The 115,343-nt window shown below is 55.5% G+C and carries 88 protein-coding genes and 1 pseudogene (2 of these 89 cut by a window edge); 53 read left to right on the forward strand and 36 right to left on the reverse strand.

Annotated elements, in window-relative coordinates; translation table 11 throughout:
• The 13 genes and pseudogenes from Q1K76_RS00430 to recA all read left to right on the forward strand — a co-directional run.
• Window positions 1-2,090, forward strand: partial view of a SurA N-terminal domain-containing protein gene (locus tag Q1K76_RS00430; RefSeq protein WP_300130228.1) — the 3' portion only. The gene continues 7 nt to the left of window position 1, outside the view; the window shows 2,090 of its 2,097 coding nt (coding positions 8-2,097); its start codon lies beyond the left edge, outside the window; the stop codon is at window positions 2,088-2,090.
• Between the two features lie 105 nt (window positions 2,091-2,195).
• A complete protein-coding gene (gene rlmN, locus Q1K76_RS00435; protein WP_087408167.1) occupies window positions 2,196-3,221 on the forward strand; it encodes a 23S rRNA (adenine(2503)-C(2))-methyltransferase RlmN in 1,026 nt (341 codons plus the stop codon).
• A gap of 113 nt (window positions 3,222-3,334) precedes the next feature.
• Window positions 3,335-4,435 (forward strand): 4-hydroxythreonine-4-phosphate dehydrogenase PdxA, encoded by a 1,101-nt coding sequence (pdxA, locus tag Q1K76_RS00440; RefSeq protein ID WP_087408166.1) that lies wholly within the window; start codon window positions 3,335-3,337, stop codon window positions 4,433-4,435.
• A 25-nt stretch (window positions 4,436-4,460) separates the two neighbouring features.
• Window positions 4,461-5,657 (forward strand): saccharopine dehydrogenase family protein, encoded by a 1,197-nt coding sequence (locus Q1K76_RS00445; RefSeq protein ID WP_087408165.1) that lies wholly within the window; start codon window positions 4,461-4,463, stop codon window positions 5,655-5,657.
• A gap of 393 nt (window positions 5,658-6,050) precedes the next feature.
• The gene (locus Q1K76_RS00450; RefSeq protein ID WP_300130231.1) at window positions 6,051-6,665 is read left to right on the forward strand and encodes a TetR/AcrR family transcriptional regulator; all 615 of its coding nucleotides are present in this window, start codon (window positions 6,051-6,053) and stop codon (window positions 6,663-6,665) included.
• Between the two features lie 4 nt (window positions 6,666-6,669).
• Window positions 6,670-7,956 (forward strand): TolC family protein, encoded by a 1,287-nt coding sequence (locus Q1K76_RS00455; protein WP_300130234.1) that lies wholly within the window; start codon window positions 6,670-6,672, stop codon window positions 7,954-7,956.
• Window positions 7,957-7,968: 12 nt separating this feature from the next.
• A complete protein-coding gene (locus Q1K76_RS00460) occupies window positions 7,969-8,862 on the forward strand; it encodes an HlyD family efflux transporter periplasmic adaptor subunit (protein ID WP_258326527.1) in 894 nt (297 codons plus the stop codon).
• Between the two features lie 37 nt (window positions 8,863-8,899).
• Window positions 8,900-9,814 (forward strand): ABC transporter ATP-binding protein, encoded by a 915-nt coding sequence (locus Q1K76_RS00465; protein WP_258326526.1) that lies wholly within the window; start codon window positions 8,900-8,902, stop codon window positions 9,812-9,814.
• Window positions 9,814-10,551 (forward strand): annotated as a pseudogene (locus Q1K76_RS00470) (ABC transporter ATP-binding protein); the annotation flags it as partial. The gene Q1K76_RS00465 and the pseudogene Q1K76_RS00470, both read left to right, overlap by 1 nt.
• Before the next feature lies 1 nt (window position 10,552).
• A complete protein-coding gene (locus Q1K76_RS00475) occupies window positions 10,553-11,653 on the forward strand; it encodes an ABC transporter permease (RefSeq protein ID WP_300130239.1) in 1,101 nt (366 codons plus the stop codon).
• On the forward strand, window positions 11,653-12,759 hold the full coding sequence (locus tag Q1K76_RS00480) for an ABC transporter permease (protein WP_298663405.1): 1,107 nt from the start codon (window positions 11,653-11,655) through the stop codon (window positions 12,757-12,759). The genes Q1K76_RS00475 and Q1K76_RS00480 overlap by 1 nt, the downstream gene beginning before the upstream one ends.
• Before the next feature lie 200 nt (window positions 12,760-12,959).
• A complete protein-coding gene (bcp, locus tag Q1K76_RS00485) occupies window positions 12,960-13,412 on the forward strand; it encodes a thioredoxin-dependent thiol peroxidase (RefSeq protein ID WP_087408156.1) in 453 nt (150 codons plus the stop codon).
• Window positions 13,413-13,430: 18 nt separating this feature from the next.
• Complete coding sequence (recA, locus tag Q1K76_RS00490; RefSeq protein ID WP_087408155.1) at window positions 13,431-14,477, forward strand: recombinase RecA; 1,047 nt, start codon at window positions 13,431-13,433, stop codon at window positions 14,475-14,477.
• Between the two features lie 90 nt (window positions 14,478-14,567).
• On the opposite strand, the gene Q1K76_RS00495 is transcribed toward recA, so the two are convergent.
• The 8 genes from Q1K76_RS00495 to rsmA form a co-directional block, all read right to left on the reverse strand.
• Window positions 14,568-15,449 (reverse strand): YwqG family protein, encoded by an 882-nt coding sequence (locus tag Q1K76_RS00495; RefSeq protein ID WP_300130242.1) that lies wholly within the window; start codon window positions 15,447-15,449, stop codon window positions 14,568-14,570.
• A 95-nt stretch (window positions 15,450-15,544) separates the two neighbouring features.
• Window positions 15,545-15,928, reverse strand: a complete 384-nt coding sequence (secG, locus tag Q1K76_RS00500; RefSeq protein ID WP_258326517.1) for a preprotein translocase subunit SecG — start codon at window positions 15,926-15,928, stop codon at window positions 15,545-15,547.
• Window positions 15,929-15,934: 6 nt separating this feature from the next.
• Complete coding sequence (locus Q1K76_RS00505) at window positions 15,935-16,684, reverse strand: hypothetical protein (RefSeq protein WP_300130245.1); 750 nt, start codon at window positions 16,682-16,684, stop codon at window positions 15,935-15,937.
• A gap of 4 nt (window positions 16,685-16,688) precedes the next feature.
• Entirely contained in the window at window positions 16,689-17,189 is a 501-nt protein-coding gene (locus Q1K76_RS00510; protein WP_087408287.1) for an LptE family protein, read from the reverse strand.
• A 13-nt stretch (window positions 17,190-17,202) separates the two neighbouring features.
• Window positions 17,203-18,468, reverse strand: coding sequence for a sigma-54 dependent transcriptional regulator (locus tag Q1K76_RS00515; RefSeq protein WP_087408151.1), 1,266 nt, complete (start codon window positions 18,466-18,468; stop codon window positions 17,203-17,205).
• A 306-nt stretch (window positions 18,469-18,774) separates the two neighbouring features.
• A complete protein-coding gene (locus Q1K76_RS00520; RefSeq protein WP_143240907.1) occupies window positions 18,775-19,605 on the reverse strand; it encodes a lysophospholipid acyltransferase family protein in 831 nt (276 codons plus the stop codon).
• Window positions 19,606-19,713: 108 nt separating this feature from the next.
• Window positions 19,714-21,063: a magnesium transporter gene (mgtE, locus tag Q1K76_RS00525; protein WP_087408149.1), complete on the reverse strand. Its 1,350-nt coding sequence runs from the start codon at window positions 21,061-21,063 to the stop codon at window positions 19,714-19,716.
• A 65-nt stretch (window positions 21,064-21,128) separates the two neighbouring features.
• Window positions 21,129-21,914: a 16S rRNA (adenine(1518)-N(6)/adenine(1519)-N(6))-dimethyltransferase RsmA gene (gene rsmA / locus Q1K76_RS00530; protein WP_087408148.1), complete on the reverse strand. Its 786-nt coding sequence runs from the start codon at window positions 21,912-21,914 to the stop codon at window positions 21,129-21,131.
• Between the two features lie 137 nt (window positions 21,915-22,051).
• On the opposite strand from rsmA, the gene Q1K76_RS00535 reads away from it, so the two are divergent.
• The 3 genes from Q1K76_RS00535 to Q1K76_RS00545 all read left to right on the forward strand — a co-directional run bounded on the left by Q1K76_RS00535 (window position 22,052) and on the right by Q1K76_RS00545 (window position 25,188).
• Window positions 22,052-23,092 (forward strand): lysylphosphatidylglycerol synthase transmembrane domain-containing protein, encoded by a 1,041-nt coding sequence (locus tag Q1K76_RS00535; protein WP_087408147.1) that lies wholly within the window; start codon window positions 22,052-22,054, stop codon window positions 23,090-23,092.
• Window positions 23,093-23,120: 28 nt separating this feature from the next.
• Window positions 23,121-24,590 carry an aminoacyl-histidine dipeptidase gene (locus tag Q1K76_RS00540; protein ID WP_300130249.1) on the forward strand — a complete coding sequence of 490 codons (1,470 nt, stop codon included), beginning with the start codon at window positions 23,121-23,123 and terminating at the stop codon, window positions 24,588-24,590.
• Window positions 24,591-24,759: 169 nt separating this feature from the next.
• Complete coding sequence (locus tag Q1K76_RS00545) at window positions 24,760-25,188, forward strand: hypothetical protein (RefSeq protein ID WP_087408145.1); 429 nt, start codon at window positions 24,760-24,762, stop codon at window positions 25,186-25,188.
• 90 nt (window positions 25,189-25,278) lie between these two features.
• Here Q1K76_RS00545 and Q1K76_RS00550 read toward each other — a convergent pair whose 3' ends face one another.
• The 3 genes from Q1K76_RS00550 to Q1K76_RS00560 are packed head-to-tail and all read right to left on the reverse strand — an operon-like array spanning window position 25,279 to window position 26,968.
• Window positions 25,279-25,545 (reverse strand): DUF4834 family protein, encoded by a 267-nt coding sequence (locus Q1K76_RS00550; RefSeq protein ID WP_087408144.1) that lies wholly within the window; start codon window positions 25,543-25,545, stop codon window positions 25,279-25,281.
• A 58-nt stretch (window positions 25,546-25,603) separates the two neighbouring features.
• Window positions 25,604-26,302, reverse strand: a complete 699-nt coding sequence (gene pssA / locus Q1K76_RS00555; protein ID WP_300130253.1) for a CDP-diacylglycerol--serine O-phosphatidyltransferase — start codon at window positions 26,300-26,302, stop codon at window positions 25,604-25,606.
• Between the two features lie 6 nt (window positions 26,303-26,308).
• On the reverse strand, window positions 26,309-26,968 hold the full coding sequence (locus Q1K76_RS00560) for a phosphatidylserine decarboxylase family protein (RefSeq protein WP_087408286.1): 660 nt from the start codon (window positions 26,966-26,968) through the stop codon (window positions 26,309-26,311).
• Between the two features lie 245 nt (window positions 26,969-27,213).
• Here Q1K76_RS00560 and Q1K76_RS00565 point away from each other — a divergent pair, with 245 nt between their 5' ends.
• The 8 genes from Q1K76_RS00565 (at window position 27,214) to Q1K76_RS00600 (ending at window position 34,927) form a co-directional block, all read left to right on the forward strand.
• Window positions 27,214-28,164, forward strand: coding sequence for a hypothetical protein (locus Q1K76_RS00565; protein WP_300130255.1), 951 nt, complete (start codon window positions 27,214-27,216; stop codon window positions 28,162-28,164).
• Complete coding sequence (locus Q1K76_RS00570) at window positions 28,161-28,604, forward strand: hypothetical protein (protein WP_087408141.1); 444 nt, start codon at window positions 28,161-28,163, stop codon at window positions 28,602-28,604. Before Q1K76_RS00565 ends, Q1K76_RS00570 begins: the two co-directional genes overlap by 4 nt.
• 43 nt (window positions 28,605-28,647) lie before the next feature.
• The gene (locus Q1K76_RS00575; protein WP_087408140.1) at window positions 28,648-28,851 is read left to right on the forward strand and encodes a hypothetical protein; all 204 of its coding nucleotides are present in this window, start codon (window positions 28,648-28,650) and stop codon (window positions 28,849-28,851) included.
• A gap of 6 nt (window positions 28,852-28,857) precedes the next feature.
• On the forward strand, window positions 28,858-30,096 hold the full coding sequence (locus Q1K76_RS00580) for a ThiF family adenylyltransferase (protein WP_300130259.1): 1,239 nt from the start codon (window positions 28,858-28,860) through the stop codon (window positions 30,094-30,096).
• Window positions 30,097-30,102: 6 nt separating this feature from the next.
• Window positions 30,103-30,480 (forward strand): hypothetical protein, encoded by a 378-nt coding sequence (locus tag Q1K76_RS00585; protein ID WP_087408138.1) that lies wholly within the window; start codon window positions 30,103-30,105, stop codon window positions 30,478-30,480.
• A gap of 130 nt (window positions 30,481-30,610) precedes the next feature.
• Window positions 30,611-31,555: an RluA family pseudouridine synthase gene (locus Q1K76_RS00590; RefSeq protein WP_258326497.1), complete on the forward strand. Its 945-nt coding sequence runs from the start codon at window positions 30,611-30,613 to the stop codon at window positions 31,553-31,555.
• A gap of 137 nt (window positions 31,556-31,692) precedes the next feature.
• Entirely contained in the window at window positions 31,693-34,152 is a 2,460-nt protein-coding gene (gene pheT, locus Q1K76_RS00595; protein WP_300130261.1) for a phenylalanine--tRNA ligase subunit beta, read from the forward strand.
• A gap of 43 nt (window positions 34,153-34,195) precedes the next feature.
• The gene (locus Q1K76_RS00600) at window positions 34,196-34,927 is read left to right on the forward strand and encodes a YebC/PmpR family DNA-binding transcriptional regulator (RefSeq protein WP_087408135.1); all 732 of its coding nucleotides are present in this window, start codon (window positions 34,196-34,198) and stop codon (window positions 34,925-34,927) included.
• A 109-nt stretch (window positions 34,928-35,036) separates the two neighbouring features.
• Here the strand turns inward: Q1K76_RS00600 and Q1K76_RS00605 are convergent, their stop codons facing one another.
• Window positions 35,037-35,513, reverse strand: coding sequence for a DUF695 domain-containing protein (locus Q1K76_RS00605; protein WP_087408134.1), 477 nt, complete (start codon window positions 35,511-35,513; stop codon window positions 35,037-35,039).
• Between the two features lie 238 nt (window positions 35,514-35,751).
• On the opposite strand from Q1K76_RS00605, the gene Q1K76_RS00610 reads away from it, so the two are divergent.
• Together Q1K76_RS00610 and rmuC are read left to right on the forward strand one after the other, a co-directional pair.
• On the forward strand, window positions 35,752-36,567 hold the full coding sequence (locus Q1K76_RS00610; RefSeq protein ID WP_300130265.1) for an SGNH/GDSL hydrolase family protein: 816 nt from the start codon (window positions 35,752-35,754) through the stop codon (window positions 36,565-36,567).
• A 35-nt stretch (window positions 36,568-36,602) separates the two neighbouring features.
• Window positions 36,603-37,967, forward strand: a complete 1,365-nt coding sequence (gene rmuC, locus Q1K76_RS00615) for a DNA recombination protein RmuC (protein WP_298663412.1) — start codon at window positions 36,603-36,605, stop codon at window positions 37,965-37,967.
• A gap of 91 nt (window positions 37,968-38,058) precedes the next feature.
• Here rmuC and Q1K76_RS00620 read toward each other — a convergent pair whose 3' ends face one another.
• Window positions 38,059-38,976 (reverse strand): bile acid:sodium symporter family protein, encoded by a 918-nt coding sequence (locus Q1K76_RS00620; RefSeq protein WP_087408131.1) that lies wholly within the window; start codon window positions 38,974-38,976, stop codon window positions 38,059-38,061.
• Between the two features lie 185 nt (window positions 38,977-39,161).
• Between Q1K76_RS00620 and Q1K76_RS00625 the strand changes: the two genes are divergently transcribed.
• Window positions 39,162-40,043, forward strand: a complete 882-nt coding sequence (locus Q1K76_RS00625; protein ID WP_300130267.1) for a hypothetical protein — start codon at window positions 39,162-39,164, stop codon at window positions 40,041-40,043.
• A gap of 106 nt (window positions 40,044-40,149) precedes the next feature.
• On the opposite strand, the gene Q1K76_RS00630 is transcribed toward Q1K76_RS00625, so the two are convergent.
• Window positions 40,150-41,211 (reverse strand): endonuclease, encoded by a 1,062-nt coding sequence (locus tag Q1K76_RS00630; protein ID WP_087408129.1) that lies wholly within the window; start codon window positions 41,209-41,211, stop codon window positions 40,150-40,152.
• Window positions 41,212-41,775: 564 nt separating this feature from the next.
• Here Q1K76_RS00630 and Q1K76_RS00635 point away from each other — a divergent pair.
• The 5 genes from Q1K76_RS00635 to gltA all read left to right on the forward strand — a co-directional run bounded on the left by Q1K76_RS00635 (window position 41,776) and on the right by gltA (window position 49,533).
• Window positions 41,776-44,790, forward strand: coding sequence for a TonB-dependent receptor (locus Q1K76_RS00635; protein ID WP_300130269.1), 3,015 nt, complete (start codon window positions 41,776-41,778; stop codon window positions 44,788-44,790).
• A 24-nt stretch (window positions 44,791-44,814) separates the two neighbouring features.
• Complete coding sequence (locus tag Q1K76_RS00640; RefSeq protein WP_300130271.1) at window positions 44,815-45,837, forward strand: DUF5689 domain-containing protein; 1,023 nt, start codon at window positions 44,815-44,817, stop codon at window positions 45,835-45,837.
• 51 nt (window positions 45,838-45,888) lie between these two features.
• Window positions 45,889-47,046 (forward strand): DUF6359 domain-containing protein, encoded by a 1,158-nt coding sequence (locus Q1K76_RS00645; protein ID WP_300130273.1) that lies wholly within the window; start codon window positions 45,889-45,891, stop codon window positions 47,044-47,046.
• A 193-nt stretch (window positions 47,047-47,239) separates the two neighbouring features.
• Window positions 47,240-48,031 (forward strand): sulfide/dihydroorotate dehydrogenase-like FAD/NAD-binding protein, encoded by a 792-nt coding sequence (locus Q1K76_RS00650; protein ID WP_258326483.1) that lies wholly within the window; start codon window positions 47,240-47,242, stop codon window positions 48,029-48,031.
• Between the two features lie 23 nt (window positions 48,032-48,054).
• The gene (gltA, locus tag Q1K76_RS00655; RefSeq protein WP_300130277.1) at window positions 48,055-49,533 is read left to right on the forward strand and encodes an NADPH-dependent glutamate synthase; all 1,479 of its coding nucleotides are present in this window, start codon (window positions 48,055-48,057) and stop codon (window positions 49,531-49,533) included.
• Between the two features lie 83 nt (window positions 49,534-49,616).
• On the opposite strand, the gene Q1K76_RS00660 is transcribed toward gltA, so the two are convergent.
• Window positions 49,617-50,588 (reverse strand): ROK family protein, encoded by a 972-nt coding sequence (locus Q1K76_RS00660; protein WP_087408123.1) that lies wholly within the window; start codon window positions 50,586-50,588, stop codon window positions 49,617-49,619.
• Window positions 50,589-50,898: 310 nt separating this feature from the next.
• Between Q1K76_RS00660 and Q1K76_RS00665 the strand changes: the two genes are divergently transcribed.
• Window positions 50,899-51,756, forward strand: a complete 858-nt coding sequence (locus Q1K76_RS00665; RefSeq protein WP_087408122.1) for an enoyl-ACP reductase — start codon at window positions 50,899-50,901, stop codon at window positions 51,754-51,756.
• A gap of 86 nt (window positions 51,757-51,842) precedes the next feature.
• On the opposite strand, the gene Q1K76_RS00670 is transcribed toward Q1K76_RS00665, so the two are convergent.
• Window positions 51,843-53,108 carry a DUF4143 domain-containing protein gene (locus Q1K76_RS00670; protein ID WP_087408121.1) on the reverse strand — a complete coding sequence of 422 codons (1,266 nt, stop codon included), beginning with the start codon at window positions 53,106-53,108 and terminating at the stop codon, window positions 51,843-51,845.
• 222 nt (window positions 53,109-53,330) lie between these two features.
• Entirely contained in the window at window positions 53,331-53,933 is a 603-nt protein-coding gene (locus tag Q1K76_RS00675) for a porin family protein (protein ID WP_300130282.1), read from the reverse strand.
• Window positions 53,934-54,244: 311 nt separating this feature from the next.
• Here Q1K76_RS00675 and Q1K76_RS00680 point away from each other — a divergent pair, with 311 nt between their 5' ends.
• The gene (locus Q1K76_RS00680) at window positions 54,245-56,164 is read left to right on the forward strand and encodes a hypothetical protein (protein WP_206422475.1); all 1,920 of its coding nucleotides are present in this window, start codon (window positions 54,245-54,247) and stop codon (window positions 56,162-56,164) included.
• Between the two features lie 93 nt (window positions 56,165-56,257).
• On the opposite strand, the gene Q1K76_RS00685 is transcribed toward Q1K76_RS00680, so the two are convergent.
• The 7 genes from Q1K76_RS00685 to Q1K76_RS00715 form a co-directional block, all read right to left on the reverse strand.
• Window positions 56,258-56,770: a ferritin-like domain-containing protein gene (locus Q1K76_RS00685; protein WP_087408119.1), complete on the reverse strand. Its 513-nt coding sequence runs from the start codon at window positions 56,768-56,770 to the stop codon at window positions 56,258-56,260.
• A 168-nt stretch (window positions 56,771-56,938) separates the two neighbouring features.
• The gene (locus tag Q1K76_RS00690) at window positions 56,939-57,436 is read right to left on the reverse strand and encodes a zinc ribbon domain-containing protein (protein WP_206422474.1); all 498 of its coding nucleotides are present in this window, start codon (window positions 57,434-57,436) and stop codon (window positions 56,939-56,941) included.
• A 5-nt stretch (window positions 57,437-57,441) separates the two neighbouring features.
• On the reverse strand, window positions 57,442-57,699 hold the full coding sequence (locus Q1K76_RS00695; protein WP_300130286.1) for a hypothetical protein: 258 nt from the start codon (window positions 57,697-57,699) through the stop codon (window positions 57,442-57,444).
• A gap of 19 nt (window positions 57,700-57,718) precedes the next feature.
• Window positions 57,719-58,600, reverse strand: a complete 882-nt coding sequence (locus Q1K76_RS00700) for a M48 family metallopeptidase (RefSeq protein ID WP_258326475.1) — start codon at window positions 58,598-58,600, stop codon at window positions 57,719-57,721.
• Window positions 58,601-58,633: 33 nt separating this feature from the next.
• Window positions 58,634-59,794: a RyR domain-containing protein gene (locus tag Q1K76_RS00705; RefSeq protein WP_300130288.1), complete on the reverse strand. Its 1,161-nt coding sequence runs from the start codon at window positions 59,792-59,794 to the stop codon at window positions 58,634-58,636.
• Window positions 59,772-60,344 carry a sigma-70 family RNA polymerase sigma factor gene (locus Q1K76_RS00710; RefSeq protein WP_258326472.1) on the reverse strand — a complete coding sequence of 191 codons (573 nt, stop codon included), beginning with the start codon at window positions 60,342-60,344 and terminating at the stop codon, window positions 59,772-59,774. Before Q1K76_RS00710 ends, Q1K76_RS00705 begins: the two co-directional genes overlap by 23 nt.
• 535 nt (window positions 60,345-60,879) lie before the next feature.
• A complete protein-coding gene (locus tag Q1K76_RS00715) occupies window positions 60,880-63,084 on the reverse strand; it encodes a sodium-translocating pyrophosphatase (RefSeq protein ID WP_300130291.1) in 2,205 nt (734 codons plus the stop codon).
• A gap of 228 nt (window positions 63,085-63,312) precedes the next feature.
• Between Q1K76_RS00715 and Q1K76_RS00720 the strand changes: the two genes are divergently transcribed.
• On the forward strand, window positions 63,313-64,056 hold the full coding sequence (locus Q1K76_RS00720; protein ID WP_158096841.1) for a WG repeat-containing protein: 744 nt from the start codon (window positions 63,313-63,315) through the stop codon (window positions 64,054-64,056).
• Window positions 64,057-64,271: 215 nt separating this feature from the next.
• On the opposite strand, the gene Q1K76_RS00725 is transcribed toward Q1K76_RS00720, so the two are convergent.
• Window positions 64,272-65,837: a fibronectin type III domain-containing protein gene (locus tag Q1K76_RS00725; RefSeq protein WP_300130294.1), complete on the reverse strand. Its 1,566-nt coding sequence runs from the start codon at window positions 65,835-65,837 to the stop codon at window positions 64,272-64,274.
• A 195-nt stretch (window positions 65,838-66,032) separates the two neighbouring features.
• On the opposite strand from Q1K76_RS00725, the gene Q1K76_RS00730 reads away from it, so the two are divergent.
• From Q1K76_RS00730 to Q1K76_RS00740, 3 genes are read left to right on the forward strand one after another with little or no spacing between them, the layout of a single operon-like run.
• The gene (locus Q1K76_RS00730; RefSeq protein ID WP_300130296.1) at window positions 66,033-66,533 is read left to right on the forward strand and encodes a hypothetical protein; all 501 of its coding nucleotides are present in this window, start codon (window positions 66,033-66,035) and stop codon (window positions 66,531-66,533) included.
• A 14-nt stretch (window positions 66,534-66,547) separates the two neighbouring features.
• A complete protein-coding gene (locus Q1K76_RS00735) occupies window positions 66,548-67,045 on the forward strand; it encodes a hypothetical protein (protein WP_300130298.1) in 498 nt (165 codons plus the stop codon).
• An 18-nt stretch (window positions 67,046-67,063) separates the two neighbouring features.
• Window positions 67,064-69,352, forward strand: coding sequence for a hypothetical protein (locus tag Q1K76_RS00740; RefSeq protein WP_300130301.1), 2,289 nt, complete (start codon window positions 67,064-67,066; stop codon window positions 69,350-69,352).
• 83 nt (window positions 69,353-69,435) lie between these two features.
• Here the strand turns inward: Q1K76_RS00740 and miaA are convergent, their stop codons facing one another.
• From miaA to Q1K76_RS00755, 3 genes are read right to left on the reverse strand one after another with little or no spacing between them, the layout of a single operon-like run.
• Window positions 69,436-70,353: a tRNA (adenosine(37)-N6)-dimethylallyltransferase MiaA gene (miaA, locus tag Q1K76_RS00745; protein WP_300130305.1), complete on the reverse strand. Its 918-nt coding sequence runs from the start codon at window positions 70,351-70,353 to the stop codon at window positions 69,436-69,438.
• Window positions 70,346-71,641, reverse strand: coding sequence for a hypothetical protein (locus Q1K76_RS00750; protein ID WP_300130306.1), 1,296 nt, complete (start codon window positions 71,639-71,641; stop codon window positions 70,346-70,348). The genes miaA and Q1K76_RS00750 overlap by 8 nt, the downstream gene beginning before the upstream one ends.
• Window positions 71,642-71,659: 18 nt before the next feature.
• Entirely contained in the window at window positions 71,660-73,840 is a 2,181-nt protein-coding gene (locus Q1K76_RS00755; RefSeq protein ID WP_300130308.1) for a S9 family peptidase, read from the reverse strand.
• 368 nt (window positions 73,841-74,208) lie between these two features.
• On the opposite strand from Q1K76_RS00755, the gene ruvA reads away from it, so the two are divergent.
• Both ruvA and sprA read left to right on the forward strand, forming a co-directional pair.
• Window positions 74,209-74,790 (forward strand): Holliday junction branch migration protein RuvA, encoded by a 582-nt coding sequence (gene ruvA / locus Q1K76_RS00760; protein WP_258326460.1) that lies wholly within the window; start codon window positions 74,209-74,211, stop codon window positions 74,788-74,790.
• A 60-nt stretch (window positions 74,791-74,850) separates the two neighbouring features.
• Window positions 74,851-82,290 (forward strand): cell surface protein SprA, encoded by a 7,440-nt coding sequence (sprA, locus tag Q1K76_RS00765; protein WP_300130311.1) that lies wholly within the window; start codon window positions 74,851-74,853, stop codon window positions 82,288-82,290.
• 49 nt (window positions 82,291-82,339) lie between these two features.
• On the opposite strand, the gene Q1K76_RS00770 is transcribed toward sprA, so the two are convergent.
• Complete coding sequence (locus tag Q1K76_RS00770) at window positions 82,340-84,919, reverse strand: hypothetical protein (RefSeq protein ID WP_300130313.1); 2,580 nt, start codon at window positions 84,917-84,919, stop codon at window positions 82,340-82,342.
• Window positions 84,920-85,272: 353 nt separating this feature from the next.
• Here Q1K76_RS00770 and Q1K76_RS00775 point away from each other — a divergent pair, with 353 nt between their 5' ends.
• The gene (locus Q1K76_RS00775) at window positions 85,273-86,172 is read left to right on the forward strand and encodes an exopolyphosphatase (protein ID WP_087408102.1); all 900 of its coding nucleotides are present in this window, start codon (window positions 85,273-85,275) and stop codon (window positions 86,170-86,172) included.
• Window positions 86,173-86,178: 6 nt separating this feature from the next.
• Here Q1K76_RS00775 and Q1K76_RS00780 read toward each other — a convergent pair whose 3' ends face one another.
• The 3 genes from Q1K76_RS00780 to Q1K76_RS00790 all read right to left on the reverse strand — a co-directional run bounded on the left by Q1K76_RS00780 (window position 86,179) and on the right by Q1K76_RS00790 (window position 90,077).
• Complete coding sequence (locus Q1K76_RS00780; protein ID WP_087408101.1) at window positions 86,179-86,829, reverse strand: AAA family ATPase; 651 nt, start codon at window positions 86,827-86,829, stop codon at window positions 86,179-86,181.
• A 136-nt stretch (window positions 86,830-86,965) separates the two neighbouring features.
• Entirely contained in the window at window positions 86,966-89,146 is a 2,181-nt protein-coding gene (locus Q1K76_RS00785; protein WP_300130316.1) for a hypothetical protein, read from the reverse strand.
• Complete coding sequence (locus Q1K76_RS00790; protein WP_300130318.1) at window positions 89,115-90,077, reverse strand: hypothetical protein; 963 nt, start codon at window positions 90,075-90,077, stop codon at window positions 89,115-89,117. Before Q1K76_RS00790 ends, Q1K76_RS00785 begins: the two co-directional genes overlap by 32 nt.
• A gap of 265 nt (window positions 90,078-90,342) precedes the next feature.
• On the opposite strand from Q1K76_RS00790, the gene Q1K76_RS00795 reads away from it, so the two are divergent.
• The 10 genes from Q1K76_RS00795 (at window position 90,343) to Q1K76_RS00840 (ending at window position 107,889) form a co-directional block, all read left to right on the forward strand.
• On the forward strand, window positions 90,343-90,720 hold the full coding sequence (locus Q1K76_RS00795) for a hypothetical protein (RefSeq protein WP_087408098.1): 378 nt from the start codon (window positions 90,343-90,345) through the stop codon (window positions 90,718-90,720).
• 603 nt (window positions 90,721-91,323) lie between these two features.
• Window positions 91,324-94,986, forward strand: coding sequence for a choice-of-anchor J domain-containing protein (locus tag Q1K76_RS00800; protein WP_300130321.1), 3,663 nt, complete (start codon window positions 91,324-91,326; stop codon window positions 94,984-94,986).
• Window positions 94,987-95,003: 17 nt separating this feature from the next.
• Window positions 95,004-97,586, forward strand: coding sequence for a choice-of-anchor J domain-containing protein (locus Q1K76_RS00805; RefSeq protein ID WP_300130324.1), 2,583 nt, complete (start codon window positions 95,004-95,006; stop codon window positions 97,584-97,586).
• A gap of 125 nt (window positions 97,587-97,711) precedes the next feature.
• Window positions 97,712-100,300, forward strand: a complete 2,589-nt coding sequence (locus Q1K76_RS00810; protein WP_087408095.1) for a choice-of-anchor J domain-containing protein — start codon at window positions 97,712-97,714, stop codon at window positions 100,298-100,300.
• Between the two features lie 273 nt (window positions 100,301-100,573).
• The gene (locus Q1K76_RS00815; RefSeq protein ID WP_087408094.1) at window positions 100,574-101,347 is read left to right on the forward strand and encodes a peptidylprolyl isomerase; all 774 of its coding nucleotides are present in this window, start codon (window positions 100,574-100,576) and stop codon (window positions 101,345-101,347) included.
• A 4-nt stretch (window positions 101,348-101,351) separates the two neighbouring features.
• Complete coding sequence (locus tag Q1K76_RS00820) at window positions 101,352-102,620, forward strand: pitrilysin family protein (RefSeq protein WP_258326450.1); 1,269 nt, start codon at window positions 101,352-101,354, stop codon at window positions 102,618-102,620.
• Between the two features lie 5 nt (window positions 102,621-102,625).
• Window positions 102,626-103,450: a CRISPR-associated endoribonuclease Cas6 gene (gene cas6 / locus Q1K76_RS00825; RefSeq protein WP_258326449.1), complete on the forward strand. Its 825-nt coding sequence runs from the start codon at window positions 102,626-102,628 to the stop codon at window positions 103,448-103,450.
• Between the two features lie 127 nt (window positions 103,451-103,577).
• Window positions 103,578-105,353 (forward strand): DUF349 domain-containing protein, encoded by a 1,776-nt coding sequence (locus tag Q1K76_RS00830; protein WP_300130326.1) that lies wholly within the window; start codon window positions 103,578-103,580, stop codon window positions 105,351-105,353.
• A 153-nt stretch (window positions 105,354-105,506) separates the two neighbouring features.
• The gene (locus tag Q1K76_RS00835) at window positions 105,507-106,865 is read left to right on the forward strand and encodes an undecaprenyl-phosphate glucose phosphotransferase (protein WP_300130329.1); all 1,359 of its coding nucleotides are present in this window, start codon (window positions 105,507-105,509) and stop codon (window positions 106,863-106,865) included.
• 85 nt (window positions 106,866-106,950) lie between these two features.
• A complete protein-coding gene (locus Q1K76_RS00840) occupies window positions 106,951-107,889 on the forward strand; it encodes an EamA family transporter (RefSeq protein ID WP_300130331.1) in 939 nt (312 codons plus the stop codon).
• Window positions 107,890-107,904: 15 nt separating this feature from the next.
• On the opposite strand, the gene fmt is transcribed toward Q1K76_RS00840, so the two are convergent.
• The 4 genes from fmt to Q1K76_RS00860 all read right to left on the reverse strand — a co-directional run bounded on the left by fmt (window position 107,905) and on the right by Q1K76_RS00860 (window position 112,697).
• Window positions 107,905-108,873 carry a methionyl-tRNA formyltransferase gene (gene fmt, locus Q1K76_RS00845; protein WP_300130333.1) on the reverse strand — a complete coding sequence of 323 codons (969 nt, stop codon included), beginning with the start codon at window positions 108,871-108,873 and terminating at the stop codon, window positions 107,905-107,907.
• Window positions 108,874-108,879: 6 nt separating this feature from the next.
• Window positions 108,880-110,643: a chloride channel protein gene (locus Q1K76_RS00850; RefSeq protein WP_258326671.1), complete on the reverse strand. Its 1,764-nt coding sequence runs from the start codon at window positions 110,641-110,643 to the stop codon at window positions 108,880-108,882.
• Window positions 110,644-110,724: 81 nt separating this feature from the next.
• On the reverse strand, window positions 110,725-112,137 hold the full coding sequence (locus Q1K76_RS00855) for a sugar transferase (RefSeq protein ID WP_258326443.1): 1,413 nt from the start codon (window positions 112,135-112,137) through the stop codon (window positions 110,725-110,727).
• Window positions 112,134-112,697 (reverse strand): L-threonylcarbamoyladenylate synthase, encoded by a 564-nt coding sequence (locus tag Q1K76_RS00860; protein WP_162611672.1) that lies wholly within the window; start codon window positions 112,695-112,697, stop codon window positions 112,134-112,136. The genes Q1K76_RS00855 and Q1K76_RS00860 overlap by 4 nt, the downstream gene beginning before the upstream one ends.
• 282 nt (window positions 112,698-112,979) lie before the next feature.
• Here Q1K76_RS00860 and Q1K76_RS00865 point away from each other — a divergent pair, with 282 nt between their 5' ends.
• Both Q1K76_RS00865 and Q1K76_RS00870 read left to right on the forward strand, forming a co-directional pair.
• On the forward strand, window positions 112,980-113,795 hold the full coding sequence (locus Q1K76_RS00865; RefSeq protein ID WP_298663441.1) for a patatin-like phospholipase family protein: 816 nt from the start codon (window positions 112,980-112,982) through the stop codon (window positions 113,793-113,795).
• Window positions 113,796-113,814: 19 nt separating this feature from the next.
• A protein-coding gene (locus Q1K76_RS00870) for an alpha-amylase family glycosyl hydrolase (protein WP_300130335.1) crosses the window boundary here: on the forward strand, window positions 113,815-115,343 show its 5' portion. 217 nt of this gene lie beyond the right edge of the window; only the first 1,529 of its 1,746 coding nucleotides appear in the window; the start codon lies at window positions 113,815-113,817; its stop codon lies beyond the right edge, outside the window.

The raw sequence follows: 115,343 nt of genomic DNA on the forward strand, positions 1-115,343 counted from the left end.
CGTTAAACAAAATCAGAAGTAAAGCAGGTTTGCTCGTGGTAATCATCGGAGTCGCCTTGCTCGCTTTTATCGTAGGGGACTTCCTCAATTCGGGGCATACCTTCTACGCCATGAATCAAAGCAAAGTCGCCGTCGTGAACGGGACCAATATCGGAGTCGAAGAATTTCAGGAGCGCGTAAAGGTTCGTACCGACGAGCTGCAACAGATGTATGCTCAACGCGGAATGTCTTTGCCCGAAGGATATGTATCGCGTATCAACCAGGAGGTTTATGACCAAATGGTAAACGAAATATTGCTCAACGAAGAGCTCGACGAACTGGGTATCGTAGTGAGCAAAGAAGAGTTGGCCGACCTGCTGACCGGCGACAACATCTCGCCGATGGTACGTCAGTATTTCACCAATCCCCAAACCGGAGTGTTCGACCGTCAAGGTCTGCTCAACTTCATGCAGGTGATTCTCGACCCCGAGGCTCACGGCTACACCACGCCCGAGCAACTGGCCCAAATCGAGCCCCAGCGTCAAATGTGGCTCCGTCTCGAGAAACAGGTGAAAGAGGATCGCGCCATCCAGAAGTTTGCCAACCTGCTGAACCGCGCCATCATGCCCAACAAGCTCGATCTCGAGAACTCGTATGCCGAGGGTAAGACTTCGGCCAACATCGCCTATGCGCTGGAACCCTATACCGCAATTGCCGACTCGACTATCGCCATCAGCGACAGCGAACTCAAGGCCGAGTACAACAAGGTGAAAGAGCTCTACAAGATGCCCGAGCGCCGTGGTATCAAATACATCACGGTAAATATCGTGCCCAGCCAGGACGACTATGCCAAGGCTAAGGAGAAGGTAGAGATGAACAAGAACGTATTCGCCACGACCAACGACGTGGCTGCTTTCGTGGCCAATAACTCCGACGAGGCTTACGACGATTGTTTCGTAGCCGTTTCGTCCATGCCCGAGAAGATGAAACAGTTTGCCCAGACGGCTGCCGTAGGCGAATCGTCGCCGCTCGAGTTTGAGAACGACACCTATACGATGTATCGTCTCATGGATACCAAGGTAGCCCCCGACTCGATCAAGGTGCGTCTGCTTTCGTTCCAACCCCGTTCGACCCAAATCGATAGCGTGCTCAACGTACTGAACAACGGTGGCAGCTTTGCCGAGCTTTCGCCCAAGTTCAACGGCAACGACGAAATCTGGCTGACCGAGGAGATGGCTGTCAGCGTAGGTCGTCCCTTCATCAACAAAGTATTCGGCGAGGCCGGTAACGGCTATTTCAAGGCCGAAAGCCTGGGTGGTGAGCACATTGTTCAAATCTTGTCGCGCACCGCTCCCGTGAAGAAAGCCAAAGTGGCCGCTTACGTACTGGCCGTGAACCCCAGCACCGAGACGCACACGGCTCTCTACAACCAACTGTCGTCGTACAGCGCTACCAACAATACGGCCGAGAAGTTCGACGCCGCTGCCAAAGAGGCCGGCTACACGGTCAACAGCTATGAGTGCAGTGCCGAGGATTACTCGCTGCCCGGTCTCAACGATGCCCGTCAGGCTATCCGCTGGGCCTTCAATGCCGACAAAGGTGCCGTGTCCGAAATCTTTACGCTCGACAATGCGTTTGTCGTAGCCGCTCTCGACCACGTAACCAAAGAGGGTTATGCTCCGCTCGATCAGGTGAAAGACATGCTTTCCATCCAGATTCGCAACGACAAGAAGGCCGAGAAGATGATTGCCGACCTCAAGGCCAAGAACATCACCACGCTGGCCGGTTATGCCGAGGCTATGAAATCCCAGGTCGATAGCGCCAAGTTCGTGTCGTTCTCGTCGCCCTCGATTGCCGGTGTAGGTTACGAACCGGTATTGAGCGCTCTGGCTCCCACGGCCGAGAACGGTAAGCTCGTAGGTCCCGTGAAAGGTGTAAGAGGCGTGTATGTGTTCACCGTTACCGACAAGACGGTTTCGGAACAACCCTTCGATGCCCAGGCCGAGACCCGCAAGTTGCAGCAGAACTACACCTACCTGATCAACAGCCGGTTGATGGAGGTGCTCCGCGACAAAGCCGACATCGAAAACACGATGATCCGTTTCTTCTAATCGAGACGAATCGTTCGATATAAGACCACACACAGAGTGCGTATATCGTAGCAGAGGGCTCGATACACGCACTCTGTATTTGTATCACACAACCCATCGAGGCGTATGGAAAAAGAACATTTGTTGGGAAAAACCTGGGAGGAGTTGCAGGCCGTGGTGGCCGAGGCGGGGATGCCTCGTTTTGCCGCCAGGCAGATGGCCTCGTGGCTCTACGAAAAGCGAGTGTGCGACCTGTCGGAGATGACCAACCTCTCGCTGCGCCACCGCGAGCAGCTGTCGCAGCGCTACGACGTGGGGCGCTCCGAGCCCATGCAGTCGCAACGGTCGGTCGACGGCACGGTCAAATACCTGTTCCGTGTGGGCGACAACGACTTTGTCGAGACCGTCTACATACCCGACCGCGACCGGGCCACCCTGTGCGTGTCGTCGCAAGTTGGGTGCAAGATGAACTGCAGCTTCTGCATGACCGGCAAGCAGGGGTTCAAGCGCAGCCTTACGGCCACCGAGATTATCAACCAGATACTCTCGGTCGAGCATAGCGACAAGCTCACCAATCTGGTGTTTATGGGCATGGGCGAACCCTTCGACAACCTCGACGAGGTGATGAAGGCCCTCACGATTCTTACCTCCGAGTGGGGTTTTGCCTGGAGTCCCAAGCGCATCACCGTCTCGACCATCGGTCACCTGACCGGCATACGTCGTTTCCTCGACGAGAGCCACTGCCACCTGGCCGTGAGTCTGCACTCGCCTTATCCCGATGAGCGTCTTCAGATTATGCCCGTAGAGAAGGCCTTCCACATGAACGACATTCTGGCCCTGCTGCGTCGGTACGATTTCTCGCACCAGCGGCGTCTCTCGTTCGAGTATATCCTCTTCAACGGATTCAACGACGACCTGGTGCATGCCGATGCGCTGGCCCGTCTGCTCAAGGGGCTCGACTGCCGGGTGAACCTCATCCGCTTCCACGCCATCCCGGGGGTGAACCTCAAGAGCTCCGATGCCCGGTCGATGGAGGCCTTCCGCGACCGCCTCAACCAGCACGGTGTGACAGCCACCATACGGGCTTCGCGCGGAGAGGACATATTTGCCGCCTGCGGCATGCTCTCGACAGCCGAGAAAGAGCGCAAATAGGGGCCGAGGTGTAAAAGTAGTCCCCGGCAGCGATGTATATCGGGGATTTTTCTTATCTTAGTGGGCCGAAATTTTTTTCTGCGGTCCAGTAAGAAAGTCAAAAAAAAGCATATATGGAACATAAGATAAAAGTGGGTATTACCCAGGGAGATATTAACGGGGTAGGGTATGAGGTGATTCTCAAGACCCTCTCCGACCCGCACATCCTCGAGATATGTACACCGGTGGTTTACGGTTCGGCCAAGGTGGCCGCCTATCACCGCAAGGCCCTCGACATACCGGCCGTCAACTTCAACATCGTGGCCGATGCCTCGATGGCCGATGACAACAAGATAAACCTCATTACCTGCGTCGACGACGAGGTGAAGGTAGAGATAGGCAAGGCTACGGCCGTAGGCGGCGAGGCTGCCTATGCTGCCCTCGAACGGGCTGCCGCCGATGTGGAGGCCGGCACGATAGATGTGCTGGTGACGGCACCTATCAACAAGCACGCCATCCACTCCGACAAGTTCGACTTCCCCGGTCATACCGAGTATCTGGAGAAGCGGCTGGGTCGTGGCAGAAAGTCGCTCATGATTCTGCTCAACGAGGTGATGCGGGTGGCTCTGGTCACTACGCATCTGCCTATTTCGCAGGTGCCCGGGGCCATTACCAAAGAGGCCATCCTCGAGAAACTGCGCATATTCGAACAGTCGCTCAAGCAGGATTTCTGCGTGGTGAAGCCCCGTATTGCCGTGCTTTCGCTCAACCCCCACGCCGGCGACGACGGTCTGCTGGGCAGCGAGGAGAACGACATCATCAAGCCGGCCATTCAGGAGGCTATCGGCAAGGGCATGCTCTGCTTCGGTCCCTATCCGGCCGATGGATTCTTCGGGACGGGCCACTTCAAGCAGTTCGACGGTGTACTGGCCATGTACCACGACCAGGGTCTGGCCCCCTTCAAGGCGTTGGCCATGGAGGACGGTGTGAACTTTACGGCGGGGCTGCCCGTCGTGCGCACTTCGCCCGACCACGGCACGGCCTACGATATTGCCGGGCAGAACAAGGCCGACGAGCAGTCGTTCCGCCACGCCCTCTATCTGGCGCTCGATGTCTATCACAACCGCCAGTTCCACAAGGAGATTTCGGCCGCTCCGCTGCGCAAGCAATACTTCGACAAGAGCGGCGACAAAGAGGTGCTCGACCTGACGGCCGACACCGACAAGGATGAATAATTCAAAAAGAAAAACAACAGATATAATGGGAAAAGTTCTTATTATCGGCGCCGGTGGCGTTGGAACGGTGGTAGCGCACAAGGTGGCGCAGAACCCCGATGTATTTACCGAGATTGTGTTGGCCAGCCGCACGCAGTCTAAATGCGATGCGATTGCCCAGGCCATAGGCGACAAACGCATTGTGACCGACCGGGTAGATGCCGACAAGGTAGACGAGCTGGTGGCTCTGTTCAAGAAGCACAAGCCCGATATTGTCATCAACGTGGCTCTGCCTTATCAGGACCTCACCATCATGGATGCCTGTCTGCACTGTGGGGTCAACTACCTCGACACGGCCAACTACGAGCCGCTCGACGAAGCTAAGTATGAATACAAGTGGCAATGGGCCTACCGCGAGCGTTTCGAGCAGGCCGGCCTCACTGCCATCCTGGGTTGCGGTTTCGACCCGGGTGTGAGCGGCGTCTATACGGCTTATGCCGCCAAGCACTACTTCAAGGAGATGCACTATCTCGACATCGTCGACTGCAACGCCGGTAACCACGGCAAGGCTTTCGCCACCAACTTCAACCCCGAAATCAACATCCGCGAGGTGACTCAAAAGGGTAAGTATTACGAGAACGGCCAGTGGATTGAGACCGAGCCGCACGAAATTCACCGTCCGCTCACCTATCCCAACATCGGTCCCAAGGAGTCGTACCTCATCTATCACGAAGAGCTGGAGTCGCTGGTGAAAAACTATCCCACCCTCAAGCGGGCCCGCTTCTGGATGACCTTCGGGCAGGAGTACCTCACGCACCTGCGGGTTATCCAGGACATCGGCATGGCCAGCATCGAGCCCATCATGTACAACGGTATGGAGATTGTGCCCATCCAGTTCCTCAAGGCCGTGTTGCCCAACCCGGGCGACCTGGGCAAGAACTACACGGGCGAGACCTCGATCGGTTGCCGCATCCGCGGTATCGACAAGGAGGGCAAGGAGTTGACCTACTACGTCTACAACAACTGCAGCCACCACGCCGCCTATCTCGAGACCGGTGCTCAGGGCGTAAGCTACACCACGGGTGTGCCGGCCATGATCGGTGCCATGATGTTCCTCACCGGCAAGTGGAACATGCCGGGCGTTCACAACGTCGAGGAGTTCGACCCCGATCCCTTTATGGAGCAGCTCAACAAGCAGGGATTGCCCTGGCACGAGGTGTTCAACGGCGACATCGAGCTGTAAGAGATACAGTCAAGCTATTTGACATCGAGGCCGCTCCGGTATCCGGGGCGGCCTCGACTGCTTTTGTGCGGTTGTCGAACAGAGATATTTGCCGAATATATCCGGTTGGTTTTGTCCTATTTGCTCGGAATGTTCCGTTTGGACTATTGGGGCGTGTAGACTATGGGGCATTTTGCCGCCTGTTATTCCTGTATTGGTAAAGAATTGTGTTTTAATGATTCAAAACTATACGTTCGGTTATTTTTCATTTCTATCCGGTTCAGGGGTGTTCAGTAAATATTCTTAAAAAAATAAAAAAGAAAGAGGTCGTAGGATATTTATATGGGAATATGTGTATATTTGAACTAACAATTTTGTTAGACGATTTTGTTAAACCTTTTTGTTTGTACAGAAATGAAAACAAAAGATACTGAGGGTGAGATACTGCGGGCCGCCGAGCAGGAGTTCATGCTCAAGGGATTCGACGGAGCCAAGACTGCGTCGATAGCCCGGGCGGCCGGGGTGACGCATGCCATGCTCCACTACTATTTCAGGACCAAGGAGCAGCTTTTCGACCGTATTCTCACCGACAAGCTGAGCCTGATGGGGCGGTCGGTACTTGCCTCTTTTGGCACGCCCGACCTCCCGGTGCTGGAGCGGTTGAAGAGGGGGATAGCCAGCCATTTCGATTTTCTCATGGAGAATCCCGATTTGCCCCGGTTCATCGTGAACGAGGTCTTCTCGCGTCCCGAGCGATATGAGGTGATGCGCGAGAATATCTCGCGCATAGCCGACGGGCTCATGCAGCAACTGCAGCGGGAGATGGACGTGTTGGTCGGGCGGGGCGAGGTCGTGGCCATCGATGTGCGCCATCTGTTGCTCGACATTGTTTGTCTCAACGTCTTCCCCTTTGTCGCCTATCCTTTGATCGAACCCGTATTCGGCCCTGTCGCCGCCGACCGAAGCCAGTTTTTCGAGATGCGCAAGGCCGAGAATATAGAAGTAATTATGCGTCGAATAAAAAAATAGAGCCATGAAGAAACGTGTCGTTGTTTTATGCCTGGGGCTGTGGTGCGGCCTCGTGGGGGCTCAGGCCCAACTTACGCTCGACGATTGCCGGCAGATGGCTCGGGAGCACTATCCCGAGATACGGCAATACGATTTGATACGTCAGACCGAGTCGTACAACCTCTCCAATGCCGCCCGGGCGTGGATTCCGCAGGTGGCTATCTCGGCTCAGGCTACCTGGCAGACCGATGTGCCCACCTTCCCCGAGGTGCTCACCGGCATGCTGGCCCGGCAGGGGCTGGAGATGCCCGGTTTGCAGAAAGACCAGTACAAGGTGGGGCTGGAGCTGAACCAGACTATCTGGGACGGCGGCAAGTCGGCCGCCGACCGCAGTATGGCGCGGGCCGAAGCGGCCGAACAGCGCTCGACGGCCGATGTCGAAATGTATACGCTCGAGGGTCGCATCGACGAACTCTATTTCGGTATCCTGCTGCTCGACGAGCGCATTGCCCAGACCCGCCTCACGCAGGATTTGCTGCGCAGCAACCTGGCCAAGGTCGAGGCGTTGCAGCGCAACGGCGTGGCCATGCAGAGCGATGCCGATGTGCTCGAGGCCGAGCTGCTCACGGTGGGGCAGCAGTTGGGGCAGTTCGAGGCGTCGCGCGAGAGCTATCGCAGCATGCTGGGGCTCTTTATCGGCGAGGCATTGGGCGACCGCACGTTGTTGCGGCCTGCCGTCGTGGAGCCGCCGATGGGGGGTAACGAGCGGCCCGAACTCTCGCTGTTTGCCGCCCGGATAGACCGGCTTGCGGCTCAGGAGCGGCTGGTGAAGTCGGCTTCGATGCCCCGATTGGGACTCTTTGCCCAAGGCTATTACGGCTACCCCGGGCTCGACTTCATGCAGGGCATGATGAACGACAATTGGAGCTGGAACGCCCTGCTGGGGGTGAAGCTCTCGTGGAACTTCGGGGCCTACTATACCCAGAAGAACAACCTCGACAAGTTGCGCAACTCACGTCTGCAGGTCGAGGTGCAACGCGACATATTCCTCTTTAATACCCAGTTGCAGAGTACGCAGGAGAATGGCAACGTGGCCCGTCTGCGCCGGGCTCTGGCCGACGACGACCGCATCGTGGCCCTGCGGCGGTCGGTGCGCGAGGCGGCCGAGTCGAAGCTGCGCAACGGGGTAATCGATACTCACGATCTGTTGCTGAAGATTACCGACGAGGCCAACGCCTCGATGGCCCGCAGCATGCGCGAAATCGAACTGCTGAAGACGCTTTACGAATTGAAACATACGATAAACCGATAAATCCTGAACAAGATGAAACAGATTGCAGTTTACAGCGCGTTGGCGCTGCTCCTTGTCTCGTGTGGCAACCGCAACGATTTCGATGCGACGGGAACTTTCGAGGCTACCGAGGTGGTGGTCTCGGCCGAAGCGACGGGTCGTATTCTCTATTTCGACGTCGAGGAGGGCGACACCCTCACGGCCGGTCGTCAGGTGGGGGCGATAGATACCGTGCAGTTGTATTTGCAGAAGCTGCAACTCGAGCAGCAGCGGGCCTCGATTCACAGCAACCGGCCCGACATCGCCAAGCAGGCTGCGGCCCTGCGCAGCCAGATAGCCCAGCAGGAGCGGGAGCGCAGCCGGGTCGAAAACCTGTTGAAAGACGGGGCGGCTACGACGAAGCAGCTCGACGACATCACCGCTTCGATACGGGTGTTGAACGGACAGCTGGAGGCTCTGCTCTCCAGTCTCAGGAACAATACCTCGTCGCTCGATGCCAATGCCTCGGCCATCGATCTGCAGATAGCTCAGGTCGAGGACCGTCTGGCCAAGTGCCGCATCGCTTCGCCCATCGACGGGTCGGTGCTGGTGAAGTATGGCGAGGCGGGCGAACTGGCCGCCGCCGGGCGTCCGCTCATGAAGGTGGCCGACATGAGCCACCTCTATCTGCGGGCCTACTTCACTTCGGACCAACTGGCCCGTCTGAAGGTGGGGCAGGAGGTGACGGTGGTGGCCGACTTCGGCGACGACCAGCAGCGCGAATATCCCGGGCGCATCACCTGGATAGCCTCGGAGAGCGAGTTTACCCCCAAGACCATTCAGACGCGCGACACCCGGGCCAATCTGGTCTATGCCGTGAAGATTGCGGTCGAGAACGACGGCTGGTTGAAAATCGGGCTTTATGGCGAGGTGCGTCTCCCCGAATAATCCATTATCTTAATCTCATATCCTTAATCTCACAGCGATGACTACACCCAATGCCATAGAGATAGCGGGGCTCACCAAGCGGTATGGTACCCTGACGGCCGTCGACCACATCACCTTCGAGGTGTGGCGGGGCGAGCTGTTCGGTCTCATCGGGCCCGACGGTGCCGGCAAGACTACGCTCTTCCGCCTGCTCACCACGCTGCTCGACCCCGACGAGGGCCGTGCGACGGTCGACGGGCTCGACATCGTGACCCAATATCGCGAGATACGCAAGCGGGTGGGGTATATGCCGGGGCGCTTTTCGCTCTATCCCGACCTGTCGGTGGCCGAGAATCTCGAGTTTTTCGCCGCCCTGTTCGGCGTGAAAGTGGAAGCGAATTACGACCTGATAGCCCCCATCTACCGGCAAATCGAGCCCTTCCGCAAACGACGGGCCGGGAAGCTGTCGGGAGGTATGAAACAGAAGCTGGCCCTCTGCTGTGCCCTCATACACCGCCCCTCGGTACTCTTTCTCGACGAGCCTACCACGGGGGTCGACGCCGTGTCGCGCGGGGAGTTCTGGGACATGCTTTTCGACCTGAAGCGGCAGGGTATCTCGATACTGGTCTCTACCCCCTACATGGACGAGGCGTGCCGTTGCGACCGCATTGCCCTGTGCGACAACGGGCATCTGTTGGGTATCGACACCCCGGCCGGTATCGTGGCACAGTTTGACGAGCCGCTCTATGCCCTCTCGGGCAGCGACATGTACGGGCTGCTGCTCGAGGCGCGCCGGGCCGACGGGGTGAAGGAGTGCTATCCCTTCGGGGCGAGCCATCATCTGGTGGTGGCCGAGGGGTTCGATGCCGAGGCCTTCGAGCGGCAGTTGCGGCAGCGAGGGTTCAAGGCGGTGACGGTAGAGCCGGTGCAGGCCGGGATTGAAGATGTATTTATGAAACTGATGCAACGATGAACGACGTAATCATATCGGTACAGGATTTGTGCAAGTGCTTCGGCGACTTTACGGCCGTCGACCACATCACCTTCGAGGTGCGGAGGGGCGAGATTTTCGGTTTCCTGGGAGCCAATGGCGCCGGCAAGACGACCGCCATGCGCATGTTGTGCGGGTTGAGTTACCCTACCTCGGGCAGCGGCCGGGTGGCAGGCTTCGACGTGATGACGCAGGGTGAGCAGATCAAGCGGCACATCGGCTATATGAGCCAGCGTTTTTCGCTCTACGACGACCTCACGGTGCGCGAGAACATACGCCTCTATGCCGGCATCTACGGCTTGGGACGTTACGAGACGTTGCGCCGCACGGTATCGGTGCTCAACCGGCTGCACTTCAGGAGCGAGGCCGATACGCTGGTGGGTTCGCTGCCGCTGGGGTGGAAGCAGAAGCTGGCCTTCTCGGTGGCTACGCTGCACCGGCCCGAGGTGGTTTTTCTCGACGAGCCCACGGGTGGGGTCGACCCGGTGACCCGGCGTCAGTTCTGGGAGATGATTTACGAGGCGGCGGCAGGCGGTACGACGGTATTTGTCACCACGCACTATATGGATGAGGCCGAGTATTGCTCGCGGGTGTCGATTATGGTCGACGGCAAGATAGAAGCCCTGGGTGCACCGGCCGAGTTGAAGAGAGAGTTTGGGGCCGAGTCGATGGACGAAGTGTTCAGGATTCTGGCCCGAGGAGCAAAACGGAGTGAGTAGTATGAGCGGATTTTTACATTTTGTCAAGAAAGAGACCCTGCATATTCTGCGCGACCGGCGCACGATGCTCATCGTGCTGCTCATGCCGGTGGTGCAGGTGCTTCTCTTCGGGTTTGCCATCTCGACCGAGGTGAACAACATCCCCTTCTTTGCCGTGGCACCCCACCGTACCGAGGCGGTGCGGCAGCAGATCGAGCGCATGAATGCCAACCCCTACTTTTCGTTCAAGGGGTATATCGACCAGAAGCGCATCGACCGGGTGTTGCGCAGCGGGCAGGCGGCTGCCGTGGTGGTCTTTGCCGATGACTATGACCGTCTGGTCGAAGGGGCTGCAGTCGGAGCCATCGACGAGGCGGCGGTGCAGTTTGTCGTCGATGCCTCGAATCCCAACAATGCCGGTACCGACCTCATTTACCTGCAACAGGCTTTCCTGGGCGACGGTTCGGTGGCGGCCGGTTCGGCCCCGGCGGTGCGTATCCTCTACAACCCGCAGATGAAGAGTTCGTACAATTTCGTGCCCGGTATCATGGGGCTTATCTTTATCCTCATTTGTGCCATGATGACTTCGGTCTCGATTGTGCGCGAGAAGGAGAGCGGCACGATGGAGGTGCTTCTGGTGTCGCCGGTGCGGCCTATCTGGATTATCTCGGCCAAGATGATTCCCTACTTTTTGCTGTCGTGTCTGGCGCTGGCGACCATTCTGCTGCTGGCACACTACGTGCTGGGGGTACCCATGTCGGGCTCGATGGTGGGGCTGGTGGGGCTTTCGCTGCTCTATCTGGTGCTCTCGCTGGCGTTGGGACTCTTTATCTCGACCGTCTCGCACACGCAGGTGGTGGCAATACTCATCTCGGGTATGCTGCTCATGCTGCCGGTCATCATGCTCTCGGGCATGCTCTTCCCGGTCGAGAATATGCCCGGTATCCTGCGGGCTCTCTCGTGTGTGATTCCGGCCCGGTGGTATATCGAGGCGGTGCGCAAGCTGATGATTGGCGGGCAGCCGTTTGTGGCCGTGTGGCAGGAGAGTGCCATCCTGCTGGCCATGACGGTGGTGCTGGTGGTTGTGGCCTTGAAGAAGTTTAACGATAAACTCGAATCGTGATGAGAAGGACCTTGCTCGTTTTGCTGGAAAAGGAGTTCCGTCAGTTCATGCGGAATGCCTTCATGCCCAAGATGGTGATTGTGTTCCCCCTGCTGGTGATGCTGGTCATCCCGTGGGTGGCGACGATGGATGTGCGCCATGTGGGGGTGTCGATTGTCGATAACGACCACTCCGAGGCCTCCCGCCGGATTGTCGAGAAGATACGGTCGTCGGACTACTTCAGCCTCAAAAGTGTGACCGAGAGCTACGAGGCGGCCTATGCTTCGCTCGAGGAGGGCGATGCCGATGTGATACTCTCCATTCCCGAGCACTTCGAGCGCTCTCTGGCCGGGAGTTCGCCCCGGCGCATCGGCATCGATGTGAACGGTACCAATGCGCTGAAGGGGGCTCTGGGCTCGCAATACATGGTGCAGATTGTGCGGCAGGCCCTGGCCGAGTTGCAGCAGGAGCAGATGCCCGTGGTGGCGACCGACCTCTTTGTCGTGCAGAATCGCTACAACCCCACACTCGACTATCAGCACTTCATGGTGCCGGCGCTGATGATTATCCTGCTGGTGCTTATCTGCGGCTTCCTGCCCGGCATCAATCTGGTGAGCGAAAAGGAGTTCGGCACCATCGAGCAGATAAATGTCACCCCGGTGAGCCGCTTCCTCTTCACGTTGGCCAAACTCATCCCCTACTGGATAATCGGTTTCGTGGTGCTCACCCTCGCCATGCTGCTGGCCTGGTGGGTCTATGGTCTCGTTCCGGCCGGTTCTGTCGGTTCGGTCTATCTGGCCGCCTTCTTTTTCATCCTCACCATGTCGGGGTTGGGTATCATTATCGCCAACCGCTCGTCGACCATGCAGCAGACCATGTTTGTGATGTTTTTCTTCATCATGATTTTTGTGCTGATGAGCGGACTGCTCACCCCCATCGAGTCGATGCCCGCCTGGGCGCGGGCCATCACCTACCTGTTGCCGCCCCGCTACTTTGTGGAGGTGATGCGGGCCGTCTATCTCAAGGGGGCTTCGATTGTGGAACTGTGGCCGCAGTACCTCGCCCTGGTGGGCTATGCCGGGCTCTTCAACGCCGTGGCGGCCCTCACCTACAAGAAGCAGTCGTGAGGGGAGGTGGGGAGACCGGTTGTTCCAGCGGTATCTCTTTTCTTAGATAATAAACGTATATTAACGCACCTGTGCATCTCTTATGCGCAAGTGCGTTGCTATCTTTGTCATATCCGAAGCGGGAACGGATATTTCGGTATCGGTTTTTGACGGAGGGGAAAAATAGTTATCTTTGTGTGACGAATTAAATAGAAAAGATTATGGCACTGAAACCAGGAGATAAAGCCCCCGAAGTATTGGGCGTGGACCAATCGGGCAAAGAGATACGTTTGAGCGACTTCGCCGGTCGCAAAGTGGTACTGTATTTTTATCCCAAGGACAACACCCCCGGCTGTACGGCCGAGGCGTGCAACCTGCGCGACAACTATGCCGACCTTCAGTCGGCCGGTTATGCCGTGGTGGGCGTGAGCAAGGACAGCGAGGCTTCGCATGTGAAGTTTATCGAGAAACAGTCGTTGCCCTTCCCGCTGATTGCCGACACGGAGTTGAAGCTGAACGAGGCCTTCGGGGTGTGGCGCGAGAAGAAGATGGCCGGCCGTACCTACATGGGTACCGTGCGCACCACCTTTATCATCGACGAGAATGGCGTGATAGCCGATGTTATCGAGAAGGTAGACACGAAGAATCACGCCGCCCAGATTTTGAAAAAGTAAATAAAAAATAGGAAGATTATGGAAGAACAACAACAAGCTCAAGCTGCTGCCGGTGCCAAGAAGCGGGTGCCGGTGCCTTCGGAGAAACTGAAGGCTCTGCAAGCGGCTATGGATAAAATCGAGAAGAGTTACGGTCGCGGCGCCATCATGAAACTGGGCGACGACTCGGTCGAAGAGGTGGCCGTGATTCCCACCGGCTCTATTGCGCTGAATGCGGCGCTGGGTGTGGGCGGTTATCCGCGCGGACGTGTCATCGAGATTTATGGTCCCGAGTCGTCGGGTAAAACCACGCTGGCCATCCACGCCATTGCCGAGGCCCAGAAGGCGGGTGGTATCGCCGCCATTATCGATGCCGAGCACGCTTTCGACCGCTTCTATGCCGAGAAGCTGGGTGTGGATGTGGAGAACCTGTGGATTTCGCAGCCCGATAGCGGTGAGCAGGCTCTCGAGATTGCCGACCAGCTGATACGTTCGTCGGCGGTCGATATTGTGGTCATCGACTCGGTAGCGGCTCTGACACCGAAGGCCGAACTCGAGGGCGATATGGGCGACTCGAAGATGGGTCTGCAGGCCCGCCTGATGTCGCAGGCCCTGCGTAAGCTCACGGCCACCATCAGCAAAACCAACACGACCTGTATCTTCATCAACCAGTTGCGCGACAAGATCGGGGTGATGTTTGGCAACCCCGAGACGACGACGGGTGGTAACGCCCTGAAGTTCTACGCCTCGGTGCGCCTCGATATTCGCCGCATCAGCCAGCTGAAGGATGGCGACGAGGTAATCGGTAACCAGACTCGTGTGAAGGTGGTGAAGAACAAGGTGGCACCTCCCTTCCGCAAAGCCGAGTTCGACATCATGTTTGGCGAGGGTATCTCGCGCTCGGGCGAAATTATCGACCTGGGTGTCGACAAGGGTATCATCAAGAAGAGCGGTTCGTGGTTCAGCTACGGAGATACCAAACTGGGTCAGGGCCGCGATGCCGCCAAGAAGTGTGTAGAAGACAATCCCGAACTGGCCGACGAGCTCGAAGCCGCCATCATGGAGGCATTGAAGCCGGCCAAGTAGGCAGGGACGAATTGGAACGAATAGAAGCGAGGAGCGAGTCGGGGGGATGTCACCCGGGCTCGCTCCTCGTTTAGTATAGGGGGCGGATGGTCAATAGCATTGCATCTCGAACTGAATCTGGCCGAAGTCGCCGCGTTCCAGATCGTGCCGTCTGATGTAGAAGTAGAGGCTGCCGCAGTCGCCGAAGGAGATGTCGACCTCGGGCTCTTCGATACAGTTGAGTTGCAGCAGCAGTACCCATTCGCGAGCCGACTCGGTAGTATAGCTCTCGGGCTTGTCGCCCCTAGCTCTCGACTCGCACACCTCGGCGATGCCGTTCTGGATGAGTTGGGCATAGCCCAGCATCTGGCCTGCCGATTCGGGGTGGGTGTAACCCCAGCTCTCTAGCCGCTTCTCGATGAGGTCCCAATCGGTGTAGGCATAGGTGTTTTGGTCGTATCCCATGAGGCTGTAATAGTCGTCCCAGCCGGGAGCCGAAGGTTGATTGCCGAACCGGAGCCCCATCTCGTAGAGGCGTTGAGCCTCGGCCAGTTGGTCGGGATATTCGGTCGGGGTGAGCTCGGCCGCCGGGGTGGGGGTGTAGAGCAGTTTGGCCCCTTTGCTGTTGAGCCACGGCTGGTTGATGAGGTCGTAGAAGAGGTAGAACATGCCCTCGTGCGGCAGCCGGTTGTCGGTGTCGTAGGGAGCCAGCTCTTCGCAGTTGATTTGCAGGAGGAAGGGCAAAGCTGTCTCGTTGCCGTATTCATCGGTGTAGTGAGGCCATTTCCATTTCGGCGGCAGGGCGGGACGGCCTCCGAATTTGGATTGACACGGCGATACCTGACTTGTTTTATCGAAATCGAAGAAGATGCCGTTGCAGGCCAGAGACTCGAGTTGCTCCCTCAGGGAGTGTTCTTTTTCGGCCTCCGATTGAGGGGAGTCGTTGCGGTTACGCTTGAAGAGGCGTTGCCAGAAGTTTTTGGTGTCGTCCATGGTGAAGATACGGGTTATACGATAAGACACAAATGCCCGAACTTACACATAGTAGGTTCGGGCATCGATATGAAAGTGTGTTATAAATCTCTGGATTATTTCGCCGGAGTTTCCTGAGCCGGAGCTTGTTCGGCCGGGGCCTGTTGAGCGGGAGCAGCGGTGTTGTCGCCGGCAGCCGGAGTCTCGAAACCGGGGAGAGCAGCAGGGGCTTCGGTGTTTACGATGTCTTTGATTTCCGAACCGGAAGTGGTTTGGCTATTGTGCGAAACAAATACAGTGGCAATGCTTAAAACCATGATTACCACGGCGAGAGTCCAAGTGGCTTTCTCTACGAAGTCGGTTGTTTTGCGAACACCCATAATCTGGTTTGATGATGCGAAATTAGAGGCAAGACCCCCTCCTTTTGATTTCTGTACCAATACAATGCCTATCATCAGCACCGATGCCAAGATGATAAAGACGGTTAATACTACTGACATTTTCTGTTATTCTGTTTTTATGTTAATAATCAATTTTTCCAAAAATCTTATTTGGTCTGCAAAGTAAATATTTTTTTCTGGATATTTCAAACTTAATTTTTTAATTATTTGCAATGCTTTTTCATATCGCCGCTGTTTGATGTAGATTTTGGCTAGGCTTTCGGTGAAGAAGGTGTCGTCGGCAGCCGGTTCAGAGGGGACGGTTTGCGGGGTATTCTCGCGTTCGGCCGGGCTCTTGCGGGCAGGCGCCGGGGCGGGAGCCGGTTCGCTTTTGTGCTCCGGGGAAGGCTTGGGTACCTCGACGGTGGGTTGTATCGGTTGAGCCGATTGTACGGCGGGTTGCGGGTCGTCTTGCTGCAACAGCCTCATGTAGTCGGTCTGGGCGATGATGTTGCCCGAGATGAGGCGGTCGAGGCTCTCTTCGGTAGGGAGTTTACCCCCTTTCTGGTAGGTACCCAGGAAGAGGTCGATGGCCTGCATGGTGGTGTCGGTGCGCGGGGCTTTGGGGTAGAGGTCGGCAAACGACTCGCCCTCGATGCCGAGCACACTCTCGAGGTGTTCGCCCGGGCTGGCGTGAAGCAGAGCCTGTTGTATGCGTCGCTCGTCGGGCATGGCGCCGGGCGTGTATTTGAGGTAGAGCAGTTGTGGAATGGCAAAGTAGGGGTAGTCGGCGGCCATTTGGTCGGCGTCGGCCCGGGCGATGGGTTGGTCGCACACGCCATTCAGCAGATTGCGTATTTGTTCGCGGGTGATCATGGCATTACCAGTTGGCTACGGTGGCGTTGAAAATCTGGTCCACCAGTTCGTCGGTGATTTGTTGTATCAGTTCGTCCTGAACATCGGTCAGCATCTGGGTACTCGAGAAGTCCTTGTACCCCGAGAAGGTCTGGTTGTCGATGTTGAATTGCGGATCTTTGGTGTTGGTGAAGCGCACCCGCACGGCAATGGTGAGCCGCGTTTGCGAGGCGTAGGCGTTTTCGGTTACGGCCTGCGGGGTGAGGTCGTAGTTGGTGATTTCGCCCTCGAGCTGCAGGTCGCCGCCGCTGCTGACAATCTGCAGCCGCGTCTGGCGCGTGTAGGCGTTCTTCAGCGAGTTGGTGAAGAGCTCCTCGAGAGGGGGATAGACCAGCGCTGCCTTGATGGGGAAGTTGGCAATCGAGATGGTCTTGGTGGTGTCGTAGTTGATCGAGGCCCCGTTGAACTTGTAGGAGATGCTGCAAGAGGTGAGGGCCACGAGCAGTATGGCGATGAAGCGTTTCATAGGCATGTATATACTATTCCAGATTGTATTCCTTGATTTTGCGGTAGAGGGTCCGTTCCGAGATTTTCAGCTCCTCGGCCGTCTTTTTCCGTTTTCCGTGGTTGCGCATGAGCGCCTTGCGGATAGTCTCGCGCTCGGTATCCTCGAGGGTGGTGGGCTGTTCCTCCACATACTCGGCTTCGTTGGGGATAACCTCGCCCTCGGTCTCGTCGATGGTTTTGCCCTTGGAGGCCGGGACGTGTACCGGTACGGCCGTGGTAATGGGAGCGAGAGCCATGGAGCGGGCCACGGTCACCGATTGGGGCGAGGGGGTGAAGTGCGCCTGTCCCTGAGCGGCCTTGGTGAGCTCTTCGACCTTGGCGTGCAGGTCGGCCAGCTCCTTCTGCATCTCGAACAGCGTCTTGTAGAGCATCTTGCGCTCCTTCTCGAAGAAGGTGTGGTCTTGCTCGCCGGGAGTGGCTGTCTGGCGGGCGGGCAGTTTCTCGATGTTGTATTGCGGCAGATAGCCCTGCAGGGTGGCGCCGTCGACTTCGCGGTTGGTCTCGAAGATGGAGATCTGCTCGGTGATGTTCTTCAGCTGGCGCACGTTGCCCGGCCAGCGGTAGTTGAGCAGCACGTTGCGGGCGTCGTCGGTGAGCTGGATGACCGGCATGCGGTACCGCTCGGCGAAGTCGGTCGAGAATTTGCGGAAGAGCAGCAGGATGTCGTCGGCCCGTTCGCGCAAGGGGGGAATCTCGATGTGTATGGTGCTGAGCCGGTAGTAGAGGTCTTCGCGGAATTTCCCCTCGGATACGGCCTTGACCATGTCGAGGTTGGTGGCAGCCACGATGCGCACGTTGGTCTTCAGTACGGTCGACGAACCCACCTTGAGAAACTCGCCGCTCTCGAGTACACGCAGCAGGCGGGCCTGTGTGGTGAGGGGCAGTTCGCCCACCTCGTCGAGGAAGATGGTGCCGCCGTCGGCCTCCTCGAAATATCCCTTGCGGGCCGAGAGGGCACCGGTGAAGGCTCCCTTTTCGTGACCGAAGAGCTCGGAGTCGATGGTACCTTCGGGTATGGCACCGCAGTTGACGGCTATGTATTTGCCGTGTTTGCGGGAACTGTTGGCATGGATTATCTGCGGGAAGAACTCTTTGCCGGCACCGCTCTCGCCGGTGATGAGCACGGCCAGGTCGATGGGTGCAATTTGCAGCGCCCGGGTGATGGCCCGTATCAGACCGGGGGCATTACCGATGATACCGAACCGCTGTTTGGTTTGCTGTACGTCTGCGGGAATCATAACTGCTGAATCTTTTAGGGTCGAGATAGCGCGGAGACGACACGTTCTCCCGCTCCTGTTTCACGGGGTGGGTTGGCGTCTCGTTGCCCGCTATCCCCTACAAAGATAGTGAAAGGAGAGCGGAGAATAAAATATCGAAACTTGTTTTCAGATATTTTTTATCCCGAACCGCATCCTATCTTCTGAAAAGATAGTAAAAAGGAGAGCGGAGAATAAAATATCGCAGTTTGTTTTCAGATATTTTTTATCCCGAACCGCATCCTGTTTTCCCATCGATACTGAAAAAACGGGTGTAGGTGGTGTGTTTTAGCGCTGGCTTTTCAGTTTTCTCAGCTTGTCGGTCTCGTGCCGCAGGAATGCTCCCAGCTCTTCGGTGGTACGGTATTGGGCCAAGGTCTCGGGCTGAATGATGTTGCCGATAGAGATGTGTATGGTCTGGTGTTCCTTCTTGAATACCTCGGCCGGTAGCCGCAAGGCTCTCAATTGCCAGCTTATCAATCCCAGCAGGTTGTAGAACAGGGAGTTGTGTCCGTGAAAAAAGACGGGAATCACCGGCTTTTTGATTTGCTGGATGAGGCGTATGATGTTGGGTTGCCACTCCCGGTCTTCAATCTTGAGGCTCCACTTGAGGCGCGACACGGCACCGGCGGGGAAGAATCCGAGAGGATGGCCGTTTTTGGCTTGCAAGAGAGCTTCGCGTATGCCGTTGAGCGAGACGTAACGTCGCTCGGGGTTGGAGTAGGGGTCTACGGCAATGAAGTTGTCGGACATGGCCTTGATGTAGTTGAGTATCCAGTTGACCATCACCTTATAGTCGGGGCGGCGAGCCGCAATCAGTTTGATGATGATGACTCCGTCGAGAGCACCGAACGGGTGGTTCGATATGGTGACGAACGAGCCTTCGGGCAGGTGGTCGAGCACCTCTTCGTTGTCGACCTTGCAGGTGATGTCCAAATCGTCGATGATGGCGTTGACAAAATCGGCTCCTCTCAAATCGCAGTGGCGTCCGTAGAGGGCATTGATATCGTCGAGTTTACAGATTTTGGCTAATCGTTGGAGTATTTTGCCCCCTCTCTCGTTGTTCAACTGGGGGACGATTTCCTGTAAATCGGAGATATCTAATATGCTTCTTTTCATTTTTGAGTTTATGTCGGTTAAATCTTGGTCTCAATCGCGTGGACAAAAATATATATAATAACGATTGAAATACACAAAAGTATGCAAAATTTTTCGTCTCAGTCCCTTTTAGGTCGAGAGCATATAGCTTATGCTCATGTAGATGAGCATGCCTATGATGTCGTTGGTAATGGTGATAAAGGGGCCTGTGGCAATGGCCGGGTCTATCTTGAACCGCTCGAGGGTGAGGGGCACGAGAGTACCGAATATCGAGGCGAATATCACGACGGCAAATAGCGAGAGCGACACCGATACGGTGGTGGCCATGTTGTCGAGGAAAAACCAGTTGTAGACGAAAACCAGCAGCGAAATCATGCAGGCGTTGATGAGGGCTACGCCCAGCTCCTTGAACAGTTGTTTGCCGGCCGTCTTCATGTCGAGCTTGCCGTTGGCCAGGCCCTGCACGACGATGGCCGATGACTGGATGCCCACGTTTCCGCCCGTACCACCGATGAGGGGGATGAAGAGGGCGGTGGCTGGATTGCGGGCGATGTTGGCCTCGAAGTTGCCCAGAATCACCGAGTTGGCCAGACCGCCGAACATGCCGATGAGCAGCCACGGCAGGCGGGCCGCCGTCTGGGTGAAGACGGTATCGTTCGACTCGACGTCTTGCGAAAGACCCGATGCCAACTGGTATTCACGCTCCGACTGTTCGCGCACCTCGTCCATCACGTCGTCGACGGTAATCTGCCCCACCAGCCGCCCGATGCTGTCGATTACGGGGACGGCCACCAGGTCGTACTTTTCGAAGGTGACGGCCACCTCTTCGATGGGGGTGTCGGTCTTGACCGATACGGGGTCTTTGCGCATGACGTGCTTGATCTTGGAGGCCGACGGGTTGGTAATCATCTTCTTGAGGGGAAAGACGCCTTTGAGCCGGTCGTCGTCGTCGACCACGTAGACGTAGTAGAGTTCGCCCAGCTCCTCGGCCTGGATGCGCATCTGTTTCACGCACTCGGGCATGCTCCAGTTTTCGTTCACGACCACCATCTCGGTACCCATGAGACCGCCGGCGGTATCCTCGTCGTACTTCAACAGGTCTACGATGTCGCCGGCCTGCTCCACGTCGTCGATGTGCGAGAGAATCTCTTCCTGGGCATCCTCGTCCATCTCGCGGATGAGGTCTACGGCGTCGTCGGAGTCCATGTAGTCGATGAACTGCTTGGCAATCACCTCACTGGGCAGTTGCTTGAGCATCTTCTTGCGGTCGTCCTCGTCGAGTTCGAGCAGTACGTCGGCCGCCTTTTCGCCGTCGAGCAGCATGTATATGTACTCGGCCTCGTCGAGGTTGAGCTGCTGGTACAGCTCGGCGATGTCGGCGGGGTGCAACTCCTTGAGCAGTTCGCGAGCCTTGTCTTTCTCGTCGTTCTTGATGATTTGCTGGACGTTCTGTATATATTCGGGCGTAAACTTTTCCATGTCTCAGCCTCCTTGGGTTTGAATCCGGAACAGGGTGGAAGGCCGACGGTATTCCGGCAGGTTGTTTATGGGATGATATAACTCTCTAACAGGTTGGTGAGGGCGATGAACCGCTCGACCGACAGCCGCTCGGGGCGTTCGTCGAAGATGGGGTCGGACAGGACTTCGCACTCTTTCCCGACCAGGCTTCTCAGTGAGTTGCGCATGGTCTTTCGCCGTTGGTTGAAGGCGGTTTTGACAATCTGTTTGAAGAGCCGTTCGTTACACCCCAGTTGCTCGACCTGGTTGCGGGTCATCCTGATGACCGCCGACTTGACTTTGGGCGGGGGATTGAACACGTGCTCGGGAACGGTGAAGAGATATTCTATATCGTACCAGGCCTGCAGCAACACGCTCAGTATCCCGTAGGTCTTGCTGCCGGGAGGGGCGGCCATGCGTTCGGCCACCTCTTTCTGAATCATGCCGCTGCAACAGGGTATGCGGTCTTTATAGTCGAGAATCTTGAAAAATATCTGGCTCGAGATGTTGTAGGGATAGTTGCCGATGACGCAGAAGGGGCCTTCGTAGAGTTGGGCCAGGTCGAGCTTGAGAAAGTCTTTGGCGACAATACGGTCGCGCAGCTCGGGAAAGTGCTCCTGCAGGTATTCGACCGACTCGGGGTCGAGCTCGACCACCGTGAGGTCGTGGCCTTTATCCAGCAGAAACCGGGTGAGGACTCCCATGCCGGGCCCCACCTCGAGCACGGGCATGCCTTTGTAGCTGGCCAGGGTGTCGGCAATCGCCTCGGCTATGCTCAAGTCGGTGAGAAAATGCTGTCCCAGCGATTTCTTGGGTTTGACCATGTAGCTCATGAAGGTTCCGGTTTCAGTTGTGAGTCAATAAAATATTTACAGCGGAGATTTTTCAGGCCTCCGTTCGCTACAAAGTTGGAGATAAACCTTTATCTTTGCAGCATACAAAGGTATAACAAATTTTTAAAACGGGAAAATTGAAAAGGATAATCCGCGATATTGTAAAATATCTGCTTCCTCTGCTCTGCGGCGTATGGTTGTTCTGGTATGTCTACCAGCAACTCGATGTAGAGACCATACTCCAGATTCTTAAAACCGATGTAAACTATACTTGGGTTGTCCTCTCGATGGGGGTGGCCGTTTTCAGTCATATAGCCCGGGCCTTGCGCTGGCGTTTGCAGTTGCGCGCGCTGCATATAGAGCCGTCGATGCGTGTCCTCATCAATGCCATCTTCGGCATGTATGCCATGAACCTGCTCTTCCCCCGCCTGGGCGAGGTGTGGCGCTGCGGCTATGTGGCCCAGCGCGAGAAGGCGTCGTTCAGCAAGGTGCTGGGGTCGATGGTGTCGGACCGCCTCTCCGATACGGTGATGGTGGCGTTGCTCACGCTGCTGGTCTTTTTCATGCAGATGAAGCCGTTTATCCGGTTTCTCGACGAGAACCCTTCGATCGAGGCGGGGGTGACAAGCGTGCTCACATCGGTGTGGCTCTATGTGGGTATTGCCGTCTGCATCGGGGTGGTGATCTGGTTTTTCCGCACCAACAGCCAGAGCCGGCTGGTGCAGCGCATCAAGGGGCTGATGGCCAACGTGTGGGCCGGTTTTGCTTCGATTGTGACCATGCACGGTAAATTTCAATTCATATTCTATACCCTCTTTATTTGGTTCTGCTATTTTATGCAGTTATATTTGTGCATATTTGCCTTCCCCAGCACGTCGCATCTGACGGTGGCTGCGGTGTTGCTGCTCTATGTGTTGGGCAGTCTGGGCATGGGACTTCCCGTGCAGGGGGGGATAGGACCGTGGCACCTGGCGGTTATCGCGGGTCTGTCGTACTACGGTATCACGGGCAACGAGGCCGGCGCCTTTGCCTTTGTGGCACACGGGTCGCAAATGGTGCTGGTTGTGCTGATAGGAATATATGCCTTCATTTCGATGGCATGCGATAAGAAGAAACCCAAGGGCGAACGGGTTGTGGACGATATTGTGACGGAGATTCCCGAGTCGGATCGCCTTTGACAATTTACGGATCTATAAAATTATAACTATGGACAGCAAAATCACATCTCTTCAGCCGCAGGCTGTGTGGAAACATTTTCAGGCGATTTGTCAGATTCCCCGTCCGTCGGGACACCTCGACAAGATTACCGAGTATATCATGGGTGTAGGTCGTTCGCTGGGTTTGGAGACGATTCACGACAAGGCTGGAAATGTCATCATTCGCAAGCCGGCTACGCCCGGCATGGAGAACCGCAAGCCGGTCATTCTGCAAGGTCACATGGATATGGTGCCTCAGGCCAACAAGTCGGTGAAGCACGACTTCGAGACCGATCCTATTCTCCCCCGTGTCGACGGCGACTGGGTGACGGCTACCGAGACGACGCTGGGCGCCGACAACGGTATCGGCATCTCGTCGATTCTGGCTATTCTCGAGTCGAAAGATCTCAAGCATGGCCCCCTCGAAGCGCTCTTTACCTACGACGAGGAGACCGGCATGTATGGCGCTATCGGGCTGGAACCGGGCGAGCTGCATGGCGAAATTTTGCTGAATACCGACTCGGAGCAGGATGGCGAGCTCTACATGAGCTGTGCCGGCGGTGTGGATGTGAATATCGAGTTCCGCTACAAGGAGGAACCCTATACGCCGGCTCCCAACGAGATAGCCGTGAAGCTGACTCTGGGCGGACTGCACGGCGGCCACTCGGGTGTGGATATTCACCTGGGCCGCATGAATGCCAACAAGGAGATGTTCCGCTTCCTGAAAGAGGCGGTGTCGGAGTATGAGGCCCGCCTGGCCAGTTACAGCGGCGGTACGCTGCGCAATGCCATCCCGCGCGAAGCCGAGGCCGTGGTGACGATTCTGGCCGAGGACAAGGAGGATTTCATGGATGCCGTGAATGACTTTGCCGCTACGCTCAAGCGGGAGTATGGCTTCATCGAAGAGAACCTCTACTTTACGGCCGAGCAGACCGAACTGCCGCATTCGCTCCTGCCCGAGGAGATACAGGACGACCTCATCAACGCCATCGTGGCCTGCCACAACGGTGTGTATCGCATGATACCCGATGCCCCCGACGTGGTGGAGACCTCGTCGAACCTCTCGATTGTGCGTACCTCCGAAGGGTATATCGAGGTGAAGATTCTCGTGCGCAGCTCGAGCGAGAGCATGAAACGGGCTTTGGCTTCGGAGTTGGAGAGCACCTTCTCGCTGGCCGGTGCCCGGGTCGATTTCGATGGTGCCTATCCCGGTTGGGAACCCAACTTCAAATCGCAGATTCTGAACCTGATGAAACGGCTCTATCCGCAGGTAACCGGGCGTGAGGCTCAAGTGAAGATGATGCACGCCGGTCTCGAGTGCGGTATTATCGGTGCCAACTATCCGGGCCTCGACATGATTTCGTTCGGCCCCACCATCAAGCACCCGCATTCGCCCAACGAGAAGGTAGAAATCTCTACGGTCGAGACCTTCTGGAAGCTGTTGGTGGCTGCCTTGGAGAATATCCCGGTGAAGGAGTGAAACGATAATAAATGCTAAAAGCAGTCGATGCGGTTGCTCGCATCGACCGCTTTTTTGTTTTGAAATATATTCTTTGGTGTCAAGTGCAATCGGGGCCCGGGGCAAACGGGGCGAGGCGTGGAACCTACCGAGATAGCCTGTGGGGAGAGATTGCGAAAAACAGAATGAAATGAACGGTGAAATAAACGAGACTCAAACAGGCCGCAGCCGGGGCGAAGCCCTGCGCCGGTCGTTCCGCCGCTTCCTGTGGATTGCGGGAGTGGTGTTGGTAGTGGCCCTGGGCGCCTTTGTGTATGTGCGTTACTATTTTGTATTCGGCTCGGGTGTGAAGGCGGGTACTCTCAACTATGTCGTGAAGAAGGGCTATGTGTTCAAGACCTACGAGGGGACTCTCATCATGGAGGGATTCCGCACGGCAGGGCAAGGGTCGCTGCAGTCCAACCAGTTTGTCTTTTCGGTCGATGATGCCAATTTGGCAGATTCGCTCATGCGCATGAGCGGACGTCATGTCGAACTGAAATACAACGAGTATCTGGGAGCATTGCCCTGGAGGGGATACAGCAACTTTATCGTTGAAGAGATTCTGTCGGTGAAATAGCGCGGCTGCTACAAGCCGCCACGAGACAGGGGAGAGACTGGCTGCAGACCTCTTGACGAGAGGCCGCGCGACGGGTCTCTCTTCTTTTTTTTATTCCTTTATATCTTCGAAGTCGATATACTCGCCCTCCGAACTGTCAATCTTCTTTTTCCCTTTCTTGGTACTGGTATACCAGGTCGTGGAGCGTTCGCCCTGTGAGCGGCTGCTCTGTTCCTGCCGGCCGAAGGTATTGCCAGCCCCCTCTTTTCTCCCGAAGAATATGCGGGATATAAAGCGTACGACCAGTTGGATGAGAGCCAAGAGGGGCACAAAGAAGATAATAAAGAGTATAATCAGAAGCAAAAATGCCAAGTGCATAATCGATACATATTAGGTTTATATCCCAGTAGGAACAAAAATCGTTCCGTTTTTGTTTTTATCGCTTGCGGGCTGTCAACAGCGACAAGACGATATACAAGCCTATGGTGGCGGCAAGACCGGCCAAACCCAAGGAAATGAGACAGATTGCCGCAACGGCGATGATGAGGTAGCGCAGGTAGTTCTCTTTCCACTTCAGGTTTTTGAACTTGAGCGAGAACATGGGAATCTCCGATACCAGCAACAGCGAGAAGATGATGACCAGCGTCACGATGGCGTAGCCGCATACGGGGCTCTCCATGCGCAGCACGGCCTGGCAGACACCTATCCAGAAGAGGGCGTTGGCCGGTACGGGCAGCCCGATGAACGAGGTAGTCTGGCGGGTATCGATGTTGAACTTGGCCAACCGCAGTGCCGAAAATACCGGGATGAGCAGCGCGCTCAATGCCCACCACGACTGGTATTCGGCCATGCCGTGGAATGTGCTGTTGTAGGCCATCAAGTGCATCACCATCAGACCTGGAGCCAGCCCGAAACTGATGAGGTCGGCCAGCGAATCGAGCTCTTTACCCAACGGAGAGTAGGCGTGCAGCAACCGGGCGGCCATGCCGTCGAGAAAATCGAAGAGGGCCGACAACCCTATGCACAAGGCAACCCAATCGTATTGGCCCTGAAATGCAAAAATGCAGGCGAAGCATCCCGAGAGCAGATTCAGGCAGGTGATGGAGTTGGGTATATTTTTGACAATTGCGTTCATGATTGCTTATTTTAGGCGGGCTATTTCGGTTAAATCGCCTGTAGTCTTGTCGTTCAGTTTCACCTTGATGTCGCTGTCGAGCGGCAGGTAGAGGTCGACACGCGAGCCGAACTTGATGAAGCCCATGTGCTCGTCTATCTGGCACGAGTCGCCCACCTCGGCATAAGTGACGATGCGGCGAGCTACGGCTCCGGCAATCTGGCGAACCAGCACCTCTTGTCCGTTTTCGGCCTTGATGACGATGGTCGAGCGTTCGTTCTCGGTGCTTGATTTGGGCAGATAGGCCGCCATGAACCGGCCCTGTTGATGACTCACGTGGAGCACTTCGCCGGCTACGGGGAACCAGTTGGCGTGCACATTGAGTATATTCATGAAGATGGATACCTGCATGCGTTTGTCGTGGAAATACTCATCTTCGAGCACCTCTTCGAGTACGACTACCACACCGTCGGCCGGAGCCACCACTACATTTTTACGGTCACCTTTGAACCGACGCTTCGGAGAGCGGAAGAAGTTGACAACCAGCAGGAAAAACACAATCGAGACTACATGCACAAAAATCGCTATCCAGGCGATTTTTACCCACATGTAGATAGGTATGTTCAAAATAAGCAGGACTACAAACAGTAAGAGTAATATGTTTTTACCTTCTCGGTGTATTTTCATTTTCATTTTTTTACTCGATTTAGATGCAGCGGGCAAAGGTAATAGTTATTTGTGGAAAGACCAAGATAATGACTGTTTTTTGCTTCTTCGGGAATTGAAGAGAATAATTTACAGGAGTAGTTGTATGGGTGATTTTAATTCGCGAAACGTATTTTCCGGGCGATAAGTTTGTAAATGTCGATATTTTTTATTTATATTGCATAAGAGAGAATCTCTTGTTGTACAAAGCGAAAAACACCAGCCGTATGGAGACAGATAAAGGGGGTTATGAGGACATCTATATTTTCCGGGAAGAGTTGGATTTCATGATGCGGGTTATCCTCGACTCGCCACAGATGGAGACAGGGGGTAACCTGTTCGGCTACTGGACTGCCGAGGGCGATGCCGTGGTGGTGTATGTGCTGGGGCCGGGGCCGAAATCGGTGCGCCGGTTTACCAGTTTCGTTCAGGATGCCAATTATCTGCAACGCCACGTCGACCTGCTGTCGCGGGAGCATCGGTTGTCGCACATCGGGGTGTGGCATTCGCATCACGGGCTGGGTCTTTCGCATCCGAGCGGAGGCGACGTGCAGTCGATACACGAGGGTATGTATGCCGACGGTCTGTCGCGTTGCGTGCTGGCCATCGGGGTATGTGTGCGGCAGAGGGCCTCGGCCAACGCTTTCTCGTTTGTGAATCTGCACCATCGGGTGACGATGGAGCAGCGCCCGTGGCTGGTCGTGCCGGGCGAGGGTCCGGTACGGGCCCGTTACGATGCAGCCCACGGCGACAGTCTGATTTTCCCGTTTACCTCCGTAGCCGTATATGGCGAGATGAATGCCCGGGGCGCGCAGCAGGCTCCTGCCGCGGGGCAGGTGACTTTCGAGCGCGGCTTTTGGCTGAACGACCGGGCGAACCGCCTGCAACTGAAGCAGATTGTGGCTTACATACAGGGGCGCTATGCCGATGCGAAACTGCTGAAGGTCGACGACGAGACCATCGAGGTGCGATTCGAAGTGCCCGGCCGGGCCTCGTGGCGATTGGTATTCGGCCCGGATTTCCCGGTGAGGGCCCCTTATGTGGTGCGCTATCAGGCGGGGGAGACTTCGTCGTGGAATCTGGGAGCTTTGGGGCGGCCCGGGGCCCCTCTCTGGAGTCCGCTGTCCGATGGGATAGCCCCGTCAGTGATTAACCGTTTAAAAGATTTATCGATATGACAAATGAAAGGTACCAAATCGAGTTGGGCGTGTTGCAAAACTCGACCATCAAACCCAAACAATACCGGTTTATGGATATGAATACATCGCATCCCTATCTGGCGGTAGCCATCCAGACTAACTCCCTGCGGTGTTACGTGGTGAAGATCGACCTCTCGGACAACTACCCCTACAATATCCCGAAGGTGTTCATCACCAGCCCTAAACCCCTGCTGACCCGCTCGGGTGGCAGTATGCTCTCGCCCAGCCACAGCATGCACACGCTGGCCGGCGAGAATGGTTGTGTGCGGGTATGCCACTACGGCCATGCCGACTGGGCCCCCAACCGCATCACCCTCTACCAGATTATCATCAAGGTGCGCATCTGGCTCGAGATGTACGAGTGCCACCTGAAAACGGGGCGTACCCTCGACGAATTTCTGAAGGGGGCGGCCTATTGAACCTGTTGAAAATGAATTGTAAAACCGATAAAAAAGAGTAATTATGGGACTGTTCGACAAAAAGAAAACCGACGATTGTGTAGATTTGGGCGAAGCTCTGGCGCAGACCAACAGCGGACGCCGCGAAGTGGAACTGGTAATCGGCGACGACGGCGAACTGGAGGCGATGACTCCGGCCGAGGCCGAACGCAGCGGAAAGGAGAAGGTGGGCACGACCATCGGCACGAAACCCTACTATGCCAACTGACCGGGTATGGAACCGATTGTTTATCTCTATCAGAATCATCTGCAGGAGTTCTGGAACAGCGGGCAGGCGCAGTGTTTCGGGGCTGCCTTCGAGTGGAAGGGCGAGCAGGTGTACCACGTCTACCTCAAGTACCCGCAGGTGGCCCCTACGGGTTACTCGATGCCCTGTCTCTTCTGGGTGGTCGACCAGGCGGGGTATGAGCGGGCCGACGACGAGGCGGCTGCCGTCTATCGCGATTTGCCGTCCGAAGCCCGGCGGGTGCCGGTGGTGATTGTGTGCATCCGGGTCGAGGCCGACAACCGGGTGAAGTCGCGTGCCTTTATCGTCGATGGCGAGCAACAGGTCGAGGCTGCCGTGAAGTATGTGCCCCGCCGCAGCGAGCTCTATACCCGCAGCAAAGGGTTGCTCGAGGTGGGGGCTCTGGAGGAGAAGAAGGTGCTGATTGTGGGGCTCGGGAGCGGTGGTGCTCCTATTGCCGTCGAGCTGGCCAAGGCCGGGGTGGGGCATTTCATCCTCATCGACTTCGACCGCATAGAACTGCACAACATTTCGCGCCACATTTGCGGCGTGAACGAGTTGGGGCGTCTCAAGGTCAACGCCGTGAAAGATGCCATCCTGCTGAAGAACCCCTATGCGCAGGTCGAGACCCTGGCCATCGACATCAACCGGCACCTCGACGAGCTCGAGCGGTGTATTGCCGAGAGCGACCTCACCATCGTGGCTACCGACGAGTATGCCAGCCGCTACAACATCAACGCCCGGCTGGTGAAGCTGGGCAAGGTGGGGCTGTTCGGCCGGGCCGTTACCCGGGCCGAAGGGGGCGATATTCTGCGGGTGCGGCCGGGCGGACCCTGTTACGCCTGCCTCACGGGAAATCCCATCTATCACCAGAACGACGAGATTACCGATGTGCGCCGGGCCCGCGAGCTGGGCATCATCCCGGCCTATGTGTCCGACGAAGATGCCAATGCCATGGTGCAGGTGGGGCTGTCGACCGACATCGCTCCCATCAACAACATGATGGTGAAGCTGGCCCTCAACGAACTGTCGAGGGGTATCGAGTGCGGCATCTCGTCGCTGCTCGAGGAGCTCACCTACGACTACTACATCTGGGCCAACCGGCGCGACTACCAGTTTGCCAACTGGGCCCCGTTCAACAACAACCCCAAGCGTCACCTCACCATCCTGCGCTGGTATGGCGTGAAGTTGAAAAAGGATGCTGAGTGTATGGAGTGCAGACAATAGGAATCCATGGGCAAGCATCGCATCATAACCCTGCGCAACGGCACCCGGGTAGACATGTCGACCGGCGAAATCATTTCGCAAGGCCGCCCCGATTACATACACCGTCCCCAACGCACCTTCTGGGAGCGGGTGGGCGACGGGGTGCGCCGGGTATTCAGTTTCCTCTGGTCGGTCGTTGCCTTCATTCTGGCAGCTATTGTCTTCGTCTGGCGGGCCATGGGGTATATCATTATGTTCGGGGGGCTTCTGGGAGTGGTCGTGACATTCATCTCGGCATGGATAAGCGACGGTTTCCTGTCGGCGCTGGTGGTGGGATTCATTGCATTTATCGTGTGGTCGATTGCCGTGGGGATAGCCAGCAAGCTGGGTATGATCGACGGTTAGTCTTGCCGTGCAGAGCAGACGGGTCGGCCGGTGCGGACCGGTCGTTTGCGTATAAAAGAGCGGGTTATGTTTGTCTTTGCGGTGGCTTTGCACTATCTTTGCACGACAAAATTGCAAAAATAGAAAACGTATGCGCCAACCTTCTCACAAACGGCCAGTCCGTCGGTTTTCCGACAAGGATGTCAAGCACTACACCGTCGAGCACGACGACACGTTGCTCAACTACCTGTATACGCTCTTCGGCGACAAGAGCCGCACTACGGTCAAGTCGTATCTGGTCCATCGCCAGGTCGCGGTGAACGATATGCCGGTGACCCAGTTCGACACGCTACTGCATGCCGGCGACGAGTTGAAAATCAACTTCAAGGCCGGGTTTAGCGTGTTCAAGCACAACCGCCTGCGGCTGGTCTATGAAGATGAGTATATCCTGGTCATCGACAAGGGCTACGGCTTGCTGTCGATGTCGACCGAGCGCATCAAGACCGGCACGGCATACAGCATCTTGAGCGACTATGTGAAGTCGCAGAACCCCGAAAACAGACTCTTCATCGTACACCGGCTCGACCGCGACACCTCGGGGCTGATGATGTTTGCCAAGAGCAAAGGCATACAGGAGCAGATGCAGCACAACTGGCACAACATGGTGCTCGAGCGCAAGTATGTGGCTGTGGTCGAGGGTCAGATGGAACAGCCCGAGGGGATGGTGCGGTCGTATCTGGCCGAGAATTCGGCCTATCAGGTCTACTCGACCGACAATCCCGAGGAGGGGCAGTTGGCCATTACCCGCTACAAGGTGTTGAGCAGCAACAAGCATTTCTCGCTGGTAGAGCTCAACTTGGCTACCGGACGCAAGAATCAGATACGTGTGCACATGCACGACCTGGGTCACAGCATTGCCGGCGACCGCAAGTATGGCGCTCACGGCAGCCCGTTGGGTCGGGTGGCTCTGCATGCCTACAAGTTGCGCTTTGCCCACCCGGTTACCCGCAAGGAGATGAATTTCGAGACTCCCATACCGCCCCGTTTCCTCTCGATTACGGCAGGCTCGGGTGCGCCGGATGCCGAAAAGAAATAGCGTCGGCGCGGGTTGAAAAATCGGTAGAGCGGTTGGCTTTTAAACAGTTTCTTATTAACTTTGGCAAAATTTTTCGGGGAGCCCGTTCAAAGAGCTCTTTCGGAATGCGATAGGATAGAAGATAAAATTGGTTCATTATGAATATTTCGTATAACTGGCTGAAAGATTATGTAAACTTCGACCTCACTCCCGAGGAACTTTCGGCTGCTCTTACCTCCATCGGCCTCGAAACCGGCGGCATCGAGGAGGTACAGACGATAAAAGGAGGCCTCAACGGCCTGGTTATCGGCAAAGTGCTCACCTGTGTAGATCACCCCAATTCGGACCACCTGCATATTACGACCGTCGACCTGGGCGAAGCCGAGCCGGCTCAAATCGTGTGCGGCGCCGCCAATGTCGCTGCCGGGCAATATGTGGTAGTGGCCACGCTGGGCACCGTGTTGTATAGCGGCGACGAGAGCTTTACCATCAAGAAATCGAAAATCCGCGGCGTGGAGTCGTTCGGCATGATTTGTGCCGAAGACGAAATCGGTATCGGCACTTCGCACGACGGCATCATCGTGCTGCCCGAGCCTGTGAAACCCGGTACGCCCGCCAAAGAGTATTACAATATCAAGAGCGACTACATTCTCGAAGTCGACATTACCCCCAACCGCATCGATGCTGCATCGCACTACGGCGTGGCTCGTGACCTGGCAGCCTATCTGACCCAGCACGGACACGATGGCGGCCTGCATCGTCCGTCGGTAGAGGGCTTTGCCATCGATCGCAAGGATGGCGGCATCGCTGTCGAGGTGGAGAATCACGAGGCCTGTATCCGATACAGCGGCGTGACGGTGCGCAACGTGAAGGTGGCAGAGAGCCCCGACTGGTTGAAGCAACGTCTGTCGGCTATCGGGTTGCGACCCATCAACAACGTGGTCGATATTACCAACTACCTGCTGCACGGCACGGGGCAACCGCTCCACTGCTTCGACCTGAACCGCATCGCCGGCGGCAAGGTGATTGTGAAACCGGCCAAGGAGGGCGACAAGTTCGTTACGCTCGATGAAGTGGAACGCACGTTGACAGACCGTGACCTGATGATATGCAACACCGAGGAGCCTATGTGTATTGCCGGCGTATTCGGCGGTTTGAAGTCTGGCGTGACCGACGAGACGACCGATGTATTCCTCGAATCGGCCTGCTTCAACCCCACGTGGGTGCGCAAGACGGCCCGTCGTCAAGGATTGAATACCGACTCGTCGTTCCGCTTCGAGCGGGGCGTCGATCCCAACGATACCCTCTATGCCCTCAAACGGGCTGCCATGCTGGTGAAAGAGTTGGCCGGCGGCGAAATCTGCGGCGACATCGTCGACATCTATCCGTCGCCCGTAGCGCCTTTCCCCGTGACATTGACTTATGAAAAGATAGATACCCTTATCGGCAAGCACATCCCTGCCGAAACGGTGAAGAGCATCCTGCACAGCCTCGAAATCGAGATTGTGAGCGAGAATGAGCGCGAGCTCTCCCTGCGGGTGCCCACCTATCGGGTGGATGTACAGCGCGATGTCGACGTAATCGAAGACCTGCTGCGTATCTACGGATACAACCAGGTGGAGATTTCGGACCGCGTACACTCGAGCCTCTCCTACAAGACTCCGGTCGATGAGGCTCACCAGTTGCTGAATCTGGTTTCGGAGCAGTTGACCGGCTGCGGGTTCAACGAGATTATGAACAACTCGCTCACCTGTGGTGCCTACTACGACGACCTGCAATGCTGGCCCCGTGCTCACTGCGTGACGCTGCTCAACCCGCTGAGCAACGACCTGAACGTGATGCGTCAAACCCTGCTGTTCGGCGGCTTGGAAAGCATCTCGCACAACATCAACCGTCGTCGGGCCAATCTGCGGTTCTACGAGAACGGCAACTGCTACTACTTCAACCCCGAGGCACACAACGGCGAGAAGATTCTCTCGGGTTACAGCGAGGAGAAGCATTTTGCCTTGTGGCTCACCGGAAACCGGGTGGAAGGCAGTTGGGCTCACCCCGATGAGAAGTCGACCGTGTATGAGATGAAGGCTTACGTCGAGAATATCTTTGCCCGCCTGGGCATTGCCGGTGACATCGTGGCCGTGCAGACGAGCGACGAGGTCTACTCGGCAGCCCTCACCTACAGCAACCGCGGCGGCAAACTGCTCGGCAAGATGGGTCTCGTATCGCACAAGATACTGAAGCGGTTCGACATCGATGCCGATGTGGCCTTTGCCGAACTGAACTGGGATGCCCTGATGAAGATGGCCGCCAAACACGCCGTACTCTTCAGCGACCTGCCCAAGTTCCAGGCCGTGAAGCGCGACCTGGCTCTGCTGGTAGACAACTCGGTGGCCTTTGCCGACATCGAGAAAGTGGCCCGCGAGAGTGAGCGCAAACTGCTCAAGGAGGTTTACCTCTTCGACGTGTACGAGGGTAAGAATCTGCCCGAGGGCAAGAAGTCGTATGCCGTTACCTTCATGTTGCAAGACGAGAACAAGACCCTCAACGACAAGCAGATCGACGCTATCATGCACAAGATAGTCTCCAATCTGCAACAGAAGTTGGAGGCACAGTTGAGATGATTCAATACTAACAAAAAATAAAAGTAAAAGATAAAATTATCCTATGGGAAGAGCTTTTGAATATCGTAAAGCCAGAAAATTGAAGCGTTGGGGCAACATGGCCCGTACGTTCACGAAGATTGGTAAGGAAATCTCTATTGCCGTAAAAGCCGGCGGTCCCGATCCCGATGCCAACCCCCGTCTGCGCGTGCTGATGCAGAATGCCAAAGCCGCCAACATGCCCAAAGAGAATGTAGAACGGGCTATCAAGAAAGCATCGTCGAAAGATGCCGGTGATTATAAAGAGGTCGTTTACGAAGGATACGGTCCTTTCGGTATCGCTATCGTGGTAGAGACTGCTACCGACAATACCACCCGTACCGTAGCCAACGTGCGCAGCTACTTCAACAAGGCCGGCGGTTCGCTGGGCACGACGGGTAGCCTTTCGTTCCTCTTTGACCACAAGTGTGTGTTCCACATCAAACCCAAAGAGGGTGTGTCGCTCGAAGACCTCGAACTCGAAATGATCGACTACGGCGTAGACGAGCTGGAGGCCGACGACGAGGAAATCGTACTCTACGGCGAGTTCTCGGAGAACAACAACATCCAGCACCACCTCGAGGAGGCCGGCTATGAGATTATCAGCGCCGAATTTGAGCGTATTCCCAACGACGTGAAGGAGGTGACTCCCGAACAACGAGCCTCGATCGAGAAGCTTATCGAGCGTTTCGAAGAGGATGAGGATGTGCAGAACGTATTCCACAACATGAAGGAAGAGGACGACGAGGAAGAGTAAAATCTGTACAAGAGTCGTAAACCGATAAACAAAAAGGGAGAGCCCGCACGATGGTGTCGAGTTCTCCCTTTTGTCTTATCCGGGATGAGGCAGCCGGGGCTGGAGGTGGTTACTCCTCGGGGCTGTCGTCGTATTCGTCGATTTCGCAGTCGTCGTCCTGTCCCTTCAACTCACACATCTCGCGGTATTCGTTCCACTCGGGATCTTTCTCGGTATAGATGGTGATAGGCAGGGTCTCGAAGGGGGCGAGAGCTTCGTTGAGGGTGCGGCCGAAAGCGGGGATGTTGCGGGTGTAGAACACCCAGGTACGCTCGCCGTCGCCCGTATAGATGCCGGTGAAGATAGCCAGTTTGTCCTTCTCCATGGCCCGTTTCAGAGCGGTTTGTGCCTCCTCCATGAGTTCGCTGGTCTTTTCGGTGGGCATGCCTTTGCTGTCGGGCTCGTATTTCCAGGTGATTTCGACCCGCTCCTTGAACTTGCCCGATTGAATGAACGGCTCGATTTCGGTACGGCCCGAAACGATAATCATGTGGTCGTTGTTTTCGGCTTCGGTAAGGGCCGAGAACCATACATCTCCTAATTTCATACGCTGGAATTTTTGTCGGTTATGGTTACAAATGTAATTATAAAAGTGAGAATGGAGAAATTTATTGTCGGTTTGTGGGGGAGAAGTGCGAGAATATTTGCGGGGGAATGATTTTTTTCGTTTGTCTCTGTTCGTGTCATTTAATATCTTTGTCAAATAATTGTGTATCGTTGTATCGTGTAGTCCCATGAACCGTCTCTTGCGTTGTTTATGTCTTACTCTTTTGCTCTTTATAACGATGTCGTGCGATACCGTTTGGGAAGAGAAGGCGACAGGTAAGTTGGAAGTTCCCGATAAGGCTCTGTTTATCGGGAATTCTTTGCTGTTGGGTAATGGTACTTTTGGCATGAATGCGACTTGTGAGGATTGCGATTATCACGCTATCCTGCAGAAGCGGTTTCTGGAAAAGAATCCGGCGTATACCGACATACGGTTGTCGGGGACGGGGTTCGAGGCTTGCGAGAATGAGAAGCAGCAGAGGGCCTGGTTGGAAAACATGTTGCAGCCCCGGTTGAGCGACGATTTGGATCTGGTGGTCGTGCAGATTGGCGAGAATGTAAACACACAGAGCAAGCGAGTTGCTTTTGTGCAAGGGGCCAGAGCGCTTGTCAGGACCATAAGAAGCGGAGCACCTCGGGCCCGTATCGTGTGGATGTATGGCTGGTACGCTTCGAATCAGGTTACGACGGCGATAAAGGATGCCTGTCGGCCTCACGATGTGGCGCTTATTACGATAAACGATATTCGCTCTGCTGCCAACAGCAGCTCGATAGGGACTGTCGTGACCCGTACGGAGCCGACGTCTCAGACTTTGAAATATACCCGTTATGCCGTGCTGCCGGACAATCGTCTGCAAATCGATTTCACGATTGGCGGGCGAGCGTACCAGGCAACCGTGCAGGTGACGGGATATAGCGATAATGTCGAAGCAAAGACCTTGACCTGGCAGGGATACGAGACGATAACAACCGATGAGGGTGTGGCTTCTCACCCCGGAGACAGGGGCTTTGAGCAGATAGCCCGGCGGTTTATCGAGGTGCTGAAGATGGATTGAGAATAAATGGATTGTAATAATTATTGGATATAACGATGATGGCTGTATTGATTGGTATATTGGCGACGTTGGTTGTAGCGGCCGCGGCGTTTTGGTTCCTGTACAATTCGCGCCGCAAGGGTTGGCAGGAGACTTTGAGTGAGAGAGCCCGCGAAGCGGAGGAGTTGAGGGTGCGCAACGGTGTGCTCGAGGCGCAGGTGAACAGTTGCACGGCTCGGTTGGCCGAGATGCAGACGCAGCTCGACGTGGCCAGTCGGGAGCGGGAGCAACTGAATCGCGAGAAGGGCGACTTGCAGGCACGCAACCAGGTGCTCGTCGAGAATATGGAGGTGCAGAAGCAGGAGGTACAGCGAGTGCGCCAGGAGATGAGCAACGAGTTCAAGGTGCTGGCCAACGAGATATTGCAGGAGAAATCGAAGAGCTTCTCGGAGTTGAACCGGGAGCGGTTGGCCGAGGTGCTCAACCCGCTGAAGGAGCGGCTCGAGGGTTTCAAGAAGACGGTCGAGGAGACCTACAGCAGCGAGGCTCGCGAGCGGTTTTCTCTGAAGGAGCAGATCAAGGAGCTGGTGCAGCGTAGCGAGACCATAGGTGTAGAGGCCAAGCAACTGACCCAGGCGTTGCGGGGCGACTCGAAGATTCAGGGCGACTGGGGCGAGATGATTCTGGAGAGTATTCTCGAAAAGTCGGGGTTGGAGAAGGACCGCGAGTATTTCATTCAGGAGACGTTGCGCGACGACGAGGGTCACACGATACAGAGTGCCGAGGGCCGCAAGATGCGCCCCGACGTAATTATCCGTTACCCCGGCGGCGACAACCGCCAGATGGTCATCGACTCGAAGGTGTCGCTCACGGCCTATGTCAATTATGTGAATGCCGAGACGCCCGAAGAGGCTGCCGCCGCGCTGAAGCAGCATCTGGCTTCGGTCAAGAAACATATCGACGAACTGTCGAACAAGAGTTATCAGGACTACGTGGGCAAGGGCGATCATGTGATGATGTTCGTGCCCAACGAGGCAGCCTACCTGGCTGCCATGCAGGCCGACCATTCGTTGTGGCAGTATGCCTATGACCGGCGGGTATTGCTGTTGAGCCCGACCAACCTGATTGCGGCTTTGAAGCTGGTGGCCGACTTGTGGCAGCGCGACAAGCAGACGCGTCACGCCATCGATATAGCCGAGGAGGCGGGCAAACTGTACGACAAGTTTGTGGGCTTCATCGACGACATGGAGAAGATTGGCAAGGCGTTGGGAACGGCCAACACCACCTATGGCGAGGCGATGAAGAAGTTGAAGAACGGCACGGGCAACCTGATAGGCCGTGTGGAGAAACTCAAGGGCATGGGCGTGAAGGCCAAGAAGAACCTGCCGGCCACGACCGGCGACGACGAGTCGGCCGATTAGCGGTGGCTTGCGACCACCCCCTGTTTGAGGGGGATAATAATCATTTGTGATTCGATTGGAATCGTGGCGGGGTGGTAACCGGGAGTGACGGTTATCGGTGGGCCGCTGCGCGTTTCTCTTTCAGGTAGAGCTGGTAGCTGTTGATGCTGTTTTGCCAGATGATGTACGAGGCTGGACCTATCGAGGTGATGGGCGAGAGGTAAGTCAGAGCCATCCAGATGGCCAGCACCGTATTCTTCTGACCCAGACCCTGGGCTCCCGATATTTTGTCGCCATATTTTCCGCCGATTTTACGACCCAGATAGAACTGCCCTACACAGGCCACGAGCGAAAGCAGCGCGATGGCAATTTCGAAAGGTACCGATTCCCAACCTTGTTCGATGATAAAGGTGACCGCTTTGCCCACTACGAGGAAAAGCGATACGGCCCACATGTAGAACGAGAGGGCCTGCCGGTTCTTCAACTCGTTGTGTATGCGGGGGAAGAATCGTTGCAGTACGAGGGCGATGACCAGAGGCAAGATGAGCAGCGGCAGTACCTTGCTGCAGATGATGAGGAAGGAGTCGACAAACGAGATGTCGGCATGTACACCCATGAAGGCAAAGATGAGAGGCGAGAGCAATGCCACGGCCAGGTTGCTGACCAGACTGTAGGAGACCAGCGTGGATACGCTGCCGCCCAGCATGCCGGTGATGACGGGGGCCGCCGTCGCCGTAGGGCAGAAGAGGCAGATGAAGGTACCTTCGGCAATGATGGGGTCCCAGAAGTAGAGAGCTCCGAAGACTATAAGCCCGCCGATAATCTGTATGGAGAGTAGCCCCCAGTGCAGGGGTTTGATGCTCAGCTCTTTGATGGAGATTTTGCAATAGGTGACCAGCAGCATGGCAAAGATGAGGCAGGGTGCCAGCAGGGTGGCCCAGTAGGCAATGGCCCGGGGGAACAGATAGCCGGCTACACTCCCGGCAATCATGGCCGTGGGCAGCATATAAGTCTTGGCTTTGGGTGACATGGACAATACCTCTTTTGGGAAATTTTTGCAAAGTAATGCCAAACCGGCGATAAACGCAATGTTTTTGTTTGAAAAGAGTTTAAAGCCAGATTGATAAAAAGGGGGCATGGGGTAGGTATTCTTGTGAATATGGTGTAAATTTACCCCAACGGTACATTAGACCCAATCTAAAATATAGTGTAGTTATGCGAAAAATCATGTGGTGGGCCCTCGTGTGGGGCTCGATGGGGCTGGCGCAGTCGGCCGAGTATGCCTATGTGCCCCTGGTACGCGACGGTGCCGAGTGGGGCTATTCTCAAGAACTCTTTGGCAAGAGCTATTACCGCAATCTCATTCAGGGCGACACCGTGGTGAACGGCGAGTCGTACAAGCGGTTTTATACCTTCCAGGGCTGTGAACCTACGGCCGACGAGAACCTGGCCTTTGTGCGCGAGGCCGACAAGAAGGTTTACATCACTTTTAACCAGGAGCTGATGCCGGTCGAGAATCTGTATAGCCACGAGTTTCTGATTTACGACTTCGGGGTCAAGGTGGGCGAGGCGGTGGCTCACTTCGACTGGATGACCCAAACCCAGGTAAACTCTACCATCAGCCGGATTGATACCATCGAGATGGGCAATACCTTGCGGCAACGCTTTTGGGCCGATGGCTCGGTGCTGTGGATCGAGGGGCTGGGTGTGGAAGAGGGCGACTGGTTGCGACCGGGTTGCTCGGGCGAAACGAGTGGTTTCGACACGCACGACCGGCTGGTCTATGCCCAGGCTCCCGATGGTACGGTAGAGTATGCCACGGCCGATGCTGCCAACGACCCCTGTTACAGCGGGGTGGACGAAATCGATAACGATAGTTGGCGCATGGCCCGCCAGGGCGACCGGCTCGAGATTACCTGTGCCGAGGGCGAGTTCGAGGTGGTCGAGTTGCTCGACCTTTCGGGACGTGTGCTCTGGTGCGACTATCTCTCGGGCGAGACGCAGGTGTCGATACCGGTGAATGACTATCCCTCGGGCATCTATATCGTGGCCCTTTCGTCGCACGGCCGACGGGTAGCTCGTCGCGTGGCGTTGTGACAGCAGACCCGGTATGACGGTAAAAGCACGAAGAGCCGCAGCGTCGCTGCGGCTCTTCGTGTATTCATACTACATACTATATATTATATAGGAGAGTCGGGAGAAATTATTCTACCTCTTTGGCCAGGTAGATGAGGGTGGGGAAGTGGTCGCTGTAACCGTTCAGGTAGGCACCGGCGGCGTGGGTGCGCAGAGGATACCCTTTGTATTTGCCCTCTTTCTGTTTGAGGAAGTCGCGGTTGAAGACCTCGGAGCGGATATACTTCAGGGTCGAGCGGTCTTTCCCTACCAGATTGGACGAGATGATAATCTGGTCAAAGAGGTTCCAGGCACCGTTGTAGGCCAGTGTGCCGATACCGCGGTCGTACATCTCCCACATGGTGTTGAAGAATCCGCCGGGTTTCACCTCCTGTTGTTTCTTCTTGGCGCCCAGTACCACCTTGCAGCTGTTGTTGGTGGGGTCGTCGTTGAGGTCGCCCATGATGATGACCTTCGAATCGGGGTCGGCAGCCAGCAGCGAGTCGGCCAGATGTTTGGTGAGAGCGGCAGCGGCCTCGCGTTTGGGGCTCGACTGTTTTTCACCGCCCAGGCGCGAGGGCCAGTGGTTTACGATGAAGTGCACGCGCTCACCGGCCAAGCGGCCCGATACCACCAGCTGGTCGCGGGTGAGGAGGTTGGGGAACTCTTGGGAGTGGAGTCGGGCACTGCTGCTCGACTCGACCGTAAACTGGTCTTTGTCGTAGATGAGGCCCACGTCGATACCCCGGGCATCGGGCGAATCGTAGTGCACGATACCATAGTTGCGTTGAGCCAGCTTGCCGGTGTGGATGAGGTCTTCGAGCACCTGTTGATTCTCCACTTCGGAAACACCGATTACGGCCGGGCCGTTTTTCAGCTTGAAGGGGCTGGTGTTGTCGGTGGCAAAGTTGCTGATGGCAAAAGCGAGGTTGTTCAGTTTGTTGCGGTATTTCAATCCGCCCCAGCGGTAAGAGCCCGAAGGGGTAAACTCCTCGTCGTTTGTGGCGGGGTCGTTGATGGTGTCGAACAGGTTTTCGAGGTTGTAGAAGGCTACGGCGTATATGGCAAAGTGTTTCTTTGGCGTTTGAGCTTGTGAAACAGTCGAGCCCAATAACAATACGGCAAGTAGCAACAGTCCTATTTTTTTCATAGCGTGTGTGAAATTTTTTGTTTTTGAAATTTTCAATTTTGGATTAAATGGGCTGCAAGATAGTTCAATTTGGGAAATATGCGAAATTTTTGGGGATAAATCTCTGCTACAAATGAGAAGAAACCAGGATACCGGGAGGCGGAAATCTGTTGTGCGTGATTTTTAAATATTTGAAATATAAATTGTTATAGGTCCACTAAAGGTGCCGGGGCGAAACGTAACAAACTGTGAGCCGAAGAGAATGCATAAGATTCCGTTTTGTGCATAGAGTTGCAGGTTTCTGGCAGAGTGATAGATTAAGGGTTTGAAATTTAATCGATTTGGCCTTCGAGCTTTCCATTTGTACACAAAACGAGGGGGCTAAGGGATTACAATTTAACACGATTGTAATAAAATATTCCTTTCGTAGATGTTTGTATAATGAAAAATAATCTTTTAATTTGCAAATTCCTTTCCTCCTCATTTTTTCAGCGGGGACGGGGCGATGACTGAAGTGTGGAAATACAGATAACACAGTATATAATTAAACCTTTTGATGTAATGAATCGTAAACAATGGTTATTGATGGCATTGCTTCTTCTGGTACCTGCCCTGGTGCAGGCCGCGACGGTGAGAGGCGTTGTCGTTGACTATGAAACAAACAAACCTATTGCGAATGTGAAAGTGACGATACGGAAATCGTCGGCAATTACAGATCTGGATGGTAAATATGAGTTGAAGCGAGTGCGTGAAGGAGCCGTTTCGGTTGTCTTTACGGCTGCGGACTACAAGGTTCATTCGGTCGATTATGTAGTGGAGAAGGGAGACAATACCCTGAACATGACGCTCGACGAGAAGCGAGCCGACGAGTCGCTCAACCAACAGGCCCTCGAGGACAATATCTTTGAACTCGACGAGTCGATGTTCGACGAAGAGGGCAGCGCCGCTTCCCAATCGGCTTCGTATCTGTCGGGTGCCGCCGACGATGTTTATCTGCAAGCCGCCAGCTACTCCTACAGCCCCATGCGCTTCAATGTGCGCGGTTACGAGCAACGGGAGTCGTCGACCTATATCAACGGGGTTAATTTCAACGACCTGGAGCGTGGTCGTTTCAACTACTCGAGTCTGGGTGGCTTGAACAACGCCATGCGTAACAAGGATGCTGTGAACGGTCTCGAGATGCCGGGCTATGCCTTCGGTTCGCTGGGTGGAACGACCAACATCAACACCCGCGCCACCAGCTATGCCGCCGGTACCAACGTGAACGCCGCCTATACCAACCGTGCTTACAAACTGCGCGGACAGGCCATCCACTCGACCGGTATCATGGATAACGGCTGGGCCTTCACCGGGTCGGTCGTTTACCGCTGGGCCGACGAGGGTCGCACCGAGGGTACGTTCTACAACTCGTTCGGTTACTTCCTTGCTGCCGAAAAGGTGCTCGACAATCATCGGTTTGCCTTTACAACCTTCGGTGCTCCTACCAAACGGGCTCAATCGGCTGCCGTATCGCAAGAGGTCTATGACTACCGCGGTATCTATTACAACCCCTACTGGGGCTATCAGAACGGCGAGAAACGCAACTCGCGTATCGTACACAGCTACGACCCCACCGCTATCTTCAACTGGGATTGGAAAATCGACGACCGCAGCAACCTGGCTGCCGGCTTGGGTTTCCACTACAGTATGTACAGCAACTCGGCCATTTCGTTCTACAATGCGCCCGACCCCCGTCCCGACTACTACCGCAACCTGCCCAGCTGGCAATACTATCAGTTGGGTGTAAACGGTCCCGACGATGTATATAACGCCTACTACGGCGAGGTAAACAAAGATCTGGCCAACCAACTGGCCGACCTGTGGCGTGCCGGTGATCCCGACATTACGCAAATCAACTGGGATGCCATGTACAGCGCCAACTATACCAACAACGTGGTGAACCCTAACGGTAGCGCCAAGTACATTTTGGAACGTCGTCACAACGACTTGATGGAGATTCCCTTGAACTTCCTCTATACCAACCAGCTGAACAGCAAGCTGAAACTTACTGCCGGCGTCGAGGCCAAGTATGCCAAGGGCATGCACTACAAGACCATCGACGACCTGCTGGGCGGTAACCAGTGGATAGACATCGACCAGTTTGCCGAGCGCGACTTTACCGACAACCTCACCATCATACAAAACGATGTGGACAACCCCAACAAGGCCGTGCGCAAGGGTGACGTATTCGGTTACAACTACAACATGCACGTCATCAAGGCTTCGGCTTTCGTTCAGAACGACTGGAAGTTGCCGCTGTTCGACATCTACTATGCCGCCCGACTCTCCTACACCTCGTTCCAGCGCGAAGGTTTGATGCGTAACGGTCGTGCCGAGGTGGTTGGTGCCCAGTCGAAAGGTTTCGGCAAACAGTTGTATTTTGTCGATCCCAGCATCAAGGCCGGTATCGTGTATAAGATTGACGGTCACAACCGTTTGTCGTTCAACGCTCTGGCCGAATCGCGTGCCCCGTTGGCCGGTTATTCCTATGTGGCTCCCCGTGTGAAGGATACGCAGATACGGGGTCTGAAGTCGGAGAAGGTATTCTCGGGCGACCTCACCTATCAACTGAATACGTCGGTGGTAAAAGGTCGTGTAACGGCATTCTTCACCGAGTTCCGCGACGGAGTGGAGAGCTCGGGTTACTACCACGACGAGTTCCGTACCTATGTGAACCACACCCTCTCGGGCGTGAACAAACGTCACATGGGTGTCGAGGCCGGTGTGAGCGTGAAACTCAACAACAGCTTCACCGTGTCGGCTGCCGGTACCTATGCCAGCTACAAATACACCAACAACTGCTGGGGTACGATGAGTGCCGAGAACGGCATGAACCTCTTCACCGAGCAGTTGCCCGTGATTGTCGACGGCCGTGCTCCTTCGACCGACTACACCGAGCGGGTATACACCGAGGGTCTGCATGTGAGCAACGGTCCGCAACTGGCCGCCAGCATCACCATCGACTACTTCCACCCCAAGATGTGGTTTGCCGATGTGACTCTCTCGTACTTCGACAACAACTACCTCGACTTCTCGCCCTCGCGTTTCACCCACATGAACATGTATGGAAGTGAATACCTTAAAGAATTAGGGATGGATCCATATCCTAATGAAGTTGGTCTGGAACAATATTACAAAGGTTACCGCATTATTGGTATAGATAAGAATGGTCAAGTTTCAATGATTTGGAAATTTGATCAGAAAGGTAATCCTGTATTGGAAAGGAACGTATCGGGAGGCGACGGTTCGGACATCGTGAAGCTCTACAACCAGAAAGAGATGATCGGGTCGCAAGAGAAACTCAAAGGCGGGTTCATGCTCGATGCCTCGATCGGTAAACTCATCTACCTGAACAACCGCAAGCAACAGCTCAACATCAACTTGAGCCTGAACAATATCCTCAACAACACCGGCATGATAACCGGCGGTTATCAACAGGGCCGTGTAAGCCGCGACAACAAGAGCGTGACCAAGGATATTCAGTCGGTCGACAAGTTCCCCAACAAATACTATTACGCCTGGGGCTTCAACATGTTCCTCAACGTAGGTTTCAAATTTTAATCAACCCATACAAGAGATATAGATATGAAACAACTGAAATATATCGGAGCCGTACTGCTCGCCCTGACGATGTTTACGGCGTGTGAAAAAGAGTTCGATGCCATACCCGAGGAGATTGCCACCGTGCCCGAGGGCAGCGCCGAGGCTTGGGCTCAGACGGTGACCATCAAAGAGCTTATCGAGAACTTCGATACGAAAGAGGGGGAGTTTACAATCGACACCATCGATTCGCCCAACGACATCGTGGTACGCGGCCGCATCATCACCGACGACCGTGCCGGCAACGTGTATAAATACTTTGTGATTCAGAGCCTCGAGGACGACCATACCTGCCTGAAGGTGTCGGTCGATGCCGGCAGTTTGTCGGGCATGCTCCCCATCGGTCAGGTGGTAGCCATCCGCTGCAACGGTCTGGTATTGGGCCGCTATGCCGGTGCTCCCCAACTGGGTGTGCGCGGATACCGCAACGACAACAAGATACGCGAAGAGCCGGGTCGTATTCCCTACACGCTGGCTATGAAACATATCCAGAAAATCGGCAACCCCGACCCCTCGAAAATCGTAATCGAGGAGATGACCCTGAAACAGATTACCGAGTTGGATAAGTATGGCTACTTCAAGATTGTAAAAATCAAGAATGCCTACTTTACCGGCTACGATTCGGACGGCAAGAAACTGAACGACGTGGTATATCCCTTCCCGACCGACGGACAGGGTGTGACGACGGCTTTGGCCAAGTATGGTCAGAACCCCACCTTTGCACCGGCTACCTACGACAGCAGCAAGAAGTACAACATCGGTTTCCCCCGCTCGCGCGAGATTGCCGACGATAGCGGCAACACCACGAGCGTAAGCATCTCGACTAGCGAGTATGCCCGTTTTGCCGACCGTCGTCTCCCGGTATTCGGTTCGGACAACCGCGGCGACATCACGGCCATCGTAGGTTGGTTCCAAGACAATGCAGCCTATGCCGGTTCGTGGCAGTTGACCATCCGCTCGCTCGACAATCCCTTTGCCGACCTCGAGGGTTTTGAATTTCCCGAATAATCAATATGATACTATGATACAATAACCTCAAATAATTTAAATATGAAAAAAATGAGAAAATTTGCATGGATTTTTATGGCAGCCATGACGGTTGCCGGATTTTCCGCTTGTTCGAACAGCGATGACGATGTACTCCCCGGCTTGGGTGGAGGCGGTGACGGTGGATCTACTACGACTCCCTCTGTCGTAATTACCGATACCATCTATCAGTTCAACAACATCGAGGCTCAATACACGCCCATCAACGAGCTCTGCCCGGGATGGACGCACGAGATTGTTTCGCCGGTTGACGACGACCGTACCTGGCAAAGCAAGACCTTTACCAGCAGTTCGACGGGTGTAACCGAGAAATACATCCAGGCTACGGCTCACGACAGCAGCGACAAGAACGCCGGCAAGACCTACGAGTTGTGGATGATCTCGCCTGCCTTGAATGTGAAGGATGCCGCCAACAAAGTATTCTCGTTCTACAGCGAGGGCGCTTACTGGCAAAGCACTTCGTCGCTCGAGGTATATGTACTGAACGAGCCCAAATCGACCGCTTCGAGCAAAGAGAAACTGAATGTAACTTTGGCTACTTCGACCAACCCCGGCGGTAACTTCAAAGGCTGGGTGGCTTCGGGTGACATCAGCCTCGAAGGCAAAGGCGACCTCGTTTACATTGGTTTCCGTTATGTAGCACAAGGCGGTAAGAGCAACTCGACGACTTACTGCATCGACGACTTCGCCTTCGGTCGCGCTCAAGTTGAGCACTACATGGGCGAGAGCGGTGGCGATACTCCCGAGCCTACTCCCGATGTAGACTGGTCGAAAGCTATTACCGTAGCCGAGGCTCTGACTCAAGCCGACAACTCTACGTTTGCCGTAAAAGGCCACATCGTAGGTTGCATCAAAAACAACCCCTCGAAGACTTTCTACGAATCGTTTGAAGAGGCTCAAACGGCTGGCGATATCGAATGGGCCGGTGCTGCTGCCTTCACGGGTTACAGCCAGGTATTCATCGCCGACGATGCCAATGAAACCGACGGTACGAAGTGTCTCTTGGTGAAACTGAATGATACCGATGCTGCCAAGGCTTTGAGAAACGAGGCTAAACTGGAGGATAACCCCGATCGTATTGGTATGACTATCTATGTTCAAGGTTTGAAGAAAGCCAACTTCGGTCTGCCCGGAATCCGTGAGATTTCGGCTTACAAGGTAGGCGAATAATCGATTGCTTATAAAACCTATTGAAGGGAGAGCTGCCGCAAGGTGGCCCTCCCTTCGTTTGTTATGCGGGTGCGGAGAGTGTTGTTTTATCTGAAAATGGAGAATAATTTTGGCCCGGGATACAACAGTTTTGCCAAAAAATTAGCAACTTTGAAGGAGGATTCTTTTAGAAAAGAGATTACAAGGATATATCATGAATAAGATTGTAGCGAAAGAACACTTTTCGGAAAAAGTGGTAAAACTGGTGGTAGAGGCTCCCCTCATTGCCCGGGCCCGCAAGGCCGGTCACTTTGTGATTGTGCGGGTAGGCGAGAAGGGCGAACGCATACCGCTCACCATTGCCTCGGCCGATGTCGAGGCCGGCACCATCACGTTGGTGGTACAAGCTGTGGGTAAGTCGTCGGCCAAGCTGTGTGCCCTCAATCCCGGCGACTATATTACCGATGTAGTAGGCCCGTTGGGCAAGGCGACGCATATCGAGCGTTTCGGCACCGTGGTGTGCTGCGGCGGCGGTGTGGGCTGTGCCCCGCTGTTGCCTATCGTCGAGGCCATGAAGGCAGCCGGCAACCGGGTGATTACCGTGCTGGCGGCCCGTACCAAAGAGCTGATTATTCTCGAGGAGCAGATGCGCAAATACTCCGACGAGGTGATTATCATGACCGACGACGGTTCGTATGGTCAGAAGGGTCTGGTGACCCAGGGCGTAGAGGAGGTAATCAAGCGCGAGAAGGTGGACCTGTGTGTGACCATCGGTCCGGCCGTGATGATGAAGTTTGTCTCGCTGCTTACCCAGAAATACAATATTCCCACAGTGGCCTCGCTCAACACCATCATGGTCGACGGTACCGGCATGTGCGGTGCCTGCCGCATCACGGTGGGGGGAAAGACCCGTTTCGTCTGCATCGACGGGCCGGAGTTCGATGCCCATCAGGTCAATTTCGACGAGCTGCTCATGCGGTTGTCGTCGTATAAAGATGTGGAATAAAAGAGAGGAGGGATGTTAAGCGTATGAATAAAGAAGAGTTAGCGGCACAACGTGCCGAACAGTGGAGGGAGAACCTCCGCAAAAGCAAGAAAGCCAAGGAGCGTACCGATATTCCGCGGGTGAAAATGACCGAGCTCGACCCGGCCTACCGTGTAACCAACCGCGAAGAGGTGAACCGGGGCCTCACGCCCGAACAGGCCGTGCTGGAGGCTACCCGTTGCCTCGACTGTGTGGAGCCCCTCTGCATGACGGGGTGCCCGGTGGGTATCAATATACCGAAGTTTATTAAGAATATAGAGCGGGGCGACTTTCTGTCGGCGGCCCGCACGCTGAAAGAGACGAGTGCCCTGCCGGCCGTGTGCGGCCGTGTGTGCCCTCAGGAGCGTCAGTGCGAATCGAAGTGCTTCTATCTGCAGAAGTTGAAGAAGGAGCCGATAGCCATCGGTTATCTGGAGCGCTTTGCGGCCGATTATGAGCAGGCCTCGGGCGAGGTGGCTCTGCCCGAGATGGAGCCCGACAACGGCATCAAGATTGCCGTGGTAGGTTCGGGTCCCTGCGGGTTGTCGTTTGCCGGCGATATGGCCAAGCGGGGCTATCGGGTGACAGTATTCGAGGCGTTGCACGAAATTGGCGGGGTATTGAAATACGGTATCCCCGAGTTCCGGTTGCCCAACCGCATCGTCGATGTCGAGATCGATAGTCTGCGTCGCATGGGGGTAGAGTTTGTGACCGACTGCATCGTGGGTAAGACCCTCTCGTATGACGACCTGCACGAGATGGGGTTCAAGGGCATCCTGGTGGCCAGCGGGGCCGGATTGCCCCGGTTTATGAATATCCCCGGCGAGAATCTCAACGGGGTGATGTCGAGCAACGAATACCTCACGCGGGTGAACCTGATGGATGCCGCCAACCCCGAGAGCGATACACCGGTATACAAGGGGCATCGGGTGGCTGTGATAGGCGGTGGCAACACGGCCATGGATTCGGTGCGTACGGCCCGCCGCCTGGGTGCCGACCGGGCGATGATTGTCTATCGCCGCTCCGAAGCCGAGATGCCGGCCCGTCAGGAAGAGGTGCACCATGCCAAGCAGGAGGGGGTAGAGTTCCTCACGCTGCACAACCCCATCGAGTATATAGGCGACGAGCGGGGACGCGTGCGCCAGATGAAGCTCCAGAAGATGGAGCTGGGCGAACCCGATGCGTCGGGGCGCCGTTCGCCGGTACCTGTTCCCGGTGCTATCGAGACGATCGATGTCGACGAGGTGATTGTAAGTGTAGGTGTATCGCCCAACCCGTTGGTGCCCAATGCTATCGATGGCCTCGAGGTGACGCCCAAGGGTACGATAGTGGTCAATGCCGACACGTTGCAATCGTCGATTCCCGATATATATGCCGGAGGCGATATTGTGCGGGGCGGGGCTACCGTGATTCTGGCCATGGGCGATGGCCGCAGGGCTGCCGCTGCCATGCACGAGGCTTTGCAGAAACAACAAGAGGCATAAGCCCTTGACGGTATAAAAAGAGAAACGGGGAGATGTCGTTGTCGGCATCTCCCCGTTTCTTTATCGGTTCAGTAGGTGTTTTCTTAGTTGGCTTCCCAGCCCAGTGCGCTGGCACCCAATACGGCAGCATCGCTCTCTTTCAGTTCGGAAAGAACGATTTTGACTTTGCCTTTGTAGATGGGAAGCAAGTTGCGCTCCATGGCTTCGCGGATAGGCCGCATGATGAGTTCGCCCGATTTGGCCAGACCACCGAAGAGCACAATCATACGGGGACTCGAGAAGGCTACGAAATCGGCAAAAGCCTCGCCCAGAATCTTACCCGTGTACTCGAAAATCTCTTGCGAGAGTTTGTCGCCCGATACGGCAGCGTCGTAAACATCTTTCGAGGTGATGTCCTGGATGGGCAGTTGTCTCAGCGACGACTCGTCGTTGCGGATTTCGAGGAATTCGCGAGCCGTGCGGGCTACACCCGTAGCCGAAGCGTAAGCCTCGAGACAGCCGGTGCGACCGCAACCGCAGAGACGGCCGTTGCCACGACGTACGATTACGTGGCCCAGCTCTCCGGCAAATCCGTCGTGGCCGTATACCATCTGACCGTTGATAACGATGCCGCTACCAACGCCGGTTCCGAGGGTAATCATGATGAAGTCTTTCACACCGCGGGCAGCGCCGTAGGTCATCTCGCCGATAGCGGCGGCGTTGGCGTCGTTGGTAATGGTTACGGGGATATTGAATCGCTCGCGCATCATTTGAGCCAGAGGAATTACACCTTTCCAGGGCAGGTTGGGTGCAAACTCGATATTCCCGGTGAAGTAGTTGCCGTTGGGGGCTCCTATACCGATACCGGCAATCTGGTCGGTTACGTTTTCTTGAGCCAAAAGGCGCGACAACTCTTCGTACAAAGCATTTACATAGTCGTTAATCTCGGTATATTTCTGAGTTTTGATAGACCCGGTGGCCAAGATAGAGCCGCGGGCATCGACAATCCCGAATACTGTATTGGTACCGCCTATATCGATACCTACAACATATGGTTTACTCATGGTTGTGTGTATATAAAAGTTATTATTTGGTTGATTTCACGACACAAATATAAGCATAAATTTCTGATACGGTTGGTTTTTTTGTTTGAAAAGTGGTTTAGAAAAAAAATGTATTTTTTTAAGAGCTGTGGGGTAGGGCAATATGAAAGTCGCAACCCTTTGCTGATGGGAAATTGACGGCATTGCCTGGCCGAATTGCTATCTGGGCTTAACAAAATTGAGTGGTTTTGTTTTGCGTTTGCAAAAAGAGTCTTATCTTTGCAGCCGCAAAACGGCACACATTCGTGCAAACTGTGCAGGATTGTGCCTAAACGAAAAATATATGAGTTATAATTTATTGAAAGGAAAAAGAGGCGTAATCTTCGGCGCATTGAACGAGATGTCTATTGCGTGGAAAGTCGCCGAGAAAGCGGTAGAGGAGGGGGCTGTGATTACGCTCTCGAACACACCCATGGCTGTGCGCATGGGCGAGATAACCGCTTTGGGGGAAAAACTGAACGCCGAAATTATTCCGGCCGATGCCACCAACGTAGAGGATCTGGAGAAGGTCTTCGCCCGCTCGATGGAGGTGCTGGGAGGTAAAATCGATTTTGTATTGCACTCGATAGGCATGTCGCCCAACGTGCGAAAGAAACGTCCGTACGACGATCTGGACTACGACATGCTGTCGAAGACGTTGGATATTTCGGCCATCTCGTTTCACAAGATGATACAGGTGGCCAAGAAGATGGATGCCATCAACGAGTACGGCTCGATTGTGGCCCTGTCGTATGTGGCTGCTCAGCGTACGCTCTTCGGCTATAACGATATGGCCGATGCCAAGGCGCTGCTGGAGTCGATTGCCCGTAGCTTCGGCTACATCTACGGTCGGGAGAAGCACGTGCGCATCAACACCATCTCGCAGTCGCCTACGATGACGACAGCCGGTAGCGGTGTCAAGGGCATGGAGTCGCTGATGGACTTTGCCAACCGCATGTCGCCCCTGGGCAACGCCGATGCCGACGAGTGTGCCGACTACTGTATCGTGATGTTCTCGGACCTCACCCGCAAGGTGACCATGCAGAACCTCTATCACGACGGCGGTTTCTCGAGCATGGGCATGAGCCTGCGTGCCATGACCCAGTACAACAAGAGCTTCGACGAGTATCGCAACGAAAAGGGCGAGATCTGCTATGGATAAAGTATGGTAAATTTGGTTTAGATAAGGAGAGAGGCCATGTCGGGGGATACCAACATGGCCTCTCTTACTTATATTAGGTATGGGTATTAGGGCTTCAGCAGATTTATGGGAGCTACATAAACGCCGTCTTCCCGTTGATATGCACCTCCGACCGAAGTCAGAACCAACAGAAAATCAGGTGCTTTCTCGTCGCTTTTTCCTATGATTTTGTTGCGTAGCGTTTTCAGCGATTTTGCCCCGGCATCGATAAGGGTATCGCCTCCGAGTTTTATTTCGATGGCCCCCCATCGTCCATCTTCGAGATGAATCACGGCATCGCATTCCAGTCCGGCATTGTCTCGGTAATGGGTTACTTGTCCTCCTAAAGCATTGGCATATATCGACAAATCCCGAACTGCGAAATCTTCGAAAAACAGTCCGAAGCTTTCCAAGTCTCGTTTCAAATCCTCGGGCCCTATCCCCAATGCTCTGCATGCAATAGAGGTGTCGATGAAATGGCGCGTTGGAGTGCTGCGGATAGAGGTCTTTGAGCGAATATTGGGGTTCCAGGCGGGAATATCCTCGATGATGTAGAGGTCTTTCAATGCTTCCATGTAATCGTCGAAAGTCTTGCTATCCATGGTGCGTTCGTTGCTTTGGCGCACATCGGCAATGATGGTAGAGATAGCGGCCTCGGTGGAGATGTGCCGTGCATAACTTCGCAGAATCATTTTCAGAACTTCAGGTTTCTTGTTCCGAAACCGTTCGTTTTCGCAGTCTTCGAAAACAAAGAGTCCATTGTAATAGTTCTTGGTAATCTCTATGGCTATCTCTTTGTCAGCCAAAACCGAGATGGGCCAACCGCCGCGGCAAATCAAAAATGCGACATCGTCGAGCGTGAAATCGGTATTGAGGTCCCAGGGGAAATTCCTGCCTTTTTCAAACAAATCCGACAGCGAGACCGTTCCCTTTGATTCTTGAGATTCCCATAGGCTCATCGGTCTCATTTTCACCGGAGTTATTCGACCGGCTCCGCTATGGTGTACTTCGGTTTTATCGGCAGGTGTAGAGCTGCCGGTTAAAATATATTTCCCGAATTGATAGTCGTAGTCCAGGTCATCTTTAATCTGGTTCCATATATCTGGAGCCTTTTGCCACTCGTCAATCAATCGGGGTGTCTCTCCTTTTAAGACGGCTTTGGGATTCATCCGGGCCATGGCGATGGCTTGCCTGGTATTTAGTTTTACAAAACTCTTTTGATACCGCATGCAAGTTGTTGTCTTACCGCAGAACTTGGGACCTGCTACAACTACGGCCCCCGATGTCCTTAACTTTAATTCTATCTCCTTTTCGATGAGTCTTTGGTAGTACATGAGGAATAAGTTTTGGGGACTAATTTACAAAATCCCCGTAATTTTCAATAGTATATTCCCATAATTTTCAATATTCGTGAGCGCTTTCACGAGCAATGTATTCTCTATGAGCAATAATAGAGGCTATTTATGGACAGAGATTCATACGTAGATATGAGCAAGGGGATATGTCGAGATTGCTATCTGCAACATATCCCCTTGCTGTATCGTTGAGGGTAGTGATTAGAAATCGAACTTGTAGCCCAGCGAAATCATAAATACGCTGTTCTTGGCCTTGTCATCGTCGTAAATCTTGGTGAGGCCCCAGTTGTAGCGGGCGTCGATGGTCATGCCGAAATCGAATTCGTAGCCCAGACCTACGGCAATGGCGAAATCGAAGGCGTTGGCCTTCTCGTCGTAGCCGTATTGCTTGAGGTCGTTGCTCGAAATCTCTTTCCCTCCCAGTTTCAGCTTATATTCATCGTCGACACAGAATCCGAATTGAGGGCCAACTTGTACGTTCAGGCCCTGCCAGGGATAGATTTTCAGAAGTACCGGGATGTCGATATAGTGCGAGGTGTAGTTCGACTCGATTGTCTGGTTGAGGACGGTGACATCGTCGAAGGCACTGCCCTGCATCGAGTAGAGGAACTCGGGTTGGATGGCAAACAGGCTGTTGATGCGGTAGTTGGCAAAGATGCCTACATTCACGCCGGCCCGGTATTGGGAACCGTCGCCCGTTATTGAGCTTACGTTAAGGCCTACTTTGGGACCCATGGAGAGTTGTGCAAAAGCTCCGCCTACGCACACTACGGCAGCAATTGCCGCCAGCAAAATTTTTTTCATAGCTTTTTAATTTGTTATACCCGGTTCTCCAGAGGGTATTTTGTTTGATTTCCCGCTGCGGGGAGAACAACGACCGCACTCCCCGGGGAGGGGAGCTCTGCCGCCCGCATCGACACGATAACAAATATAGAGATTAAAAAAACGATTCCTGCAACATTTTGTCATATTTTTTCAGCCCTTTTTGGATATACCGTGCGAAATCTCGGAAGTATGTCTTATAAACAGGTGGAACAGGGACTTTTGTATTACGATGCCATAAACGGGGGGCGTGTCGTGCTTTTCTTTGCAGCGAACTAAAAACAAGACCGAATATGGCAAATCATGCGTACAAAGCCCCGCCGGCGGGGAAAAACGGCCGGCGCAAACCGAGCGGCGAGATAGAACGGGCCGACTACCCGGTGCTGTTGCAGGCGCAGAAGGCCTGGGAGGAGATCGATCACTTCAGGCTCAAACGAAAACGAAACCGGGACTATACCTATGGCCGGCAGTGGAACGACCGGATAAAACTGCCCGACGGGCGGGTGATGACCGAGGAGGAGTATATCCGCCAGCAGGGTAAGGTGCCGTTGAAGAATAACCTCATTCGCCAGATGGTCAAGTCGGTGCTGGGGCAGTTCCGCAACAACCAGACTCAGCCGGTGTGTGTGGCGCGCGACCGGAAGGAGCAGAGTCTGGGCGAGCTGATGAGTACTGCCGTGCAGTATGCCTACCAGCACAACCGCTTGCAGGAGCTCGACAGCCGCACCCTCGAGGAGTTCCTTATCTCGGGTATCTGTTTCCAGAAAATCGGTTACGGATACCGTCGGGGAAAGACCGATGTGTGGATTGACGAGATTAACCCCAACCGCATCTTCTTCAACGCGATGGAGGATAGCCGGCACTGGGATTGCACGCTCATAGGCGAGCTGCACGACATGACCATTGCCGAGGTCATATCGCGCTTTGCTTTCGGGTCGCGCGAGCGGGCGGTACAGCTGCGCAACATCTACTCCGAGGCCGATACCGAGACGGCACGTCACAACTTCGAGAACCTGACGACGCGGAGTGTCGACCGGCTCGACTTCTACATGCCTTCGGTGCCCGAGATGTGCCGGGTAATCGAGGTGTGGAAGCTCGAGAGCCGCGAGGCGCTGAACTGTCACGATTTTGCTTCGGGCGAATATTACAGCTTGCCGGCTACCGAGGCAAAGGTGGTCGAGCAGGAGAACGAGGCCCGCAAGCGGGCGGCGCGCGAGGCCGGCATTGCCGAAGAGTCGGTACCTCTGATCGAGACCGAGTGGGGGGTGGAGCAGACGTGGCGTTACCGGTTTTTCTCGCCGTTGGGCGACCTGCTCGACGAGGGCGAGACGCCCTACTGGCATGGCGAGCACCCCTATGTGTTCAAGCTCTACCCGCTGGTCGACGGCGAGGTGCATGCCTTTGTCGAGGATGTCATCGACCAGCAGCGGTACATCAACCGCCTCATTACGATGATCGACTTCATCATGGGCTCGAGTGCCAAGGGGGTGTTGCTTTTCCCCGAAGACCAGATACCCGACGGCATGACCATCGAGGATATTGCCGACGAGTGGACCAAGTACAACGGCATCATTCTGTTCCGCCCCAGGCCCGGGTCGCCCATGCCGCAGCAGATTGCGGTCAACGCCACGCAGGTGGGAGCCTATGAGATGCTGTCGTTGCAGATGCGGCTGTTCGAGGATATTTCGGGGGTGCACGGGGCCATGCAGGGAAAGGCTCCGAACTCGGGCACACCGGCCTCGCTCTACTCGCAGCAGGTGCAATACTCGTCGACCAACCTGCTCGACCTCTTCGAGTCGTTCAAGACCTTCCGCGAAGATCGCGACATCAAGATCATGAAGACCATCCAGCAGTTCTACACCGATGCCCGTTACCAGACCATCGCGGGGAGCAGTGCCGGGAAAGATGCCTCGACCTATACACCTGCCGAGGTGCGTAACACCGAGTTTGACCTCTCGATTGCCGAGACCCTCTCGACTCCGGCCTTGCGTTTGGCCTCGAACGAGTTTCTCATGGAGCTGTTCCGGGGTGGGAAAATTTCGCTCGAGATGTTGCTCGAGAACGGCTCCTTCCCCTTTGCCGACAAGCTGTTGCAGTCGATTCGGCAAAGTCAGCTCGAGCAGGCACAGGCGGCCAGTCAGGCACAGGCGGCTGCTCTGGCCGCACAGGCCGGGGGGCAGGGAATCCCGGCAGCCAACCCGCCGCAGGGTTGAGCCGTCGCCTCCCTGTACAGAATGATAAAGGCAGCCTTCCGCGATGTTTCCCGGGGGCTGCCTTTGCATTGCTTGTTATCCTAAATATGAGTATTATTGTTTCGACACGTACGATTTCATGTGGGCAATATCGTCGAGGAAGTCCTGCAACTCCTGTTCGTGGTCTTCCTCTTCGGCCAGGATGTGCTTGGCCATATCGCAGGTGGTAAAATCTTTTCCGTCGGTGAGCGAGGCAATGGACTGGTAGCGCAGGATGGCGCACCGCTCGCCGGCTACGTTCTGTTTCAGCAGTTTCACGACATCAGTATCGGTCGGAGCCGTGTAGGGGCACTTGGCCAACTCGAACCACTGTTTGGGGTCGAGAACCGGCATTCCTTCGAGTTCGACAATACGGTCGGCCAGGAGGCGGGCATGTTCAAACTCTTCCAGGGCATGCGCCTGAAATTCGCGTTGCACGTCGCCCCGCATCGTGCCCTTCACGACCAGAGCTCCTACCCAATATTGATAAAAGGCCAACCACTCTTCCGACAAGGCGGCATTCAACTCGGCGAGGACCTCTACCACGTCGATTTTTCCACTCAAGATAGCAACACTTTCTTTTGCCATAGGACTTCTGTTTTTTTAGATTAGAAACTGTACCTATAACAACCCGTGTCGCCGGTTGGTTCGCCCCCGTGAGACGTTGGGGGTAAAAGGAAGCTGCCCTCCTGCAGAAAAGCGAAGCCTGCTTGGCTGACAAAGCGCCCGCTTTTTCCGAGGAGGGTCAACTGTTTGTTATAAAGGTTTGCCGCAGCTGCAACAGAAATTGGCCGACCCGGGGTTGGGGGCTCCACAGGAGGTGCAGAATTTCTGATCGCTCCCGATACCGGACTCGTGGCTGTGCGCTGCAATCACTTCGTTGGCAATGTCCAGGGCCCGGTTGTCGAGTTGGGCCTGCTCGACCATCCCCCAGATTTGGGTGAGGAGGACTGGCCAGAAAAAGAGCATCGAGATGACGGTAGGAATAGCCTGTTGTCCCCAGATACCCACACCGGCTTCGAAATGGATGTTGTTGTCTTGGGGAAGCAAGGTTACTTTCAGCGCGGTTTTCATGCCCAGCACGGCTTTGAAGATGTTGCCTTTGGTGATGGAGATGTCGTAACCTCCGCTGCTGAGTGCGTCCATGGCCACCTCGTAACCGTCGTTCTGAAACTTTTCCCGGATGCTGTTGGCGATGGCTGGAATCAATGCGGTAGAACCGTATAATATCTTTTTGGTACAAAAAGTTCCCATGGTAGTTACTGATTTAGGTGTTGGATGGAGTAATAGTTGTATATGGCATAGAGTACGCTGGTCTCGACCAACAGCTCTTTGACCTTGAGCAGCTGCTCTTCGCTGAACTCTTTTTCCATTTGGTGAAGCATGGCTACTACTTTGTCCGATTGTTCCTTGATTTCGTTTTCGTCGACGGTGTGATCTTCCATGATTCTTTTGAAAGAGTCGTTGTTGGCGACCATCTCGTCGATATTGAGTATTCCCTTTTCGTTGAAAAACATAGCCTTTTTATTTGATGGTTTATCCTAATTTCGTTCCGCAGTATTTACAGTAGGCCCACTCGAGGCAAACCGGCTTGTTGCATTTCGGGCATCGTTTCCCCGACGCTTCGGCCTTCAGGTTTTGCATGAGGTGACGGTATTGGGCACTCTTTCCCCACCGGAGTATTTCGCGCACACGCACCGCACTGAAGGGGTGGTCTTGCCCCATGATTACCGATAGTTGCAGAGCCTTGTTCCACAGGCCGTCGTTGCGAATCTCGTCGTATCGGTCGGCCTGTTTGGCCCACTCTTCCAGGTCCAGATGGTTGGTGATGGCGCGCGGGCCCCCGGCGAGTCGTGCCATGACGCGGGCTACCACTTCGGGCGAGGTGATGATACTGCCGCATCGGTCGCACGAGAGTTCGGCCTTGCGGCTCCAGTAGAGCAGCGCATATTCAATGGGTTTGGCAATGGAGCCCAGTATGCCCAGGGCATCGAGCCCCATGGATACATATTGGGCCACCATGTTGTAGACCACATGGCGGCAAAGTATGTGGCCGCATTCGTGAGCCAGCACGGCATCCAGCTCTTCGTCGTCCATCATCTCTACGAGCCCCGATGTCACGACGATAAATATGCGCGTGTCGCCCGAGGTATAGGCGTTGGGGTTGGGATTCATTTGCAGGTAGAACTCGGGTTCGGCGATACCCAGCCGCTCGCATATCGGGGGCAGGTGACGGTAGAGCTCGGGCAACTGCTTGTCGGACAGTCTAATGGTCGACGCCATATTGATCCCGTATTGCAGTTTTTCGTATCCCAGTTCCAGTATTTTCTTGGCCAGGGCCGGGAACCCGGGGATGCTCTCCAGTTGGCGGAGGGCCGCCGCATCTTCGGGATGTATGAATTCTGATGCTTTAATCATGGCATTCTGTTTTAGTTTTTTCGTCGAGATTCATTACTCTTGGTCTTCTTGGTCCTTATCCCACGTGATGTTGTCGAGTCGGGTGCCGCACTGGTCGCAGAAGTGCTGGTGGCGGTAGACCGTGTTGCCGCATTGCGGGCAGCGGTACTCCAGCTTCGACTCCTGTATGCGGCGCTTGAGTACCTGATAGAGCTCGGTATCTTCCCGTTTGATGAGGTCGTAGCCCAGTTTTTTCAGCAGCTTGATGGTCTGCATGGCCATCTCGCGGTCGTACCGTTTTTCCGATTCGGGCAGTTGCCCGTAGGACACCATGTCGGGGGTCTGCTTCAGCGAGTCGTTGCGCTGCGGACCGTAGGTCCAGCCTTCGGACTTTCGGTTCTCGGCCCAGATTTCGTGGGCGTTCTCGGCGATGGCTTCGCGCAGGTCGTTCAAATCGTCGTCCAGCACTACATCGGTAAGGTCGATGGGGTGGGGTGTATATTGGTTCATGCTGTTGTCGTTGGTTGCGGTTACCAAATAGTATTTGGAGTCGGCCCAGGCGTTCATAAACTGTTCGGTCGGGTAGCTGTCGCTTGGCCGGGAGCTGTTGGGGTCGTGGAGTGTGATGGTGTGCTGCGCCGTATCGCAGGCCAGTATTACCACCGTGTGGTCGGGTATCTGCCCGACGAAGAGGTCTTCGGCCAGTTCGTCGCTCGGGTGGCCCAGCAGTTCGCCTCCGTCGACGGCGGCAATCACGTCGCACCCGGCGTCGAGGGCGGCGACGATGTCCGACAGGCTGCACTGGTAGAGGCGAGTCACCGACAGGCCGTATCGCTCGAGATGCCGCCCGATGTGGTGCAGCGGGGTGCCGTCGGGTTTCTGCCACTTGTTGCGCACGGCGTCGGCCAACAACTCTTTTTCGTCGAAGGCAATTGGGTGGCGGTTGAGGATATAGGTTTCGCACTCGAGGCAGCAATAGTTCTCGTCGCCACACGAAGCGGCCAGAGCCGTCATGGGCAGGAGGTCGATTTCGTCGGCTTCGAAGCTCTCGGGCTCGTCAACGGCTTGTGCTATTTTCACGACCTCGCGCAACCGGGAATCCTCGGCCAGAGCCTTGAGCACACGTTCATTCTCGGCTGCCGTAGCTCTCCCGTCCAGATAGGCCGCCAGCAGTTCGGACGATATGTAGTTGTTATCGGTCGCTTCTTTTTTCATACTTTTCTGCTTCGTTAATGGCTATTTTAGTCAGCGCCTCAATAGCCCGTTTCTTGATGTTATATAGATTATCTACCGTCACTTGCAGGGCGAGGGCCACCTCGCGGGGTTCGGCATCGTGCAGTACCAGCTCTCTGATGACGTAGACCTGACGTTTGTTGGTCATCCGGGCCAGCAGATATTCCAGGTCCAGTCGCGACGTCAGCCTCTTTTCCTCGTCGACGGTCTCGTCGACCGGGGTCTTATCTAACAGAGGCTCTTGAGGTTCCATATCTATCAGGCAGTCGCGTTTGTGGATAAAGTAGCGTATGGCCACGGTTTTCAACCACTGGTAGATGGAGCTCCGGCCCTGGAACTGTTTGAGGCGGCAGGCCTCGTTTTCCATGAGGTAGAGGTAAAACTCGTTGACAAATTCATCGTAATCGACCGGATAGGAGAATACCAGGCTTATGACCTTCTTGAAAAGCGGTCGGCAGTTCTGAAAAAAGAATTGCTGCGTGATGCGTTCGTCCCGGTCGATCAGTGATTGTATCAGTTGGTTATCTGTCATTTCTGTTCGCTTTGAACTGTCTGTGTTTCATAGCCCGGTCTATAGTCCCACGGTATGAAATATGATCCCTTTCTTGTTTTGTCCTTGTATGTCGAGGTGTGTTTCGACATTTGCAAAAATAGCGATTTTTATTTCAACGCCCTATATTTTGCAGCTAAAAGATAGCCCGAATGTGGCGGCTCGAGGTTGAAATGGAAACAGAGCGAGGGCTGTGCCGAGGCCGATAGCCCCCTGTACAGCCCTGCTCAAGAAAGAGAAGAAGGCGGGAAACCGTTTATCGTCGTTCCCGTTGGTGTGTCAAAATCTATTCGACTATGTAGCCGTGAGTATCGAGCAGATACCAATCCCGGCTGTCGGCATCCTGTACCTCGAAGAGGGTAGGCGACAGCTGGGGCCGTTTGGAATAAGAGAGGGCTCTTGTGCCGCGAATCTATCAGTGGAGGATGAGAATATTTCGTATTCATCGGTAAACAGAAGAGGCCGTACCGGAAATTCCGGTACGGCCTCTCGGGGTTATGGTTATGAACGATTGCTTTTACAGCAGACTCCAGGCCACGGTCAAACCGGCCATGACGATGGCTACCATGCTCATCAGCTTGATGAGGATGTTCAGGCTCGGGCCCGACGTATCCTTGAAGGGGTCGCCCACGGTATCGCCCACGACGGTAGCCTTGTGCACGTCGCTGTGCTTGCCGCCGAAGTTACCTTCCTCGACATATTTCTTAGCATTGTCCCAGGCACCGCCGGCGTTGGCCATGAAGATGGCCAGCACGAAGCCGGCACTGAGGCCGCCGATGAGCAGGCCTACCACGCCCGATACACCGAATATCAATCCCGTCACGATGGGAGCCACGATGGCCAGCAGCGAGGGTACGACCATTTCGCGTTGAGCTCCCTGGGTCGAGATGGCCACGCAGCGTTCGTAGTCGGGTTCGGCCTCGCCGGTGAGGATGCCCTTGATTTCGCGGAACTGGCGGCGCACCTCCTCGACCATGTGTGCGGCGGCACGACCTACGGCGTTCATGGTCAATCCGCAGAAGAGGAAGGCCATCATCGAACCGATGAACATGCCCGAGAGCACTTTGGGGTTCATCAGGGTAATGTCGTAGTAGCGCATGAAGTCGGTAAACGAGGCTTCGCTGATCATCACCGTAGTGCCGTCGGCAAACTCGAGGACGGTCTCGCCGATGCGGGTCAGACCGATGCGAATCTCCTCCATGTACGAGGCCAGCAGAGCCAGACCCGTGAGGGCGGCCGAGCCAATGGCAAAGCCTTTGCCGGTAGCGGCGGTGGTGTTGCCCAGCGAGTCGAGGGCGTCGGTTCTCTTGCGTACCTCTTCGCCCAAGCCGCTCATCTCGGCGTTACCGCCGGCGTTGTCGGCAATGGGACCGTAGGCGTCGGTAGCCAGGGTGATACCCAGCGTCGAGAGCATGCCCACGGCTGCGATACCGATACCGTAGAGGCCCAGGGTCACGTTGCTCAGGTCGAAGCCCGAGGCAAAGAGGTAGGAGAGGATGATACCGGCTACCACGGCAATGACGGGGACAGCCGTTGAAATCATGCCCAGACCGATACCCGAAATGATGACGGTGGCGGGGCCGGTCTTACCGCTCTCGGAGAGGCGTTGGGTGGGGCGGTACGATTGCGAGGTGTAGTATTCGGTGCTGCGTCCGATGATGATGCCCACCAGCAGACCCACCACTACCGAGCCGCCTATCAGGGCCCAGTTTTGCAGTTGCAGAGCCCACAGAATACCGAAGGTGGCAAATACGATGAGTATGGAGCTGAGGTTGGTACCGAACGAAAGCGACTTCAGCAGGTCTTTCATCTTGGCATCTTCGCGGGTACGTACCGAGAAGATACCGATGATGGAGAGCAGAATGCCTACGGCGGCGATGAGCATGGGGGCGATGACCGCCTTCATCTGCATTTCGGTTTCACCCGCACCGATAAAGGCTGAGGCACCCAGCGCCGAGGTGGCCAGGATAGAGCCGCAATACGACTCGTAGAGGTCGGCGCCCATACCGGCCACGTCGCCCACGTTGTCGCCCACGTTGTCGGCAATGGTAGCCGGGTTGCGGGGGTCGTCTTCGGGGATACCGGCTTCGACCTTGCCCACGAGGTCGGCACCCACGTCGGCGGCTTTGGTGTAGATACCGCCGCCTACACGGGCAAAGAGGGCCTGGGTAGAGGCTCCCATACCGAAGGTAAGCATGGTGGTGGTGATGACACAGAGTTTATGCGCCGGGTTCAAGGCTTCGTCGGGAATCACGGCATTGAGCAGCAGATACCAGAACGAGATGTCGAGCAGTCCCAGACCCACTACCACGAGGCCCATGACGGCGCCGCTGCGGAAGGCGATGCGCAAGCCGCTGTTGAGCGAGGTGCGGGCGGCATTGGCCGTACGGGCCGACGCGTAAGTGGCTGTCTTCATGCCCAGATAGCCCGACAGGCCCGAGAAGAAACCGCCGGTGAGGAAGGCTACCGGAACCCATTTGTTCTGAACCCCGAACCCGAAGGCCATAATCGAGAACAAAACGACCAGAACCAGGAAAACAAGCCCGACGACCTTGTATTGCTGACGCAAGTAAGACATGGCTCCCTTACGCACGTGGAGCGCAATCTTCTGCATCTGAGGGGTTCCCTCGTCGGTTTTCATCAGCTGCTTATAAAAATACCAAGCAAAGAGTAGAGCCAGTACCGAAGAGATGGGTACAAGCCAGAATAACGCATTTGTCATAGCAAAATATTGAAATTAAGTTAACATTTTATAGAGGTTAAAGGTACTGCTGTTTGTATAAACAGCCAAATCTTTTTCTCTAATTTTTGTTTTTTTAGAGGCTCGACATCCCGGCTCAAAACAATGGGTCCATGCGCTTCTGAGACAAATATTTTTCGGGATATTTCTTGGAATTGTCAATTAAAAAAAATATATTTGTTGACGTTTCCTTTTTATTCTTACCGACTTATGAAAAGCAGTTCGAAGTTTAACTCGTTGGGAGGGTTCCCCGATTTGGAGTCGTTCAAGGACGAATCGGGGAAATATGGCTACCGGGAGAAGCACTCCGGTAAGGTATTTATAGCTCCGCAATTCGACGCCGCCCACTCGTTTCACGAGGGGGTTGCCGTGGCGATGATCGACCACAAGTATGGGTTCATCGACCGGCACGGGCTGGCGGTAGTCAAGTTTGACTACGACTGGGCCCACTCTTTTCATAACGGTCTGGCCCTGGTCGAGCGAAACGGACGATACGGGTACATCAACCAGGAGGGTAAGGAGATAGTCCCTATCGTATATGAGCATATTGCCGATTTTCACGAAGGCCTCGCCCCGGTGAAGCTGCACGACAAATGGGGCTTTATCGACCCCTCGGGCAAGGTGGTGATTCCGCCGCGCTTCGACGACTCGTGGTGTTTCAACGAATCGCTGGCTGCCGTGCGGATGGACGAGAAGTGGGGCTTCATCGACAAGACGGGCCACCTGCTCATACCGCTGCAATACGATTTTGCCTGGAACTTCAAGGAGGATGTCGCCGCCGTGAAACAAAACGGGAAATGGGGCTATATCGACAAGGCCGGGCAGGAGTTTCTGCCCTTCCTCTACGACGAGGCCGACTCCTTCTCCAAAGGGCTCGCCGAGGTGAAACTCGATACGCTGTGGGGTGTCATCGACAAGACGGGTACCTGGCAGAGAAACGAAGAGTGCATCTGAAAACACGCAACGAACCATATCACTATTTATACGGATAAAAGAGCCAGTCTCGCCTCACAGGAGGCGAGACTGGCTCTTTTTTTGACTCTGCTGTTGCCCGGCTTAGGCTGGGGCGGGCGAGTCGTCCGTACGGCGATAAACGGTTGAAAAAAGAGGGGCGACTCAACGAATTGAGCCGCCCCCGCTTTTATATAGGTTGAACTATATGTGGATTGTTACCGAACTACCTTGATGGCATGGTTACCCACTTTTACAATGTAGAGTCCCGCACCGGGCAGGTCGTAGACGCCCTCCGATTCACCTGCGGGAACCGACAGAAGCAGGGCTCCCTTGACGTCGTAGAGGTTGACCGGCTCGTTGTCGGGGTTGACAACGTGCAGCTTGCCTTCGCTCACGTAGGCCTTGACACCGTCGAACTTCTCGCTGGTTACCGACGAGGGGAGGAGGTCGATGAATTGCAGGTCGGAGTATCCGCTCTGGTATACAAAGGTTCCGTCGCCCAGGTAGGCCGAAGATACGTTATAGGCATAACGCTCGCCGGGGAAGTTGTCGAGGTTGGAGAAGTCCATGTGAGTCTCTTCGGTAAAGAGCGATTGCAAGGGGAGCATCACCTTCTGGTCCTTGTTCATGCTCATCTCTACCTTCAGGTTGTCGAGCATGATGATACCGTTGTCTTCGGTGAAGATGATGAGGTAGCTGTCGGGTTGTCCGCCCGTGAGCGTAATGGTCTCGTGCTTCAAGGTGCCTTTGGGAACCAGGAAGGTTTGCGGCGTACCCTCGATGTTGATGCTATTGTCTTCGCCTACCGTGGCAAAGGCAACGATGGCAAATACATCGGTAGTCGACGAGGCGTGGATGCTCAACCAGTCGACGTCGATCGTTACGGTACCGTCGCCCAGCGAGAAGTCGAGTTTCGGCGAAATCATGTAGCCCATGTCGAAGAAGTCGGGATACATGTTGTCGATACCCAGGGCACCGTCGGCAAAGGCGGTTACACTGATGTACCAGTCGGCCATGCCGGCAAATTCGTCGAAGTAGTAGGGGCTGAACGATTCGAAGGGATCGGTGATGGTCATGTCGCCCCACGGTTCGTAGCTGGGCGGGCAAACGGCATCGGCAAAGTCGGTGTCGATAATCGACAGCTTTTCGTCGGCCAGAGCCGTATGCTCCTTATACAGGAAGGGGGTGTAGCCTTGCGAATAGGGAACCTCTTCCCAGTTGGCGGTGAAGCTGTTCGAAGTGATGTTGGTAGGCTCGAGCGGCAGGGGAGCGGTGAGTTGCGGAACGGCCGGCATGGCATATCCCGACTCTGCCGATACGCCGACACCCTTCGATTGTACAATGTAGTAGTAGGTGAGCGAGGGGGCGCAGCCGGTTACCGTCATGCAGGTGTCGGTCGTCTCTTCCTGGCGCAGCAGATAATTCGGCTCCATCGTGTAGTTGTCGACCACCAGATTATAGACGCTTACCAGGTAGAAGGTAGCACCCTCGACCGGACGCCAGCGGGCCTTGAACGAGTCGCCGGTATAATCGACACACGACATGAGGTCGGGCGAAACGAGCTCGGACAAGATGGCATACTCTTCGGAGTAGGGCGAAAGCTGGGCGGCGTTCTTGCCGCGAACGGTGAAGAAGTAGGTGGTCTCAACCTCCAGACCCGAAACCTGAAGGCTCGTGGTCGTAGTCTCTTCATCTTTCAGTTTGTAGACTTTTTGGTTGTTCTCATCCTTGTAATAGAGGTCTACGAGATACGAGGTGGCGCCATCCAGAAGTCTTGTCACAAAAATAAGAAAAGAGTTTATTCCTAAATTAAACCTATGGTAAAAAATGGAACCGTTATGACTTTTTTGCTATCGTAATGACAGACCGGGATGCAGCCGGTATGCCGCGCATTTTTCAATCGTGCCACGATTATCGCCGCAGGGCAACGGATATTTGCGGCAGATATTACCAACCCATAAACAAACAAGCAGGAGATGATTTACAATGTACTTTCTACCGCCATTCCTCTGTTGGGCAGTCTCTTTGCCACGCAAAAGGGGAAACAGCAGGCCAACCAGGCCCTGCAGGCACAGCGACAGCAGTATGAGCAGGAGTTGTCGCAACTGGACAACCTCTTCAACCGCACCTATTACAGCAACATGCTCGACCGGTCGGACGTGAGGGGGCTGCTCAGCGATATGCGCGAGCAGATGGCTACCTCGACCCAGGCTCTGAAAAACAAGGCCAGTGTCACCGGGGCTACTCCCGAGTCGATTACGGCTGCCCAGAAGGCTCAAAACCAGGCCTACGGCAAGGCGGTGAGCCAGGTGGCCAGCTATGCGACCGGCTGGAAGGAGAATGCACTCAAGAATTACCTCTCGGCCCGTACGGCTCTGGAGGAGTATTACCGACCGGTGAAGTCGAACTACATGGGCAATATCCTCGGCAGTTCCTTCTCGTCGACTTTCAACACGCTGAAGAATTTGTTTAACTAAAAATCCATTTTACAATGAGCAATCGCATAACTGTCAACGGGGAGTCGGCTCCCCAATCGCCCCAGCTCGCCGACTATATGGGCGGGGGGAAGTGTTTCCTGGAGTCGTGCCGGGCCTACCTCGACGACCTGCATCGCGAGGACGACCCCGACGACCGTCGCGGGGAGGCCCGCCGCGAGCTTGCGGCCCTGCGCGAAGTGCTGGAGCTGCTGCGGCAACCCGACCGCGACATCGACACGGGTATCGCCGCCATCTGGCTTCCCCGTTCGTTCGACGAGAAAGAGCGTCGATACCGCAACTTCCGGCTGTGGTCGGACTTCGCGTCGGGGCAATACCGGCCCGAGTCGTGCTGTCCCGCCCTGAGCGAGAAGGCGCTGCTGAAGGCGTTGCAGGCGGGGCACAACGATTTCGAGTGCAAACACCACCTTTTCAACCTGCTGGTATCGGCCGGCTTCCCCCGCAAACTGGCCTGCCTGCTGGCCAAGTATCTGGGCCATCGAGTTACAAACTAATTTTATCTGTCGAAGAGTATGAACAAGTTACAAAGCATGCCCTCTGTCGAGGGTAACGGGATATATGGCTGGGACCTTATCAATCCCTATCTGCAAGAGTTGTATCGGAATCAGGAGGAGGGGGCCGACGGCGACCTGCCGGCCTATACGGTTCCGCTGCCGGGCGAGAACCTCCCGGCGGGCGCGGGTGCCGTGCCGTCGCACCAGGTGACCGTTCCGCTTCAGCCCGATTTCCCCGTCAATCCCGACCCCAAGGTCGAGGAGCCGCGCAAGCTGCAGTCGCTCACCGAGGGGTTGAACCTAGCGGGGAAACGCATCTGGAACGACCTGAAATATTCCAAAGGGTATATTCAGGACCTTTTCTCCGACGACAAGAGCGACGCGGCCAAAAGCGCGCTGGAGCACCTGCCCGAGTATGCGGGCAGCACGCCGGAGCAGTTGCAGCAGAAGGCCGATTCGCTGGGCCGTGAGCCCGAGCAGAAACCCGTCGACCGCCCCCGCATCGAGCTGGAGGGGCTCGAGGAGTATCGCCGTTTGCAGGGCGAAGGGCTGCCGCAGGACGAGATTGCCCGTCAACTCTCCGAGACGGCCCGGTGGGGCAACGAAGGACGGCGCATCATGGAGGAGGCTCGCGCTACCGAAAACGCCTTCCCCGAGACCGAGGGGGCGGCCGTGGCCGGCGAAATCCTCTCCGATGTGGCCCGCATGGGTATCCCCGTGGCGTTGGGGGCTATCTCGGCGCCGGTGGGTGTGGCCGCCGGGGTGGCCAGCGTGGGGGCGTCGGTAGCCGAGAGCCATGCCCAGGCGCAAATGGAGCTCGACAACTACGAGGAGGAGACGGGCGAACCGCTCTCGGCCGGACAGCGGGCGGCCTATACCGCCATCAGCATGGGGGCCGATTTCCTCTTCGATGCCCTGCTCCAGAGCCGCTACCTCGGCAACCTCTCGAGGGGCGTCAAGCGGCGGGCTTCGCAATATTTCAAGGATGCGCTGCTCAAGAACAAGGAGGCACGGCGCGAGGCGACCAAGCTGATGAACAGCTTGAAGTATACCGACCAGTCCCGGATGAAGATTGGCGTATTGAAAGATGTGGGCGTCGGAGCCCTCTCCGAGGGGGCCAACTCGGCCATTCACGACGTGGGTCGCATGGCCTATGTCAATCCCGAAGATTATCCCACCCTCAGCTCCATTTTGCAGAATGCCGCCGTCGGTATGGCGGCGGGGGCTACAACCGGAGCCGTAGCCGGGAGTATAGGTCGGGCGGTCAATCGTCGTCGCAATGTGGCCCTGCGCGACCGGCAGGAGGTTATCGGTACTCTCGAATATGGAGGCTACACGACCGATGTCGTCGACTACGACCCCGAGACCCGTACCGCTACCGTCGTGCTGCCGCAGCGCGAGGAGCCGGTGAAGGTCCCCGATGTCGACATCGACATGATGCGCCCCATCTCCACGGGCGAACTGAAACAGCGTGCCCGGGAGGCGCGGGCGCTGCACGAACCCGACCCGCTGGAGACGGTGTTGCGCGACCCTGCTAAAGATCAGGCTTGGCGCGAGATGTCTACCCGCGGAAAATATCACCTCACCAAAGATTTGGCCGACCGCATGGGGCTCGACAATGTCTATATCTATGAACATCAGTCGGATATTCCCAAATCAATACCTCAAGAAGAAAAAGAAATTATATCCGGGTTCTATTTTCACAATGGAGTCATTGGCATTATACTTGATAATATACCTTCTTATGAAATGCTCCAGCACGTTCTGTTGCACGAGGCGGTGGGCCATCGGGGGCTCGATGCTCTTTTCGGTAACTCCTATTTCAAGGATGAGTTTTTGATGAAGGTCTATCGAGCTATGCCCAGCGTTTGGAAGGTAAGTGGAGATTCATGGGAAGCTCGTAAAGCTGATGCGGAAGATTTTTTATCTGATATGGCCGCAACAAAAACAAATACTTCTGATTGGAAGCGGTTGTGTGGAGACTTGAGAAATATGCTTCGGATTTTTTGGCCGGGTATGCGGTTTTCCGATGGAGAATTAGCGAACATGGTTAGTCTCTCACGTCGAGCTTTGCGAAACGACGGTTCTATTTCAGCCTGGAATCAGGAGGTGCGGCGACAACTGGGTGAAGTGGAGTATAACAATCGATTAGGTACCCCTTTGACTGAGATGGAGCGGGAGCCTTACCGCCTGTTGTGGGAAAAGGATCCCCAGTGGCAGCGCTACAAGCGCTTCTACGACGAGGTTTATGGCGAGCCGCAAAAGCGACCCAATACAAACTCACCCAAGCCATCGGCGGGGAACTGAACAGTGAGGGCTGTGCCGGTATCGGCACGGCCCTCGGTTTGTATATCTGAAAAGTTGCGGCCAAATATCCAACAGACAGCATCCTATCGGCGGGCTATCTCGGCCTCGATGCGGACCAGCTTCTCCTCCATCGGGAGGAAGGCATCGAGCCAGAAGATGTGGAACCCCCGCCGCTCCATACCGCGAAACCAGGTCATCTGCCGCTTGGCGAACTGGTGTATGGCAATCTCGAGGAGCGAGACCATCTGGTCGTAGGTAGTGCGGCCGATGAGGTACTCGGTGATGTATTTATACTCCAGCCCGTAGTAGATGAGGGACTCGGGGTCGATGCCCCGGTCGAGCAGCCCCTGCACCTCGGCCACCATGCCGGCCTCGAGGCGGTCGTGCAGTCGCTGGGTGATGCGGGCGCGCCGGCTCTCCCGGTCGATATTCACCCCCACGATGAGGGCGTGCTCCACGGGGTGGGGTACCAGTTGCGAGGGCTCCTGGCGCGAGTAGTACTCGGCTATCTCGATGGCCCGTATCGCCCGCTTGCAGGTGTCGGTGTCGGTCTGGTTGTGCAGTGTCTTGTATGTCTTGAGTATCGCCTCGAGTTCGGGCAGCGACTTGTCGGCGAGCGACCGGCGTAGCTCGGGGTTCTCGGGCACCGGGGGGAGGGAGTAGCCCTTGAGCACCGCCTCGAGATAGAGGCCGGTCCCCCCGCAGAGGATGGGCGTTTTGCCCCGTGCCACTATCTCGTCGTAGGCTTGGTGATAGTCGCGGATGTATTCAAAGAGGTTGTATTTGTAGCCCGGGGGGCAGATGTCTATCAGGTGGTAGGGGATGGTCTTGCCCCCCACGGTATACTCCGCCAGGTCTTTGCCCGTGCCGATATCCATCGAGCGGTATATCTGGCGCGAGTCGGCACTGATGATTTCGGTATCGAGGCGTGCCGCCAGGGCGACAGCCAGCGAGGTTTTGCCCGAAGCGGTGGGGCCCAGTATGGTTATCAAGTCAAGCATCGCAGCAGGTTGAAGAGTGACGTTTTCGTAACAGTTTTTGGAACCAGAGGTCGATGCGCCCCAGCAGCCGGTCTTCGTTGTGGCGGCTCACATAGAGCCAGATGGGGTCGTCGAACTCGATGTTCAGTTCTTGCAGGTGGCGCAGCGTAAAGGCCGGCTTGTAGCCCCGGATGGGGTATCGCCGCTCGCCGTTCATGCGGTAGGTGCGGGCGGCATTGACCACCGTGCAGAGGCGGGCGTAGCACTCCCGGAAGAGGGGGTGGAGCCGGTGCTCCCGGTTAAGCCGAGCAATCTCTTTGACCGTATACCAGCGGCCGGGGTAGCGGTTCATTTTAGGCGTATCTTTGTCGGAGAGAAATAAAATATAATGTCCAACTTGTCGTGATCTATTCTCGGAGATTGTGGAATTTAAATGTCGTAAATTAGGATTTTCAATTTGTAATTCTTCCGAAATGATTTGATATACTAATTCTTTTTCGCTAGCAATACAGTCTGCATATGTTTTGTGTATAGGAATATCTAATCCTGAGCTATTCTCCCTCTCATGTTCCCTTTCTTCCTTTCGTTCTATAAGAAATATTTGTTCTTGGCATATAGTCAAGATACGAATAATTCCATAAAAGTGTTGTTTCCCTCCAGATTCAACTGAAGTAGTTAATGACAACCCTTTCCCCGACGGATGAATCGCCATCTCTAAAAGCCAGCGACGAATGGTCTCGAAGAGAATAAGGGCCACGCACAAGGCTGCCGGGAAGAAGAGATAGAAATAGCGGCCCAGCCGGCTCTGGGTATCGATGCCCCAGAGGAAGAGTGCCCACGCGACCACCGCCACGATAAGTGATCCGAAGAGGAGGATGCGGATGATGTAGTAGGCTTCGAGCCGGGTATAGTCGCCCAGCAGGTTGCGCTCCCAAATACCGCCCCGTTTGACGACACACTGGAGGCAAAAGGTGGGCTGGATGTTGTGCTGCTCGAACAGATAGGTGAGCAACGCCATGAAGGGAGCCTGGAAGAGGACCATCGGGACAAATGGAAGATGGAGCAACAGTACCCCAATCCATAGGACTCCACTTAATAAAAGAGCCCATCCAACCACCCAGATAATGGTCCCGCAACCTTTATACAGCTTGATGAAGAAAGAAGCACTGTACATGCAAAGGGCCCCCACGACAATCGAGGCGATGGTAATTACCCACTCGCCGAGCAGAGGCGTGAGCACCCACAGCACGACAGCCGGCAGGAGCTGCAGCGAGTAGATGTTGGTCCAGCTTATTTCACGATTCTTCATCACGGGGTAGGCAGGTGTTTATCGGTTCAGCTTGTCGTTGAAGAAGTTGCACACCCGCGTGAACAGGTGCAGTCGGGTGTTGCAGCCGCGGATATGGTGGTCTTTGTTGGTGTAGATCTGCGAATCGAACTGGATACCGGCCTCGACCAGAGCGGCCGAATATTGCAACGTATTGAGATAGTGTACGTTGTCGTCGGCCGTACCCGAGACGATGAGCAGATTGCCCTTGAGGTTGGCGGCGTGAGTGATGGGGGCCGATTGGCGGTAGCCGTCGCCGTTCTCCTGCGGGGTGCGCATGAAACGCTCGGCATAGATGGTGTCGTAGTAACGCCAGTCGGTCACGGGAGCGATGGCCACTCCGGCGCGGTAGATGCCCCCGCCGGTCGACATGGCCATGAGGGTTTCGTATCCGCCGTAGCTCCAGCCGTAGATGCCGATGCGGTTACCGTCGACATAGGGCAGGGAGCTCATGTAGCGCGCCCCGGCCACCTGGTCTTCGGTCTCGTATTTGCCCAGATGCATGTAGACGGCCGTCTCGTAGGCCCGGCTGCGGCCGCCGGTACCCCGACCGTCGACACAAGCCACGATGAATCCCTGGCTGGCCAGGTAATACTCCCAATCGACTTTCCAGTCGTCGAGTACCGATTGCGAACCGGGTCCGCTGTATTGCGACATCACCACCGGGTAACGCTTCGAGGGGTCGAAGTTGAGCGGCTTGAGCATGTAGCCGTTCATCGGTTCGCCCGCCGCATTGGGGCAGGTGAAAAACTCCTTCACCGGTAGTTGGCTCTGGGCCGCAAAGGTCTTGAGAGCCGCATTGTCCTCGAGGGTGCGCAGCGTCTTGCCGCGGGCATCACACACCGTCACCACCAGCGGCTCGCTACTGCTGCTGTACCGGTTGATGAAATAGGTGCACGAGGGGTTGAACACGGCGGTGTTGGTGCCCTTCAGGGTCGAGAGCTTGGTCTCCACCCCCTTGGCATTTATCTTGTAGATGGCCTTGTAGAGCGGGCCCTCCTGATTCGACTCGTAGAAATAGGAGCCGCTGTTGGCGTCGTAGCCGAGGAAGCTCGACACGTTCCACTCGCCGCGGGTAATCTGGCGGGCCAGCGTGCCGTTGTAGTTGTAGCGGTAGAGGTGCTGGTAGCCGCTGCGGCAACTGGCCAGGATGAAGAAGTCGGGGTAGAAGGCGAGGTTGTCGAGGATGGGCTCGTCGATCCAGGCCTTGTCGGTTTCGCGCAACAGCAGTTTCGACACGCCCGATTTGGGATTGACGGCGTAGATGTCCATCTCGTTCTGGGTGCGGTTGAGGGTGACCACCGCCAGCCGGTCGGGGTCGGGGGTAAACTGGATGCGGGGGATGTAGCTGTCGGCCGAAATCGGCAGCTTCATCTCCTTCAGGGCACGCGTGTCGACGGTGTAGGAGTAGACCGATACCCGCGAGTTGGTCTCGCCCGCTACCGGGTATTTGTAGGTGAAGCTGCCCGGGTAGAAGCGGTATTCGGGGTAGGCGGGGCAGTAGCCCTCGTAGAGTTGGAAGGCATACATGGGCACCTGGCTCTCGTCGAACTTGACAAAGGCCAGCGTCTCGTCGTTGGGCGACCATTGCAGGGTCGAAGTCATGGCAAACTCCTCCTCATAGACCCAGTCGGGCACACCGTTGATAATCTGGTTGCGCTTGCCGTCGCGGGTCACGGCCACCTCGGTGCCGTAGTCGAGTTTCTTGATATAGATGTTGTTGTCGCGCACGAAGGCCACCATGCGGCCGTTGGGCGAGTAGACGGCTACCTGTTGCTTGCCCCCCTCGGAGAGCGGCTTGAGCAGGTTGCGGCGTATCTCGAAGGTGTAGTAGGTAGCCTTGAACGAGCGGCGGTAGATGGGTTCGGAGTCGGCATAGATGAGCAGGTGCTTCTCGTCGGGGCTGAGCGAAAAGCCGTCGAAGCTCTTCAGGTCGCACTCGCGGGCCGTCTTCACGTCGAAGAGGGTGTCGACCTCGTGGCCGGTGCGGTATTCACATTTGACAATGCGGGTGTTGCCGTTGGTGGCGGCGTAGTAGTGCACCCCGTCGGTCGAGGGGTAGGTCTCGGCCACATCGTGCGGACGGAATTTTTCGGACGTAATATCTTCCAGTGTAAAGGCCTGGGCCCGGAACGAAATCAGTGCGATGGCGCACATGAGGGTAAATGCTATTCTTTTCATTTCGAGAGTGATGATAGATTCGTAACTCCATGGAACGCCCGCAGCTCCTCCGGCAGAACTCCTGCCCGGGTGCCCGGCGGCCGCTCCGTTTATCTATACAAAAGTAGAAAAAATACCACAAAGACAACTATTTCTATATCGATAAACGTACAATCCGGCCAAATTATTTCGGCCACAGGCCGGTCGGCGGGGGTGCATCCCGTGCGATTTGGCGGGGCGATATTTCCCCGATTCCCGATAAATTGCTAAGTTTGCAATCCGATACGGGCGAGGGCCGCCGTGGCCGGCAAGCGGCAGGGGCCGATGCCGGGAGCATCCCGGTCGAGGTCCGGGTTATTGAATATGAATAATTTGAAAAAGAGAGGATTATGATCGAATATATTACCGGCGAGGTGGTAGAGGTGACTCCTGCCACGGCCGTAATCGAGTGCATGGGCATAGGCTATCTGCTCAATATTTCGTTGAACACCTATTCGGGTCTGGCCAAGGGGAAAACGGCGCGGCTCTATGTGTATGAGGCTATCCGCGAAGATGCCTACCAGCTCTACGGTTTCGGCGACCGTCACGAGCGGGAGCTGTTTGTGTCGCTCATCTCGGTTTCGGGGGTGGGGCCCAACACGGCGCGCATGATTCTGTCGTCGCTCAATCCGGCCGAACTGGAGCAGGCCATCGTCTCGGAGAATCTGAATTTGCTGAAATCGGTGAAGGGAATCGGGGCGAAAACGGCACAACGTGTAATTGTTGACTTGAAGGATAAAATAAAACCTACCGACAATCCGTTAGTAATAAGTACGCCCGCAGCCTCCGAGGTTTACGAGGAAGCCGTGGCGGCGTTGGTGATGCTTGGCTTTTCGCAGCCTCAATCGCAAAAGGCGGTGCAGAAACTGTTGCGCGAGACCCCTTCGATGAAGGTCGAGGCGGTTATCAAACAGGCTCTGAAAATGCTCTGATACCGACGCAGTGCCTTTTCTCTTTGAAAGGCGAGCGGGGATTATGTGCAGGAGTATCGAATGAGAAGACGGATAAGGATTGGAACGATAGTGGCTTTGGCTTTGAGCGGATTAGGTGTCTATTCCGCTTTTGCAGCCTTGCAGGTGGCCGAGCCGCAGAATACCGCGCGCAACGCCCAGGCGGCGCAGGCGGGGAGTGCCGATCGTCCGGCTTCCGACTCGATAGAGATGCGTTTCCCCGTGGCCAAAACGGTGCCCGAGTCGTACGACGAGATTGACAAGAAGGCTCCTGTAGACCTGGAGAACCCGTCGAACCTGAAGACCGAGGTGGAGTATGACCCCGAGACCAACTGCTATGTGATTCACACGCGGGTGGCCGGTGTCGATGTCACTACCCCCTTCATGCTCTCGGCCGACGAGTACAACGAATACACGCTGCGCAAGTCGATGCAGCAGTATTACCGCGAGCGCAATGCCCAGAACTTTGCCGAGAACAGCAAGTCGGAGTTCAACTTCCTCGACATGAACTTTTCGCTCGGGCCCCTCGAGAAGGTCTTCGGCCCCGGCGGCGTGCAGTTGACCACCCAAGGCTCTATCGAGCTGAATATGGGCTTGAAGTACAACAAGCTCGACAACCCGGCCCTGCCGATGAGTTCGCGTAAAAAGACCTACTTCGATTTCGACGAAAAGATACAGGCATCGGTCACCGCCAAGGTGGGTGACAAGATGTCGTTCAACATGAACTACAACACCGATGCGACCTTCGACTTCGACTCCAAGAACCTCAAGTTGCAATACGAGGGCAAGGAGGACGAAATCATCAAGAACATCGAGGCCGGTAACGTGAGCATGACTACCGGGTCGTCGCTCATACGAGGCAGCACGGCCCTCTTCGGTATCAAGACTACCATGCAGTTCGGCAAGCTCACCGCCACGGCCCTGATCTCGCAGCAGCAGTCCGAGTCGAAGACGGTCAACGCCAGCGGCGGTGCCCAGACGACCCCCTTCGAGATTCAGGCCGATGCCTACGACGAGAACCGCCACTTCTTCCTGGCCCACTTCTTCCGCGACAACTACGACAAGTTTGCCTCGAAGCTGCCCTACGTATCGTCGGGGGTGAGCATCAACCGCATCGAGGTGTGGATTACCAACAAGCAGGGCAGCTACGAAGAGTCGCGCAACATCGTGGGCTTCATGGATTTGGCCGAGAACAGCCGCATAGGCAACTCGCACTGGATTTCGACGACGGCCCAGCCCAACCCGATGAACAACTCCAACTCGCTCTACTCCGAAATCAAGAACGGTTACCCCGATGCCCGCAACATCAACCTGGTGACCCAGGCGCTGGAGCCCCTCTCGGCCTACGGAATCGAGGGCGGTCAGGACTATGTGAAGATCGAGAGTGCCCGCAAGCTCTCCTCGTCGGAGTATACGTTGAATGCGCAGTTGGGTTACATCTCGCTCAAGAGCAAGCTCAATGCCGACGAGATGCTGGCCGTGGCCTACGAGTATACCTACAACGGGCAGGTCTACCAGGTGGGCGAGTTTTCGGGCGATGTGACCGATACCGACCAGTGCCTCTACCTGAAGATGCTGAAGAGTTCGACCGTATCGACCTCGCTGCCTATCTGGGACCTGATGATGAAAAACGTCTATTCGTTGGGCGCCTATCAGGTGCAGAAAGACAAGTTCCGCCTCTATATCAAGTATATGAGCGACTCCACCGGCGTGGCCGTCAACAACATACCCGAGGGAAACATTGCCAACAAGACCCTCTTGCAGGTGATGAACCTCGACCGCCTGGATGCCAACGAAACCGAGTATTCCGACGGTATCTTCGACTACATCGAGGGCTATACCGTACAGTCGTCGAACGGCCGCATCATCTTCCCGGTCATCGAGCCCTTCGGCAGCCACCTGGCCGAACAGATAGGCAACGCGGCCATTGCCGAGAAGTATGTCTATCAGGAGTTGTACGACTCGACCCTCACCGTGGCCCAGCAGGTCTCCGAGAAGAACAAGTTCATCATGACTGGCGAATACAAGGCCTCGTCGGGTGCCGAGATAAGCCTCAACGCCATGAACGTGCCGCGGGGGTCGGTGGTGGTGACCGCCGGCGGTATGACGCTGGTCGAGAACTCCGACTACATTGTCGACTATGCCATGGGTGTCGTTACCATCTTGAACCAGAGCATCATCGAGTCGGGTACCCCCATCAGCGTTTCGCTCGAGAACCAGTCGATGTTCAACATGCAGCGCAAGACCATGTTGGGCCTCGACCTCAACTACGCCTTTTCCAAAGACTTCAACATCGGGGCCACCATCATGCACCTGAGCGAAAAGCCCCTGACCGAGAAGGTGAGTATGGGCGACGAGGTGCTCAACAACACGCTGTGGGGTGTGAACCTGTCGTACAACACCAGTTTCCAGTGGCTCACCAACTGGATGAACAAGATTCCCACCGTCAACGCTACGGCGCCGTCGACTCTGGCCCTCACCGCCGAGTTTGCCCAGCTCATTCCCCACCAGTCCAAGACCGGCAGCTCGCAAGGCTCCTCCTATATCGACGACTTCGAGTCGACCCAGACGGGCCTCGACCTCAAGTCGCCTTACTCGTGGACGCTGGCTTCGACTCCCTACGATGCCGCCTCCGACGCGCTTTTCCCCGAAGCCCGCTACTCCAACGACGTGCGCTACGGGCAGAACCGCGCCTTGCTGTCGTGGTACTACATCGACCGCATGTTCACGCAGAAGACCTCGAGCCTCATACCCGCTCACTTGAAGAACGACCTGGACCAGCTCTCCAACCCCTACGTGCGCGAGGTGAGCGTGCGCGAGATTTTCCCCAACAAGGAGATCAACTACGGCGAATCCACGACGCAGCAGACACTCAACCTCTCGTACTATCCGCAGGAGCGGGGCCCCTACAACCTCGATGCCGACAACATCGACGAGCAGGGCCGGTTGCTCAATCCCGAAAAACGGTGGGGCGGTATCATGCGCAAAATGGACTATACCGACTTCGAATCGTCCAACATCGAGTATATCCAGTTCTGGCTCATGGACCCCTTCCTCGACGAGAACCAGACCAACCACAAGGGCGGAGAACTCTACTTCAACCTGGGTGAGGTGTCGGAAGATATTCTGAAAGACGGAATGAAGTCGTTCGAAAACGGTCTGCCCATCGATGGCGACACCACCCAAATAGCCACTACGGCCTGGGGTAAGGTCTCCAAGCGGCAGTCGCTTACCTACGCCTTCGACAACACGAGCGGAACCCGCACCCTGCAGGATGTGGGTCTCGACGGTCTGACCAACGACGAGGAGTACGGCTTTTCGTCGTATAAGGATTATCTGGCCAAGCTCGAGGCCAAATTGTCGCCTGCCGTGGTTGAGGAGATGCGGCAAGACCAGTTCTCGCCCTTCAACGACCCCGCCGGCGATAACTATCACTTCTACCGCGGCCACGACTACGACGATGCCCAGACCTCGATTCTGGACCGTTACAAGCACTACAACGGTACCGAGGGCAACTCGCTCTCGACCGAGGATGTGGCCGACTCCTATTACCAGTCGTCCAAGAGTGTGCCCGATGTCGAGGACATCAACCAGGACAATACCCTCAACGAGTACGAACGCTACTACCAATACCGCATCTCGCTCTGTCCCGACAGCCTCGTGGTGGGCAAGAACTACATCACCGACAAGCGCGAGACTACCGTACCCCTCCGCAACGGACAGGAGGGCAAGGCCGTGTGGTACCAGTTCAAGGTGCCCCTCTCTCAACCGCAGAAGAAGGTGGGCTCTATTCAGGATTTCAAGACCATCCGCTTCATCCGTATGTTTATGACCGGCTTCGAGGTCGAGACCCACTTGCGCTTTGCCACCCTCGAGCTGGTGCGGGGCGAATGGCGCACCTACGACTACGCCGTAGACAAGGCCACCAACTCGCCGGCCCAGGGCAACCTGGACGTCTCGGTAGTCAATATCGAGGAGAATGCCGGTCAAGAGCCCGTCAACTATGTGTTGCCGCCGGGGGTAACCCGTATCATCGACCCGGGACAGTCGCAGATAACCCAGCTCAACGAGCAGGCCATGTCGTTGAAGGTGACCGACCTGCCTACCGGCGAGGGTCGTGCCGTCTACAAAAACAGCGGCATGGACATGCGTACCTACAAGCGGTTGCAGATGTTTGTCCACGCCGAGAAGCTCATCGACGACAACACCAACCTGCGCGATGGCGACGTGTCGGTATTCCTGCGGTTGGGTTCCGACAACAAATCGAACTATTACGAATACGAGATACCGCTCTCGCTCACCGAGCCCGGTACATACAGCACCTACAATACGCAGGACCAGGAGGCTGTCTGGCCCTCGTCCAACATGTTCGACTTTCCGCTTTCGGTCTTCACCGACCTGAAGCTGGAGCGGAATGCCAAGAAACGGCAAGAGAGTTCGGGCGTAACCTTCCAAACCCGCTATTCGATCTACGACCCCGACAAGGCGCAAAACAAGGTGACCATCGTGGGCAACCCCTCGTTGAGCGACGTGCGCACCATGATGATCGGTGTGCGCAACAACTCCAACGCCACCAAGTCGATTACCATCTGGGTGAACGAAATGCGCCTGACCGATTTCGACCAGTCGGGCGGCTGGGCGGCCAAGGCCAACATGAACCTGGGACTGTCCGATATTGCCACGCTCAATATTGCCGGCCATGTCGAGACGGCCGGTTTCGGCGGCATAGACCAGAGCCTCACCGAGCGGCGCCTCGACGACTACTACCAGTACAACATCGCCACGATGGTCGAGTTGGGCCGTTTCCTACCCGACAAGGTCAAGCTCAGAGCCCCCCTGTTCTACTCGCTCACCGAGCAGCGCACTTCGCCCAAGTACAACCCGCTCGACCAGGATATTCTCCTCAAGGATGCCTTGCGGAATGCCGGCAGCCAGCACGAGCGCGACTCCATAAACGACGCCTCTATCGAGCGGTCGACGGTCGAGAGCCTCAGCCTCTCGGGCGTGATGTTCGACATCCGCAGCAAGAACCCCATGCCCTACGACCCGGGTAACTTCTCGATCAGCTACTCCTATAACCGGCAGTCCAACCAGGACCCCACGACCGAGTTCGAGAATACCTACGACTACCGGGGCAGCTTCACCTACTCCTACACGCCGTTTGTGAAACCGTGGGTTCCCTTCAAGGGGTTGAAGAGCAAGTCGAAGCACCTCAAGTTCCTGAAAGAGTGGGAACTCTACTACCTGCCCAGCAACATCGCGTTCAATACCAACATGTCGCGCTACTACTACGAGCAGCAGATTCGCGACGTGAGCGGTTCGGGCGGTATGGCCCTGCCCATCAGCGTGAGCAAGAACTTCCTGTGGGACCGCCAGTTCTCGCTGTCGTGGAATCTCACCAAGTCGCTCAATTTCTCGTTGCAGACCATGACCAACGCTCATATCGAGGAGCCGGTGGGGGCTGTCAACAAGGAGCTTTTCCCCGACGAGTACAGGGCCTGGAAAGATACCGTGATGACCAGCATCAAGAACCTGGGTACGCCCTGGAACTACAACCAGACTTTCAACGCCTCGTATACCGCGCCGTTCAGCAAGATACCGGTCATCGACTACATGTCGTTCACGGCCAAGTACAACGCCACCTATACCTGGGACCGCGGAGCTCAGGTATCGAGCGACATCGATCTGGGCAACACCATCAGCAACCAGGGACAGCTCAGCCTCGATGGCCGCTTCAACTTCGAGCAGCTCTACAACAAGTCGAAATATCTGCAGAAGATCAACCGCCGTTTCTCGTCGAGCAATCGGGGACAGTCGATTAAAAAGAAGGAGCGCAAGTTCGAGCGCACCATTCTGCTGCGCGAAGACACCACGGTGACCTTGCGGCACAACCTCAACAACAAGAAGGTGAAGGTGGTGGCCCGCGACGATGCCGGCAAGCGGGTGGCCCTGCGCACCAAAGTCATTGACGCCAACAGCGTGATGATTCTCGACAAGGGTACCCAGCGGCTGAATGTGGTGATTACCCCCGGCAAGGAGAAACCCAACTTCTGGAAAGAGGCGGCCGAGTATTCGTTGCGGGGGCTGATGATGGTGCGCAACGCCAGTGTGCGCTACCGCAAGACCAACACCACCTCGCTGCCCCTCTTCTCGCCCAACATCGGCGACATATTCGGGCAGTCGAACTCCTACGGTCCCATGTCGCCCGGTCTTGACTTTGCCTTCGGCTTTACCGACGAGAACTATGTCTACCGGGCCAAGGAGCGCGGCTGGCTGCTGTGCGACTCTACCCAGATAAGCCCCGCCGTAATCGGTCGTACCGAAGAGTTCAACATCGAGATTGCCCTCGAGCCGATACGGGGGTTGAAAATCAACCTCACGGGCAACCGCACCGACACGCGCAGCTCGCAGATGCAGTTCATGTATGCCGACATGCCTACCACCCGGGGCGGAAGCTATACCAAGACCCATATCGCCCTGAAGACCGCCTTCCGCAGCAGCTCGTCGAAAGACGGCTATGCGTCGCAAGCCTTCAACGACTTCCTGCGCAACCGCGAGATTATCGCTTCGCGTCTCGAGGCCCGCTATGCTCAGGGTAACTATCCCAACCGGGGATTTATCGCCTCGACCGGCCTGGCCGGGCAGCCTTACGACGTGGCCAACGGCGGGGTGAACCGCAGTTCGGCCGACGTGATGATACCCGCCTTCCTGGCCGCCTATTCGGGTATGGATGCCAACAAGGTAGGGCTCTCGCCCTTCCCCGACATTACGGCCATTCTGCCCAACTGGCGCATCACCTACGACGGCCTCATGCAGGTGCCTCTGATTAAGAAGTATTTCAAGGCCTTCACCCTGTCGCACACCTACCAGTGTACCTATTCGGTGGGCTCCTACTCGTCGTACCTCAACTGGGTGGAGTCGGACGGCGATTTCGGTTTCATCCGCGACGAACTCTCGGGCAACCCCATACCCTCGTCGCCCTTCGACATCTCGTCGGTGATGATTACCGAGCGTTTCGCCCCCCTTATCGGTCTCTCGGTCACGCTGAAGAACAACATTACCGGCAATATCAAGTTCAACGACTCCCGTACCCTCACCCTCAACTCGGCCGCCGGCCAGATTGTAGAGGCCACGACTACCGATTTCACTATCGGGGCCGGGTACAAGATTGCCAACTTCAACACCATCCTGAAGCTGCGGGGCTCGCAAACGGGTGTCAGCAACGACCTCACCATCAACGCCGATTTCTCGTTCCGCAAGAATCAGTCGCTCATCCGCCGCATCGAGCAGAACTTTACCCAGGCCACCAGCGGCACCCGCACCACCATGATCGAGCTCACGGCCAACTACGTGCTGAGCAAGCGCATCACGGTGGGAGCCTACTTCGACCACCAGATCAACACCCCGCTGGTATCCTCGTCGTCCTACCCGATAACCAACAGCAACTACGGTATCTCGGTGCGCCTCTCGCTGGTGAAATAGTCTGCATCAGGAGCCGGACGGAGGCGAGTCTCTTCACGTCGGTCTTCCGTCAGTACAGTCGGGAGTTGAGGTCGAGAGGAATAGCGAGCGTGTCGGCCGCCCACAGATGGAAGTCGGGCATCACGTCGCCCGAAAAGAAAATCCGATAATATTTGTAGGCCGGGCCCGTAATGCGCAGGGTCAGTTTCCCCGGTATTTTTCCGCTGTTCGACAGCTGCCCCACGGTGACAAACTTGTTTTCGGCATCGTTGCCTCCCCATAACGAGAGAATCGTTTTCTTCCCGGACGACGAGACCCGCAGCGAAAGTTCCCTCCACCGTTGATAGCTCTCGCTCTGGAGCGTGATGGGACGGGTGAGCAGTACAATCTGTGCCGTATTGTTCCGTATCTCTTTTTGCAGATCGAAGATATTCCCTTGTTCATCCTGACCCAACAGATGTGTGGCATCGTAAAGATACGAGGTGTAGACTTGTGTCGTGCGGTATATATACATCGAGGGCAGATGCAGAACCACCGTATATCCGAGTCGAGGTTGGCAGAATAGCAACTCTTTTTCGATGGGGTTATAGGCGATGATACACCCTTGAATGAAGTCGGAGAGCGGTGTCGTGTCGCAGGTTGCCTGTAATATATTGCTCGAGAGCTGATAGTCTTGAAGCTTCGAATTGTCTTCGTAGGGCAGTTCGTCGAATGCCAGGAGCTGCTGCGTGGTCGCACCCTGTAAAATCGATAGCCCTTTTGGAGTGGCAAACAGGATAGCCTCTTCGAGGGGAATGATGGGATATTCCCTCGAAATAGGTTCACGGCTCAACTGGTGCTGGTTGCTGTAGCACACCTCGCCCGAGCCGCTTTGCAGGGCCCAGATGCCCTCTTCGGTAAAAAGGTAGAGCGGGAACTCGCCGAACTGTCCCTCCGACAGGGCGGTGGTAATGCTCGCGATGCCGGTGATGGCTCCGTTCGATACCGAGTAGGTTTGTTCGGCCGGAAAGACAAACGGGTTTTCATACTTCGATACCCGCAGAATATTGTCCTGCGTATAGACGTCGTTGCTGGGCGAGGGGATGGTCAGGGCACTCGAGCCCGCTGCCGAATCGACCTCCAGAGGTGCTGCCACAAACGAATCGTCGAGGTAGTCGGCCCGGTTTTCATACTCCGAGGGGGTGAGCTCGATGCGCTTGCGGTACAGTCCCGACGCGCTTTTCACGACAATCTCCATCAGGTAGGCATTGCTGTCGGGGTAGGAGATGAAGGGCGAGAGCTGGTTGTAGAAGTAGTCGGTCGTCCCGCTCCACACCACCATGCTTTCGCCTCGCTCGGTTTTGAGGTAGGTGCAGATATAGGCCTCGGCCGGTTCGGCATTGGTTCGCCCCGTAGTCTGCATGATCAGCGGGAACCCCGGGAACATCTTGCGGCTCAGGTTGGCCTGGTGCAGCCGCTTGTTGAGCACGTAGCTCACTTGCGCTCCGGTTGAGAGCAGGGTCGTATTGTCGGGCGATAGCACCTCTTCGTGTACCAGCATGTCGGGGCGTATGTCGCTGTAAAAGTCGTACCATTCGCCCACCTTCAGGTTGCTCCAGTCTTCGATCGAAGTTATTTTGTAGAAGAGCGAACTTTGCATGTATTGTTTCTTGATTTCGTTCCGGTCCAGAAACGAGATGTCGCCCGTGACGTAAAAGACGGTGTTGCCGTTCTCTTGGGTACGCTCGATTTTGAAGTCCATGCCTTGCAGCGTTTCGCCCGTCTCGAAAATCGTGGCTTCGGGGGTTACGAAGAAGTCGATACTCTTCACGATGTCCTTCCAGTTTTCGAGGTTCAGACTGTGAATGAAATATTTGACGATGAAGTTTTCGGCAATAATCTGTCCCTCGTAGGTTCCCGTACAGATGTTGTTCGAGTTTTTGATGCGGATTCTCAGTTGCGAAGGCTGTATGGGGTTGGCCTGCGAGAGCATGACGGGAGTCGACGAGAATATGCGACTGCCGTCGTAGAGGGTGAGTGCATATCGAATGAGTATGGGCTGAATGAAATAACGCCGTTTCCAGGCCTGCTCCTGCAGTTGGAAAAAGGCATCGTAGTAGGCCCCGTTGTAGAAGTTGGTCTCCTCGGTCTTAAGGTAGGTCGGGTTGTTGTAGGTCTCGGAGAAGGTGTGCTCGGGCACGATATAAGCGTCGGTATAGCGGGTATAGGCCGAGAACGAAATCTCGGGAAAGTCGGGTTGCTCGCCCAAAAATATATATTCGCCCTCTTTGTAGAGCAGGTAGTAGGTATGCTCGGCACAGATGACGATGAGGGTGTTGCCAATCGACTGAACCGACAGTGCGGTACTCCCGTTGAGGGTAAACAGCTCTTTTTCGACAGGCGTTATCTTTTCGCTATCCCGGTCGATATTCACCTCGTAGTAGAGGGCATAGTCGTTGGCCGTGATGTGATGCTCTCCGTCGTAGCAGGTATGCACATAGAGCAGTCGGCGGTCTTTCTCCTGGGTATTGTACAGATACTTGGGGGTGCCCACGGGAATCAGGTGGCCCGATTGTTTGCGCAGATTGACCACCGACGAGCAGTCGCCCGGCTGGGCAGTCGCAGGCGAAGCATGGCGATTCATGCCGTTGAAGATAATTCTCGATTTCATAGGACAGAAAAATTTCCGGTAAAAGTAATGCCGGCTCTCTCTCGACTTGTGGCATGATGATACTCTTTGAAAGAAGGAGGCCCTTCCCGACTATTGATAAATACCTGATAATAAAACAGGAGGGGCCTCCTTGCCCCCTTGGTGCGGGGTAGAAGGCGCATTGCCCAAGCATAACCAATCACTGTTTTGCGCCTGAGTTTGTACCTGAGTATAACATGCGAGCGGGGCAAATGGTTGAGTCGGGGGTGAGCCGTACATGCAAAAAATAGGGGGGCGGGGGCGATATTCTTGCCTTTGCGACGTTCAACATACGGGATAAATGCGTATCTTCGCTCAGAAAGGAGATAGGCTTTATGGACAAACTCAATTTTGCTGCAATAGATATTGGCTCCAATGCCGTGCGACTGCTTATCAAGGGTATCAATCCGGATGAGAACGTAACCGATTTATCCAAGGTCTTCATCGTGCGTGTGCCGTTGCGGTTGGGGCAAGATACCTTTACCAAAGGGCGTATCTCTACCGAGAAGACCGAGAAGCTGCTGCGACTCATGCACGCCTTCTCGCAGTTGATGCAGGTCTATAACGTAGTCTCCTACCGGGCCTGTGCCACCTCGGCCATGCGCGACTCGTCGAACGGGGCCGAAATCGTGCGCTATATCTCCGAAAAGAGCGGCATTCACATCGAGGTTATCGACGGTCTCGAAGAGGCTCGTATCGTTTACGACAGCCACATTGTCGACCAGTTTGAGCAGGAGGGCAATTTTGTCTATGTCGATGTAGGTGGCGGCAGTACCGAGGTGAGCATCATCAGCAACCGCTCGTTGTTGCAGTCCCAGTCGTACAACATCGGTACGGTGCGTATCCTCAACAAGAAGTTGAGCCGCAGCGAACTCTTCCGCATGTACCGCGACTTGAGGCGGGTGAAAGAGTCATATCCCCGAATCTCCATCATCGGCTCGGGCGGGAACATCAACAAGCTGCACCATCTGGCCAAAATACCGGCTCGCGAGCCCCTCACCGTAGAGCGCCTGCTCGAGTTGAGAAACGAGCTCAACAGCTATCCCATTGTCGAGCGCATCGAGCGTTTCGGCCTCAAGCCCGACCGTGCCGACGTCATTGTGCCTGCAGCCGACATCTATCTGCAGATAGCCACACACATCGGCGCGCAGGAGATATGGGTGCCTACCATCGGTATCGTCGACGGTATCATCTATTCGCTCTGCTCCGATTATCTGGAGATGCACAAAAAGTAAGGGCTTCTATTTTTTCTTCTTCTCCCACTTGGGACGTTGGTCTTTCTTCAGGATAAAGTCGCGTATGAAGAGAGCCGTCTCTTCGCTGCCCAGTATCGACGAGTCTATCGACAGGTCGTACGACGACGATACCCCCCAACCCTTGTCGGTATAGAAGTTGTAGTAGGCGGCGCGCAGTTTGTTTTTCTTTTCGGCCAGTTCGATGGCCTCCTTGCGTGTCATTCCTTGCGAGCGGCTCAGTATGCGGGCAATGCGATCCTCGAGCGGCGCGTGTATGAACACGTTGTAGCATCGTGGATATTGGCGCAGGATATAGTCGGCACATCGTCCTACGATTACGCATGATTGGGTCTCGGCCAGTTTGCGGATTACGTCGGACTGGAATTTGAAGATGTATTCATTCGACAAACCTCCGTCGCCCCACAAGCCTCCGGCCCCCGTGAGCCAGTTGATCGAGAACGAATTGAGCAGGGCGCTCGGGGCGCGTTCGTCGGCCTTCTCGAAATATTCGGTGCTGAGTCCGCTCGACTTCGAGGCTTCGTTTATCAATTCCTTGTCGTAGTAGGCGATACCGAACAGTTCGGAGAGCCGCTTGCCGATTTCACGGCCGCCGCTGCCGAATTGCCGGCCTATGGTGATGATGAGGTTGTTGTTCATAATGTCGTGTATAGATTCGATTATCCAACAAACTTACATTAAAAAAATAGGAAATCCTATATCCCGATATATTTTTTTTGCGTGCTTGGCTGCTTTTCGATGTGTCGTTCAGGGCTTCATCGGCAAAAGGTCCGGTTCAACGACGTCCGACCTTTTCGGCGTGATAGTCAGCCAGATGGTCGCAATGACCCCGAACCAGTTTCCCTTTTTGGGTGTGGGGGTATCGCCGGGCCACGGTGCGGAAGTTGCACAGGGTGTAGTGTATGTCGGCTCCCGTCTCATCGTCGGTTACCAGGGCGGTAGCCTGCCGTACGAGGGCTTCGGCTCGGGCCAGAGCCGCGCGGGTATATCGGTCGTTTTCCCAGTCGCGCTTCTCGCACACCTGCCCCCAGTAGCAGCTGCCCCGGTAGTATTGGGTCAGGCTCCAGCAACGGTCGAACGAGTTGCGCAGCCCGATGGCATAGCGCACCATCAGCCGGGCTTTGCGGTTGGGCTCCCGGGTCGTCTGCAGGTTCTGCTCCAGCGAATGCATCTCCCGGGCAAAGGCAAATTTGAAATCGGCGGGATTTTCGGTCGAGGTAGCCCGTACGGCGAAGGGGTCGTATTTCGCCTCTACGTTGAGGTGGCGCTTGTAGGCCTCGCTCACGGCACCCAGATAGCCGATGGCCTCGCCGTATCGCATGGCGCGCAGGCATTGCGTGCCCGCTATGTCGTTGAGGTAGTCGTTGCCCGTGTAGCCCCGGGCGTTGAGGAATCGGTCGAATGCCGTTTGCGGCCGTTGCACCCGCCGCACGTAGGCGATGGCGGCGTCGGTCCCGAGGCTGTCGATCATCTCGAAAAAGTGGTTGCTGTAATCGAATGCGTTGAACTCGCCCGAGTATCGGTACTTGTCCAGCGGCAATACCTGTTGCACAAACCGAGAGTCTCCGTTTTCGTCGGTTGTGACAAGTGTCACTTCTTGTTTGCCTACGACTCCCAGCAGCCGGTTGTCGGCCATGTTGGCCAGTTGCAGCGCCCGGGTCGTTTGGTCGGCCTGGAGCATGCGGGGGCATACCTCCGACAGCACGATGCGGCGCATCATGTCGTTCCAGTAGTAAAAGCTGGCGCATCGTATCAGCTTGTACCCGTGGGTGGTCTCGTCGCGTACCGGGTCGGTCAGGTGGTTTACGATTTGCTTGTCGAGCCACTCGAGTTGCTGGAACAGTCGCCTCTCGTAAGCCCGGTTACAGGGTTGTGTGCGGGCATCGAGGTAGATGCGGAATACTTTGATAGACGCGTCGATAAACGGGTTCGACCGGGCCCGCTCGGCCAGCCGCAGCAGTCGATAGGCCTGGCTGGTCTCTCCGTCGAGGCCCGACAGGAAGGCGGCCGTGTAGTACCACATGGCCGGTACCTCCGTCTCTTTGTTGCGGGCCATCTTCATACTCAGGTCATGCAGCTTCGCCTTTTCGGCCCGGATCGCTGCCGTATCGCAGGGATAGAAGGTGTCGGGCACCTCGAGACTGCGTATGTAGCTCTGCAACGTCTGAGTTATGTAAGGGCTGTTCGGTGCATATTGGCACACGAGCGAGAGGGCGTCGACGGTCGACACGTTCTTGCTGCCTTGCCCCGTGTAGAAGAGAATGGAGCCCACGTCACCGGTCCGGGCAAAGTAGGGGAGAGCCTTCTCGGCTTGTCCCGTGCGTACCTCGGCCCCCGCTATGTAGGGCTCGATCAGGCGGCGCATCAGGTTGTCGGCCGGCAGTCGCGACACCTCCGACTCCCACAGGTCGATGCAGCTCTCGTATCGCCCCAGCGTGAAGAGTGCCCGTACTGCTTGCAACAGATAGCGGTCGCGCAGTCTGGGTTCCCGGTTCGACAGGGCATGTTCGGCCACCTCTTCGAGCGTCATACGTGCCCCGATTTTCATCGAAGGGTAGTACCAGCGCGAGTTGCGCTTCAGGCGGATGTACTCGTTGGTCTTGGCCAGCAGCAGGAAGTCGAGCAGGGCCGTATCGCGTTGGGCAATCCACGCGACGAAAGGGTTGTCGTGTTTTCCCATTCGGTGAGTCTCTACCCGTTCGAGCTCCTCGAGCGGCATCTTGTATACGGCTTGGTAAATATCGGCCGTAGGAATATCGGGCGAGGTTAGCCGCTGCCACTCCCGGCAATTCTCCTCGTCCTCCCGGAGGGGCGATGGGTCGGCAGAATCGGACTCATACACTCTATACATATAATACTCTTCCGGGGCATACCAGGGCTCCCAGCAGGCAGCAACTTCGTGGCTGGTAAACAGAGCGGCCAGACTAACGGCCAAGAATCTGATCGATCTCTTCATGGGTGTAGTGTTTGAGTTGTGCATAATCCAGGTGATACAGCAGGTTGCCGCTTGCCGGTTGGCCCAAATAGCTTTCGACCAGCTTCTTGACGGCTACTATTTCGGCTGCGGCAGGCCGCTCTCGCCGCACCGACTCGCCGGGCTGCGACACCGTGTCGGCCTCGGTCACAATCGATACGAATTTTTCTCCCTCGAATTTGACACCCCAGCCGAATACGGGGTAGGCATAGTCCAGGGGAATCGGGTACCGTTTCCGGGTCATATAGGGTTTTACATCGGCGATGTCCAGTATCGAGTTACGGGTGTCGTGCCCCTTCAATGCCCCCGTGTTGTACAGCATCAGTACACCCCGGTCGGCCGGGGGTGCCGGTTCGCGCAACTGATGCAGCCGCACGGTTATGCTCAGCTCTATCTCCTTTTTCTGCAACGAGTCTCTGACCGTCTGGCACAACACGGCGTAGCTCTCGCGGGTCGATGCCGTCCAGTCGCAATCGAGTTGTATCTCGTTTATCTTTCCGCACTCGTTATACGAACTCATGGCCAGCAGCCGGTCGACGATGAGGGGGGCGAACTTCCGCTCTTTCCCCGCCATGGCCCGCAGGGCGTCGAGGGTGATATAGGCGACCGGTACAATCTCTATCTCGTCGGGTACCCGTGCTTCGAACCGAGTCGTGGCGATGGGCACGACTTCGGAGCCGCCGGTCTCGTAGTCGGGCTCTACGGCCACATCGAACATGTGCAGGTAGATGCGGTCGATGTCGTGCTCTGCCAGGAAGGCTCGTTCGGCCGAGTCGGGGGCAAAGGTCGTTTTCCAGTAATAGACCGAGTTGTGTTTCGCAAACTCCGCGGTTGTCTTGTTCTGGCGTGTGCATCCCGCGATAAGCACACTTGTCGCGATTAGTACCAGGCCGATGGGGTGTAGCAGTTTCATAGTTTGTTTTTGTTTTTGAGGAGTCTGTTGCAAAGATGGTGAAATGGTTGCATGGACAGCACTGTTTTTGGTCCGACTGTACGAAATGGCTATCGGGCTGTATGAAATGCTTCTGTGCGACCTATTTCGTAAAGAAGGCTCCTTGGGTTGGGAATCCGCTTCGAAAAGTGAGGCTTTTTGGCCTCCTCGCACAAACTGTTTTATGAAATATTTTGTGGCGACAAAAGTTTTTATTTAATTTGTGTCATTCAAAAGAAGGCAAACTATGAATAACGATTTGAAAAAGATATTAAGCAGCGATACCGATGGCCTGCTCACCTATGAGTATATTGCCAACCACATGGGTACCTGCGACGACGATATGCCTGCTTTGGCCGACAATATCATCCGGGTCGACCTCACCGGCCAGATTACCGTGAGTGCTGCGCTCTATCTGCATGCCACCGGCCCCGACAAATACAGGGAGATTATCGATAAGCTCATTGCCGCTTCGCTCCAAAAGGATCGTGAACACAAATACATTGTCGATTTGCTGTCGGGTATTTGGGGCGAGGATTATAAGACGCATGTCGATGAGTTGAATCGGCAGAGCGACAATTTCCGCCGTATTTACAAGCGGGTCTATGCCAACGATGTGATGTAATTGTATTATATAATAAGGTACAACTCGGCATCTACCCGGTTATCCGTATAAACGATACGCCGCTTTTCTGCTCGCAGCAGCGCAGGAGGCGGCGTTCTTGTTTCTGATGCTCCTCTCTCCTGTTCTTCCCTTGTAAGGCATCTCCGTTTTCTTCCCGGCCATTTATCCTGTCCCCCTTCTGGCTTTTCTTGGAGATTTTTATGTTTGTTGTTTTTGCTCGATAAAATCAATCTTTTTGTAGCGATTTTTACTCTTGAAGTATTTTTTTGTTAGTAGCCGCTTTTGGTGGAATAAATTTTTATATGGTTGATTCTTAATTGTTTATATAGCTAAATAGACTTGAAATAATTTCTATACTTACGCAGGATTTGACTGTAAAGCTCAATTGGAATAGTTATAATTTTATAAAAATAACATTTGTTTTATCTTGTATAAATATTCTAAGTTTAAAAAATACGGCTTTATATGGTGATATTTTTATAGAAAATATAGGTTTATTCCGAATAATTTTTTATATTTGCAAGAGGTGAATAAATAGTTGTAATATTTTGTTGGTTTTTGCATGTAATGTAATTTCATAATAAACCTAATAATATATTTACGATGGCAAAGAGAATTACGCTTATTTGTGCTTTCTTCCTGTTTATAGTGGGATTGCGAGCAGAGGTTTTGCTGAACGAGAATTTTGAATCTTGGACGGCAACCAATTTCCCAGCGAATGGCTGGACGGTAGTAAACGATACCCAGGAGGGTGCCATTTACCATTGGACTCTCGAGACGGGGCGGTCGGCGCTTTCTGGCTCGATAAGTCTGTTTTGTGACGGCGGATCGTGGGATCCTGTTGAACCGGTAAAGGAGGAGTGGATTATCTCTCCGGCAATTACGTTGAGCAATACCAATTACAATTTGTCGTTCCTGTGGGAAGGGGCGTCGGCTGCCGCTTTCAAAAACGAATACGACTTGCAGGTGCGCGTGAGCGAAAACGACGGAGAGTCGTGGACTACCATCTTCTCGTTCCTCAACCAGAAGCAGGTCGAGAACAGTGGCGTAGTCTATCCCTGGACGGGATGGGCCGTAAACTCGTCGCTGCTCAGCCTGAAAGCCTATGCCGGCAAGACGATAAAGATTGCCTTTGTGCACTGTCTGCTGGTGAGCGGTTCGGGTAAAGGTAACTGTGCCTGGATCGACGATGTGTTGGTCGAATCGGGTGCTGCTATCGAGGCTCCCATAGCCGAGGTTACCCCCACCTCTTACATATTCCCGGGTACCTATATCGGGGTAGGCAAGTGGTCCGACAAGTTTGCCCTCAGCAACAAGGGTGTAGGTTCACTTACCGTAACCGGCATTTCGGGACTCGACGGTACCGATTTCTCTACCGATTTGGTTCCGGCCGATGTCTCGGTAAAACCGGGTGACGAATATGAATTTTACGTGCGCTATACCCCCTCTTCGGCCTTGAGTGCCAAGTCGGCTACGATGACGATTCACACCAATGGCGGCGATGTCTCCATCGCTTTGGAGGGAACCAAGATCATTCTCCCCGACGAGTACAATCTCGAGAGCTTCGAGGGCGGCACCTTCCCGCCGTTGGGCTGGACGGCCGACGAGGGTTGGTCACAGGGTAGTGCCTATGCAACCTCGGGCGATTATTCCGCTTCGTGTAGCTTTGCCGAGAACAACCCCACGCTGGTTACACCTCGTCTCGACTGTTCCGAGGGTTCGTATGAGTTGCAGTTCAATTATGCCAACGTGTGGGAACCCACGGCCGACGATGCCGCCACCTCCGAGAGCGGATTCGAGGTTTACTTCTCCAAAGACGGTAAGAATACCTGGACCCAGATAGCCTCGTGTGACTCCATCAACCGTTGGGAGCACCTGACTGTCGACCTGGGTACTCCGGCTTCGGACAACTGCTATGTCATGTTCAAATATGTGCTCGACGTCGATTTGTCGACCGGCGGTTGGGACGACCTGCCCGAATACTCTACAACTTTCCTCGACGATGTAATCTTGCCGCCCTATTACGGTAGCTCTTCGATACCTGGGGCTGCTACGACTCCTTCGCCCGAGAATGGGGCTGTCGATGTCTTCAACGAAGAGCTCGTACTTACCTGGGGCGGCGTACAGTTTGCCCAGAGCTATAAGGTATATGTAGGAAAATCGGCCTCCGACTTCTCGGTAGTCAATGGTGCCGAGGTGACCGAGTGTTCCTATGCCCTCCCCGTACTCGACTATGCTACTACCTATTACTGGAAAGTCGTTGCCTGCAACGAAGCAGGTGAAACGCCTTCGCCCGAGGTATGGAGCTTCACCACGCTGGCCGACCAGACCGTGAGCACCTTCCCCTGGTCCGAAGGTTTCGACGGCGAGACATTCCCGCCGCTGGGCTGGCGCAACATCGGCGAGGGGTATACCGAATGGGATTTGACCAACTACACCACGTACGACGGCAAGGGCTCGGCCTACATTTCGGCCGGCGGTTCCCATCAGCAGGGCATTCTGCAGACGCCTGCCTTTGCATTGCCTGCCGATAAGGACATGCAGATCAGTTTCTATTGGGGCAATGCCGTACCGGCCGGATTGAGCAAATCGGTACAAGGCACGACCACCATCAATAAGGATACGCTCTATTTCGAAATCAAAGTTGATAACGCTTGGCACCAGTTGGCATTCATCTCGGCAGCTCAGGATGAGGGGCAAAGCTGGGAACGCCAACGCATCGTCCTCTCCGATTACCGGGGCAAGACGGTGAACTTCCGCTGGCGTTACAGCACGGTCGACTATATGGGTTCGGGTGCATCGCTTGACAAAATCCTGATTGAAGAGGCTCCCACTGCCGGTAAAGCAGTCATCAACGCCACCTCGTGGGCAGCTGGCGATGTCAATTACAACAAAGCCGTTACCTCTGCGATGCTGAACCTCTTGAACGATGGCGAAAAGACGATGACGATAACCGGTGTATCGTTTGCCAACGCCAACTTCTCTACCTCGCTGCACAAAGACATGGTATTGGAAAGCCGCGAGAGTGTCGACTTCAACATCACCTTTGCCGCCGGCACAACCTCGGCCCTGGTCGAAGACGAAATGACCATCACCTTCGACGATGCTCCCTCGATTTCGTTCCCCGTATCGGGTAACGCACTGGGCATGTACACCCGCTACTTCAGCTTCGAAGACGACGAGTTCGGCTCCATTGCTCCCAAAGGCTTTACCACGGTCGATGCCGACCACGCCGCTACGGTTTCGCCGGTGATGATCAACTATCCCAACATCGGTACCGCCTATGCCTACATCGTCATCAACCAATTGCCCGAACCCGACGGTGCCGACTGGCGCAACATCTATCCCCGCTCGGGCGACCAACTGTTGGCTACCATGGCTGCCAGCGATGCTTCCGAGGCTGTCGACTGGATTATCAGCGACCAGATGACCGCTCGCGACGATGCACACTTCCGCTTCTATGCCAAGTCGTACGACGGCGACAACACCTATCACCCCTTTGCCGCTCTCACCGTACTGGTAAGTACCACCGACAATGCCGTGTCGAGCTTCTCGCCCGTTTCGGGATTCGAATCGGTACAGGTACCCCACAAGAACAACAGCGACAGCCAGACGTCGTGGACCGAGTTTGATGTCGACCTGAGTCAATATGCCGGACAACCCATCTACGTGGCCATCCGCAACAATACGCCGGGTCAGGGCTTTGTCACCTTCTTCGACGACTTCTATTTCGAGAATTTCGAATACGTAGCCAGCGACAACAATGCGCCCTACTTTACTACGGTGCCCGAGACTACCGCTACCGTGGGCAAACGCTGGACCTACAACTATGCCGTAGCCGATCCCGATGGCGATGCCTTGACCGTGACGCTGCAAGGCAAACCCTTCTGGATTACCCATACCCCGGGTACCAACGGCGGTACATTGTCGGGTATCCCCGGACAGGCCGAAGAGATTATTATGAAACTTTCGGTGACCGACGGCTCCAAAACTACGGTACAGGAGATTGTACTCAATATTACCGACGGTTCGGGTATCGACGAGGTGAACGGCGATTGCCTCGAGGTTTATCCCAACCCGGTGGCATCTACGCTCTATTTCAAGGAAACGTGCGACCGTGTAGTCGTTACCGATATTACGGGCAAACAGGTATTGTCCGCTCAGCAGGTCGAGAGTCTCGACATGTCGGCGCTGGCTCCTGGAGTATATCTGGTGACGGTACAAACTGCCGGTGAGCATCGAACCACCCAAATCGTTAAAAAGTAATCGAAACTATGTTTACTATGAAAAAACTTTTTCTTTCCCTCGCGCTGCTGATTGGCAGCGCAGGGGCTTTTGCCGCCGAAAATCTTGTGTTGAACGAGAATTTCGAGAGTCAGAATTTCCCGCCGCAAGGGTGGACTGTCACAGGTACCGAACTGCCGGATAACCTCGAGGCGACGGCCTTTGCACATTGGGATTTGAATTGGAACGAAATCACGGGGTCGCCCATCGCCGGGTCGGGTTGTGCCGAGGTAGTAAGCAATTATTCCGAAGGTGCAGCCGGTATCTCGAAGGAGGAGTGGCTCATTACTCCGGTTGTAAATATAGCTCAAGATGCTACACTGTCGTTTGTCTTCTGGTGCAATGCCTCGGCTTTTCTCCCGTCTGAAAAAACATACGGTCGTTTCGTTATCAAGGTATCGACCGACAACGGAGCCTCCTGGAACGACCTTTGGGATGTGGCTTCACAGGAAGATATAGAAAACTCGGGTCTGCCCTGGCCGTGGGATAGAACGGCTACCGGCAGTGTGACTAACTGGCAGAAACTGACTCCCAACATAAGTCTGAAGGCTTATGAGGGTAAAAACGTGTCGATTGCCTTCTATTTTCAGTCGGTGTTGTACAAGAACTACACCGCTGCCACGCTGGCTGTCGACGATGTGAAGGTGGGGAATCAGGAGATTGAGCAGCTTCCCGAGGTCGAAGGTTCTACGTCGTATGCCTTCTCCAACTCCTATATTGGATATCTGGCTCAGTCCGAGCCCATGACGCTTCGCAACATCGGGTACGGTGTCTTGACCATCACCGGTATCGAAGGCCTCGAGGGTACCGACTTCTCTACCACGCTCGATCCCGCCACGGTGTCGCTGAAGCGGGGCGAAGAGGTTTCGTATCGCATCAACTACAACCCCACGGTCGAAGGGGCCCGCAGCACGGTAATGAAGATTCACACCAATGGCGGAACCCTTTCGGTCAACCTCTCGGGAACCAAAGTGATGCTCGAAGAGGGGTATACGCTCGAGAGTTTCGAGGGCGACATCTTCCCGCCGGCCGGTTGGTCGCGCAACGAAGGCTGGCACACGATCGAGGGCATAGCTACCTCGGGTGTGAAGTCGGTAACCGTGGGCGGCATGACTACCTGCGACATCGTTTCGCCCCGTCTCGACCTCTCGGCCGGGAACGGTAAGGTGAAATTCGATTACATCGAAACCACCGGCGAGGAGTATATCGACGACTCGTTCCTTCCCACCACCTACTTCATTTGCTATTACAAGAAGGGTTCCGACACCGATTGGACCGAGTTGTGGTGTTCGCTCGACGACAGCCGCTACAACGAGTGGGTACAAAAAGAGATTGAAATCAAAGACCGGGACGGCAACTTCGTAGTGAGCGACGATGTCTATCTGCGCTGGACCTACGAGTTCGAAATCGGCGACGGCGGCCTCGACAACATGGTGGTGACCGACATCTATTTCGACAATGTGGTATTGCCCAAACTCTATGGCGTGGGCGACCTTCCCCTGGCTATCACTACGCCCACTCCTGCCAACGGAGCTACCGATGTCGACTACGCACGGCTCACCCTTTCGTGGGAGCCCTCCCTTTTTGCCGAGGGGTATGAACTCTCGGTAGGAACCGATGAAAACAATCCCACTTCGCTGCTCGATGGCATTCTGCTCGATGGAAACGCTTCGGTATCCTATACGATTCCCATGCTCACACCTGCCACGACCTATTATTGGAAAGTTGTACCTTACAATGCCGTAGGTAAGTGCAACGAGGTTGCCACCTGGTCGTTTACCACCATGGCCGACCAGTCGATTCGCGACTTCCCCTACACCCAAGGATTCGAGACGGGTGCCGTGCCGCCCATGGGTTGGGCCGCCAATCATCAGGGCGATGGCATACAGCAGTGGAAATCGAACAATATCGGCCCATATGCCGGAGAATATTCGGCCTCGGTATGGCACAACTATGCCGGCGAGGAGTCTACGCTCACCACGCCGGTCATTGTCCTCCCTGCAACGGGCGACATGGTGGCCTCTTTTGCCTGGGGTGGAGCTTTGTGCAACCGGTTGGAGACAGGATATGAAAATGAAGCCGTTACCGAATTGCCGCTCGACGAGGTCGACGATACCGAGGGTACCCTCTATTTCGAGATTCGGGCCGTCGATGCCGACAACTGGACTACGTTGGCCTATACCCAGGACCGCACCCGGTGGCGTCACAAATATGTATCGCTGGCTCCCTATGCCGGCAAGAGTGTGAATCTGCGCTGGCGTTTTGTCGCCACCGAGAATGCCGGTTCGTCTGCGGGCGGTTCACTCGACGAAATCTATGTGGGCGACCTGGCCGGTATGCCCACCCTGGCCGTCGACGAACTGTCGCAACCCCGTCTGGCCATCTATCCCAACCCCACGACCGATTACCTCTATTGGAGCGGTGGTGTGGCTCACGTGCGGGTCTACGACCTGACCGGCAACTGTGTGCGCGAGGCGGCCGATGTCGAGTCGCTCTCGATGCACGACCTGGCTGCTGGCATATATCTCGTAACTCTCACTCAGGGCGACACCGTCGTTACGACACGGGTGATGAAGCGCTAAAGTCTACCCCCGCAGGGTGGGGGAGAATATACCCGGAGGGCTCCTGGTCGATGGAGCCCTCTTTGTTCCTTTTGCGAACAGCACACGACAACGATACGTAAATACCAAATTTTTATAGAAAAGCAATGAAGAAAAAAATTTTAGCTCTGGTAATGACCCTCGCCGGCTGGGGCCTGGCGGCGATGGCTCAGCAGACTGTTTCGCTCACCTTGCAGGTCACCTCCGTTACGGGCGAAGACATGAGCGGAACCCCCTTTTATCTGGAGCGAACCGAGTCGGGTTTGGTCTATAACCGGGTATTGGGAGCTAACGGAGTCTATACCGAGAAAAGTATATATCCGGGCATTCACCGGTTGGTTATTGAGAAAGAGGGATTGAAGACCTACGACAATGCCGAGCTCGACATACAGAGCGATACGGTGCTCAAGATTGTGATGGAAGAGCCGGTGCGAACCCCCTACAACCTGCAGGCGGTACTGGCGCACGACCCCAAGACGGGCACCAACGATGCCTCGCTGGTGTGGAACGAAGAGACCGACTACTTCTTCGACGATTTTGAAGACTACCCCTCGTTTACTCTCGACCTTACGCCGTGGACCGGTATCGACAAGGACCAGGAGTCGGCCGCCGTACTCATGCAGGGCGGTTATCCCAACAGTGGGCTGAAGCAGTATGCCACGATTGTGGCTCCCGACGAAGCCTATGTCTCGGTAACCTCCGACGGCAGCGATGTCTATCCCGTCTCGTGGTGGTTCTACGCACCGCAATTGCGGTCGTACAGCGGCAAGAAGTACATGGGTTTTATCCGCACGGCCAGCGGTACCACCAATAACGACTGGGCCATCACGCCCCAGATACATGTGGGAGTGAACAACGTCGTGCGTTTCAAGGCCAAGGCTGCCGATGCACCTGTCGAGCGTTTCAAGGTGTGGATTTCGACGACCGGAACCGCCGAGAGCGATTTCATCCCGTTGACGCAAGGCAACTACGAGTCGGTAGAGTGGAGCGCATGGAGTACAATCGAGTATGACCTCTCGAAATACGAAGGTCGAGATGTCTATATAGCCATTCAGTATATTACCCAGGCGGGGTGGATGCTGATGGTCGACGACTTTTTCGTAGGGTCGGCCAAGCTGAACCCCTCGCAGGTAAAGGCGCGGTTGCCGCGGGCAATTCGTCATCGCAATATAGCGGCTGGCGACGACCCGCAAAGTTACACCGTCTATCTCGACAATCGCGAGGTAGGTTCGGTGCAGACCAATTCCTTCTTCTTCGACAATCTGGAGGCCGGCGTTCACACCTTGGGTGTGAAGTCGGTCTACCGGGTTTCCGAGTCGTCGGTGGCTACTACCCAAATCGAAGTTCCGGCAGCCTCGGCTTATGCCGATGTCAAGGTACAGGTGACCGTCAACGGAGGGTCGGCCGATGGAATTGCCGTGAGCTATCTCTCGGGCAGCTACCAGGTGACCGACACCATACGGTCGGGCCTATCGCACTTTGCCTCGCTGCAGAAGGGCGAGTATGTAATCGGCATCAACGACGACCGCTACATGCCGCTCGATACCTTTGTCAATATCGATCGGGACATGACCATCGACCTCTCGCTGGTCGAGAAGATTACCGAACCCTACAACCTTTCGGTCGATTTTACCTACCGTGAAGACAGCCATACGACCGACGCCCTCTTCCGTTGGAATCAGGATTTGGGCTGGAGCGATAGCTTCGAAGAGTACGACGACTTTGCCACCCGTTTCGGCGACTGGGTTACCTACGACCAGGACCGCCTGCAGCACTATCTGCTCTCGGTCAACGGGCAGAATGTCACCTTCCCGGGATTCGATGCCGGCGAGTCGCCTGTCTTTATCTTCAATCCCGAAGCCACGACACCTCCGTGCGATGTCGACGGCTACCTCAACACGATGTGGGGCAAGAAGTATGTGATGTTCTTCGGAGCCCAGCAGGCCGCCTCCGACGACTGGCTTATCGCTCCCAAGCAGAAGATCAACGAAGGGTATGTGCTGCGCTTCTATGCACACGTCTACGGCAATCCGGGCGAGATTACCGGCATACCCGAGTCGATTCGGGTACTGGCCTCCGAGTCGTCGACCGACCCCTCGTCGTTTGTCGAGCTGTATAAGTGTACATTCGAGGAGGGTGGCTGGTACGAGGTGACGGTCGACCTGCCCGACTTTGTCAATCGTGAAGTCTACCTGGCCGTCAATTACGTCTCTTACGACGGTTGGATGCTCAAGGTCGACAACTTCTACGTAGGTCCTGCGGTCGACGCTCCTGCCCCCGAAGTGGGCGAGGCTACCTACAACGTCTATCTCAACGGCGAGACGAAGGCCACGGCAATAACCGACAACTTCTACACCTTCGAGTCGCTCCCCGACGGCACCTACACGGCCGGTGTCAAGGCGGTCTACGAGTCGGGCGAGTCGCAAACGGTCGAGTATCTCTTCACCACCCAGTACAGTGGGGTAGAGTCTGCTGCTCTCCCTGCCGCGAAGGTTTACGGCCGCGACCGGGCCATCTGGGTCGAGCCGATGTCGGGCGAGAAGGTGTCGGCAACGGTCTATAATGCGGCAGGCCAGATGGTCGCCTCGATTCCCGAAATCGAGCAAAACATCTGTATCCCGGTCGATGCCGGACTCTATCTGGTATATTTTACCACCGATAAAGGTCCCGCTACGATAAAAGTGCTGATAAGATAACTCACTGAAAATAAGCAAATGAAAGGCGCCTAGGTACAACTGAATCCGGGGCGCCTTTTTTGATAAATATAAATTTCTATTTTCCTATGTTAAGAAATCATTTAATTTTGTACCTTTGTAAATGAAGTACGGGTAATAGAAGTCGCTCGGCCCGGTCCATACGGCCGATGTTTTTTTATTTGCATACTTTCATGATTCGCACCGACGCGGCTAAACAGGAGTTATATGAATAAGAGTATTTGTTTTATTTTTTTATCGCTAATAATATTCAACATGAGTTGTGCCTCAAACGGCCATAAGGAGACAGTTGTCCTTATGGAGACTACAATGGGAGACATTAAGGTGAAACTGTACGACGATACCCCCGCGCATCGCGACAACTTCGTGAAGCTGGTCAAGGAGGGATATTACGACGGAACACTGTTTCATCGTGTAATCAACGAGTTTATGATACAGGGAGGCGACGGTACCTCCCGAAATGCCCCCGCCGGCAAGATGCTGGGCATGGGCGACCCGGGTTATACCCTCCCGGCCGAGTTTGTCTACCCCAAGTATTTCCACAAACGCGGGGCATTGGCTGCGGCCCGACAGGGCGACCAGGTGAATCCCGAAAAGGCATCGTCGGGCTCGCAGTTCTATATCGTTACCGGCAAAGTGTACAACCCGCAGCAACTCGACCAGATGGAGCGTCAGATGCAGATGCAACAGCAACAGTCGGTATTCCAGGCTTTGGCCGCCAACCATCGCGAGGAGATTATCAAAATGCGCAAGGCTCGCGACATGCAGGGGTTGCAGGCTTTGCAAGATACGCTTGTAGCCCAGATGCAGGAGCAGATCAAGCGTGAGGGCAAGCGCACCTTTACTCAGGCACAGCGCGAGGCCTATACCACGGTGGGCGGTACGCCCCATCTCGATGGTGAGTATACCGTATTCGGCGAGGTAATCGAGGGAATGGACGTGGTCAACAAGATACAGCAGGTCGAGACCGGTGCCGCCGATCGCCCTGTGGCCGATGTCAAAATCATAAAAATGAAAATCGAGGAGTAAGAGAGTGATACCGTTTCGTCGTCACATATTGTCCAATGGTTTGCGCATCATACACCATTACGACGCCTCTACGCGCATGACGGCGTTGAATCTGCTGTACGATGTAGGGTCGAAAGACGAGTCACCCTCGCGCACCGGATTTGCCCATCTGTTCGAGCATCTCATGTTCGGTGGGTCGGTGCATATCCCCGATTTCGATACTCCGCTGCAAAAGGCCGGGGGTGAGAACAATGCCTGGACCAGCAACGATGTGACCAATTACTACACGGTTGCTCCCACACACAATATCGAGACCGCCTTCTGGCTGGAGTCCGACCGCATGCTCAGCCTCGCCTTTTCGCCCGAGTCGCTGGCCGTGCAGAAACAGGTGGTCATCGAGGAGTTCAAGCAGCGGAATCTGAATCAACCCTATGGCGACTCGTACCTGCTGCTCAGACCCATGGCCTATCGGGTGCACCCCTATCGGTGGCCTGTCATCGGCCGTGAGGTCTCGCACATAGCCGAGGCTACGCTCGACGAGGTGAAGCAGTTCTTCTTTGCCCACTATGCCCCCAACAATGCCATCCTGTGCATCTCGGGCAGTCTGCCTTTCGAGCGTGCTGTCGAGTTGTGCGAAAAGTGGTTTGCCCCCATACCCAGCCGACAGATTGCTCCGCGCCATCTGCCGCAGGAGCCGGTGCAGACCCAGCCCCGTCGTCAGACGGTCGAGCGCGATGTGCCGCTCGATGCCATCTTCAAGGCCTATCACATGGTGGCCCGTCGGCACCCCGATTATCAGGCTTGCGATGCCCTTTCCGATGTGCTCTCCTCAGGCCGTTCGTCGCGGCTCTACCGTCGGTTGGTCATGGACGAAAAACTCTTCACCGAGCTCGACGCCTCGGTAACCGGCGACATCGAGCCGGGGCTCTTCCTGGTGAAGGGCAAACTCTCGCCGGGTGTCTCGCTCGAGCAGGGCGAGGCAGCCATCGACGTCGAGTTGCGCCGCATTTGCGACACGCCTGTCGACCAGCGTGAGCTCGACAAGGTGGTCAATCGTTTCGAGTCGAACGACCTGTTTTCCAATTTGCACTATTTGAACAAGGCTACCAACCTGGCCTATTACGAATTGTTGGGCGGAGCCGAAAATATCGATTGTGAAGTCGACCGTTACAAGCGTCTTACTCCACACGATTTACAGCGAGTTGCAAGAGATTTGTTTGTGCCGGAAAACAGTTCGACTTTGTGGTATAAGTCGATACCCTCCGGTGCACCTTTGATAAATGATATAGAGTAGTTATTATGCGATTCAAATTAGTCTTGGCGGTTAAGTCCGAAAGTTTTGGCAACATTTTGCCGGTAAGCTATCAGTACGAGTTGTCGGCAGCCGTGTATCGGCGCATTCGTGAAAATTTCGATGCCTACTTGCACTGGCTTTCCAGCAACGGGTTTGCCCCGGTCGACGATTGTCGCAACCGGCTCTTTTCGTTTTCCAACCTCTACATTCCGCGCATCCGGGTCGAGAACGATAGGCTGCACATTCTGGTCAAGAAGGTACAGATGTGGATTTCGTTTCTGCCCGTACGGGGGACACGCGAGTTTGTCGAGACGCTTTTTGCAGATACCACCTTTGTGCTGGGCGATCGCCGCAGCCGGGTAGAGCTCGCGGTCGAGGAGATTATCGACTGTCCTGCGCCCGAGTTCGGCCCCGTGTCGGAGTATCTGGCCCTCTCGCCCATTGTCTTCATGGTGGCTCGTTCCAACCGCAGCATGGAGTACATCGGGCCCGACCATCCCTCGTATGCCGACTGTTTCTACCATTCGATTCTGTCCAAGTACGAAAGAATATTCGGTCACCCCTTCGAGGGGAATACCGATTTTTCGTGGACTCTTCTATCCGAGCCCAAGCGTAAAGGCATCTTTATGATGCGATTTACCCCCGACGAGTCGAAGGTTATCGGCTACATGTACAAATTCAGGGTGTCGATGGACCCTCTGTTGCATCAAATCATGTACGAGACCGGCATCGGCGAGAAGGTGAACCTGGGTTTCGGCTGCATCGAAATACTCCGTCGTGAGGCCCTTCCTGCCGGGAAAGAGGCGCCACTTCCCGAAAAAGAGGATTGATTCGTGAAAATTATATGACTTTTTTGTATGAAATGACAAAAAAATTTTTTTAATTTGTATAGAGAATAAAGATTTTATCTTTCATAAAACTGAATATACTATGACAACAGAGCTTGAAAAACCTGATATGAATGCAGAAGAACTCCATGCAGGTCAAACTATGACTCCCGCCGAGGAGGAACAAAATTCGGCACAGCCGGCTCCGAAACTTTCGAGAGAAGAGATTATCGACGAGTTGCGAAAGTTGATTGAGGGCCCGGTTGAAGAGGTGAAGGAAGAGGTCGATGAATTGAAACAAGCCTATTATAAACAGAAAAAAATCGAAATAGAAGAGGCTCGCAATGCTTTCGTCGCTGCCGGTAACCCCGAGTCGGAGTTCGTCCCCACACCCGACGAGCAGGAAGAGACGCTCAAATCGCTGTTGGCTGTATTCCGCGAGAAAAAGGCCGCATATACCGCCTCGCTCGAGAAACAACGCGAGGAGAATCTGGCCCGCAAGCAGCAGATTTTGGAAGAGATGAAATCTATTACCGCCGATTCGGACAACATAAACAAGCAATACACCCGCTTCCAGGAGTTGCAGCAGGCTTTCAAAGAACCTTGCGACCTCCCCTCGGCTGCGGTATCGGGCCTGTGGAAGAGTTTCCAGACCTGTGTCGAAAGCTTCTACGACCTGTTGAAAATCAACAAGGAGTTGCGCGACTACGACTTCAAGAAGAACCTCGAGCAGAAAACAGCCCTTTGCGAGGCTGCCGAGGCCTTGCTCACCAACGACGACGTGGTGGCTGCCTTCAAGCAGTTGCAGCTGCTTCACGACGAGTGGCGGGGCATCGGTCCCGTGGCCAAGGAGCTGCGCGAGGAGTTGTGGAATCGCTTCAAGGATGCTTCGACCGAGGTAAACAAGCGGTATCAAAATTTCTTCGAGGCGCGCAAAGAGGTTGAGCGCAAGAACGAAGAGGCCAAGACGGCGCTGTGCGAAGAAATTGAGGCCATCGACATGAATGCCCTCAACTCGTTTGCCCAGTGGGACGAGGCCACCAAGCATGTGCTCGACCTGCAAAGCCGCTGGAAAACCCTGGGATTCGCTTCGCGCAAGATGAACAACCTGCTGTTCGAGCGCTTCCGCAAGACCTGCGACGAATTCTTTGCCCGCAAGGCCGAGTATTTCAAGAAGGTAAAAGAGAAGATGGCCGCCAACCTCGAGAAGAAGAAAGCCTTGTGCGAAAAGGCCGAGGCTCTCAAGGACAGCACCGACTGGAAGGCGACGACCGACGTATTCGTAGCTCTGCAGAAAGAGTGGAAGACCATTGGCCCCGTAGCCAAGAAACACTCCGACGCCATTTGGAAACGCTTCGTAACCGCTTGCGACTACTTCTTTGCTCAGAAGAACAGCCAGCTGGCTTCTACTCGTCAAACCGAGCAGGAGAATCTCGAGAAGAAGCGCGACATCATTGCCCGCCTCAAGGCCATCGACGAGTCGGTCGACCCGGCCGAAGCCGAAAAGACCGTACGCGAACTGATGGCCCAGTGGAGCACCATCGGCTATGTACCCTTCAAGGAGAAAGACAAGATCTATAAAGAGTATCAGGCTCAACTCGACATCCTCTTTGCCCGCCTCAACATGACCGAGACTCGCAACCGCCTGAGCAACTTCTCGGCCTCGGTTCAGCAAATGGCCGACGGCAACCACGACAAGCTCTATCGCGAGCGCGAAAAACTGTTGCGCATGTATGACCAGAAGAAAGCCGAGCTGCAAACCTACGAAAACAACATCGGCTTCTTGAACATCTCGTCGAAGAAGTCGAGCGGCCTCTTGAAGGAGATGGAGCGGAAGATGCAGAAAATCCGCGAAGAGATGCAGCTTATCGAGCAGAAGGTGCAACTTATAGATAAGAATTTGTAGTAAATAAGATGCCAACGCAGGGCGACCCTTCCAAACCGGGTTGCCCTGTTATTTCCCCCGCGGTACCCAAACCGGGTGGGGAGCGCAGGTTTGTCGAATAAAAATAGATCGGAACAAGAGAGAGAAACAATGGCACGAGGTCGGTATGGACATATGATAAAGTCGCTGATTATCATCGGAGATTTCTTTTGTTTGAACATCGCCTATGCTGCCGTGTGCCTGTGGGGTGGGGGCTTCGAAGGGGGCTTTGCCGAGAAGATTATCTGGCTCCTGCTCAATCTTTCGTATTTCCCCGTTTTCCTCTTCTTCGGCAAGGTGCACGAGTTGCGTATCCTCCATGTAGACAGAGTGTTGATTAAAGTGTCGCAGTCGGTGTTGAGCCATCTGGCGGCATTTTTGTTGTTGATATTCTTCCTGCAAATCGACGACATCAGCTCGCTGGTGCTGCTGAAGTTCTACCTGCTCCTCTCGGTATTGCTGGCCGTCTGGTGGGTAGGTTCGCGCAAGCTGCTCAAATACTTCCGCCGCAAGGGCTACAACTTCAAGCGGGTAGTTATTGTAGGGGCCGGTGCCATGGGTACGAAGCTGCTCGACGAGTTGCGTTCCGATGCCGGTTACGGCTACAAGTTTATGGGATTCTTCGACGACAACCTTGCCTTGAAAAAGTCGTTGCCCAACTTCCAGGGCGACTGCTCGGCCGTCGAGGCCTTTGCTACGGCCAACAACGTCGACGAAATCTACTGCGCTCTGCCCATGCGGCAGGAGGAGAAGATTACCCGTCTGCTCAAGTTTGCCGAGTCGCACAACATCTCGTTCTTCATGGTGCCCGACGTAGGGCGCTACATCCACCGGCAGCTCGAGTTCCAGCTGGTCGGCAACGTGCCGATACTCTCGCTCCATCCCGAGCCGTTGCAAAACATCTACTCCCGCATGCTGAAGCGGGCCTTCGACCTGGTCTTCTCCTCAGTCGTGCTGGTATGTTCGCCCGTGATTTTCATCCCCATCGCCATAGCCGTCAAGCTCTCGTCGCCGGGCCCCGTATTCTTCAAGCAGAAGCGCACCGGTTTCCGGGGAAAAGAGTTCAACTGCTACAAGTTCCGCACCATGCGGGTCAATGCCGCCAGCGACGAGTTGCAGGCTACGCGTCACGACCCCCGCAAGACGCGGGTGGGCGAATTCCTGCGCAAGACGAGCCTCGACGAGCTGCCCCAGTTTATCAACGTATTCCTGGGCGATATGTCGGTTGTCGGGCCACGTCCCCACATGGTCAAGCACACCCACGACTACTCCAAGATTATCGACAAGTACATGCTGCGGCACCTCATCAAGCCGGGCATCACCGGCTGGGCGCAGGTGAACGGCTACCGGGGCGAGACCCGCGAACTGTGGCAGATGGAGCGTCGGGTCGAGTACGACGTGTGGTATATCGAGCATTGGAATTTCTGGCTCGACATCAAGATTATTTTCCTCACCGTAGTCAATGCCTTCAAGGGCGAGAAGAACGCCTTCTGACAGCTCCTTCGAAAAAAACAGGCTGAAACTTATCCTTCGAGACCAATGTCGTGTGTATCTTTGCACCCCGAAAAAGGGATAGCAAATGAGTACAAAAGTCAAAGGCACGATACTCGGTATCGTTTCGGCAGTAAGCTACGGCACCAATCCGCTGGGTGCCCTCTACCTCTACCGCGAGGGTTTGAACTCCAGTTCGGTACTTTTCTACCGGTTTCTGTTTGCGGTGATTATTCTCGCCGGCATCATGTGGGCGCAGCACCAGTCGTTCAAGCTGTCGCGCAAGGAGCTGAAGACCCTCGCTACGCTGGGCATCCTTTTTGCCGTATCGTCGCTCACCTTCTACACCAGTTTCCACTACCTCGATGCCGGCATTGCCGCCACCATTCTCTTCGTCTATCCCATCATGGTGGCTGTAATCATGGCCCTCTTTTTCAAGGAGCGGCTGTCGGGAGTCACTGTCTTCTCCATACTGTTGGCCCTCTCGGGTATCGCGCTGCTCTATCGGGGCGGCAGCAGTGTGGGGCTCAACACCACGGGGGTGGTGCTGGTGTTGGTTTCGGCCCTCACCTATGCCCTCTATATGGTGGTGGTCAACCGCTCGTCCATCGTCATGTCGTCGATTAAGCTCACTTTCTATGTACTGCTCGTCTGCATGGCGGCCATCGCCTTGCAAGCCTCGCTCGGCAGTCACACGCCGCTGCAGCCGCTCACCACGCCGCGCATGTGGTTCTTCTCCATCATGCTGGCTTTGGTGCCCACGGTCATTTCGCTGGTCACCATGACGCAGGCCGTCCACGCCATAGGCTCTACACCCACGGCCATCATGGGCGCACTCGAACCCCTCACGGCCGTAGTCGTGGGGGTAACTGTCTTCGGCGAAGCCTTTACGCTGCGGTTGGGTATAGGTATCTTTATGATTCTGGTAGCCGTGCTGCTCATCATCGCCTCCAAGGCGATACCGGTGCACAAGGTGGCCACCGTCATCGGGCATGCCCTGCGGTCCGTCCCTCTGCACAGGCGTTGAATCCCGGAGAGATTTCTATTCGCATCTGAACGTGTCGTCGAGGTGGAATCCCCGCAACAGGTCGGCGGCAGCCATACGCTTCTTGCCGGCAAGTTGCAGCTCCTCGATGCGCACATAACCGTCGGCGCAGGCCACGTCGATGCGGCTCTTGCCGTCGGTGTGTATGCTGCCCGGCTCGAAGTGGTGAGCGGCCGGTACGGGGGTGGTTCGGAATATCTTCACGCTCAACCGGTTGCCGTCGGCCGATACCCACTCGCACCAGGCGGCCGGGTAGGGCGACAGGCCCCGCACCAGGTTGTGAATCTGCACGCAGGGCTTCGACCAGTCGATATGACAGGTATCCTTGAAAATCTTGGGGGCGGGGCGCAGCGGCTCGTCGGTCTGGATCGACTCCTGGTCGATGGGTTTCACCGTTCCGGCCAGGATGGCGTCGACCGTCTCGACCACCATGTCGGCACCCAGCACCATCAGTTTGTCGTGTATGGTACCCACGTTATCCTCGGGCAGGATAGGGATGCGTCTCTGTTGTATGATTTCGCCCGTATCGATTTCGTGTTTCAGGAAGAAGGTGGTGATGCCCGTCTCGGTGTCGCCGTTGATGATGGCCCAGTTCAACGGGGCGGCACCCCGATATTGCGGCAGCAGCGAGGCGTGCAGGTTGAAGGTGCCCATCGGCGGCATGTTCCACACCACCTCGGGCAGCATGCGGAAGGCCACGACAATCTGCAGGTCGGCATGCAGGCTGCGCAGTTGCTCGACAAAGGCCTCGTCTTTCAGCCGTTCGGGCTGCAGCACCGGCAACCCTTGGGAGAGGGCATACTCCTTGACCGGCGAAAACTGAATCTTGTGACCGCGCCCGGCCGGTTTGTCGGGCATGGTGATGACGGCTACCACGTTGTAACCCCCTTCGACGAGGCGGCGCAGGCTCTCCACGGCAAAATCGGGAGTGCCCATATAGACGATGCGTAAATCTTTCTTTTCCATATTCGTTTAGTCTTGTGAGAAGTGTACCAGCACACGGCGGTACGAGTTGAAAATCTTCGATTTCGACACGAATCCTACATACTTCCCGTTCTCGACGACCGGCAGGTTCCAGGCGTTGGTCTGGTCGAAGGTCTTCATCACGCTGTCCATGCTGCTGCCCACCTCGATTTTGGCCGGTGGCATGGTCATGAACTTGCGCACATAGAAGCGCTTGTAGAGTTCGGGGCGGAACATGATGTTGCGGATGTCGTCGAGTATGACGATACCCAGCAGCGTGCCATCCTGGTCGGTAACCGGGAATATGTTGCGGTGCGATTGCGAAATCACTTTGACCATGTCGCCGAGAGTCATCTCGGGGTGAACCTCTATGAAGTCGGTTTCGATTACGCTGTCCATCTTCAGCAGGGTGAGCACCGCCTTGTCCTTGTGGTGGGTGAGCAGCTCGCCCTTCTTGGCCAGACGCATGGTGTAGATGCTGTGAGGTTCGAATATGCGGATGGTGGCATAGGCCACGGTCGAGGTAATCATCAGCGGCAGGAACAGGTCGTAGCCACCGGTCAGCTCGGTAGTAAGGAAGATGGCCATGAGAGGCGCGTGCATGACGGCCGACATGACCCCGGCCATACCCATCAGGGCAAAGTTCTTGTCCGACAGCTCCATGGGCAGAATGCCCGTGTGGTTGAGCACATAGGCAAAGAAGAAGCCCGCGAAGCAGCCCACGTACAGGCTGGGGGCGAATGTACCACCCACACCGCCTCCGCCGTTGGTGGCACTGGTGGCCAGTACCTTCACCAGAATGATGAGGGCGAGGAAGAGCATCATCACCCACATGTTGTCGTTTTCGGTATAGAAGAAGCTACCCTCGGCCAGTTGCTTCAGGTTGTCGTTCAGCAGGCTGGTGATGGCTCCGTAGCCCTCGCCGTAGAGCGGTGGCAGCAGGAAGATGGAGAGACTGAGGATGGCCGACCCGAAGAAAAACTTTTTCCACGGCGTGCCTATCTTGCGGAAGATGTCCTCCATGCGGGTCATCACGCGGGTAAAGTAGAGCGAGACGAATCCGCAGAAGACGCCCAGCAGAATCACGTAGGGGATACGGGCCGCCTCGAAAGTCTCGGTCTGCACGAAACTGAACTCGGCACTGTAGCCCGTGAAGATGTACGACACCGTCACCGCCGTAATCGACGAGATGAGCAGCGGCAGCACCGAGGTGGTGGTCATGTCGATCATCAGCACCTCGAGGGTAAACAGGATACCGGCAATAGGGGCCTTGAATATGCCGGCAATGGCAGCAGCCGAGCCGCAGCCTACCAGCAGCATGAGCAGCCGCTGGTCCAGGCGGAAGAGGCGCCCGATGTTCGACCCGATGGCCGCGCCGGTGTATACGATAGGGGCCTCGGCTCCTACCGAACCGCCGAACCCGATGGTAATCGAACTGGCAATCACCGAGGTGTACATGTTGTGCGGTTTCAGCCGGCTTTTCTTCTGCGAGATGGCATAGAGGATGCGGGTGACACCGTGGCTGATGTCGTCCTTGACGATGTAGCGCACATAGAGCCCCGCCAGCAGGATACCGACAATCGGGTAGATGAGGTAGAGGTAGTTGGCGCTGTCGGCGTTGAAGTGCGAGGTGAGCAGGTTCTGGATAAAGTGGATGAGAAATTTCAGAATCAGTGCGGCGGCGGCCGTGCAGATACCGATTACGAAACTCAGAAACAACACGAAGTTGTGTTCGTTGATGTGCTTCTCGCGCCACAACAGCAGGCGCAGCATCAGGTCGTGCCGCTTCTCCTCCTTCGGGGTGTCGTCTATTTCAATATCTTCTTCGTCTATCATATAGTTTCCTTTTACATGTTACATGCCTTTGCCGGTGACCACTGTCCGTATGGTGTAGATAATGATTTTGAGGTCGACCAGCAGCGACATATTTTCCAAATAAAGAATATCATACTTCAGCCGGGCAATCATCTCGTCGATGTTGCGGGCGTAGCCATACTTCACCATGCCCCACGAAGTGATGCCCGGGCGTATCTGGTGCAGCAGCACGTAGTAGGGTACCCGCTCGACAATCTGGCGGATGAAGTATTCGCGTTCGGGGCGCGGCCCCACGAGCGACATGTCGCCCTTCAGCACGTTCCAGAACTGGGGCAGCTCGTCCAACCGGTATTTGCGCAACACCCGGCCGATGCGGGTGATGCGTTGGTCGTTCTCCTCCGAGAGCAGGGGAGTGCCCGACTCGGCATCCGACTTCATCGTGCGGAATTTATAAATCTTGAAAGGCCGGTGCCGATACCCGATGCGCTCTTGCTGGTAGAATACCGGCCCGCTCGAGTCGCGTTTGATGAGGATGGCCAGCACCACAAACAGTGGCGAGAGCAGCACCAGAGCCACGGCCGAAACGAGGATGTCGAACATTCGCTTCATGTTCTTCCCCCCCTCCGAGATGGCGCAGTTGCTCATGTCGATGAGGGGAGCTCCGTAGATATTGGTCAGCCTCACCCGCGACGAGATGATGTTGAACTCGTCGGTGCCCAGCTTGATGGGCAGGTTCAGGGGGTAGAGCGTGTTGATGAGCCGGTGCAGCTCCACCAGATTGTCCTCTTCGGGAGCCACGATCAGCTCCTGTATCTTCATCTCCCGGCACAGGCGGGGCAACTCTTCCATCGGGTAGGTGCGGTCGGCAATCTCGGGGTCGGCCGTCTCGTCGTTTACCCGGATGAACCCCACGATGCGGTAGCCCAGCGAGTGGCGCGGCTCTTCGAGTTCGCGCATCTGCTTCACCGCCTTGCTGCCGCACCCGATGATAAAGGTGTTGAACTGCCACTTGCCTCGGTGAATGAGGGCGGTAGCGTTGCCCGTAATCGTGGCTCTGACGGCATAGACAAAGACAAACTGCAGCCCGTACAGCAGCAACAGCAGTTCGTAGTTGTCGATGCGGAGGCGCAGCACGTCGTTGATGAGGGCGATGAAAAAGATAAGCAGCGTATTCACCAGCACCGACCCCAGGGTCTGCACCAGCTCCTGGATGCGCGACTTGAAAAACGGCTGGTTGTAGTAGCCCGACAGGTAGTAGACCCCCATCATCAGCAGCGGGAAGATAATCTGCCCCTCGATCACGCGCGACGAGAGCAGATACGCCTTCAGCGACCCGCCGGCCTGGATGCCGGGGAAGTGAAACCGCACGATGTTGAACAGAAACCAGGCCACATTCGAGGCCAGGTAGTCGCCCAACACATAGCGTCTTGTCTGTCGTCTGCCGTTAATCACTCGCGTATAATCTTGATGGAACCGTCCGATTCGAGTTTGATAATGCTCGAGGGCACCGCCTCTTTCGTCTCGTCGCGGCGGGCCTCCACGATGTAGTCGACGGCCGCTTTAATCTCGTCCGATACCTCGGCGAAGTTGTGGGGCGAAGGCTGCCCGCTGATGTTGGCCGACGTCGACACAATCGCCTTTCTGAAGCGGCGGCACAACTCCTTCGAGAAAGCCTCGTGCGTGATGCGTATGGCAATGCTCCCATCCTCGGCCAGCAGGTTGGGGGCCAGGTTGCGGGCTCCCGGATAGATGATTGTGAGCGGTTTCACCGCCACGTCGAGCAGTTGCCACGCCGTCTCGGGCACTTCGCTCACATAATATTCCACCTTCGGCTCGCTGTCGGTAAGCACGATGAGGGCCTTGCTGTCGGCCCGCTGCTTGATTTCATACACCCGTTTCACCGCTTCGGCATTGGTCGCATCGCAACCGATACCCCAAATCGTGTCGGTCGGGTACAAAATCACGCCGCCGCGTTCCATCACTTCGCAAGCCTGCTTGATATCTTCGCTGATTCCCATGTCTTAATCCTCTTTTTTTAGTGTTACGATAAAAAACTGTACGTTTGGTTGTGCCGGTTTCGAACACGCGAACAACTCTTTGCGGCCCGGTACACTCCGTTGAAAGAGCCTGTAAATACAGACAAAGTCGGTTTTCGTGTAACAAAGATAACGATTCGTGCATCGATAACAAAATATTTTTGAAACAGGAGGCATAATTATGCCATGGTTGGCTTTCTCCTGTTGGCTCGCTCCCCGAAAAGTCGTATCTTCGCGGGAAAAACAGAGCGAAATAAAATGGCTGCAACAAAAGCGAATCTTCCGGTCGAGGTCCGGCCCTACCGTTTGGGCCTCGCGTTGAGTGGCGGTGGCGCCAAGGGGTTTGCCCATGTGGGCGTGTTGAAGGCGTTGGAAGAGTTGGGTATCCGTCCCGACATCATTTCGGGTACCAGTGCCGGAGCCGTCATTGCCGTGCTCTATGCCGACGGCTATTCGCCCGACGAAATTCTCGACCTCTTCTCGGGCCTTTCGTTCAACGACCTGGCCGAGATTACACTGCCCCGGGCCGGCTTCTTCAAGATAGTCCGGTTTAAACACTTTCTGCAGAAGTCGCTGCGCACCGAGTGCATCGAAGACCTTTCCATCCCGGTAGTGGTCACGGCCACCGACCTCGACCACGGCACCTGTGTGGTGTGGCGTTCGGGCTCGATTGCCGAGCGGGTCACCGCTTCGTGCAGTATCCCCATCATATTTCCGCCGGTACTCATCGACGGCACCCACTACGTCGACGGCGGTGTGCTGCGCAACCTGCCCGTCTTCCCCATACGCAACGAGTGCGACACGGTAATCGGCATCAACGTGAGCCCGCTGGTCAACAAGAGCTACAAGCAGTCGATTGTCGACATTGCCACCCGCTCCTACAGCTTCATGTCCAAGAGCAATGTGGTCGAGGATATGAAGATGTGCGACCTCTTCATCGCCATGAAGGAGGCGGCGCGCTATGCCGTGTTCGACATCCATGCCCTGCGCGATATTGCCAACGTGGGGTATCAGCAGACCCTCAAGCTCTTTACCGGCAAGCGGGCCTCGCGTATCAACGAACTGAATAAATAAAAAAGATTATCATACGAATATGACCGACGAGAAGATAATTATCTACCAGGTGCTTCCCCGCCTCTTTTCGAACCGCTGTGCCTCGTGTGTGCCCAACGGTACCTATGAACAGAACGGCTCGGGCAAGCTCAACGACTTTACCCCCAAGGTGTTGAACGAAATCAAGAAGCTGGGGGCCAACTACATTTGGTATACCGGTGTCATCGAACATGCCACTAAGACCGACTACTCCCGCTACGGCATCCGCCCCGACAATAAATATGTGGTCAAGGGCGAAGCCGGTTCGCCCTACGCCATCAAGGACTATTACGACATAGACCCCGACCTGGCCGAGAATCCGCTCGAGCGCATGCACGAGTTCGAAGCCCTCGTGGCCCGCACCCATGAGGCCGGCCTGAAGGTGGTGCTCGACTTCGTGCCCAACCACGTGGCCCGTCAGTACCACTCCGATGCCGCCCCGCAGGGTGTCGAGGATCTGGGTGCGCACGACAACAAGGAGATGCACTTCTCGCCCTCGAACAACTTCTACTACATACCCCGGCAGGCCTTTACCCCGCAATTCTACATCGGCGAGGGCGACGACCGCTATTTCGAATACCCCGCCAAGGCTACCGGCAACGACTGTTTCGGAGCCTTCCCCAACGAGAACGACTGGTACGAGACCGTGAAACTCAACTACGGGGTCGACTACATGGGCGGCCATCGCCTCTGCTTCGACCCCATCCCCGACACCTGGCACAAGATGCTCGACATCCTCCTCTTCTGGTGCGGCAAGGGCATCGACGCCTTCCGTTGCGACATGGCCCACATGGTGCCCGTCGAGTTCTGGGGCTGGGCCATCTCGCGCGTCAAGGAGAGCTACCCCCAGGTGCTCTTTATCGCCGAGATTTACGACCAGGGGCTCTACCGGCTCTACCTCGAGAAGGGCAAGTTCGACTACCTCTACGACAAGGTGGGCCTCTACGACAAGCTGCGGGGCGTGCTCTGCCACCAGGTGTCGGCCGCACAGCTCACCTACTGCTGGCAGGCTGTCGACGGGATAGGGGGGCACATGCTCAACTTCCTCGAGAATCACGACGAGCAGCGTTTCGCCTCGCCCTTCTTTGCCGGCGATGCCGACAAGGCCATCCCCGCGCTGGCGGTGGCTACTCTGATGAGCACCGGCCCCATGATGATTTACTTCGGGCAAGAGCTGGGCGAACGTGGCGACGATGCCGAGGGATTCAGCGGACACGACGGCCGCACCACCATCTTCGACTACTGGAGTGTACCCACCGTGCGGCAATGGTACGACGGCGGTCGCTGCTCGATAGCCAAACTCACTCCGCAGCAGAAGCGGCTGCGCAACCTCTACAAGACGATTCTCAATATTGGCCGCCACGAAAAGGCCGTGAGCCAGGGCTCGTTCTTCGACCTGATGTATGTCAACGGCGAGAATCCCCACCTTAACCCGCACCGCCACTACACTTTCTTGCGCAAGTATGGCCGCGAGCTGTTGCTGGTGGCGGTCAACTTCGACTCCCGCCCGGCCCAGGTGGCCATCAACCT

The organism is uncultured Barnesiella sp. (assembly GCF_946496565.1).
Classification (GTDB): Bacteria; Bacteroidota; Bacteroidia; order Bacteroidales; family Barnesiellaceae; genus Barnesiella; species Barnesiella merdigallinarum.

Excerpts from the sequence above, each read along its gene's own strand:
- rlmN (WP_087408167.1), top strand. The coding sequence starts at position 2,196 with ATGGAAAAAGAACATTTGTTGGGAAAAACCTGGGAGGAGTTGCAGGCC.
- pdxA (WP_087408166.1), top strand. The coding sequence starts at position 3,335 with ATGGAACATAAGATAAAAGTGGGTATTACCCAGGGAGATATTAACGGG.
- Q1K76_RS00445 (WP_087408165.1), top strand. The coding sequence starts at position 4,461 with ATGGGAAAAGTTCTTATTATCGGCGCCGGTGGCGTTGGAACGGTGGTA.
- Q1K76_RS00450 (WP_300130231.1), top strand. The coding sequence starts at position 6,051 with ATGAAAACAAAAGATACTGAGGGTGAGATACTGCGGGCCGCCGAGCAG.
- Q1K76_RS00455 (WP_300130234.1), top strand. The coding sequence starts at position 6,670 with ATGAAGAAACGTGTCGTTGTTTTATGCCTGGGGCTGTGGTGCGGCCTC.
- Q1K76_RS00460 (WP_258326527.1), top strand. The coding sequence starts at position 7,969 with ATGAAACAGATTGCAGTTTACAGCGCGTTGGCGCTGCTCCTTGTCTCG.
- Q1K76_RS00465 (WP_258326526.1), top strand. The coding sequence starts at position 8,900 with ATGACTACACCCAATGCCATAGAGATAGCGGGGCTCACCAAGCGGTAT.
- Q1K76_RS00475 (WP_300130239.1), top strand. The coding sequence starts at position 10,553 with ATGAGCGGATTTTTACATTTTGTCAAGAAAGAGACCCTGCATATTCTG.
- Q1K76_RS00480 (WP_298663405.1), top strand. The coding sequence starts at position 11,653 with ATGAGAAGGACCTTGCTCGTTTTGCTGGAAAAGGAGTTCCGTCAGTTC.
- bcp (WP_087408156.1), top strand. The coding sequence starts at position 12,960 with ATGGCACTGAAACCAGGAGATAAAGCCCCCGAAGTATTGGGCGTGGAC.
- recA (WP_087408155.1), top strand. The coding sequence starts at position 13,431 with ATGGAAGAACAACAACAAGCTCAAGCTGCTGCCGGTGCCAAGAAGCGG.
- Q1K76_RS00495 (WP_300130242.1), bottom strand. The coding sequence starts at position 15,449 with ATGGACGACACCAAAAACTTCTGGCAACGCCTCTTCAAGCGTAACCGC.
- secG (WP_258326517.1), bottom strand. The coding sequence starts at position 15,928 with ATGTCAGTAGTATTAACCGTCTTTATCATCTTGGCATCGGTGCTGATG.
- Q1K76_RS00505 (WP_300130245.1), bottom strand. The coding sequence starts at position 16,684 with ATGATCACCCGCGAACAAATACGCAATCTGCTGAATGGCGTGTGCGAC.
- Q1K76_RS00510 (WP_087408287.1), bottom strand. The coding sequence starts at position 17,189 with ATGAAACGCTTCATCGCCATACTGCTCGTGGCCCTCACCTCTTGCAGC.
- Q1K76_RS00515 (WP_087408151.1), bottom strand. The coding sequence starts at position 18,468 with ATGATTCCCGCAGACGTACAGCAAACCAAACAGCGGTTCGGTATCATC.
- Q1K76_RS00520 (WP_143240907.1), bottom strand. The coding sequence starts at position 19,605 with ATGAAAAGAAGCATATTAGATATCTCCGATTTACAGGAAATCGTCCCC.
- mgtE (WP_087408149.1), bottom strand. The coding sequence starts at position 21,063 with ATGGAAAAGTTTACGCCCGAATATATACAGAACGTCCAGCAAATCATC.
- rsmA (WP_087408148.1), bottom strand. The coding sequence starts at position 21,914 with ATGAGCTACATGGTCAAACCCAAGAAATCGCTGGGACAGCATTTTCTC.
- Q1K76_RS00540 (WP_300130249.1), top strand. The coding sequence starts at position 23,121 with ATGGACAGCAAAATCACATCTCTTCAGCCGCAGGCTGTGTGGAAACAT.
- Q1K76_RS00545 (WP_087408145.1), top strand. The coding sequence starts at position 24,760 with ATGAACGGTGAAATAAACGAGACTCAAACAGGCCGCAGCCGGGGCGAA.
- Q1K76_RS00550 (WP_087408144.1), bottom strand. The coding sequence starts at position 25,545 with ATGCACTTGGCATTTTTGCTTCTGATTATACTCTTTATTATCTTCTTT.
- pssA (WP_300130253.1), bottom strand. The coding sequence starts at position 26,302 with ATGAACGCAATTGTCAAAAATATACCCAACTCCATCACCTGCCTGAAT.
- Q1K76_RS00560 (WP_087408286.1), bottom strand. The coding sequence starts at position 26,968 with ATGAAAATACACCGAGAAGGTAAAAACATATTACTCTTACTGTTTGTA.
- Q1K76_RS00565 (WP_300130255.1), top strand. The coding sequence starts at position 27,214 with ATGGAGACAGATAAAGGGGGTTATGAGGACATCTATATTTTCCGGGAA.
- Q1K76_RS00570 (WP_087408141.1), top strand. The coding sequence starts at position 28,161 with ATGACAAATGAAAGGTACCAAATCGAGTTGGGCGTGTTGCAAAACTCG.
- Q1K76_RS00575 (WP_087408140.1), top strand. The coding sequence starts at position 28,648 with ATGGGACTGTTCGACAAAAAGAAAACCGACGATTGTGTAGATTTGGGC.
- Q1K76_RS00580 (WP_300130259.1), top strand. The coding sequence starts at position 28,858 with ATGGAACCGATTGTTTATCTCTATCAGAATCATCTGCAGGAGTTCTGG.
- Q1K76_RS00585 (WP_087408138.1), top strand. The coding sequence starts at position 30,103 with ATGGGCAAGCATCGCATCATAACCCTGCGCAACGGCACCCGGGTAGAC.
- Q1K76_RS00590 (WP_258326497.1), top strand. The coding sequence starts at position 30,611 with ATGCGCCAACCTTCTCACAAACGGCCAGTCCGTCGGTTTTCCGACAAG.
- pheT (WP_300130261.1), top strand. The coding sequence starts at position 31,693 with ATGAATATTTCGTATAACTGGCTGAAAGATTATGTAAACTTCGACCTC.
- Q1K76_RS00600 (WP_087408135.1), top strand. The coding sequence starts at position 34,196 with ATGGGAAGAGCTTTTGAATATCGTAAAGCCAGAAAATTGAAGCGTTGG.
- Q1K76_RS00605 (WP_087408134.1), bottom strand. The coding sequence starts at position 35,513 with ATGAAATTAGGAGATGTATGGTTCTCGGCCCTTACCGAAGCCGAAAAC.
- Q1K76_RS00610 (WP_300130265.1), top strand. The coding sequence starts at position 35,752 with ATGTCGTGCGATACCGTTTGGGAAGAGAAGGCGACAGGTAAGTTGGAA.
- rmuC (WP_298663412.1), top strand. The coding sequence starts at position 36,603 with ATGATGGCTGTATTGATTGGTATATTGGCGACGTTGGTTGTAGCGGCC.
- Q1K76_RS00620 (WP_087408131.1), bottom strand. The coding sequence starts at position 38,976 with ATGTCACCCAAAGCCAAGACTTATATGCTGCCCACGGCCATGATTGCC.
- Q1K76_RS00625 (WP_300130267.1), top strand. The coding sequence starts at position 39,162 with ATGCGAAAAATCATGTGGTGGGCCCTCGTGTGGGGCTCGATGGGGCTG.
- Q1K76_RS00630 (WP_087408129.1), bottom strand. The coding sequence starts at position 41,211 with ATGAAAAAAATAGGACTGTTGCTACTTGCCGTATTGTTATTGGGCTCG.
- Q1K76_RS00635 (WP_300130269.1), top strand. The coding sequence starts at position 41,776 with ATGGCATTGCTTCTTCTGGTACCTGCCCTGGTGCAGGCCGCGACGGTG.
- Q1K76_RS00640 (WP_300130271.1), top strand. The coding sequence starts at position 44,815 with ATGAAACAACTGAAATATATCGGAGCCGTACTGCTCGCCCTGACGATG.
- Q1K76_RS00645 (WP_300130273.1), top strand. The coding sequence starts at position 45,889 with ATGAGAAAATTTGCATGGATTTTTATGGCAGCCATGACGGTTGCCGGA.
- Q1K76_RS00650 (WP_258326483.1), top strand. The coding sequence starts at position 47,240 with ATGAATAAGATTGTAGCGAAAGAACACTTTTCGGAAAAAGTGGTAAAA.
- gltA (WP_300130277.1), top strand. The coding sequence starts at position 48,055 with ATGAATAAAGAAGAGTTAGCGGCACAACGTGCCGAACAGTGGAGGGAG.
- Q1K76_RS00665 (WP_087408122.1), top strand. The coding sequence starts at position 50,899 with ATGAGTTATAATTTATTGAAAGGAAAAAGAGGCGTAATCTTCGGCGCA.
- Q1K76_RS00670 (WP_087408121.1), bottom strand. The coding sequence starts at position 53,108 with ATGTACTACCAAAGACTCATCGAAAAGGAGATAGAATTAAAGTTAAGG.
- Q1K76_RS00675 (WP_300130282.1), bottom strand. The coding sequence starts at position 53,933 with ATGAAAAAAATTTTGCTGGCGGCAATTGCTGCCGTAGTGTGCGTAGGC.
- Q1K76_RS00680 (WP_206422475.1), top strand. The coding sequence starts at position 54,245 with ATGGCAAATCATGCGTACAAAGCCCCGCCGGCGGGGAAAAACGGCCGG.
- Q1K76_RS00685 (WP_087408119.1), bottom strand. The coding sequence starts at position 56,770 with ATGGCAAAAGAAAGTGTTGCTATCTTGAGTGGAAAAATCGACGTGGTA.
- Q1K76_RS00690 (WP_206422474.1), bottom strand. The coding sequence starts at position 57,436 with ATGGGAACTTTTTGTACCAAAAAGATATTATACGGTTCTACCGCATTG.
- Q1K76_RS00695 (WP_300130286.1), bottom strand. The coding sequence starts at position 57,699 with ATGTTTTTCAACGAAAAGGGAATACTCAATATCGACGAGATGGTCGCC.
- Q1K76_RS00700 (WP_258326475.1), bottom strand. The coding sequence starts at position 58,600 with ATGATTAAAGCATCAGAATTCATACATCCCGAAGATGCGGCGGCCCTC.
- Q1K76_RS00705 (WP_300130288.1), bottom strand. The coding sequence starts at position 59,794 with ATGAAAAAAGAAGCGACCGATAACAACTACATATCGTCCGAACTGCTG.
- Q1K76_RS00710 (WP_258326472.1), bottom strand. The coding sequence starts at position 60,344 with ATGACAGATAACCAACTGATACAATCACTGATCGACCGGGACGAACGC.
- Q1K76_RS00715 (WP_300130291.1), bottom strand. The coding sequence starts at position 63,084 with ATGACAAATGCGTTATTCTGGCTTGTACCCATCTCTTCGGTACTGGCT.
- Q1K76_RS00720 (WP_158096841.1), top strand. The coding sequence starts at position 63,313 with ATGAAAAGCAGTTCGAAGTTTAACTCGTTGGGAGGGTTCCCCGATTTG.
- Q1K76_RS00730 (WP_300130296.1), top strand. The coding sequence starts at position 66,033 with ATGATTTACAATGTACTTTCTACCGCCATTCCTCTGTTGGGCAGTCTC.
- Q1K76_RS00735 (WP_300130298.1), top strand. The coding sequence starts at position 66,548 with ATGAGCAATCGCATAACTGTCAACGGGGAGTCGGCTCCCCAATCGCCC.
- Q1K76_RS00740 (WP_300130301.1), top strand. The coding sequence starts at position 67,064 with ATGAACAAGTTACAAAGCATGCCCTCTGTCGAGGGTAACGGGATATAT.
- miaA (WP_300130305.1), bottom strand. The coding sequence starts at position 70,353 with ATGCTTGACTTGATAACCATACTGGGCCCCACCGCTTCGGGCAAAACC.
- Q1K76_RS00750 (WP_300130306.1), bottom strand. The coding sequence starts at position 71,641 with ATGAAGAATCGTGAAATAAGCTGGACCAACATCTACTCGCTGCAGCTC.
- Q1K76_RS00755 (WP_300130308.1), bottom strand. The coding sequence starts at position 73,840 with ATGAAAAGAATAGCATTTACCCTCATGTGCGCCATCGCACTGATTTCG.
- ruvA (WP_258326460.1), top strand. The coding sequence starts at position 74,209 with ATGATCGAATATATTACCGGCGAGGTGGTAGAGGTGACTCCTGCCACG.
- sprA (WP_300130311.1), top strand. The coding sequence starts at position 74,851 with ATGAGAAGACGGATAAGGATTGGAACGATAGTGGCTTTGGCTTTGAGC.
- Q1K76_RS00770 (WP_300130313.1), bottom strand. The coding sequence starts at position 84,919 with ATGAAATCGAGAATTATCTTCAACGGCATGAATCGCCATGCTTCGCCT.
- Q1K76_RS00775 (WP_087408102.1), top strand. The coding sequence starts at position 85,273 with ATGGACAAACTCAATTTTGCTGCAATAGATATTGGCTCCAATGCCGTG.
- Q1K76_RS00780 (WP_087408101.1), bottom strand. The coding sequence starts at position 86,829 with ATGAACAACAACCTCATCATCACCATAGGCCGGCAATTCGGCAGCGGC.
- Q1K76_RS00785 (WP_300130316.1), bottom strand. The coding sequence starts at position 89,146 with ATGAAGAGATCGATCAGATTCTTGGCCGTTAGTCTGGCCGCTCTGTTT.
- Q1K76_RS00790 (WP_300130318.1), bottom strand. The coding sequence starts at position 90,077 with ATGAAACTGCTACACCCCATCGGCCTGGTACTAATCGCGACAAGTGTG.
- Q1K76_RS00795 (WP_087408098.1), top strand. The coding sequence starts at position 90,343 with ATGAATAACGATTTGAAAAAGATATTAAGCAGCGATACCGATGGCCTG.
- Q1K76_RS00800 (WP_300130321.1), top strand. The coding sequence starts at position 91,324 with ATGGCAAAGAGAATTACGCTTATTTGTGCTTTCTTCCTGTTTATAGTG.
- Q1K76_RS00805 (WP_300130324.1), top strand. The coding sequence starts at position 95,004 with ATGAAAAAACTTTTTCTTTCCCTCGCGCTGCTGATTGGCAGCGCAGGG.
- Q1K76_RS00810 (WP_087408095.1), top strand. The coding sequence starts at position 97,712 with ATGAAGAAAAAAATTTTAGCTCTGGTAATGACCCTCGCCGGCTGGGGC.
- Q1K76_RS00815 (WP_087408094.1), top strand. The coding sequence starts at position 100,574 with ATGAGTTGTGCCTCAAACGGCCATAAGGAGACAGTTGTCCTTATGGAG.
- cas6 (WP_258326449.1), top strand. The coding sequence starts at position 102,626 with ATGCGATTCAAATTAGTCTTGGCGGTTAAGTCCGAAAGTTTTGGCAAC.
- Q1K76_RS00830 (WP_300130326.1), top strand. The coding sequence starts at position 103,578 with ATGAATGCAGAAGAACTCCATGCAGGTCAAACTATGACTCCCGCCGAG.
- Q1K76_RS00835 (WP_300130329.1), top strand. The coding sequence starts at position 105,507 with ATGATAAAGTCGCTGATTATCATCGGAGATTTCTTTTGTTTGAACATC.
- Q1K76_RS00840 (WP_300130331.1), top strand. The coding sequence starts at position 106,951 with ATGAGTACAAAAGTCAAAGGCACGATACTCGGTATCGTTTCGGCAGTA.
- fmt (WP_300130333.1), bottom strand. The coding sequence starts at position 108,873 with ATGGAAAAGAAAGATTTACGCATCGTCTATATGGGCACTCCCGATTTT.
- Q1K76_RS00850 (WP_258326671.1), bottom strand. The coding sequence starts at position 110,643 with ATGCTGCGCCTGCTGTTGTGGCGCGAGAAGCACATCAACGAACACAAC.
- Q1K76_RS00865 (WP_298663441.1), top strand. The coding sequence starts at position 112,980 with ATGGCTGCAACAAAAGCGAATCTTCCGGTCGAGGTCCGGCCCTACCGT.